The sequence below is a fragment of the Paenibacillus wynnii genome, assembly GCF_030812855.1.
Taxonomy (GTDB): Bacteria; Bacillota; Bacilli; order Paenibacillales; family Paenibacillaceae; genus Paenibacillus_AQ; species Paenibacillus_AQ wynnii_A.
The window spans coordinates 171,585-272,861 of sequence record NZ_JAUSTK010000004.1 but is presented as its reverse complement, the minus strand read 5'-3'; the positions used below and the strand labels follow the sequence as shown (position 1 = coordinate 272,861).

Genomic DNA, 101,277 nt, shown 5'->3' with positions numbered 1-101,277 from the left:
CATGAGTGACGAACATCGGAAAGCCGTATGAGGGAAAACCTCACGTACGGTTTGATGAGGAGGGGCTGGCCACACACCAGTCCTTTACTCTAGTAAGCTGTGTCCGGATTTTCACGACTAAGGGGAATAAATAAAATCTGGACTGGGCAGCGATTGGAGCAACGGTCCGGTCGCGGAGCGTCCTTACAAGCGCAACGTCTATCCGACTCCAAAAACAAGGGATGCCCCAGCAGCCATTTCTTGGCTTACGGGACACCCCTTGATGCAGAAGCTTATTTCTTTACAGATTAAAGGGAACTACAGCAGAATAACTTCTTCAGCTGAGTTGATTTCCGACAAGCCGGCCAATTTGACAAGCACTTCCTCTGGAACCGCTCTGTCAACAGTGAGAAGCATGATTGCGGCACCACCGACGATTTTACGGCCCACCTGCATGGATCCGATGTTAACATCGTTCTGTCCCAGAAGCGTACCTACCAAACCGATGATACCAGGTTTATCGTTATGGGAAACAACGATTTGGTGACCTTCAGGTGCGATATCCACAGGGAATTTATTCAATTGTACAATTCGTTCTCCATAACCTTGAAGAAGCGTTCCTGCAACCAGATGTTCCTCATCATTCTCAGTCTTCAATGTAACCGTTAGAAGATTGGTGAAGCCCTTTGTTTTCGACGCTTTGGTAACTACAACGTTGACATCGCGAGTTTTCGCCAAATGCATCGAATTTACTATATTTACATCTCCGGCAAAGTGACGGGAGAGCACACCTTTTACAATATAACGAGTAAGCGGCTGCGTATCCACATCAGCGAGGTCTCCGGCATATTCAACATGAATTTCACGGATGGCAGCATTTGTAATTTGAGTTACAAAGCTTCCGAGCTTTTCTCCAAGGTTGAAATATGGCTGCAGTCTGTTCATTACACTAGGAGCAACCGGAGGAATATTAACGGCATTGATAAATGGTTCGTTCCGCAGAATGTGCAGTACTTGTTCCGAGACATCAATCGCTACGTTCTCTTGTGCTTCTACAGTGGATGCGCCCAGATGCGGAGTGACAATAATTTGTGGATGTGAGAGGAATGGGTGATCCGCTTGCGGCGGCTCCTTCTCAAATACATCAAATGCGGCTCCAGCTACAATACCGCTGTCGATGGCTTCAACCATCGCCAGTTCATCAATAACACCGCCGCGTGCACAGTTGATGATGCGCATGCCCTTTTTCATAACCTCGAACTGTGGACGGGAAATCATATGGCGAGTTTCCGGAGTAAGCGGTGTGTGTACTGTAATGAAGTCTGCTCCGCGTACAATGTCATCAACAGAGGCAAGCTTTACTTCCATCTTTTCTGCACGGTCTGCTGTCAGGAAGGGATCGTAAGCAAGAATATCCATTCCGAAGGCTTTAGCCCGTTTAGCGACCTCGCTGCCGATCCGACCCATGCCCAGTACGCCCAATGTTTTGCCGCGAAGTTCGACACCCAGGAAGGTTTTTCTGTCCCAAGTTCCTTTGATCGTTTTGGCATATGCTTGCGGGATGTGACGGGCCAAAGCCATCATCATAGCGAAAGCATGCTCACAAGTAGTGATTGTATTACCATCTGGTGCGTTAATAACTACAATACCCCGCTTAGTTGCTGCTTCAAGATTAATATTGTCCACACCAACACCAGCGCGGCCAATAACCTTCAGGTTAGTGCCGGCATCAATAATTCTTTCTGTAACCGTTGTTTGACTGCGTACGAGAAGACCGTCATATTCACCAATAATGGCAATAAGTTCATCTTCACTAAGTCCTGTTTTCTTCTCTACTGTTACATCCTGTGCGTCCATCAACTTCTGAATACCCAAATCACTGATAGGATCCGATACTAATACTTTAAACATGGTTTCTATTCCTCCTTAAAGTTAAAAAGCATAATATGTTGAGGATGCCCGGAAAAGGCGCTCCACAGTACCTGTAGTTATCATACGCAGTAGCAGCATGCATAAAACATTTAAACGGCGGTGCAACGCGGTGTCGCGCAAAAGAACGAAGGTGTGCCGGGTCCGAAAGTCGGACTTTAGCCTATAAAAACTCTTTTTTTATAGATTTAGGGTACAAAAAAGACCCTCACCCCATACTAATGCCATAGTAAGGGACGAGAGTCGTCGTGGTACCACCCTAATTCACTGTGAAATTAAATCACAGCCTCATTGGCCTGTAAAGGCCACACTGGTAACGGAGATGATCCGATTGTACCTACTTTAAGTTCGATACAATATCTCAAGAGTGCTAAAGATATCTGTCCGCCACCGGTTTACACCAACCACCGGCTCTCTGAAGACCTTCAGAATCTTTGTTCTATCATCGGTTTTGCGTGATTAATTTTTCATAATGTAACATGGTGGTGCCAGAGATGTCAATAGGTTATTCATTGGCTTACCCCAATAAGGGAGTCATCTTGAAGTGGACTTCATTTTTCGTTATGATGCAATAACCGGTCTTACTCAGAGAAGAAAGGAAGCTGGGGCAGGGTTTCCTTTCCGTAATATTGTTCCCGCCATTTGATGAAATCGTTCTGCTGTACAGCACCAGTAGAGATAAGCAGTGTCACAGAAGTCTGAACATCTTTAAGTTTAAGACTGCTGGCGGTACCGGAATAGATTAGGTCGTCCATTTTTGCAGTAATATCCTGCGGATCATATCCGGCATAGATATTGTGATTTAACATCATATTGGCAATCGTAGCATTTTTAGAGAGCAGGGGCATCTTCTTCCACTCTATAAAATTAAGAGTTTTCAATTCTCCGAGTTCACCCGAAATTTTGCTGTTGCTTTTGGCACCCCACTTGAGCATAGAGTCATAGAAATTTTTTTGGGCAAGGAGTCCATATTTGATTGCGCTTGATGTAAAGCTGTTGCTCTTCAGCACCTTGGCTGTCTCTAAGCCTCCAGAACCCGCTACCACCTTGTCTGAAGCTTGAGAGAACAGGGTTAGACTTTTCAGAATATTGAGTTGGGATTGCTGCAGCAAAGGTGAATTGCTGAAAATGGAGTCCTGGTTAACCTTCTTGTACTGCTGGTCCGCGAGAATGCCAAGGTCTTTGAGAATAGCATTGTTCTCACGGGGATCGTTGCTGCGTGCCAGCTTCTCAACCTTACTGTTCCAATCCCGTTTGAATTCCCGGTAAGGTAAAAATACGTTATGATAGAAAGTGACTAGATCTTGTTGTTGATAAGAACCCGAGTATTCCTCTGTTTCTTTAATACTGTTCAAATGGTCATACTTGTCTTCCGTTTTATCAGCTCCTACCTTCACACCTGTAAAAAAGGCGGCAAATGCGGATATCAGGAAAAATAACAAACCAAGTGTGTATAGCATTTGGGTGCGTGAAGTACGGCTGTTCATAAGTAAGTGCTCCTTTTTCTATGGGTGATATGGTTATGTACTAACTGGAGAATAAACAAATATAGAACAGGCAGGTTATGATGAAAAAATTCAAATTTGGCGATATCAAACTGAAAAGGGCAACCCCGCAGCAATTAACAGAACGTTTGCTTTTGCTGAATCTCTATATTACACAGGGGCTTACATTAATTATCGGTTTGATCTGGATTTTATTTCAGAAAAGAAATCCTTTTCAGGTATTAAATTTTCCAGACAGTGGACATTTTGTGGCATGGGGACTCGGTCTTGCGGGAATTATGCTGGTAGTAGACTTTTTGCTGTCATTCATTGTCCCTGAAGATACCATGGATGACGGGGGAATCAATGATCTTCTGTTCCGAAAACGTCCCGTTTGGCATATCTTCTTAATTGCGGTTGTAGTTTCCGTATGTGAGGAATTTTTGTTTCGTGGCGCGATGCAGTATGCATTCGGACCCTATTGGACTAGTATTCTATTCGCTGTTATTCATGTTCGGTATTTGCGTCACTGGATACCTACCGGTTGGGTTTTCTTAAGCAGTTATGGTCTGGGATACACTTATATCCTTTCCGGGAGTCTTTGGGCCCCGATTGTATGTCATTTCTTCATAGACCTGTTCTCAGGCCTGGTGATTCGCTATAGGAGGGAGTCATGAGTGACGAACTTAGTCGGGTGAAATCCCGTAAGAAGCAGTATAAGAGTGAGGTACTACCCGTTGTCAAGGTAAAAAAAGAAAAACAATCGCCAGAAGAAACCCCAAAGCTGCTGGAATCCTCCTCCGGTGCATTGACTAGAGCAAGTCGACTTAAATCTCAATCGCAAGCGAATACGTCTGTAAAAGATGAGGAGAAAACTGCCCAGAACGGAGAAGCTACACCATCACGATCACAGACGTATACTTCGGAACGGGTAAGACTTAGCAAAATGTTTGTCAATTCTCTAATTGTTCTGTTTGTAATCTTGCTCATATCTCTCCTATGGTGGGGTATTGAGGGCGCACCGAAGCTGAGGACTTTGCTGTGGTAGGGGGCTTGTACGTTCTTATTGCCAGCTTGATTGTGTTGTTTACGGGGATGCTGGGATATATGTTCGCGCAAGCTTTTGGGAAGAGCATTATTGCCGAGGAAATAGTATTGGATTCACTTCCATTGCCCTTTGACGGGTTTCGAATTTTGTTTATTACGGACATTCATCGCCGCCGACTTCCATCGGTGGAGTTATCCCGGTTAAAGAACCGTGTCGATGCTGTGTTTGTAGGCGGTGATATAACGGAGAAAAATAGTCCTTTGGAACGGCTTGCCGACAACATGGCGCTTCTTGCCTCTATCGCACCTGTATATGCTGTACATGGGAATCATGATTATAGAGCAAATACCCCGATCGTGGATAATATTCTTCGGGGTAATGGAGTACGATTGCTTGTAAACGAAAATGAAGCAATTGAGCGACGGGAGGCTACACTTTGGCTGACTGGGCTGGATTATCCAAAAAACGGCGGCAAAATCGCTTACGCTCCTCTGCCGCCGCTGCCGTTCAGTGATACGGATCAACCGTGTCGTATTATTCTTGTACATGATCCATTATGGCTTTCACAGTGCGCTACTTTGCCGGCAGACCTCGTCTTGGCAGGTCATACGCATGGGGGCCAAATTATTCTTCCTCTAATCGGCCGGAGGCATATTGAAACCTTCTACCATACCTATGATGCCGGAAGGTTCAAATGGCCTAAGGATGACGGTGGGAAGTCTTTTGCCCAGGTACTGATCAGCCGGGGATTCGGGACTTCTCATCTGCCGCTTCGTTGGGGGAGCCCGGCACAAATGCATATCTTAACCTTGCGCCGGGGAACCACAGCCTGAACCCGGATCAGCGCATCTTCAATTCAATACTGCGGGGGTCTATAAAGCTATAGCCTTTACCCTCTAGGGTGCTAAGCAATGCATCCAGACCTTCAACAGTCCAAGGAAGCTCATGCATAAGAATATTGCTTCCGGAATGCAGTTGATCTGTGATATTTTTGATCAATTTTTCGGTTTTACCTGATTCACTTTCTTTCATCTCCCAATCAAGGGAACCTACAGACCAAGTCATATAAAGCATTTCGTTCTCTGCTGCTACCTTCCGCCCTACATCGCCGCCTGCACCATGTGGTGGGCGAAAGAAATGAGGTGCGTCCCCTGTTATTTCTTTCACAATATTTTGTACATCCTCAAGCTGTTTCTTAACAGTGGCATAGGGTTTATCTTTCAGGATGATGTGATCCCAACTATGGTTCCCAATAATTCCACCTCGGTCATATATGAGCTTTAGCAGTTCCGGATGCTCTTTAACTCGATAGCCATTTACGAAGAATATGGCTTTAGCCTTGTGTTTGTCCAGAACATCCATCATAGGATTGATTAATTTGGCATCTTTCGGCCCATCATCAAAGGTAAGCAGTACTACTTTTTTAGGAGTACCTGCTTCGTTGGGAATGAGGTCATAATTTTTGTTCATGTGGTAGAGAAGAGGGATTTCCGCTGTGTTTCCGGTGTCGGTATCCTCATTCCCGGCGGTATGAGGGCTTGGGGATGCTGGCGCTGCCTCTGTAGGACTAGGCTCTGGTGAAGGGCTGAGCTCAGGCTTTGTATTTTCTGATATAGCGGGCGTTGTTGCCCCCTCTGTTGCAGCCGCCGTGGGCTGTAGGTTGGACTCCTGAACTGTATTCTTGCTGTTTCCGTTAGAATTACTGCACGAAACCAGTAGAAAAGCAGCTAGAAGAAGCACTGCTGTCTGTTTACCCACCTATTTCATCTCACTTTCCTTTTATTAGACTGTATGAGTCGGAATCTTTCCGCGAACACTAGTCATGATTTTACCATACAAGGAGGTTAGAGATATGAAATCTTCGACATTTCTGTGCGGAGTGGTAGTTGGTGTAGCTGCCAGCATGTATATGCGCAAAAAGCGGACTTCAATGATGTCCTCTTCTGGTCAATCGAAGGGTTCCATGGGTGGAGCCGCTGAAAAGGCAAAGGACAAAATCATGGAAATGGCTATGACTGGCTTTGGAAGCACGTCAGCAAGCGATACAGCAGGTAATACATCTATCAACACATCAAGCAATTCACAAGGAATCGCATCACAAACTACCGGCAGTACTGAACAGTATTCTCCCATTAAGTCAAAGGAAGCGAATTTAGACATGCTTAAGGATTTCATCCGCAGCAACCCTGATGTAAAACATGAAGTGGAAAAGATTCTCAAAGAAACCCATACAACTATATCGGGTTTGTAACCTCAAAAAGCTCCTGCAGAATCATTTTGGGGATGCATATATCTCCAGAATGATTCTTTTTTTGTATATTTATTTTCGTGCATTTATGGCGGTGAAATGATAACATACATACATAGTAACCATTTTTGGCTCATTACTCAGGACTCATCATACATTATAATAAATTGAGCTTGCAAAAGGAGGATCCTGTCATGAGAATAGAGCGATTAAGTCAAGATAAGATACGGATTTTCCTCACTTTTGACGACCTGAGCGAGCGGGGCATCCAGAAGGAAGACATGTGGCAAGAAGTTCCGAAGGTACACGACCTGTTTACGGAAATGATGGACCAGGCTTACAGTGAACTTGGATTTGATGCCACTGGTCCTCTTGCCGTGGAAGTGTTCGCTTTGCCCGCGCAAGGTATGGTCGTTATAGTGACCCGGGGAAAATATGATCACCATCAGTACGGTCTGTCCGGGGAAGAGGAATTGCCAGAAGAGATTTACGAAATGGAAGTTACCCTTGAACAAAGCGACTCCATTATGTACGCATTCCGCGATTTTGAAGTACTGATTGAAGCGGCTCATGTGCTCATCGGCAATATTACTTCCGAAGGAAAACTGTATTCTTATAATGATAAATGGTTCCTGTATTTCGATCCGAAGGAATTTGAGGAACCTGTTCTGCTTGGACTTATTGCCGTACTGTCAGAGTTTGCGGAATCGTCTTCAGTAACTGAAGCGGTGCTGGACGAATACGGTAAGACGGTTATGGCGGAGAATGCGATACAACTGCTATGCACTCATTTTAAGCGTCAGGAATAAGTAATCTTTACCTGGATTGGAGGGCTCTCCAGTCCGGGTTAGGTTTCAGATCATATTATGTTACTTAGGCTGTATTAGACCGCCTGGGTGCAGGGAGGTTATTCGGTGCTTGTGTTATCGGTTATTACGTCAGCAGTAGCACCGGGACTGGCTCTGCTGACCTATTTTTATTTGAAAGACAAATATGATCAAGAGCCGCTCCACATGGTTGTTAAGGTTTTTTTACTTGGACTTTTGATTGTTTTTCCAGTAATGATTATACAGAGAGGCCTTGTGTTGGGTCTTAATGGCGGTCCTTATGTGAATTCTTTTTTAATTTCCGCTGGTGTGGAAGAATGTTTGAAGTGGTTTGTGCTGTATCACATGATATACAATCATACAGAATTTGACGAGCCATATGATGGGATACTATATGCTGTGGCGATTTCGCTCGGCTTCGCAACTATAGAGAATGTGATGTACGCTTGGTATAGCCACGCTTCAATTGGCGCCATGTTCCTACGGGCACTGCTGCCTGTTTCAGGACATGCTATGTTCGGGATTATAATGGGTTATCACATGGGCAGGGCCAAATTCTCGCAAGGGGTCAGAACCCGCAGTATTTTACTTATATCGCTGCTGCTGCCGTGGTTGTGGCATGGGATATACGATTTTATTCTCAGTACAACAGCTAACTATTGGATTTGGTTTATTATCCCTTTAATGGCCGTATTGTGGTATGGAGGTATGGGGAAAGTAACTAAGGCGAATAACCGCTCACCTTTTCGCTTTTTGAATCGGGAAGAAGAGGTTAACCTGTAATTGAGATGGACACACTTACATCTGAAGGGTAGTTCCGAAAGTGAGGAATTCCAGTCAGGAGGAAGGTGTCTTTTTTTGCGTGTAAAAGTTCGTATTGTTTGTAAACAGTGCGGGGAAACCTATATTTTAAGAGGAATCAAAGAAGAGGGAATCATTCAAACAGGCTTTAAGCAGTGTCTGTGCAGTAATAGCAGCGGTTTTCAAATTGAAGAGCGCGCTTAACACATCTTGTGGAATCTTCGTGGGGATATTTGTGAATAAGACTCCTTGATTATTGTCAAACTAACGACAATTAGCAATAGAAAGGAGTTTTGCAGCCCTATGTATAAAAGACTGAGTGCTATAATGTTCCCGCTGACCACGCTGCTGCTGATAGGAGCACTAGTATGGGGTTATCAAGAGAATCAGGAGAAGAATTCGATTCTGATTAAGGCAGAGAACCAGTATCAACGGGCATTCCATGATTTATCCTATCATGTTGAACGGTTGCATGGTGAACTCGGTAATACCTTGGCCGTAAACTCGGCTTCTACCGGGATGCACCGCAAAGGATTGGTTAATGTATGGAGACTGACGAGTGAGGCGCAGAACGAGATTAATCAACTGCCTCTTACTCTGTTGCCTTTCAGTCAGACGGAAGAGTTTCTCTCCAAGATCTCCAATTTTTCTTATAAAGCTGCAATCCGGGATTTTACTAAAAAGCCACTAACGGATGGGGAACTGAATAATCTAAAAGCTCTCTACAAAAGCTCAGGTGAAATTTCCAAGGATCTTCAGGAAGTTCAGAACAAAGTCATTCAAAACCGGCTACGATGGATGGATGTTGAATCTGCTCTGGCATCTGAAGAAGAGGTAAAAGACAATACGATTATCGATGGATTTAAGACTGTTGATAAAAGAGTATCCGCGTATCCGGAATTGGACTACGGACCGTCAGTAGCCAGTATTTATGATAAAAGATCTGTTAAGAAACACGGGGGTTCTCTCGTTACACCTGATGAAATTAGAGCAAAGGCTGCCAAATTCGCTGATGCGGGTAATGGAGCCCAAGTTGATGTAAAGGGAAATGGAATAGGTACTGAATGGGCTTCTTATACAGCAACTGTATCGGGATCCAATGCAGCAGTGCCTATTACTATGGACTTTACCACAAGGGGTGGGCATCTGATTTCTTATAGTGATAACCGTGAAGTCGGCCCTGCCAAGGTATCCATGACAAATGCGGTCTCAAAAGCGGAGCAGTTTTTGAATCAAAAGGGATATCCCAATATGACAGCTGTACGTGCAGACCGTTTTGATAATTTGGGTAATTTAACCTTTGTAACTTCCCAGGACAGTGTGCTGATCTACCCTGAGAAGATAACTATTCGTGTAGGTCTTGATACAGGGGAAGTTACCGGATTCCAAGCCAGTGACTACGAGAATGAGCATCAAGAGAAGCGTGTGATTCCCAAACCTGCTCTAAGTGTTGCTGAGGCGAGAAAGATCCTGAATACTGAATTTAAGGAACTCTATAATCGTCTTGCATGGATTGAGAATGAAGATAGTGAAGAAGTTCTGACCTATGAATTCGGCGGTAAAATCAACGGATCACAATACCGAATATATTTGAATGCGGCGGATGGACATGAAGAAACGGTAGAGGAAATCAGGACCTCTTCAGGAGCACAGGATAGATAAATACCCGGATTACGGGTTTAATATACAAAAGGCTGTCCCAAAGTTTTACGGGGGCAGCTTTTTTTACAACAAGATCCTTGAATTTGGTAAAATAGAGTCATCAATAACATTAGCAGGGGGAAAAGATGAAGTTTAGCAAATGTACTTATGTGGAAATCAAGCAAAAAGCAGAAGAAGGATACATGGCTATTATCCCTACCGGATGTACAGAACAGCAGGGACCTCATGCCACCGTGGATTTCGATACTTGGTTTGCAGAAGAGTTAATGGATGAAGTATCAGAACAATTAACTGTAAATTACGGGGTGAATTCACTGGTTTTGCCTGCAGGCCCTTTGGACCTACACCTGAACATATAAACTTTGGGAGCGGGTATATCCATATTCCTCAAGAGTTGTATAAGAATTCATATATTCGATTCTAAAATCACTGTCTGACCAAGGATTTAGAAAATTGATCCTCTGGCGTGGATGTGGAGGTCATCAATTGGATAAAGTGGTTACAAAGTTTAATGCTGAGTATGAAAATAGATCAGAGGTATTGAATATATCACATCCTTTTCATGAGGTCTGGTGCCGTTGCAGCGATCCTTCAATAGAAGGCGGGCATGCCGACAGCTTCACAACTTCTATCACATTATATAAACATCCAGAAGACATACGGGTTGATAAAATAAAGAATCCCCACAGTTCAGAACCGGAGTGGGACGACCCTAATTTGGATTTTAGTAAATATTCAACAACAGGTGTAATAGGAAATCCCACACATGCAAGTTATGAACTAGAAGAAAAATTGTGGAATGAGGTCGGTTAAAAAATTAGTAAATACTTTTAAGGATCTATAAGTTGTATTTTCTCCCCGACTTTCAAAACAGCATGCTATAATATTTATTAAATATCTTATTACATAAGTGGTGGTGACAGATTTGTATCCTAAAATTAGTGATTATCTATATATTCAAATCGCTTCCAGTGACGCTGAAGAAGCAGAAATCGAATACAAATCTAGAATTGCCGAGACGGAAGATCATGCCTTTTTGATTGAAATTCCCATTCAGGAAAAAGGCGGAAGGCTTAAAAAATTATTTATGGGAGACGAACTATCCGTTTACTTTGTAAGCGAGGGTGGAATTAAGAATTATTTCTACACTCATGTAATCGGTTTTAAAGAAGACGTGATTCGAATGATACGGATAAATAAACCTGCGGAAGAATCCATTTTCAAGGTACAAAGACGCAGTTTTTTACGCGTGAATGCTGAACTGGAGCTTGCTGCAAAGTCGGAGAACGGGATTCGGTTTCTTGTTCGGACCGATGATGTTGGCGGTGGAGGAACTTCCTTCCTTACAGATAGCAACATCAAGCTCGAAGTAGGTCTTAAGCTAAGCTGCTGGCTGCTTGTTCCGTACCGTAACGGATCGAACGAGCATGTTTTTTTCGAAGGTGAGGTTGTTAGAATTAAACCTTTGGAGAGTGGAAAGAACCTGGCTATGTTAAAATTTTCTTCCATTTCTGATGGCGAACGGCAAAAAATTATCCGTTTCTGTTTTGAGCGCCAGTTTGATTTTCGTAACCGGTAAAGCTATATTTATATCCTTTTTTTACGCTGTGCCATTTTGCACTGAAGTACAAACTGTGGTATAATTTTATAAGTCGCAGGCAATGCCTGCTTTTTTCTTGATAATATCAATAAGTGTGCACAAATGTGTGTCTTGTGTTATGACAAGAAGAAATCATCGCTTTATGCGGTTCGACGCTTTTCTTATGAAAGAGTGTTTGAGGAGGAATGCCCCGTTGGATAGGCAGGGTACACACATTTACGACAGAATTAACGTCGCCATCGACGGACCTGCCGGGGCAGGCAAGAGTACTGTTGCCCGATTGGTAGCACAGAAGCTATCTTATATTTATGTCGATACGGGAGCTATGTACCGGGCAATTACCTGGTATATGATTCGGGAGGGCATATCTTCGGAAGATTACGATAAAGTGTGTCAAAGGGTACACAATATGGTGATTGAATTAATACCGGAGAAAGATGTGCAGAAGGTGTTGATTAATGGGGAGGATGTAACGCCGCATATTCGCAGCCTTCAGGTCAACGGCTTGGTGTCGCAGTATTCGAAAATCGAAGGTGTTAGATCCAGACTCAGCCACCTGCAGCGTCAGATGGCGCTCCGTAAGGGAGTCGTTATGGATGGCCGCGACATCGGAACAACTGTATTGCCTGATGCCGAAGTGAAAATATTCATGACGGCAAGTGTAGAAGAGCGGGCGCTCCGCCGTTATAAGGAATTGAGAGACGCGGAAGCAGTGAGTCTACAACAGTTAGAGAAGGATATTGCCCAGCGGGACCGACTTGATGAAAGTCGGGAAATTTCACCGTTGCGCCGTGCAGAAGATGCAATTCTTCTAGATACGACGTCTATGGATATCCATCAAGTTGTTGAAGCCATTGTGTCCCATTGCAGATCTCATGTTGACGGGGAGAGAAATCATCTATGATTTATGTTATTTGCCGAGGATTACTGCGCTTCATTTACGCCATTTGCTTCCCCTTGAAAGTGGTGGGAAGAGAAAATGTGCCCAAAGAGGGTGGAGTATTGCTCTGTGCGAACCACATCAGTCTGCTAGATCCTTTTACTATGGGGATTAAGCTGGAACGTCATGTGAAGTACATGGCCAAGGCGGAAATTTTCAAGGTTCCTGTGATTGGTTGGCTCGCTAGACAAGTTGGCGCGTTTCCTGTTAAACGTGAGGGCGTTAGCAAAGAATCCATTAAAACGGCTCTTAATACGCTGCGTAGCGGTAATGTCATGGGAATCTTCCCCGAAGGTACTCGTAACTCCGATGTGGGATCTGCCAAGAAGGGTGCAGCAAGTTTTGCTCTTCGAAGTGGTGCTGCTGTTGTTCCGGCGGCCATAATCGGGCGTTATAAATTATTTCGGAGGATGACTATCATCTACGGGGCTCCAATAGACCTCAGTGAATTTGCAGGTGCCGGCAGTGACTCGCTGGAAGCTGTAACTGATGTAATTATGGGCAGGATCCGTGAAATGCTTGAAACAGGTAAGCCAAGCCGAAAGTAACTGAACTGGCACATATACCGTCTGCAAGAGGTAAAACGGCATAGCCGTTATATTTTAGAACATACTATTCATAGAGATAGTCGGGTTTTATGCTTTCTCTCAAGTATTGATGATTGTTTTGAACTCTGCTCTACGCGGGTTTAAATAAATGGGGTTTTGAATCGAGGAGGGTAATCACATGTCTGAGGAAATTAGAAATCAGGAATCTGCGGATAACGTTGAGAACAACGAGAACGCAGAAACGACAGAAACTGTTGAATCCGCTGTGGTAGAAGAGAACAACGGAACTACAGAAGCTGTTACCGGTAATGAAGAAGCGAGCCAAGAGGATTTGGAAGTTATCATTTCCGTGAAAAAGGGCGACACCGTGAAAGGAACGATCGTCAAAATCGAAGATAACCAAGCTTATGTAAGCATTGGATATAAATACGACGGCGTAATTCCGATTCGCGAATTGTCATCCGTACAATTGGACAACGCTGCGGAAGCAGTAGAAGTTGGACAAGAAGTAGAATGCAAAGTTGTCAGCATCAACGATAACAAGGAAAGCCTAGTGCTCTCCAAACGTGCGATTGACAGCGAAAAATCATGGGAAGATCTTGAGAAATATTTTGCTTCCCAAGAAACTTTTGAAGTTACTGTGGCTGACGTAGTTAAGGGCGGTCTAGTAGCTGACGTTGGCGCTCGTGGATTTATTCCAGCATCCATGGTTGAACGTCATTTCGTTGAAGACTTTAGTGATTACAAAGGACGTACTTTGCGCGTTAAAGTGAAAGAATTGGATCGTGAGAACAGCAAAGTTATCCTCTCCGCTAAAGAAGTTCTTGAAGAGGAATTTGAAGCTAATAAGATCAAAATTATGGCTGAGCTTTCCGAAGGTCAAATTATCGAAGGAACTGTACAGCGTTTGACTCAATTCGGCGCATTCGTAGATGTTGGCGGTGTTGATGGCCTCGTTCACGTATCCGAGATTGCTTGGAACCATGTAGAGAAACCTTCTGATGTTGTATCTGAAGGAGATAAAGTTCGCGTTAAAGTACTTAAAGTTGATCCTGAGAAGGGCAAAATCAGCCTGAGTATCAAAGCTGCTGCCCCAGGCCCTTGGGATTCTGCCGGTGAATCAATCAAGATTGGTGATATTGTTACAGGTGAAGTTAAACGCCTTGTTAACTTCGGTGCATTCGTTGAATTGCTTCCGGGTGTTGAAGGTCTTGTGCATATCTCCCAAATCTCTCACAAACATATCGGCACTCCGCATGAAGTGTTGAAAGAAGGACAAGAAGTACAAGTGAAAGTACTTGACTTCAACCCTTCGGAAAAACGCGTGAGCCTTAGCATTAAAGAAACTGAAGAAGCTCCTGCTCCTTCGGCTAGACCAGAAAGAAGCAGCAACAGTAACAGAGATAGAGGTCCTAAAGAAGTTCTTAACAACCCTAACGTATCGTTAAGCAACGAAGGCCTTAGCTTTACACTTGCTGAGCGTTTTGGCGATAAGCTGGACAAATTTAAGGGTAACAACTAATCCCTTAACCTAAGAGAAACGGCTTTCCATCCTTAAGGGAAGGGATTCGTTTCTGCAAAAATATAAGGATACTATATAGGGTTAAACTTATGAGTTCTTATATTTTGAGTCTTACCGGGTAAAGTAATCGGCGAACCCTCGACTACGGGGGTTCGCCGATTGTGTTTTTAGGGTCTCTTAATCGGGAATAATAAAGAGATGGTGAGATTGGTGCTTCTGAGCGTTAGCCAATTTTATTGTTTTTTGCTATGATGAGTAACGTATAGGAAGACAGGAGGAATGGATATGGCAAGACCCGTTGTGGCAATCGTTGGGAGGCCTAACGTCGGAAAATCGACGATTTTTAATCGGCTGATCGGTGAAAGAGTAGCCATTGTAGAGGATAAACCGGGCATTACACGTGACCGGATATACGGTATTACAGACTGGAACGGTAAATCATTCAGTGTAATTGATACCGGAGGTATTGAAATTGACGGTGATGATACGATTCTGAAATCGATTCGTGCTCAAGCAGAGCTGGCGATTGAGGAAGCTGATGTCATCGTATTTATGTGCGACGCTAAGAGTGGACTTACGAATTCGGATGAAGAGGTAGCACAGCTCTTGTTCCGATCAGGAAAGCCAATAGTACTTGCCATTAATAAAGTGGACAATATGAAGCGTACTGACGAAATTTATGAGTTCTACAGTCTGGGGTTTGGGGATCCTATTGGTGTTTCAGGAAGCCATGGCACCGGTCTAGGTGATTTACTTGACGCAGTAACTGAGCGCCTTCCGGAGCTTACAGAAGATGAATATGATGAAGATGTTATTCGCGTTGCCTTAATCGGGCGTCCGAATGTAGGCAAATCTTCTCTAGTTAACGCAATTCTGGGTGAAGATCGTGTTATCGTTAGTGAAGTTGCAGGAACGACACGTGATGCGATTGATACTCCCTTCGAAAAAGACGGACAGCGTTATGTCCTTATCGATACTGCTGGGATGCGTAAACGCGGCAAGGTGTATGAGTCTGTAGAGAAATATAGTGTAATGCGGGCTATGCGTGCTATTGAACGTGCTGATGTTGTACTCGTTGTCATCAACGGCGAAGAAGGCATTATTGATCAGGACAAACATATTGCTGGTTATTCACATGAGGCCGGAAAAGCAGCGATATTTGTTGTGAACAAATGGGATGTCATCGAAAAAGATGATAAAACCATGCAGAATTTTGAGAAGAATATCCGTGACCATTTCTTGTTTATGAGCTATGCCCCAGTTGTCTTCTTATCGGCTTTGACCAAGCAGCGTTTACAAAAACTGCTCCCGGTCGTTCAACATGTAGCTCAGCAGCATTCACTGCGCATTACGACACATTTGGTAAATGATGTTGTATCCGATGCTGTGGCCATTAATCCTCCTCCAACGGACAAAGGCCGACGCTTGCGCATTAACTATGTAACGCAAGTTGCGGTAAAACCGCCTACTATAGTGGTGTTCGTAAACGATCCTTCGCTGATGCACTTCTCCTATGAGCGCTATTTGGAGAACAAAATCCGCGCAGCGTTTAATTTTGAAGGAACGCCAATCCGTATCTTTACACGGCGCAAATCCGACGAAAGTTAGGGGAGAATCAGTGTGGCACTTGAATTTCTGGTCATCGTTGTAAGCTATTTGCTTGGCTCCGTAAGCTTTAGTGTATTGCTCGCCAAGCTTCTGAAAGGAATTGACATCCGTCAGTACGGAAGCGGGAATGCCGGGGCTACGAATACGCTGCGGGTTCTGGGTAAAGGACCTGCGATAGCAGTGCTGCTTCTGGATGTTCTGAAGGGAATTGCTGCAGTCTGGCTCGGGACTTGGATTGGCGGTTGGGGAACGTGGGTAGCCGTTATCTGCGGGATCGCCGCCATAATTGGCCATAATTGGCCTATATACTTCAATTTCCGTGGTGGCAAAGGCATTGCTACTACGATCGGCGTCTTGGTTACGCTTTGTTTTTGGCCTGCTCTGATCGCAGGAATCATCGCCATTGCAAGCATTTTTATAACTCGCTATGTATCGCTTGGTTCATTGATATTTGTGGTTCTAGCTCCAGTTATTCTTTTGATGACCGATTTTACGCAGCCCGTGCTCTGGACATGTATTACAATAGCACTCTTCGCATTTTGGCGGCACCGTACTAATATTGTGAAGATATTTGAGGGTCGTGAGAATAAAATTGGCTCCAAAGCTAAAGGGGGGGATCGCGTTGTCTGATAAAGTCACCGTACTGGTTGCGGGTAGCTGGGGAACTGCGCTGGCAAGCGTGCTGGCGGCCAATCATTCGGAGGTTTATCTGTGGACGCGTAATCCTGAACAGGCGGCCGAGATTAATAAATCTCATACCAATGAGCATTATCTGCCGGGGAATATTCTCCCCTCTAACATTATTGCAACCACCGATATGGAAACTGCAGTAGTCGGCTCAAAGGCAGTAGTTATTGTTGCGCCTTCATCAGGAATGCGTCAGGTAGCTCATAGTCTGAAGCAATATTGGAAGGAAGATATGCTGTGTGTGCATGCGACCAAAGGGTTTGAGACAGAATCCATGAAGCGCATGTCGACAGTAATATCCGAGGAGCTTGGCATAGCTGAGGCGAACGTTGTGGTGCTCTCTGGTCCTAGTCACGCAGAGGAGGTTGTCCGCCACTGTCCGACAACCGTTGTCGTCGCCTCACCAGACGATAAAGCAGCAGCTGCAGCACAAGAACTGTTCATCAACAATGATTTCCGAGTCTATACGAATCGTGACCTCATTGGTGTGGAACTTGCCGGAGCGCTCAAAAATATCATTGCCCTCGGAGCAGGCCTTTCGGACGGGCTTGGATTTGGTGATAACGCGAAAGCCGCATTACTTACAAGAGGACTGGCAGAAATATCCCGTGTAGGAGTTGAGATGGGAGCGAACCCATTGACCTTTGCCGGGCTGGCGGGTATAGGTGACCTTGTCGTTACGGCAACTAGTCAACACAGCCGTAATTGGCGTGCCGGGTCCATGCTTGGAAAGGGAATGCCGCTTCCGGAGGTTCTGGAATCCATGGGAATGGTTGTGGAAGGGATTCGTACAACGCAGGCAGCTTACGCGATTTCGGCCAAATTGGGCGTGCAGATGCCGATTACCGATCAAATCTATCATGTTCTTTTTAAAGACAGAAGTCCGCGGAGTGCCGTGGAGTCGTTAATGGGGCGAGATCGGAAAGCAGAGATGGAAGCTATTTCTCAAGAAACCTGGGAGCAATGGCATTCCTAAGCTCTTTCACCTTTTACCGGAAATTCTCATATGTTGTTAGTGGGGATTGACGGAGGAGGGATGAAAAGTGAGTAAGAATTTTTCCAAGGATGCATTGAACGCCATTAATAAAAAAGCGGGCAAGAATATTACGGAAGGCGCCGTCAAAAAGCTGGCCAGTACGGTCAAGCCGGGGACGATGCAAAATGAAGCCCAGCTCCGCCAGTTAATCAAACAGGTGTCATCAATGGCTAAGGTACCTGTCAGTGAAGATACTGTGCAGGATATTATCAATGCTGTCAAAAAAGGCGGCGCCAGTTCAGGAACCATGGAAGCGTTAATGAAAATGATGCTTAAAAAATAGCTGCATTGATTTCAAGACAAGAACAAAAGAACCAGGCGAAAATAGCCGGTAGCTTTTGTTCTTTTTTTAATTATCCTATAAAGGAAATTAGAATGGGGTCATGATATAATGGTTCCATTAAAATGCAGCTGATGGGGGAGAATTAGCCATGGATCCAATGACAAAAATGTGGTTGTCCCTGATCGCTATTCTGATTATGGGATTATCCGTTTTTCTAATTACTTTTGCACGCAGTAAGACTAAAGGTCTGATCAGAGCAGTTCTGTCCGTGGTTGCGTTTCTAACGATGATCATCGGCTTTTTAGGCGGAGTGGCTTCCATTATGTGAGCCCTTACAAGAGACAACAGGCCATGCTGAAAGGGGGCGGAAATGGACTCATTATTAATATTAAAGGGGAAAAGCATAACCAAAGAGGTTCTGCCTCAGCAGGGCAGTACGCTGTTGGAGCATGCCTTAAAGCACGGAGTGGATTGGCAAAACTTGTGTACACGCGGGACATGTGCACGCTGTCGTTGTTATATGGAGGCCGGAGCAGAGCTTCTGGAAGCACCAACCAAAGCTGAAGAGAGACGCCTTGATCCTGAGGAATTGGAAGAAGGCTATCGATTGGCATGTCAGGCTATTATAAAGACACCAGGAATCCTTATAGCGCTGAACAAAACGTATTTCTAACATAAGGTAACTCATAATCAATTGAGCCTTTATTTTGTGGAAATGGAGTGTGAGGGTATGGCTGCTGCAGAGATGCCACCTGAACTACGTGAAACGTTGAGGAGTGTATGCAATTTATTGAGCAGGGATAGGATGGGAAACTCATCCTTGTGGTTGCTGGGTGGAAGCTGCGGGCTGCAGCTTCATGATGTACCTCTGGCAAAACCGCCTCGTGATATTGATTTGTATGCCGATCTGGGAGAGACCGATTCTCTGCATAATGCTTTAAGTCATTGGTCTCTTGATCACCCAGAGGAAAACTACAGCAAGGATTGTTTCTCCGTTATGAGTCATTACAGGTTTGGAACTTACCCTATAGAACTGGTCTGCGGCTTCAAGATTTGTTCCGGTTATTCACAATATATAGTTGAGACAAGCCTACTGCTCAATGATGCCCCTCTTACATATTTTGAAGGTATAGGATATCTGCGGTTAATGCCCTTGGCTCATGAATTTGTGTTCAATATTCTTCGAGGGCGGAGTGACCGCTATGAAAGCATAGCTGCGGTAATGAGAATGGATTTAGGAAGCCATTTGCCGCTGCTTCAGTCTTTGACCCACCGCAATACATTGGAGGAGTCCCATTTACGTTTACTTGAACAGCAATTGTCAGTATCTTTGTCTCCCGTGTAAGAAAGGAAAGTGACATCATGAAATCTCAACAGGGTTTGACAGTAATATTTCAGCCGGATGACCGAAAAGCTGTGGTGCCCCGGGGTGTTACGCTTTTAGAGGCTGCCCGTAAGGCGGGTGTAGCCATTACCACGCGATGTGGAGGTAAGGCAGGCTGTCTTATGTGTAAGGTAAGGGTAGAAGAACAGGATGCGTCAGCAGTGCGGCCTCCGGGCGATGCAGAACGTCGCAAGCTCGGCAGCTTACTGCATCAGGGAGTACGTTTGGCCTGCCAGACGGCCGTGTGGGAGAATGTGACCGTGACTGTTCCTGAAGATCCCTTAAAGGCCGCAGTTCGCCGTAAGCTGGAGGCTGCGCGGCGTGGAGAGGAAGAAGATTTGTGGTAGGACACTATGTCAATAGAAGGATGACAGAAGAGGGGGAATGACACGGTGAGATACATACGAGCGAAGAGGAAATTCCCGACCCGCACCCTAATTATGATGAGTATACTGCTTTCTCTGGCCTTTTCACTCTCTGGATGTCTGTACCCGAATAAAGAAGAAGGACGGACTTCGGTGAATTACCGCGAAAGTGTAAAAAGGATTCAATCGGCTGTGGATGATTACAAGCAAGAAGAAGGCGTTCTGCCCATAATCAATGCGGAGATAACCACTCCGAGATATGAAAAATTCAGAATTGATCTGGACATGCTGAATAAAAAAGGATATCTGGATGACATTCCGGCCACAGCCTTTGAGAAGGGCGGAAGTGCTTATTTTCTTATTTTAAATGAAGAGAGCAACCCGACCGTAAAAGTAATGGATCTTGAGACGGTTCAGAAGGTAAACGACATACAGCTTCAAGTAACTCGGTTTAAGTCTGCCCATGGAGGAGCTCTTCCCATTGGTGAAGAGATTTATCCAGGGCTCTATTCGATGGATTCGAAAAAGGCGGGAACCGCAACGATTAAGCTGTCCAGTGTATATTCAGGTCAGGAAATTCCGTTTATTATGGATAAAAACGGGAATGTATACGTTGATTATGTTTTTGACATTATGACCGTAATTAATAAAAATGGGGGACCGGGGCAACAGAATAGGGATCTGAGGATTGATTTGGAGGAGGCTTCCTATTATGTTCCTGTTAAATCCTTACCTTATTTGTGGATTAACGAACAGCCTTTCCCTCAGCCGCCGCATTAATTTCAATATCCTAAGAAACCAAGATCGCTACTTCCAGCTGGAGAGACCCTCTAGTATGGAACTAGCGACTTCTTTAGGTTGTGCCATAAATAGTAGTTCTTTTCAAGATCCCGTCCTCATATGATTGATGAGAAAGGTTCCGGGCGCTCTACGACTGCATGCGTACACTACCTCATTAGAAAATCATAAATCAAATTGCGCAATTGCAGGTCATAAATTCGTACTGGATACATATGATGATACTAGTCCAAATGCATGTCCGAGCATTCGGAGTTTAGCGCGGGGCAGTACGTTCCGTCATCGTAAGCGGCTAAGCTTCGGGCGGGCATACGCAAAGCCCGGTTAATGTCCCTAACAGGTCATGAAAGCCGGCGGAACGCGAAGTCGATGCTCTTCAGGCATTTTTTCTTCGGAGTAATATGAGGAGGGGATCTCTTTTGGAAAAAGTGGATATTTTCAAGGACATTGCCGAGCGAACCGGCGGAGACATTTATCTTGGAGTCGTCGGCGCGGTCCGCACGGGAAAATCGACATTCATTAAGCGTTTTATGGAGACGATTGTATTGCCTAACATCACGAATGAAGCAGATCGTGTACGGGCAATAGATGAGCTTCCACAAAGTGCGGCAGGCAAAACCATTATGACAACGGAACCGAAATTCGTCCCTAACAACGCTGTCCAAATCAAGGTGGCGGAAGGGCTTGAGGTGAATGTACGGCTGGTAGATTGTGTAGGCTACGCTGTAGATGGCGCCAAAGGCTATGAGGATGAAAATGGACCGCGGATGATCTCAACCCCATGGTTCGAAGAACCCATCCCGTTCCAGGAAGCAGCAGAAATCGGCACGCGAAAAGTTATTCAGGAACACTCAACTCTGGGAGTAGTAGTCACTACTGACGGTACGATTGCTGAGATTCCGCGCAGTTCTTATGTGGATTCTGAAGAACGTGTGATCGCGGAGCTTAAAGAGGTCGGCAAGCCTTTCGTGCTTGTCATCAACTCTACTCGACCACGCAGCGAGGAAGCACAGCAGCTTCGCGGAGAACTTGCCGCCAAGTATGATATTCCGGTTATGACGCTTAGTGCTGCGAATATGACTGAAGATGATGTTACTGGGGTTCTTCGCGAGGTGCTCTACGAGTTCCCGGTACACGAGGTAAATGTTAACCTGCCTAGTTGGGTTATGGTACTGGATGAGAATCATTGGCTGCGTAGCAGCTACGAAAACTCTGTTCGTGATACAGTGAAGGATATCCGCCGCCTGCGGGATGTAGACCGTCTTGTAGCGCAATTTTCAGAGTATGAATTTATTGACAGAGCCGGCCTCAGCGGAATGAATATGGGGCAGGGAGTAGCCGAAATCGATCTATACGCTCCAGAAGAGCTCTATGATCAAGTATTGATGGAAGTTGTAGGCGTTGAGATCCGCGGCAAGGATCACCTGCTGCAGTTAATGCAGGAATTCTCGCATGCCAAACGCGAATATGATCGGTTTGCAGAAGCACTCGAGATGGTTAAGACCACCGGCTATGGAATTGCAGCTCCTTCGCTGGCGGAAATGGCACTTGATGAACCGGAGCTAATCCGCCAAGGCTCGCGCTTCGGGGTTCGTTTGAAAGCGACAGCCCCATCGATTCATATGATCCGTGTTGATGTAGAATCGGAGTTCTCTCCGATTATCGGAACCGAGAAGCAAAGTGAAGAGCTGGTACGGTATCTGATGCAGGATTTCGAGAATGACCCGATCAAGATTTGGGAGTCGGATATTTTTGGAAGATCACTGCATTCCATCGTTCGTGAAGGCATTCAAGGTAAGATCGCCATGATGCCGGATAATGCCCGCTATAAGCTTCAGGAAACACTCGGACGTATTATTAACGAGGGCTCAGGCGGTTTGATCGCTATTATCCTCTAAGAATAATAGAACTTCTACACTACAAAGATGTGAAGACTTAAGAACAAGCCAGTCTCTGAGGCATTGGAGACCGGCTTGTTTTTGTTTATGACCGCGATTGGAGCAACGGTCCGTTCGCGGAGCGGGCACCAGGGAAAGTCCCTTTACGTTTTTTGAAGGATATAGGTCTAAGAAATCAGTGTTTTATCACCGAAAAGTTAATACTTTCTACTCCTTTTTTAAGTAACGCCTTGAAATTATGATTGCGCTGTATTACTATAAGTTTGTTGCGCTTCAGGGTCACTGGGCGCCAAAGTCTTGCATGAAGCGGGATTATCACGTATATTTTACGCTGAAACGGAAACAGTGAGTGATATTGCAACACATTGGTCGGGGAGGTGAGAAGACATGAACAAATCAGATTTGATCAACGCAGTAACGGAAGCAACTGAACTTCCCAAGAAAGATGTTACCAAAGCAGTAGATGCTGTATTCGAAGCCATTACGGGAGCTCTACAAGGCGGTGACAAAGTACAACTGGTTGGATTTGGTAACTTTGAAGTGCGCGAGCGTTCCGCACGTAAAGGCCGTAATCCACAAACTGGTGAAGAAATCGAAATTCCTTCGAGCAAAGTTCCGGCATTCAAACCGGGTAAAGCTCTTAAAGACGGAATCAAATAAAGATTTCTACATATCCCATTCCTTATTTGGTTACAACAACAATGCCGCCCTCCAAGGCGGCATTTGTTTTTTGAAAGCATAAAAGGAAATTAATAGGTTCAGAGGAGGATTAGAGATGAATGAGAACAATAATACCGGCAGCCCCATTCCTACTGGAAGCGATTATATCGTAGTTAAAGCGAAGGAAAACGGTGTTCAAGTAATCGGGCTGACCCGAGGTCTGGATACAAGGTTCCACCATACGGAAAAGCTGGATAAAGGCGAGGTGCTCATCGCTCAATTTACCGATCATACCTCGGCGATGAAAATTCGCGGCAAAGCTGAAATTTGGACGAAACACGGACAACTGGAGAGTGAAAGCTGAAAAGCAGGCATAGCCTGCTTTTTTTCGAAATATAAGTAAGTATGACAATCGTATAAAGGACGAAAGACACGGATACGATGGATAGAGGGGGAAGGTCCATGAACCGGGGATGGTGGATCGGTGCTGTTCTGCTGCTAAGTGCAGCATCTTCTATATTGCTGCCTAAGCTGGCTGAAGTGGATTCTCTCCTTCAGACGGAGCATGGGGTGCTGGAGACTTTCATTGGCGGGAGGGATAAGGTTCTTGATGAGGACAATCTCGTTGATCAGTTGGGTTCACTGCCTCTAATGTTATCTATTGACAGCGCGGGCTGGGAGAATAATATTCTGTCACTGGATTTGAAGATCACAAGCAATGACCCCGACCCGGAGGCAATATATAAGGATATGTCAAAGGTTATTTCCTTCGCTTTTCAAGATACACCTAATGTGAACGAGCTACTGTTGCGTGTCATAGTTGAGGATAAGTGGTTAGGAAGTCGTAGGCTTTTGCTGGCGGGTGACATCAGACGCACCGAATGGTCACGCGAGCTGCAGCGAGAGCTTGATTCTACCGCGAATACTCCCCTTTCGGATCGGATTAAAATGGGTTTTCGGATTAGCGAAAGTGATCTATGGAAAAAGCAGTTCATATCTCCCTGAACAGGGTAAAAGAAACTAGGACCATCCACGATGCGTGACAAAAAAACATGTGATATAATAGACAAGATTGTGAACAAAGAAATTGTCATAATGTCATTGGCTCGGAGGCTGAAATGAAACCGTACCGCATACCACAGCTAGCTAAACCCTATACAGACTACGATATGATTCAGCGGCATGCGGAATTGCCGCCATTTCCTGATGTCCGTGGACATTTGTTATATATATTTCTCAATCATGGCGCCTCGGGCCCGCAACATAACGGAGAATTATATACATTAGTAACCACACTTGTACAGCTGGGGCTGGATACCCATGAAGTCATTGACCGCTCTAATGGGGATTCTGACAAAGATACTATGCGTTCCCGTCAGCTTAAGGTGCTTGCTGGAGATTACTTTAGCAGTTGGTTTTACCAATTACTCGCAAAAAGCGAACAGATTGAGATGGTTGGTACCCTCAGTACGGCCATTGCTGAATTAAATGTAATGAAGGCAAATCTATACAGTAAAATGCGGAGAATGCTGCTCACAGCGGAACAATATCTGCGACACACGGTACAGCTGAATATGCAGCTGTTCCTTTCTTTTACCCCATTGATCGAAGAATCCGTTGCGGATCTGTGGCAAAGTCTGCTACGGGAGTTCTGCCATTGTGAGACGGTAGTTATGGAGCTGCGTCGAAGCGTAGAACCTACGGGAGCCATTGACGGTTACTGTTATTTGCATTTGCTGAACGCAGTGACAGAAGACGAGAAGCCCCTGCTGCAGAATCAGAATATCGACCATAGGGACTGGAAGAAACTAACAATGAAATATAAATGTGATTCACTATTGAAGGACAAATTACATCAATCAGTGGAGACCATTCAAGGAATACTGCAAGGTGTTAAAGATGAAAGCTTAATTAAAGAATTAAGTGCTGTGCTGGATCGATTCCTGCTCCAGATGAAAATTACGGGACAAGCTGCCGGGGAGGGTTAATCATGTCTATAGAGAAAACAACAGCCGCCTCAGAAAATGCTGTGAAGCCCAAAGAGCAGTACGTACACTCCGTTTTTGAGAGTATTGCGGGCAATTATGATATTATGAACGATATTTTAAGTTTTCGGCGCCATAAGGCGTGGCGTAAGTTCGCAATGAAGAAGATGGCCATGAAGTTAGGAGACAATGCAGTCGATTTATGCTGCGGGACTTGTGACTGGAGTATTACAATGGCGGAAACCACCAAGACCGGTTCGGTCATTGGATTGGATTTTAGCGCTGGAATGCTTGAGGTTGGCCAACGCAAAGTGAAAGAACACCGTCTTGAAGACCGGATTTCGCTCGTACAGGGCAATGCAATGAATCTTCCATTCGGGGATCACTCCTTTGATTATGCAACCATTGGCTTCGGACTGCGCAACGTGCCTGATCTTGTTCAGGTGCTTAACGAAATGAAGCGGGTGGTGAAACCCGGAGGTATGGTCGTGTGTCTGGAGCTTTCCAAACCTACAGTTCAGCCGTTCAAAGGCGTGTATTATTTTTATTTCCAACGCGTGCTTCCCTTACTGGGCAAGTTGTTCGCTAAGAGCTATGAACAATACAAATGGCTTCCTGAGTCACTGGCTCTTTTCCCCGATCGGGAAAAGCTGGCTACTATTTTTCGTGAAACCGGACTTCAAAAGGTCGAGTCTTATCCTTTAACCGGTGGCATCGCTGCACTTCATATTGGACTCAAGGAGAAATTGGATGTTTAAGAAAATGGGCATCTTTTTACAAATGATCAAGTTTGAACACACTGTGTTTGCCTTGCCTTTTGCTTTTATGGGGGCATTACTTGGTTCTGTTGTTATGTATGGATCATTGCCATCATGGAGTAAGATTGGTTGGATTGTAATTGCAATGTTCGGGGCACGCAGTGCGGCCATGGGACTGAATCGTCTGATCGACCGTATTAGTGACGCCAAAAACCCCCGGACAGCCGGGAGAGCTATTCCAGCAGGCCTTCTGAAAGCAGGAGAAGTGATTTTATTTATCGGGTTTTCATTCTTTTTGCTATTTTGGGCCGCCTTTAAGTTAAACCCTTTATCCACTAAACTTTTGCCGATTGCCGTCTTTTTACTTGTCTTTTACTCTTTTACCAAACGCTTTACATGGGCATGTCACATTATTCTTGGTTTGACGATCGCATTAGCACCGCTTGGAGGTTGGGTAGCGGTAACAGGAACTGTAGACTGGACGGCAATGGTATTCTATTTCACGATTGTTTTCTGGACGGCGGGTTTTGATATTATCTATTCCTGTCAGGATGTTGAGTTTGATACCAAAGAAGGTCTTTACTCGATTCCCGTTCGATTTGGTGTCGCTCGTGCTCTTCTTATCGCTCGGGTGTTCCATATTCTTACAGGTGTTGGATTCGTATCACTGTTGTTTATTACCGATTTGAGTTGGTGGTATGTTGCAGGAATGCTAATTGCCTATATTATACTTTTTTACGAGCACCATATTGTATCACCAAGCGACTTGAGCCGTTTGCAAACCGCATTTTTTACGATGAATGGCGTGCTCAGTATAGTCGTGTTCTCTTTTACCTTGATTGACTTGGTGGTGCAGTTCTACAAATGACCCACTCTAAACCAAAGAGCTTTGTAGTAGGAATTACAGGTGCGAGCGGTGCGGTCTATGGAGTTCGCTTAACTGAAACCCTGCTGTCTCTGGGATTGACTGTGCATTTGGTGATTAGTAACGCGGGTTGGCGTGTGCTTAAAGAAGAGCTCGGCGTTAATACCTCAGACCGGGACGGTTTTTTGAGCGAAAAGTTCAAAGACTGCCCCGGTTCTCTGCTATATCACCCTATTGCAGATATTGGTGCGTCGATTGCAAGTGGTTCCTTTCGGGTGGAGGGTATGATCGTGATGCCTTGCTCAATGGGTACACTCTCTGCGATCGCTGCCGGAACCTCGGATAATTTAATGACTCGTGCAGCAGATGTGATGCTTAAGGAAGGACGCCCTCTGGTGATCGTCCCCCGTGAGACGCCTCTGCATGCCATACATCTTGAAAATATGCTGAAGCTTTCTCGATTGGGAGTGCGAATCATCCCGGCAATGCCAGCTTTTTATTACGGACCTCAGAATTTAGATGACATCGTCAATTTTATGGTTGGTAAGGTGCTGGACAGCTTTAATATTGAGCATGCCTTATTCCGCAGATGGGAGGGTTGACTTATGGGTAGTGACGGTTACACCGTTATCGGTAAGATCAGCTATACAAACTCATGGCCGGTATTTTATAATTTTCATCCCTCATCTCTCAAATACCCTGCAGAAATGGTGTCTGAGGTGCCTGCGGTTCTCAATAGGGGAATGAGCCAAGGCACTATACATGTAGGGGCGTTATCTTCTTTTGCCTATGCTGAGGCCAGCGACCGGCTGCTGCTTCTGCCGGATTTGTCTGTCAGCTCGGATGGGCCGGTCAAATCTATTATGCTATTCTCTAGAGCTCCTTTAACGGAGGTGGCAAATGGGATTATCGCCGTAACCAACACTTCTGCAACCTCTGTAAATCTGCTGAAGATTTTACTTGAGAAGGCTTTCGGTGGAAAACCTCAGTACATAAGTGCTGATCCCGATCTGGAGGATATGATGGAGATTGCCGATGCTTGCCTGCTTATAGGGGATCAGGCCATTAGAGCCTCTTGGCAGGATCAGGGCTATATTGTTACCGATCTTGGGGAACTATGGAAAGAGTGGACGGGGCTGGGAATGACTTTTGCAGTCTGGGCTGTGAACAGGGAAGCAGCCGAAGAAAAGCAGGAAGTCATAGCGGAAATTGTTGATGCCTTTGCAGCAAGCAAGAGACTCGGTCTTCACGATCTTGCGCCCATTGTCCAAGATGCCTGCATTGCCATCGGAGGGACCGAGGCCTACTGGTACGGGTATTTCCGTAATTTATGTTATGATTTTGGAGAAAGGCAGCAAAAAGGTCTGAATCTCTATTTTCGTTATGCCTATGAAATGGGTCTGCTGCCGCAGGAAGTGAAAATGGAGCTTTGGAGTCACAATCTGCTGACTAGGGTGAAAGAATGAAACGACTGCAAATGTTCGGTTTGCTAAATAAAGATATGGATCATATCGAAAAAGAGTTATATCGCAGCGTCCAGGGTGATGATGACTTATTGTCCGAGACATCTCTGCACCTGTTGAGGGCAGGGGGGAAACGTCTCCGGCCTGTATTTGTTCTCATGGGGGGTAAATTCGGGGATTATGATCTGGAGAAGCTGAAGCGTATTGCTGTTCCATTGGAGTTGATCCACAGTGCTTCGCTTGTACACGACGATGTTATTGATGATGCGGAGCTTCGGCGTGGTGAGCCAACGGTAAAGTCTAAATGGGGCGATAAAATTGCCATGTACACCGGCGACTATATTTATGCTAAGGCCTTGATTATGACCAGCGAGTTAAAAAATCCGAGAATCCACCAGATATTGTCTAAAGCTATGGTGGAAATGTCCATTGGTGAGATGGAGCAAATTCGTGATTTTTTCAATAGTGAGCAAAGTATACGCCATTACCTGCGACGGATTCGCCGCAAAACGGCCTTGCTTATCGCTATCAGCTGTCAGCTTGGTGCCCTTGCTGCAGAAGCCAATCCGGAAGATGCACGGCTACTCTATAACTACGGTTACAATGTGGGGATGGCCTTCCAGATCCGTGATGATCTGTTGGATCTGTCCGGAACAGAGAAGCAAATCGGTAAGCCGCCGGGCAGCGATATGAGGCAGGGCAACATTACCCTCCCTGTTATCTACAGTCTGGAGGATGACAGGCTTCGTGACCGCTTACTTGTGGAATTGGATTTAATCCGCGGAGGTCGGACGGAGGTGGGGCGTGCTATCGACCTTATTCTTTCCGGGGATGGCATCACTCGGGCAGAGGAATTGGCTTCTCGATATATCTCAAAAGCACTTGCAGCGTTGGATGGCCTTCCGAATAATAAGACGAAGCGCAACTTGCGTGATATTGCATTCTTCGTTACAGGGAGATCTTATTAAAATTATTAGCGGATGGACCTAGGTACAATATTAATCGTTCACAGACATAGAAGTTTCTGTTAAAATATCGAAAAACACATCATTCGTATGGAAATGGAGAGTGGACCCTATGGAACAAACGTATCTGATGATCAAACCGGATGGTGTACAGCGTGGATTAATTGGCCGCATCGTTGCCCGTCTAGAGGATAAGGGATTCAAATTGGTGGCAGCAAAGCTGTTAACGGTTACAGAACAACAGGCTAAGAGACATTACGCCGAGCATGAAGGTAAAGACTTTTTTCCAGAGTTGGTTTCGTTTATTACATCAGGTCCTGTTTTTGCAATGGTCTGGGAAGGTGATGAAGTGGTGACCTTGTCGCGGATGCTTATCGGCAAGACCAAGGTAGGCGATGCTTTACCGGGCACCATTCGTGGTGATTTTGCCAGTCATACTCCTCTTAACCTGATCCATGGTTCCGATTCTCCTGAGAGCGCGAAGCGAGAAATCAGCAATTTTTTTACTCCTGAGGAATTAGCTCAGTATCAAAAAGACATCGCAGCTTGGATTTAGAATCCAGGCGGGAGGCAGGGGAAGAAAATTATGTCCGAACGTGAAGTAGCAGCCGTGGATCCTGATTATACCGGGTTTATCCATAACATTAACAAGAGTACAGGCATCGATCTGTCTCAATACAAGGAAGCCCAGATGAAGCGTCGTCTGACTACTCTTCGTGTAAAGAATGGATATCATAGTTTCGCTGATTTTTTTGCCGCAATGATGAAAGATAAAGCCTTATTTTATGAGTTTTTAGATCGTATGACGATTAATGTATCGGAATTCTGGCGTAATCCCAATCGCTGGGAAGTATTGCGTGATGTTATACTGCCTGAACTGCAGCAGGGGAACCGCAGACTGAAGGTATGGAGTGCAGCATGTTCCACAGGAGAAGAGCCTTATACGCTGGCAATGATCCTGTCCGACAAAGGAATTCTAGGGCAGACGGGTATTCTGGCTACGGATATTGATGACGGTGCATTGGCCAAAGCTAAACAGGGCATCTACCTGGAGCGTTCGCTTAAAGATGTGCCTCAGGATGTAGCTCAGCGTTACTTTACACCTGAAGGGCCGATCTTTAAGGTGAGTGATTCCTTGAAAAAGAATATCGATTTCCGCAAACAGAATCTGTTGCTAGACAAGTTTGATGAAGGCTTTGACCTTATAATATGCCGTAATGTAATGATCTATTTTACTGAAGAGGCCAAGAACAAACTTTACCAAAAGTTCTCCAGTAGTCTTCGTCCCGGCGGGTATTTGTTCGTAGGAAGCACAGAGCAGATCTTCACGCCATCCCAATACAACTTCGAATCCACGGAGACGTTCTTCTATCGTAAAAAATAAAGCCTAGTACATATCCATAAATGTTTCTGCGTATACTTTCACCTGTAAAGACTGATACTGCATAGTAGACTCAGTATGATAAGTGAAAGGTCGTTAGCAAACCATGGACAAAAGCAAGGTTATTGCCGCTTATAGACGCGGATTTATTACGATTCACGAATGCGGGCAAATCCTTGGTGTGGAGGAAATGCAGCTTAAGCGTCTTCTTCAACAAGAAGAGAGTAAGCGGGCTTTTCCAGAGCAAAGGCAGCCCATCGGAGGCTGATCTGATCTCCAGTATAAGTCTGAAGGCGTCGTCTCTACCCGTAAGGGTAGGGACGGCGCTTTTGTTTAGATATAAGAAAGTATAAGTTTTCAGTATACTTTGCTTATATTTCTACGAGAAACGGATACCTGAAAGCGATATGGGTATCGCTGCTTCGAAAGCATAGGCTTCATTAAGGACGGCAAAGCCTTTTCTTCTTATAATCCTAACATCAGTTTCTTGTCAAAGAGGATTCCCTATACTATAATGAGCAAAGATCATAAGGATTTTAGCGGTTTACAGTTTAAAAGTGTGAAGGGGGAACGCAGCATGAGTTTACGCTATTTGACGGCGGGGGAAACGCACGGGCCCCAGCTAACAGCCATTATTGAAGGTTTACCTAGTAATCTTACACTGAATTTTGAGGAGCTTAATTTTCAGTTGCAACGGCGTCAAAAAGGTTATGGACGAGGACGGCGGATGCAGATTGAGAAGGATACGGCTCAAATTGTCGGCGGAGTTCGTCACGGCTTCACGACCGGAGCTCCAGTTGCCTTGGTCGTAGAGAACAAGGACTGGACCCATTGGAAGAACATTATGAATATTGAACCTATTCCAGGTAGCGATGAAGAAAAACGCAGGGTGAACCGGCCGCGTCCTGGGCATGCGGATCTGAATGGCGGATTGAAATATAATCTGACGGACCTCCGGAATGTTCTGGAACGCTCCAGTGCACGGGAGACGGCAGCGAGAGTGGCTTGCGGTGCTGTTGCAAGACAACTGTTGGCAGTCTTTGGTGTCAAGATAGCAGGTCAAGTTATTCGGATCGGCGAAATTGAAGCACCGGCTAACCAATTACCTATTGATGAATTAATCGAATTAACGGAACAGTCCTCGGTACGAGTGGTAGATAAAGAAACAGAACTGAAGATGGAGTCTTACATAGACAAAATCAAAGAGGAAGGCGATTCTATCGGAGGAATTGTCGAGTGTATTGTGGAAGGTCTTCCGGTAGGATTGGGCAGCTATGTACAGTCGGACCGCAAGCTGGATGGAGCGATTGCCGGAGCTGTAATGTCAATAAACGCATTTAAAGGTGTAGAAATCGGAATAGGCTTTGAAGCCGGCCGACTGCGCGGTTCACAAGTGCATGACGAGATTATGTACAATGCGGAGCAAGGGTACTACAGAGCAAGCAACCGTTTGGGAGGATTTGAAGGCGGTATGACAAACGGGATGCCTGTTGTGGTACGCGGTGTGATGAAGCCGATTCCGACACTGTACAAGCCTTTACAGAGTGTAGATATTGATACCAAGGAACCTTTCACAGCTCAGGTGGAGCGTTCGGATGCATGTGCGGTTCCAGCAGCCTGTGTCGTGCTTGAGAATGTAGTTGCTTGGGAAATCGCCAAGGCATTCCTGGATAAGTTCGGCGGAGATTCCATCGAAGAGATTAAAGCTAACTATAACAATTACCTGTCACAGCTGGAGAGCTATTAATTATGCGGAGTATAACGGTAGATTTGGGCGAACGTTCTTATCCTATCCACATTGGTAGCGGGCTTTTACAAAATATCGGTGCAAGGTGTGTCGAAGCTGGTTATCCGGTCCGTAGTCCGCTGTTGCTCGTTAGTGACACCTCCGTAGCCCCTCTTTATTTAGCGGATCTTGAATCCCGCCTTCGTGAACAGGGTTATACAGTGGTTAGTCATATTATTCCTTCCGGTGAGGCTTCGAAATCATTGACTTCCTTCGAAGAAATAATGACAACAGCTATCAAGGCAGGCTTAGACCGCAGTTCTGCTGTAATCGCTCTGGGTGGCGGTGTAGTTGGTGATTTGGCAGGCTTTGTGGCTGCTACTTATATGCGGGGAATCGGCTTTATGCAAATACCCACCACTATTCTTGCACATGACAGCAGTGTTGGAGGCAAGGTTGCAGTAAATCACCCTCTTGCTAAAAATATGATAGGTGCCTTCTATCAGCCATCAATGGTCCTGTATGATTTGGATACGCTGAGTACACTTCCGCAGCGTCAGGTATCTTCCGGGCTGGCTGAAGTCGTGAAGCATGGTCTGCTTGTAGACCGTGACTTTGCCTACTGGTGTCGAGAGCATGCTTCGGAGCTTCTGGATTTAAATCCTGAAGCACTAGGCTACGCACTGGAACGAGGCTGTTCAATCAAGGCCGATGTGATAGCAGTTGACGAGAGGGAACAAGGGCTCAGAGCCATTCTGAATCTCGGACATACCATTGGTCATGCCATTGAGGCTGTTAGCGGTTACGGTGTGGTTTTGCATGGTGAGGCTATTTCCATAGGCATGGCCGGTGCTGCGCTTTTAGCTCATAAGCTGGGCCGTGATAAGTCTATATATGAGGAGACCGTTTCCATGCTGTCTTCCCTCTCTCTTCCGGTGACTCTCCCGTCCCATTATGATGAAGAAGAGTTGATGACGGCTATGATGCATGACAAGAAGTTTAAGGAAGGCAAAATGACCTTCGTTATTCCGAATTCCATCGGTTCAGTCAGCATCATCAATGATGTACCTGAGACCGCTGTACGTGAGGTTTTAACACAGCTTAAGAAGGAGGGAAGCCCGTGGTAAACCGGGGGATTCGCGGAGCAACAACGGTTACCCGCAATGAGGAAACCGACATTTTACATGAGACCGTGGTATTGCTTCGTGAGATTGTCGAACGCAATGATGTAATAGCGGAAGATATTTGCAGTGTATGGATTACGATGACTGCAGATCTGGATGCAACATTTCCGGCGCGGGCCATCCGCGAGATTGAAGGCTGGGAAATGGTGCCGTTGATGTGTTCAACAGAAATACCTGTTAAAGGAAGTCTGCCGCAATGTATCAGACTGATGGTACAAGTTAACACAGACAAGAGCCAAAGGGATATTCAGCATGTCTATCTGAATGAGGCCCAGAGACTGCGTCCTGATTTATCCCAAAGTAAATCATAATCTAAAGCTCGGGGTTGTAAATAACTGTGAGCTTCATGTATAGTGTAATTAGTCGAGTAGAGCAGAGTTAGTTGAGTAGAGTATAGTTGAGCAGAGTGCTATGGATTTATTAGTATAATCGGATTACGTTGTACAGGGTTCATCATTTAATCCTACGCTGGAGTTTATTTGTGATATCAGTGTATCCTGAAATGATGCCATTCTGTAGATTTCGAAGCCGATACTATGCTCTTTTTAACATACTTACTTACATAAACCTCTACTTCGGTGGAGGTTTTTCTGTATTTTAACACCTATAACATTCCCTAAGGAGGGCTCATAATGACGAACCCCAGCGCCCAGGAAGTAGTAAAACTATCCAAGCAATATAATTTGATTCCTGTTGTCAAACGGCTGCTTGCCGATATGGAGACACCCATCCGAATCTTTCAGCGTTTTGCAGGACGTGACCGCGCCTTTTTACTGGAAAGTGTGGAGGGCGGCATTCAATGGGCCCGTTATTCTTTCATAGGCAGTGATCCCTTTCTAATGATTTCCGGTAAAAAAGGTGTAATCAACGTGGAATGCGGTGGAGAAAAGAAGCAACTCAACGGCAAACCCATTGAAGAGCTTAAGGCACTACTTCGTTCCTACCGTAGTCCTAAGCTTGATGAAATGCCACCATTCACAGGTGGGGCTATTGGTTTTTTCGGATATGACCTGCTGCAATATTATGAAAAGCTACCGTCTCATGCTAATGACGATCTTAATATGGATGACATCCGCTTTATGTTCTGTGATCGGATCATTGTGTTCGATCATGTGAAGCAGCAAATTCTTCTTGTCGGCAACCTGCATATTAAAGACGGTGACACCGACTCCGATATCAGAGCCAATTACGAGGAGCTTAGCGACAAGCTGGAGGCTATGGCAGAAGATTTGCAAAAGGAAGGTCCGAAGGAGAATGTGAACCGTCGCAGCATCCCTTCGGACATCGAACTTGGCGATATACAATCCAACCTCACCAAGGAACAATACATTGGCAATGTAGAGCAAGCTAAGGAATATATTCGTGCCGGAGATATTTTCCAGGTTGTATTATCCCAACGTTTCCATATCGATACTGAAGTGTCACCACTGCATGTCTATCGTTTGTTGCGGACCTTGAACCCATCCCCCTATATGTACTATTTGAAAATGGATGATGAGATCATTGTCGGAACTTCACCTGAAGCACTTGTCAAAGTGGATGGGGATCGGCTTGAGACACGCCCCATTGCCGGAACGCGTCCACGGGGTGAGAACGAAGCTATGGATCGGGCACTTGCCGCAGAACTCCTGGAGGACGAAAAAGAGCGGGCAGAGCATTTGATGCTGGTCGATCTGGGACGCAACGATTTAGGTCGAGTTTCCAAGTTCGGATCCGTGAAATGCGATTCTTTTATGGAGATTGAAAAGTACTCGCATGTTATGCACATAGTATCCAATGTCTCGGGGACTTTGCGGGAAGATAAGGATTTCTTTGATGCTTTCCTATCTTGTTTGCCTGCCGGTACGGTTTCCGGTGCGCCTAAGTTGCGGGCTATGGGAATTATAGCTGAGCTGGAGAAGGAAGCCCGTGGTGCTTATGCCGGAGCTATTGGATATCTCGGATTTTCGGGAAATATGGATTCATGCATTACAATACGAACCATTATTTTTCGGAAAGGGCGGGCGTATGTTCAGGCAGGTGCGGGTATCGTCTGGGATTCAGTTCCGGAGAAGGAATACGAAGAGACAGTTAACAAAGCCAAAGGGATGTTGAAGGCGATTCGAATGGCTGAAGCGATGTTCCCGCCGGCGGTAAAACAAAATGAGGTTATCAACCAGGATTACTTGTATGAGTATACACCTTGAACAAGGATTGAATCATAGAGATTAAGCGCTAAATTCATAAGGCTGGGGGGAGAAAGAGATGGAAGCAACGCAAATTATTCAAGCCGGTATTAAAGGACTGATTGAGGGTGATAACCTTACCCGAGGGCAAGCAAGGGATATTATGGTGTCAATTATGGAAGGAAGTGCATCCCCTGCCCAAATCGGTTCATTATTGACCGCGCTGCGAATTAAAGGGGAAACCGTGGATGAGATTACCGGATTTGCAGAGGCTATGCGCGGCTTCGGGACACATGTAGTCACAGAAACCTCTAGACTTCTGGATACATGCGGCACAGGTGGATCTGGTATTTCCAAATTCAATATTTCGACTGCCTCAGCGATCATTTCCTCTGCGGCTTCGGTACGGGTGGCTAAGCATGGAAACCGATCAGCTACCAGCAAAGCGGGTAGTGCAGATGTTCTCGAAGCACTCGGTGTTAACATCCATTTGAATGCAGAACAGGCTCGGCAGTGCTTGGATAACATCGGGATATGCTTCCTCTTTGCGCAAATTTATCACCCGTCTATGCGTCATGCCGCCGCACCTCGCCGCGAGCTTGGTGTTCGGACAGTGTTCAATATGCTAGGTCCCCTTACAAATCCGGCTGGGGCTGATCGCCAATTGCTAGGAATATATGACCGCAACAAGACAGAAACCGTTGCTACCGTATTGAGGGAGCTCGGCTCCAAGCGTGCTCTTGTGGTAAGCAGTTTGGATGGGCTGGACGAGATCAGTATCTCGGCGCCTACCCAAGTGTCTGAATTGCGGGGGGGAAGGGTAACAACTTTTGAAGTGACTCCACACGAGTTAGGCCTTGAAACGCATCCCTTGGAGAACGTTCTAGGCGGTGATGCGGTTGAAAATGCAGCCATCATCACTTCTGTGCTTCAAGGGGCCATGACTCCTTACCGGGATATTGTCCTCGCGAATGCCGGCGCCTGTATTTATGTTGCAGGACTTGCCGATACGTTGGCGGGCGGTGTGGAGAAGGCAAAGACTGTAGTAGATTCGGGACAAGCGCTCCGTAAGCTGGAACAGCTTGTGGCCATGACGAAGGAGCTTAACTATGTATCTTGATAAGATTATCGCCACCAAGATTAGAGAAGTTGAAATTCTTAGTACAACATTTTCCTTGACTGAAGCAGAACGGAAGATTGCTGAATTACCAGCAACAAGGGGCTTTCGGGATGCGCTGACGAATCGGAGAAATCGGAGTATGGGTCTTATCGCCGAAGTGAAAAAAGCATCGCCCTCGAAAGGTTTGATCCGAGCGGATTTCGACCCTGTTGCTATCGCTAAGGGATATGAAGCCGGAGGTGCGGATTGTTTATCCGTTCTGACGGATGTTGATTATTTTCAAGGCAGTGGTGCTTATTTACAGCAGGTTCGTAATGCGGTGAAGCTTCCTCTGCTGCGGAAAGATTTTATAGTTGATGAGAAGCAAATTTATGAGGCGCGATTGCTTGGAGCGGATGCGGTGCTGTTAATTGCAGCGATTTTGACACCTTCTGTGCTTTCAGCCTTTACAGATATTGCCGCAAATCTCAGCCTTGATGTATTAATTGAGGTGCATGACCAGAGTGAACTGGAAGCAGTGCTTGAAACTGGCAAGGCAGTGGATAATCATGTTTTGCTCGGAATTAATAATCGTAACCTTCGAACTTTTGAGACATCATTGCATACAACGGAGATGTTGGCTAGCCTTATTCCACAAGGAGTGCCCGTTATTAGTGAAAGCGGGATTGCCGGCCCGATGGATATTGAATTTCTAAAAGGTACACGGGCTGAAGGAGTGCTGGTAGGGGAATATTTGATGCGTCAACCAAATGTTGAGGATGCCATCAATGGGTTGCTGGGCGCTCTGCCGGAAGGAAGGATTCGTGTCAGAAATGACTAAGACAATGGTAAAAATCTGTGGACTTCAGGACGTTGAAGTGCTAAAATCTATGTTACACTTGCCTCTGGATTATATCGGACTTGTCTTTGCACCGAGCCGTCGCAAAGTTACACCTGAAAGAGCCGCTGAGCTTATAGCTGAGCTTGAGGGCTGGAAGACAGGAGAGGCTCCACGGACTACCGGAGTTTTTGTGAATCCTGAGATTGAAGAATTGAGAGAGCTGCTCTCTGTGGTCCCGCTGGACGTGATTCAGCTGCATGGTGATGAGGGACCTGATTTTTGCCGTAAGGTGCAGGAAACATTTCCACAGGTTCAAGTCTGGAAGACAGTCTCAGTTGCAGCACAAGATAACAGCAAGAATGGAAATAACTTTAGAATCGAAGATTTTGCCGGTTCTGTACATGCGCTGCTGCTGGATACTTATGATCCTCAGCAAAAAGGCGGTTCTGGTCGTACATTTGCCTGGGAAAAAATCCCGGGATATAAAGAGCAAGCGGCGGCACTAGGTATTCCGCTGTTCGTAGCCGGTGGACTCCATCCTGATAATGTTGGAGAACTGCTGGAGGGTTATGCTCCTGATGGAGTTGACGTTTCCAGCGGAGTAGAAACAGACGGTCTAAAGGATATCGTTAAGATGACAGCTTTTGTAGAGAGGGTGAAGCAATCATGATAGAAGTTCCGGATCAGCAAGGACGTTTTGGTTCCTTCGGAGGACGTTACGTACCTGAAACTTTGATGAATGCATTAATTGAGCTGGAAGAGGCTTACCGTAAGTATTCCGGTGATCCCGCTTTTCAGGCTGAAATAGATTATCTTCTTAAACAGTACTCCGGGCGGGAGACTCCGCTTTATTACGCTGAACGTCTCAGCAAGCATCTTGGTGAAGCCAAAATATACTTAAAACGTGAAGATCTCAACCACACAGGAGCCCATAAAATTAACAATGCCATAGGTCAGGGCATTCTGGCTAAAATGATGGGTAAAACAAAGGTTATTGCAGAAACGGGAGCGGGGCAGCACGGGGTCGCGACAGCAACAGTTGCTGCGCTGCTCGGGATGGAATGCAAGGTATTCATGGGAGAAGAGGATACACGCCGACAAGCGCTTAATGTATTTCGTATGAAGCTGCTGGGAGCCGAAGTTATTCCGGTTACCTCGGGTACTCGCACACTGAAGGATGCTGGGAATGAGGCGCTCCGCTATTGGGTCAGTCATGTCGATGATACGTTCTACGTGCTTGGTTCTGCAGTAGGCCCTCACCCTTATCCGATGATGGTTCGTAATTTCCAACGTATTATCGGTGACGAGACTAGACGCCAAATCCTGGAGGCTGAAGGCCGTCTGCCGGATCTGCTGGTGGCTGCTGTAGGTGGCGGTAGTAATGCCATCGGGATGTTCTATCCTTTTGTTGGCGATGATGGTGTAGGGATGATAGGTGTAGAGGCGGCTGGTAAAGGAGTCGATACCCCTTTCCATGCGGCCACAATGAGCAAGGGAAGTCACGGCGTATTCCAGGGTTCTATGAGCTATCTGCTGCAGGATGAGTATGGACAGGTTCAAGAGGCTCATTCCATATCGGCAGGTCTGGATTACCCGGGAGTTGGTCCAGAGCACTCCTACTTAAAAGATATCGAACGTGCGCAATATGTTCCCGTAACGGACGATGAAGCTATGGATGCCCTAAAGCTGTTGTGTGTGACCGAGGGTATTATCCCGGCGCTTGAATCGGCCCATGCTATAGCACATGTCGCTAAGATTGCTCCAAGTCTTACTAAAGACGATATTATTGTGATCTGTCTTTCGGGCCGCGGGGATAAAGATGTAGAATCGATCTTGGCCTATACAGAAGGGGCGGAGAAGAAATGACAACCGAAACCACTAACCGTATGGATGTGACTTTCCAGAATTTGAAGCAGCAAGGACGGGCGGCTTTGATTCCTTTCCTAACCGTAGGAGATCCCGATTTGGAAACGACACTTGCTATCATTCAGGAGCTGGAGGCAGCCGGAGCAGATATGCTGGAGCTGGGTGTTCCTTATTCAGATCCCCTAGCCGACGGGCCCGTTATCCAACGTGCCTCGGCTCGTGCTCTTAAGAGCAGTATTCATGTAAGAACCTGTATGGAAACGGCGCTTAAGGCCCGTCAAGCAGGAAGCACCCTTCCCTTTATCCTATTTACTTATTACAATCCTGTTCTGCAAATGGGATTAGATAACTTCTTCGCGGAAGTGAACAACCATGAGATCAGCGGGTTAATTATCCCAGACCTGCCAGTTGAAGAATCCGCGGATATGCGCCGCCGCAGCCGCGAGGTAGGAGTGAATCTTATTCCCTTGGTGGCTCCAACCTCCAGTGAACGAATCGCCAAGATCGTAACTGGTGCAAGCGGATTTGTGTATTGTGTTTCCTCATTAGGTGTAACTGGGGAACGCTCCTCTTTCCACGCTGGTGTAGAAGAGTTTATCAGCTCTGTCCGTCAAGCAACGGATCTGCCGGTAGCGGTTGGTTTTGGGATTTCTACCAGTGAACAAGTTGCACGGTTCGCAAGTATATGTGATGGAGTTGTAGTGGGTAGCGCTATCGTTCGTAAAGTTGAGGATGTTATTCCACTTCTCGACAATCCAGCGACTCGCAGCGAAGGGCTTTTGCAAATCCGTGAATTTGTGGCACAATTAAGACCAGCGGAGTCGAGATTACTCTAGTTGAATGAATGAACTAATATGATGGAGAGCGAGGGACGTTGAATGAATCCGAAACCTAGTATTGTGAATTTACCAGTCTACAAACCGGGCAAACCTGTAGAAGAAGTGAAGAAGGAGCTGGGCCTTAATGAAGTGATTAAGCTTGCTTCCAATGAGAATCCTTACGGATCTTCACCTAGTGCCAAAGCAGCCATCATCTCCGAGCTGGACAATCTAAGTATTTATCCGGATGGATCTGCTGCTGAATTAACCTCGGCTCTAGCGGCTCATTTAGGAGTAAATAGTGACAATATTATATTTGGTTGCGGCTCTGATGAGATTATAGCGCTGATAGCGCGTGCCTTTTTTCTGCCTGGCGATGAGACGATTATGGCTGATCAGACGTTCTCTGTCTATAAGAGCAATGCTGATATCGAGGGTGCCGTTACTATAGAGGTGCCGCTAGCCGCTGGAACTCATGATCTTGAGGCAATGCTGTCTAAAGTCACTGACCGGACAAAAGTAATTTGGGTATGTAACCCTAATAACCCAACCGGAACCATAGTTTCGGCAGATGCATTAACAACTTTTCTGGATTCGGTGCCTAATCAGGTAATGGTAGTATTGGACGAAGCTTACTCTGAATATGTAACGGATCTAACCTACTCTGATGGAATCAAGCTGTTAGAGCGTTATCCTAATCTAGTTGTTCTGCGCACCTTTTCCAAAATTTATGGCCTTGCAGCTCTTCGAATTGGCTATGGTGTCGCAAGACCCGAAATCATTAAATTAATTAATCAGGTACGTGAGCCCTTTAATACTTCCCGGGTAGCTCAGGCAGGAGCTTTGGCAGCATTAGGGGATCAGGATTATGTTCAGGAGTGCCGTCGTTTAAATGCTGCCGGAATTCTACAACTGCAGGCTGAATTTAAACGTTTGGGCTTGGAATCCTTCCCAGCACATGGAAACTTTATTATGGTTGATGTTCGGAAGTCTGCGTTAGATGTATTCGAATCTTTGCTGCGAAAAGGGGTTATTGTAAGAGCTGGACATCGTCTATATCCAACATATATTCGAGTTACTGTTGGCTCTGCGGAGCAGAATAAGGCATTTGTTGAAGCTCTGGAACAGATCCTTACCGAGCAAGGTGTAAGAGCATAGTTGCCGCAGCAGTTAATAGATAATATAGAAGGCAGGTAGTTCAAAGAACATGACGACAAAAATAGCTATATTCGGCGTCGGCCTGATCGGCGGCTCTCTGGCCCTTTGCTTTAAGGGCAAGGAGGGTCTAACCGTTGTAGGCCACGCCCATCGCCCCGAATCAGCAGTGAAGTATGTCAGCAGAGGTGTTGTTGATAGTGCGACACTTTCGCTTGAAGAAGCGGCGCTGGGTGCTGATTTTATTTTTTTATGCGTACCAGTGGGGATGCTTGAGAGTTATTTGCAGCAGTTGAGCGTGCTTCCACTTAAACCGGGCTGCATCATTACGGATGTTGGCAGCACAAAAGCAAGCATTGCGGCTTGTGCGATCTCCTTGGATCTTCCGAATGTTCATTTTATTGGGGGACATCCGATGGCAGGATCTGAACGTTCGGGAGTGGAAGCAGCGTCCTCCCTATTATTCGAGAATGCGTATTATGTACTTACACCACCACCTGGAGTCCCTGAACAAGCTTACCGTTCCCTTGAGAACTTGCTACTACATACCAGAGCACAGATTGTCCGTCTGGAACCGGAGCGCCATGATGAAATTGTTGGAGCGATCAGTCATTTGCCGCATATTATAGCGGTGGCATTGGTGAATCAAATCCATGCGTATGATGATACTGATTCTTTATATAGTACTTTGGCCGCCGGAGGCTTCCGTGATATCACACGGATTGCATCCAGTGATCCCGTAATCTGGCGCGATATTTTGTTGAATAATCGAAATGTTATGCTCAAGCTGCTAAAGGACTGGAATCAGGAGGTTTCTACATTTGTAGATCTGCTGGAAAATGAAGACGGGGCAGGTATTGAGGAAGCTTTCAATGAAGCGAATGGTTTTCGCAGCCAACTGCCGGAACGGCGAAAGGGTATGATTGCCCCCTTGTTTGACCTACACATTGATGTGCCTGACCATCCCGGCATTATCGGTCGGATTGCTACGGAGCTGGGAGACGAGGGAATCAATCTTAGCAACATACAAATTATTGAGAGCCGTGAAGATGTCCCTGGCATCATGCGTTTATCCTTTCGGCAGGAGCATGATATGGAACGGGCCAAGATCCTACTGCAGCATAATGATTATTTGGTATATGTGTAGGACCGGGGCCTTTGCCCCGGTTTTTTGTTAGGGTTGTTCAAAAAATAGACAAAAAAAAGACCGCTTTCAAAAAGCGGCCTTTGCTCACTAGGAGCAGCAGTTTTGGATAGGAGTGGAGAGAAACCATACTGTACTTTTATTATATGTATACGTTTACATTCTGTCAATACTTATTTGCCAATAAATAGTTGGCTTGTAAAATGCATAGAATGCACACGGCAAAAAGTTAGATGAAAGATGTGTTCTATATGAAATAGCATGGAACATAAAATGTTAGAACGACCGATACGAGCAACACTGTTTACACTGGTAATGTTAAAATGGATATTGCGAAATAAAAAAGGGATCAGAGGTTGACTCTATGAGCGAACAGAGCGGAGGGTCGGAGGGATTCTGGAGAAACGTTAGTGTTCGCCTTTAAAAACAGCGATCGTAAGAACCCTCCGAACCCGTAGCGGCTTGTTTCAGAAACGGTTCAACCACTGATTTTCTATTTTTGCGAATCTACCAAGTTAATGAAATTTTATAGGGAAGTATGTTACAATAGAGAAAGTATTTTTAGAGAATACTATATTTGTCACGAACTGAAGCATTCCTGGAATATTGGGTATGTGAATATACATAAGCATTTCATTGATTGTGAGACCGCAACTTTTTAAGACCTGCCCGGTAATAATAACTAGGACCGGACGGGATTATACGTGCAAGGCGAGGAGGGCCGATCCCACCATGACGGATTCCCAGTTGATCCAGCTAATTAAACAAGGGGATACAGAACTATACTCGGAATTGATGCGCCGGTACCAGCGCAAGATACTGGCATTTGTTTATCATATGCTCAAAAACTCTCATATGGAGTTGATCGCAGAGGACCTCTGTTCAGAGACGTTCTATAAGGCGTTCCGAAGTCTGCATTCCTTCCGTGAAGTTGATGCATCTTTTTCAACTTGGTTGTATACGATTGCTCGCAACACTGTACTGAGCGAGCTTAGAAAACATCGTTCGGGTAATGTTTCGTTAGAAGAAAGTGGATATACACCAGTAGCTCCGCAAGAGGTTGCTCCTGAACAGGCTGCACTTCGAAAAGAACGAATGAACTTAGTTCGTGATGCGATTAACAACCTTCCAGAGAAGCAGCGCTCGGCGCTGATCCTGCGTGAATATGACCAGATGGATTATCAGGAAATTGCTGTGATTTTAGATCAGAGTGTAAGCTCTGTAAAATCACTTTTGTTTCGTGCCAGGAGTAGCGTGAAGCTCCAACTCGAATCCTATTTTTATGAGCCTGTATTTGAAGAGCAGGTTGAGAGGGTGTAAGGCCTATGGACTGCAGGGAAGCGCAGGATAATATTCCACTCTTGTGGGACGCTCCCCCCACACATTTTAGGCGGATTATATTAGAGAAGCATATTGCAGGTTGTCCATCTTGTGCACATGAATGGGCGATATGGCAGGAGAGCAGTCTGCTTTTGCATGAAATGAAGGAAGAAGTTAGTGAAGAACGTGCTGAGGCTATAAATGCTAGTGTAATGGAGCGGATTTATCTCGAGAGTCCTTGGTTGTTGCCGGGTGACGGGAAATCGGCAGGTAATTCTACAACCTTTCGCCGTAGAATCAGTCTTTGGATAGCATGCTTTCTGGCTGTGTTTCTGTGCAGCTTCCTATACTTTACAATGTTTAAAGATCCCGGGAAACTTACTGCGTCGCAAAGTGGTATTGTGGATACAGGTGTGGCCGGATTAACAGTGGACTGGACGTCTTCCTACCCTGCGACTGCCGCTGATAATGGGATTATTGAACCTCTAGTTGCAAATATGGGACCATCTCACCCGCAATATTGGATGATATTGTCTATGCTTGGTATAACATTATCCGTGATCTCTTTAACACGTTTGAATCGGTACCGTAGATCATAAGAAGCTCCTTTACGAATTTGTAAAGAGAGCTTTTTTTGATGGGCTGATGTCCCCAAAATACTTAAAAAGAAGACTTTTGAATTTATCCGTGGTACATTAAGAAACAAAACACGAGAGAGGACAGGTGCGCTAATGATAATTGGCTTAATACGCCATGGGTTAACAGATTGGAATGCAGCAGGGAAAATTCAGGGACAAAGTGATATTCCACTAAATGACGAAGGGCGACAACAAGCGGAAATGCTGGCTGATCGACTTCGGCAGGAGACCTACCAATGGGATTGTTGCATTACCAGCAGCCTTTCTCGTGCGGAAGAGACCGGGTCGATTATTGCTGCCAAGCTTAAGCTTCCTTTGCTAACCCCTGATCCTAGGATCAGAGAGCGTGCATATGGACAGGTAGAAGGACTTACAGCAGAAGAACGTGAACATAAATGGGGTAAAGATTGGAATCAGCTCGATTTGGGTCAAGAAAAAGACGAGCAGCTGCAGAGCCGTGGACTTGCCTTTATGGAGGATATTTCTATAAAATATTCGGGTAGCAACATTCTGGTTGTATCTCACGGTGGATTTTTGGCTCAGCTCTACAATGCGCTGTATAAAGATAAATATTCAGAACGAATTGGCAATTTATCACTTACTATTTTGGAGAAAAAGGAACAGGTATGGAACCCTTTGTTATACAATTGTTCCCAGCATATTCTGCAAAAGCAGCACTAACCCGGCGCCACGGGTTATTTTTTTTGCATTAAAGGGAATAAAAAGGCTAGTATTTCCCATAATGGTAGTAAAACGGCGAGGCGATAAAAGATGAATCTGGCGGATATGCTCACCTATGCAGACATTGGTCAATTGACCGCTATTGCGGGCCGATACCAATGCGAATGCAAACGAAATTCTAAGCACGACCTGATTCAGAACATATTGATCACCCTAGGAAGCAGAGATTTCATGAAGGCTCACATTCGGGAGTGTTCTCCGGGTGACCTGCGATTCATGAACATGTTATTGTTTGATGAAAGAAGCTACTTCAGTCTTGAGGATTTGCTTGCGGCGGCTCGTCAGGCTACATTTGATGCACCTGAGGATAAGAAAGGCAGTTACCGGGATATAGTAACCCGCTTTAAGAGCAGTGGATGGATATTTAGCGGTCCCTCCCAGCAGACCCGTTATTTGTTTCAGGTGCCCATAGATCTGAAAGAGCGCTTCCGTGATCACATGGGGGAAAATATCAGAGAGCGGATCGTATTCAGCGGTGAGCCTGATATCTACAGAGATGAAGGTGATATGAGTGCTCTGGATCTCATCTTGCTGTTACGTTATGTTAAGGATAACGAGCCGGAGCTAAATTTGGAAGGTGCTCTGTATAAAAGATATCAACAGGGTCTCGTGAATGCCCTTCACGTTCCCGAGCCGCTCCTTACTAAAGGGGGGTGGACTTTTGGATACGGGAGAGCCTTCGAACACTATCCGCCGAGGTTAGCCCTGCTGTATGACTATGCTCGCCACCGTCGCTGGATTTCGGAGGAAGGGTCACGTCTCAAGTTATCTCATGCAGGTCATTTGATTCTTGAGGAAGGAAAATGCGAGAGCCTGATGCAGTTATACTCCTTTTGGTTAAGACTGTATAAAGGCGCAATTCCAAACCTGCCATCACTTATTTACTGGATCAGCCTTTGCACAAGTGAATGGGTTACTGTTTCTTCATTGCAGGAGGCTGTAGGGTGGTTAATTAAGCCGTTTTATTATGACGATGCCAGTTCAATTTTAGAGAAGCGTATTTTGCGTATGATGTTGCATTTAGGGTTGATACGTCTTGGGGAGACCTCAGAGGGACTTGTGGCAAAAGTTACTCCTTGGGGAAAAGAGGCGGCCAAACCCAAGCAGTTAATGTAGTGGCAAGGGGGAGAGGGAAATGCGAATTGCTTATGGTTCTTACATACCGCAGCTGGATGGTTCCGTTTATATTGCCGAAGGAGCAAAACTGGTAGGTGACGTCAAGGTTGGGCGTGACTCCAGTATTTGGTTCAACGCTGTACTTCGGGGAGATTTGGCACCGGTTGTAATTGGGGAACGCTGTAATATCCAGGATGGTGCAATAGGTCACGTCGGTGAAGGTTTGCCACTTCTATTGGAAGATGAAATATCAGTAGGACATGGAGCTATTATACACGGCTGCAAAATAGGTAAAGGTACATTAATTGGAATGGGTGCAATTGTTTTGAACGGTGCAGAGATTGGTGAATATGCTTTAGTAGGGGCAGGATCTATTGTAACCGAAAACAAAATAATTCCTCCCTATACGCTTTCTTTGGGCTCACCAGCCAAAGTTGTACGTGAGTTGACTGAACAAGACCTGCTCAGAATGGCTCACACAGCTGAGAGTTACGTAAAGAAAGGTAAAGAATACAGGATTTTTTAAACAGCGGAGGTGTATCGAATGGACAAAATGAAGGCTACCTATGAAGTGATGCTGGGTCTAGCGGCGGAAATGGTGTGGGACGAAGCGCTGCGTAAGCGACGTAGCGACATATTGTACCGGGAGATCGACACAGCGCTGGCTGCCGGAGATGAGGCAGCTTTCCGAAATCTGACTGAAGAACTAAAGAGCTTGGCATAAAGGAGTGCAGCGTAGGCTCTGTATCGTCCTTGTAAATTCTTAAGAAACGGATTCTGTTCAAAATAGAACAGGACTTCCGTTTCTTCGTGTTGTAGTATTTGAGGAGACAATGAAGTGGGGAGAGGTTCGATAATGAAGTTTAGTGATTTTGATTCGCATAGCTGGGAAGAAAATTGCCGTTTTTATGATACTTGTCTTATTCCGTTCACTGGATTGACGGGATCGGAAAGTCCTGTGGAAACCGTTGCTGCTTTAGAAAGATTAAGAGATTTCATGGACATGGTTGAAAAGCCTTTTCGTGGCCGTATAGTTACATATCCAGTTTTACAATATGGGGGAGAGCATTCCCTGAAGCTCATAAACGAGTTGTGCTGTAATGTCAAATCCAAAAATTTCCGGTATGCCATAGTGTTGACTGCTGACATAGACATTTCTGAGCGAGAGATTGTTGAAAGCGATTTAGTTCTATCCCAGCCTACGTTTAGAGACCTGTCGAGCAAAGATGTGCAGGCATTTACAGCTGAGAAAATACAGGAACTGTGGCTTAAAGATGTTCCTCTTTAAATGTGTCTAATTAGCGACAATTTTAACGGGTAATCACTTTTCAGCTTGTCACAAAACGGACAATATTCTTGACGATTTTTAGGACCATAAGATATGATTAGGTTGATCTCATATGACATGTGATTATTATCATTGAAAACGCATTATAAATGATTGTGGCAGCTTGGCCATGGTCTTAGAGGAAAAGAGAATATCAGAGAAATATGGCATCTTTGGGGCTTCACTGATAGGTGCTTGATACTTTGAAGAGGGGGTTATAAACAATATGAGCAGCCATAATGAGCAACAAGAGACCTGGCCCGACAAACCACCCGGCCGCAAAGAAATGTCACGCAGACAATTTTTAACGTACACGCTCGGTGGCGCAACAGCCTTTATGGGAGCCGGAGCGATCCTCCCCATGGTCCGTTTTGCTGTGGACCCCATTCTACATAAGAAAGGCAAGGGGGATTTCATTAAGGTAGCGGAGACCAAGATCATTACAGATCAGCCTCAGGAATTCACCTTCGAGCTTCAGCAGCAGGATGGTTGGTACGCCAGTACTGCTACTCTAACTGCCTGGATTCGTAAAAATGAAAAAGGAGATATTTATGCGCTCTCACCTGTATGTAAGCATTTAGGCTGTACAGTGGGCTGGAATAATAACAAAAGCACTCCTGATGAATATCATTGTCCTTGCCACGGAGCGCGCTACACGAAGGCTGGAAAGAACCTGGCCGTAGCTCCTAAACCACTAGACCAATACACCCTGAAAATTGAAAACGGATGGGTGCTTTTGGGTGATATCATTCCGAATTCCGAAGTCAACAAGGAGGCGTAAATCTGATGTTTAAAAATGTCTATAACTGGATCGATGAGCGTTTGGACATTACGCCAATTTGGAGAGATGTGGCTGATCATGAGGTTCCCGAGCATGTAAATCCGGCTCATCACTTTTCGGCGTTTGTGTACTGCTTTGGCGGACTTACTTTTTTCATAACTGTTATACAGATTTTATCAGGTATGTTCCTGACGATGTATTATGTTCCCGATATCATAAATGCTTATGCCAGTGTTGAATATTTGCAAACCAAGGTTGCCTTTGGACAAATTGTTCGCGGCATGCACCACTGGGGCGCAAGTCTTGTAATCGTTATGATGTTCTTGCATACCATGCGGGTCTTCTTTACCGGATCCTATAAGGCTCCGCGTGAAATGAACTGGGTAGTGGGAATGCTGATCTTTTTCGTAATGCTGGGCCTTGGTTTAACGGGCTATCTGCTCCCATGGGATAACAAAGCATACTTTGCCACTAAAGTTACACTCGAAATTGCTAACTCCGTTCCTGTTATGGGTCCGGTACTTAAGGAACTGATGCAAGGCGGAACAATAGTTGGGGCAGAAACACTTACCCGATTCTTTGCTCTTCATGTATTCTTCCTCCCGGCGGTACTGCTTATTCTGCTTGTAGGACACTTTATTATGATCCGCAGACAGGGTATCTCAGGCCCGCTATAAAATAGCAAACCTATAGAGAGGAGGAATATAATGGCACACGGCGATAATTCCAAAGAAAAAATTGTATATGTCGGTGATACACGCGTACGTAAAGGAAACGGATTCATTACGCCTCCTGACTATAGTGCCTATCCGGGCAAATCAGAAGCCTTTATTCCAAATTTTCTGTTGAAAGAATGGATGGTTGGCGTAGTTGTGCTTGTTGGTATACTGGTGCTCACGATTTCTGAACCGGCACCTCTTGGATTTCCGGCGAAAGCGACTGCTACGGTAATTCCTATGCCCGATTGGTACTTTCTATTTCTGTATCAATACTTGAAGCTTCCTTATGCATCAGGCAGCTACATCGTTTTGGGAACACTTGGGGTCACGGGTGTAGCTTTTGGAGCTCTTCTTCTGGCACCGTTTCTGGATACAGGCAGAGAGCGTCGATTCTATCGCAGACCCATTGCATCGTCACTGATGTTTCTCTCCTTGGCAGCAGTTATTTATCTTACAAATGCTGCTTGGACAGAATATAAACATGAAATGGCTGCAACTGGCCAAATCCCTGAGGATATTCAACGTGAGGAAAAGGCAGCCGAGAACAAAGCTAAAGGTCTTCCGACCTCCAGTGCTGTGCAGATAAAAGAAGTTGCCATAGTGGACAAGGATGATCCGGCAATGGCTTTATTTAAACAAGCGACCTGCATTTCTTGTCATGCGACTGATTTAAAGGGAGGAGGAGGACCTTCACTTCGCGGCGTGGGAGATACACATGACAAGGAAGGCATTCTGACGATAATCAAAGAAGGCACTGGAAACATGCCCAAGATGTATGATGTTGCCATGGATGCGGGTCTAAGTGATAAGGATATTGATGATCTGGCAGGATGGCTTGCGAAACAAAAAAGTGAACAGTAAAATAAGAGTATGACGCGAAGCCTGATCGTATATGCGGTCAGGTTTTTTCGTGAGAACAAGTACAGTTGGGATAATTCGGGGGGTTTGCTGGGTCAATGCTTGGAAAATGGAGCGAAAAAATACTTATAAACCGATGGTTCTTATGGTTTCTCTTCACCGTTAACTTCCTCGGGACGATCTATGGTTACATATGGTATGGGAATCAACTGGAATACACTGCCGCCAATTACCCGCTCTGGCTGCTGCCGCTTGTTCCTGACAGTCCGACAGCCAGTCTATTTTTCACAATAGCACTGCTATTTCTGCTCTACCCACCAAAAAGCATAGCTGTCACAACCTTGCGTGGGTTGATCGAAGCATTAGCTGTCATAACATCCATTAAATACGGGATATGGGCGGTCAGTATGATCGTTGCTGGTGGCTTTCAAGGAGACGTTATCAGCTGGAAAGACTGGATGCTGATGGTTTCCCATACGGGGATGGCTATCGAGGTCCTGCTATATGCCCGATTCTTTTTCTATCGAAAAATGCTTCCCCTTGCCCTTTTATGGACTCTTTTTAATGATACTGTGGATTATTCTTACGGGGTATATCCATGGCTGCCAAGAGTGCTTGAGGATGATGTGATTAAGGTTCAGACGTTCACTTTTATCTTGACCTTGTTTAGCGCGATAGTGGCTTGGCTGCCAAAGGGACGAAATCAGGCTTTGTAACCTTCATTTGTGTTCTAACCCTTGTCCTTATGCCATAACTATAAGGCAGGAGGGATGTCTCATGCCGCGTAAGGGGTATAATCGAATTATTATTCTTCTCTTTTGTTGGATGCTGTACCTGGCTTTAGGGGGAGTTACGGCCTTTGCAGCTACCGCCGGCAATGCCTCTGGGGCTGGCAACGGAGCTGAGCAAGTGAACGCTAAAAGCCGGGCACTTCAATTGGAGCAAGCCGCAGAGACTTTATATGGACACGTCTTGGAGGGTGATGTAACTAAGGTTCGACAGGAGACGGAGGATATATCCCGCCTGTTTGTTTCATCTTCCTTCGAAGGTCTTACTTCTGTAGAAGGTATTAATGCGCTGTCAGGTGTTATTATAGATCTCAAGGCAGCTGTGGCCGGAGTTGAGGTTTCGCCCGAGCGTTGGGAGTCTGCTGCAGCTAAATTACGACTTGCGGCTAACAGCCTTAACCACCCGCGTCAGCCGATATGGACACAATATTATAAGCTGATCCGTGAGGATCTAAATAACATGGAAAAAAGCTCAACACTAAATGATGTTACAGCTTGGAAAGCTGCACTTCAGCGTCTGCAAAGCCGGTACGATACGATTAGACCAGCTGTAATCATATCCCGACCGGCTGAAGAGGTTAACGCCTTCGACTCCTGGCTCTCCTATGCAGCGGGTGCGATCTCTTCTTCCCAACCGCTTGACCGTGCCCGCCTTCTTGAGATTGTTTCGTATGGACAAGAAGCTGTAAGGGTGTTGTTCGGTAAAGAAAAGGATGAGCCAGCATTATCTTTACCCATGGCTCCAGAGGAATACGGAATATGGGCGATGCTCGCTGCTTGCTTCATTATAGGGGCGTTGGTATACACCGGTTACCGCAAATACCGAGCAGATAAACAAGGGTGGACAACGGTCTAATCTACTCTTCAGCTGAATTATATAGATTGAGAACCACTTACAGATTTGATTGTTCTCTAGTAACCTATCATTACAAGTTAGTTTTAGAACCAGCTTGCTACTGGGACTTTGTCCTCTGTCCTCTGTCCTCTGTCCCTGTGATAAATAAAGTTTAGAGGGAAAGTGTCCCCGTAAATCATAAATAAAACCGTTTAATCAACATATAGAGGGGAAAACCTCCTATAAATTTAACAAAATTATCTATAATGTGTAGCGTCAAGAAGTTTGTGTATGAGAGTAGAAGTATCTCCTCAGGTATCCACGACAAATACGGCAAATCGTCTACCTACAGGAGTTTCAAAATATAGTTGCACAATGTACACTTATATTTCTCCCATAGCACACTTTAGGGTGTTTAATTGCACTTTATACACTTATTTTATGGTATTCCGGGGTTTAACCGGCATATCCGTGTTTTTAGTTGCACAAAGTACATCTATCCATACATCCGAGCGCCAAAAGCTAGAAATAAGTGTATAAAATACATCTATTACACTGACTACCTCTGTTTTTTCGGTAGGTAAGGGTTAAGTTTATGTAAGAGAGTAGAAAGTAGTCCAGAAGCGAGAAGGTACGAAAGGTAATATGAAAAACCTTAGGAGCGATAGCAGCGCCTTGTATCCGAATTAATGTTACTACTTTTGTGAGAAGCATCAATGCGAACCCGTTGGAAGTCAATGATCGGCTTTGAATTCACTTTAAATCAAAAGTTCAGTCTATAGAGCTGAAATTTATTAGTTAACATAAAAGAGCCGATTTGAATGGTTAAATCCATCAAACGGCTCTTTTTGTAAATTCTGCAAGTAATAGTTACAAGAGTTTTAGGTTTCGCGGAACCCTTCTCCGTGTACATCATGAACATCATTGATAATAACAAATGCCCGAGGATCAACGGACTTAACCAACTGGCTAAGTCTGCGGATTTCCTGACGTGAAACCACACAATAAACCATATGTTTTGCCTGCTTGGAATAAGCGCCGATGGCCGGGATCAACGTCACTCCACGATCCATTTCCACTGTGATCAAATCGGCAATTTCAGGAGCGTGATCGCTGATGATAGTAAAGGCTTTAGCAGCATACGCACCTTCCTGGATAAAGTCAATGACTCGCGAAGAGATAAAGACGGCTACAAGAGTGTACAGTATCTGTTCTCTTGGGATATATAGCAGAGAAGCGCCAATAATAATGATGTCAATCGAAAGGATCACTTGGCCCATACTCCAACCAAAGTTACGACCGCAAATTCTGGCGATGATATCGACACCGCCGGTGGTGCCACCAAAACGAAAAACGATACCAAGACCCGCTCCTAAAGTTACCCCTGCATATAATGAAGCGAGAATGAAATCATTCTGTGTAGTGAAGGGCACGATCCATCCGGATTTAATCATTCTTTCGAACAACCATAGGAAGAAGGACAGCGCTCCGATTCCAACTCCTGTATAGGCGATTTGCTTGCCGCCTAGAATTTTCCACCCTAAAAAGAATAACGGAAGATTCAGTATTAGAGTCGTCAGGAAGATAGGGATTTGGAAGGCATAATTCAAAAGAATTGTAATACCCGTTACCCCCCCCTCCATCAGTTGATTGGGGATAATGAAATAGAGCAGCCCGAATGCGTAAATTGCGGTACCGAGCAAGATAGGTGCTACGGTTTTGGTTATTGCAAATGTTTTGGTTGAATTCATATGATCCCTCATTTTTTAAAAAAGATTTGTCATCAAAACGTCTTTACGATAACATAGGGGCAAACAGAAGGCAAGATGCAGCAAGGAGGATGAGGTACTATTTATGGAAAAAAGTCTTGGTGACATCCAGCGTGAAGTTGACGCCTATATATCCCAATTCAAGGAGGGATACTTCAGCCCTTTATCTATGCTAGCGCGAATGTCCGAGGAAGTCGGAGAACTGGCGCGGGAAGTTAACCATCAATTCGGAGAAAAACCGAAAAGACAAGATGAAGCTGATAATTCCATTGAGCTGGAGCTTGGAGATATCATGTTTATAACGATTTGTTTTGCCAACTCTTTAGGTATTGATCTAACTGAGGCGCATAATAAGGTCATGCATAAATTTAATACACGCGATGCTGAACGATGGACCAAAAAACACACGGATTGACCTGTGTTAACATATGCTGTACCAAACGACCGGCATTTAGCCGTGAGGATGGTGCATATGAGTCCCGATGATTATATTAGACAGGCATACCGCTGTATATTACGCAGTGACTTTGCAGAAGCCATTGTTTGCTTCGAAGCGGCAATTTCGCAAAGTCCAGCTGATGCGGAAGTCCGTTACCGCTGTTCTATTACCTATGCTCGTAACGGAAGATTAGACAAAGCCATTGAGCATGCTCAAGCTGCCGTAAAGCTGGACCGCAACAAGCCGGAGTATACTTTGCACCTGCAGCATTTAAAGGGCTTAACGCTAGTGCAGGAAGCCAAAGGATTGCTTGAAGCGGAGGAGAAGAGCAGTGACAACCCTTACCGACCTATTACCTTATTAAAAGAAGCTGTGACGCTGGATCCCTTGAACGGGGATGCTTATGTATGGCTTGCTCTCGCCTATAGTCGTATGAATGAACACTTGCAGGCAATTGCTGCTTTGAAGGAAGTAATATCCTTGCATCCCGATGACGCCGGATTGCGGCAATTAATGAAAGATCTTCAGAAATCATTACAAAAGTATATGAAGTAACTATAGAACTAGTGAAAGCGGGGGAGTCATCGAATGAGTAACAAAATCAGAGTTATTGTAGCCGGTGCTGGTGGAAGAATGGGTAAAGAAGTGGTAAAACTTGTGCTTGAGGATGATGCCTTGGAGCTGGCGGCAGCGGTTGACCGTTCTTCGCACGAGCAGGATGCAGGCCGGCTTGCCGGCCTGCCAGATGCCGGAATTATCGTTTCAGAAGATTTAGAGAGTGCTTTAGCCTCAAGCGCAGCAGACGTACTGGTTGATTTTACTACGCCTCAATTTGCTTATATAAATACAGCACTGGCTATTAAATACGGGGTCCGCCCGGTGATTGGAACTACAGGATTCACACCAGAACAGATTTCGGAGCTGGACAAGCAGTGCCAGGATCAGGGAATTGGTGGGTTAATTGCACCCAACTTTTCGATTGGTGCCATTCTTTTGATGAAATTTGCCGCACAAGCCGCCAAATATTTCCCTCATCTGGAGATTATCGAGTATCATGGAGACCAGAAGCTGGATGCACCCTCAGGAACCGCGATCAAAACCGCTGAGATCATCTCAGAGGTGCGGAAAGAGCTGCGTCAAGGGAATCCGGAAGAGGAAGAAATTATTGAAGGATCACGCGGAGGATACTATAACGGATTCCGTATTCACAGTGTGCGTCTTCCAGGAGTGTTTGCTCAGGAGGAAGTTATTTTTGGCGGCTTTGGTCAGTCCTTGAAGATTAGACATGATTCCTACGAGCGTGCTGGGTATATGCCGGGTGTGAAATTAGGCATTGAGAAGGTAATGGAATATACCGGAATGATATATGGATTTGATCATTTTATTGAGTAGACGGGAGAGAACTATCAGATGAAAATAGCATTTATCGCACATGATCGCAAAAAAGAGGAAATGGTTAATTTTGTTACGGCTTATGAACATGTCTTTGAAGGCCGTGAGCTTTACTCTACCGGAACGACAGGCCAAAGAATTATGGAAGCAACTCAGCTGAAGATAAACCGCTTTATGTCCGGACCTCTTGGAGGAGATCAGCAAATAGGCGCATTGGTCGCTCAGGATGAGCTTGATCTAATTATCTTTTTAAGAGATCCATTAATGGCTCAGCCGCATGAACCTGATATTACAGCACTACTTCGGCTTTGTGATGTCTACGGTATTCCGGTAGCTACTAATATTGCCACAGCGGAGATTCTGGTTAAGGCGATTGACCGCGGTGATTTTGCTTGGCGAGATCTTGTACATAAGTACAAACCGGGTGTGGAGGAATGAAACTCGATATCCTTATCTTTGGTGCCCATGCAGATGATGCTGAAATTGGAATGGCAGGAACGATTGCGAAGCATGCGGCTGCTGGATTTTCAGTTGGCTTGTGTGATCTTACGGCTGCGGAGATGTCCTCTAACGGTACAGTAGAAAAGCGCAAGCTGGAAGCGCAGCAGGCTGCAGAGGTATTGGGGGTTAAGGTGCGTACCAATCTTGGACTACCTGACAGAGGTCTTTTTATAACAGAGGAGCAATTGGCAGCAGTGACTTCGGAGATACGCAAGTACTCTCCTGATCTTGTGTTTGCTCCCTATTGGGAGGATCGGCATCCCGATCATATCGCTTGCAGCAAGCTGGTAGAAGAAGCTGTATTTAATGCCAAGCTCCGTAAATATCTGCCGGACATGCCGGCAGTCTCGGCACCTCAACTTTATTTCTATTTCATTAATGATTTAGGGCGCGCGGATCTGATCGTTGATGTGACAGAGCATTACGAAGCCAAAGAAAAGGCGCTTTCCTGCTATCGTTCACAATTTCAGAAGACTCCGGGGGAGGATTTTGTCTCTACCCCGTTAAACGACGGCTATATAGAACGTGTACGATCTAGAGATATGCTGCTTGGGCAGCGAAGACTTATACCTTATGCGGAGGGGTTTGCAACTAAAGTTCCCCATACCGTGGGATTTTTCACTGCAGGTTCTTCGCGCGTACAGAAGCCTTAATCATAGGTCAGAGAGGGGGACGGAACTATGGAGCGGTTATTAAAAATAGGCATTACCTGTTATCCGTCTCTTGGCGGCTCGGGTGTTGTGGCAACTGAACTGGGCAAGCTATTGGCTGAGAAAGGCCACGAAGTTCATTTTATTACACATAGTATCCCGTTCCGGCTTGGAACGTTTCAGAAAAATATTTTTTATCATGAGGTTGAGGTCAATGATTATTATGTTTTCCGTTATCCTCCTTATGACTTAGCGTTGGCTACCAAGATGGCTCAGGTTGCCAAAATGCAAGGACTTGATTTACTGCATGTACATTATGCTGTTCCTCATGCAGTCTGTGCACTCCTGGCCAAACAGATGCTGGGCAATCAAATTAAGGTTGTCACTACTCTGCATGGTACTGACATTACCGTATTAGGCCATGATGAATCGCTTAAGGATCTCATTCGTCTGGGGATCAATGAAAGTGACGCAGTAACGGCGGTATCATTGGATCTTATTCAGGAAACGCACCGGGCACTTGATATTACGCGTAATATTGATTTGACTTATAATTTTGTAGATAAACGTGTCTATTATCCGCGTGATGTTTCTGATTTACGCGATGATTTTGCTAACCCTGATGAGAAAATACTTATGCATATTTCAAATTTCCGTCCAGTTAAGCGGGTCAGCGATGTCATTGATGTTTTTGCCCGTGTGAGCGCCAGACTTCCTTCGCGTCTATTACTTGTAGGTGAAGGTCCAGAGCTGCCGAAGATACAGGCTAAGATCAATGAGATGGGGCTGGAGGATAAAGTGCGATTCCTTGGCAAGCAGGATGATGTTGCCCGGGTTATATCCATGGCTGATTTGCTGCTGCTTCCTTCAGAGAAAGAGAGTTTTGGTCTGGTAGCGCTTGAAGCAATGGCTTGCGGCGTGCCTACCATCGGTTCAATGACCGGGGGGATCCCCGAATTAATTCAGCACGGAAAAACAGGCTTCCTCGCACCGGTCGGTGACACTGCCGCTATGGCAGATTACGCTATAACCTTATTATCGGATGAGCACAAGGCACAGCAGTTCAGGGAGGCTTGTCTCAGACGGGCGTGTGAGGATTTCAATAAAGATAAAATTACGAGACAGTATGAGGATATATATTACCGTGTACTGGGTTGCAAGGTACCGGGATTGGACGTAGTCCGAGGATAAGGAGTTATAGGTATGAATTGGACAATGGCAGATCCCGGAATGGCGATGGCTGCCGAAATTGTAGTCACTCGGTTAACTTCAAACGGACATGAGGCTTTTTGGGTGGGTGGCTGCGTTCGAGATGAGCTTCTGAACCGCCCTGTGCATGATATGGATATCACTACCTCTGCTTTACCGGAGGAAGTCTTATCTATCTTTCCTCGTTGTATTCCTACGGGATTGCAGCATGGAACGATTACTGTGCTGCAGGATAAATACGGCTTCGAGGTTACGACTTATCGGACAGAGAGCACATACGCCGATCATCGACGTCCAGAGCAGGTTGTATTTGTAAAGGATGTGAAGGAAGATCTCCGCCGCCGCGACTTCACCATTAATGCGATGGCGTGTGGCGTAGAGGGGTCTCTGATCGATCCGTTCTACGGAGCGAAGGATTTGGATCGTCGTATTGTACGCTGCGTAGGAGATGCAGAGGAGCGCTTTGAAGAGGATGCGCTGCGTATGCTTCGCTGTGTACGGTTCGCCTCCACGCTGGACTTCAGCGTTGCCAAGAACACGTGGCGGGGGCTGCTGCGCCAGCGCGATAAGCTGGCGCATATTGCAGTGGAGCGTGTCCGCGCGGAGCTGGAAAGAATTGTGGAGGGACCGCATCCGCGGCGTGGTCTCGGCATGCTCTCGCGCAGCGGACTGCTGCAGCGCGGCAAGGCCCCGTTCCCCTGGACCGGTTCCGACCTGGCGGCAGCCGCCGCCTATGTGGCCGGGATCGGGGAACTGGAAAGCGCCCGCCTGCGGTGGGCGCTGCTCCTTCATGCCCTGGGGCGGTCGGCCGTTGAGGCCGACGAGCTCCTGCGGGCATGGACGTTCCCGGGGGCGACGCGGGTCAGCGTCGCCGGGGTACTGCGGGTCCGCGAAGCTTGGACCGCTGCCCTTGAAGAAGTGCCGGCGGGGGACCCGGCCGGCACGGACAAGCTGCGGCGGCGTTGGATCGCCGCCGTGCTGACTCTCGGGCAGGACGCCGCCTTCGGATGGCTGTCACTGCTAAGGGTGCTGCCTGCGGATAGCACCAGGGTTGTACCAAATCTTTCGGCACACTCCGCTCATAATGAACTTAAGGAATTCCCTGCTGTGGCTCAGATATGGATGTCCCGTATGCCCGTGACTGAACTTGCAGATCTGGCCGTTGGAGGGAATGAGTTGGCAGAAGCCTTGGACAGACGACCTGGGCCGTGGTTAGGTTTAGTTCTTAATGAGCTGCTGCTGAAAGTGGCTTGCGGAGATATTCTTAATGATAAACAACAATTACTCGCAGAAGTAAAAAGGATGGTTGGACATGAGCAACTATGATACGCTGCTGCTGGCCCATTTAAGACGGGAGCCTTCAGCTTCCGGCTGGACGGGCGGGCTACAGCTGATGGAGACGGTAGTGTCCACTCAGGAGGAAGCGAAAAGACTGGCGGAAGACGGGGCACCGGAAGGAACGGCGGTCATTGCTGAGGAACAGACTGGCGGAAGAGGCCGGATGGGACGGAAATGGCATTCCCCACGGGGGAAAGGCATTTGGATGAGTGTTATCCTTCGCCCGAAGCTGCCCCTTCTGTCTACCCCTCAGCTTACCCTGTTAGCAGGTGTGGCGGTTTGCAGAGCGATACGTCGAGTTGCCGGTGTTGAAGCTGGGATCAAATGGCCTAATGACCTGTTGGTCTCTGGGCGTAAGGTATGCGGGATTTTACTGGAATCCAGCCTGAATGAAGGGCAGCTTCAGTACTGTATTGCGGGGATCGGGATAGATGCTAATCTGGCTGAGGACGATTATCCGGACTTCTTGAAGGGGATTGGCACTTCGCTAATGATCGAACGCGGAGGAGCTTCTATCAATCGTGCAGAGCTTGCTGGAACGGTTCTGTCTGAACTGGAATTATTATATTCTTTATATCTGGAGCAAGGATTTAGACCCATCGGTATGCTATGGGAATCTCTATCGGTGACCCTAGGTCGGCAGGTTGCTCTGAATACAGCTCAAGGGCGCAGTGAAGGCAAGGCGGTTGGACTTGACAGTGACGGGGGACTGCTGCTGGAAAATCATCATGGACAGTTATTCAGTGTGTGTTCCGGTGAAATCGAAATGATATGACTCGGCAAGGGGCTCACCCCTTGTCATATTTTTTGGTGTATTTGTGAAATCAATTTGGTATACTATGGCTAGAGGCAGTATCACAGGATACGAACTGCACTCTGCTTATGAAATAAACTTTAGCGTTTGAAATTCATGATCCATTGGATTTACCTTCATAACTGCATTATCGGTTACGTTGGATTCTGCTCTGAGCCGTAAGGACCGAGACAGAAGGGACGATCGCGAGTGACTCTTCTTACTGCCCTTCGGACCTTTTTAGCGGACATGCTAAAGGGTTTTTTTGTTTGCGCGAATGATGCGTAAATTTATCGAAAAAGGGGAGCGAAGCTTACATGGCTGGAAAACAAGCTTTAAACATTGTAAAAATGAAAAAAATGAAATTGGACGGCGTGCCTCTAAGCATGCTGACCGCATATGATTATCCTTCTGCACGACTTGCTGAGGAAGCGGGGATTGATCTCATTCTAGTGGGAGATTCTCTAGGTAATGTGGTTCTTGGGTATGACTCTACCTTGCCAGTCACCATTGAGGACATGGTCTACCATACCCGGGCAGTGACCCGCGGTGCGGAGCATACTTTTATCGTTGCAGATATGCCGTTTATGACCTATCACGGCGGAATTGACGAGACGCTGCGGAGCGTAAGAAGACTGATGCAGGAAGGTCGTGCTCATGCCGTCAAAATGGAAGGCGGGCTGGAGATTTGCAGCACTGTAGCTTCAGTGGTTTCCGCAGGAGTACCGGTTCTCGGCCATATAGGCCTTACACCCCAGTCTGTCAATATGATTGGCGGCTACCGCGTTCAAGGCAAGGATCCACAGGATGCGAAACGTTTGATGGACGAGGCGAAGGCTCTGGAGGCGGCAGGTGCATTTGGAGTGGTGCTAGAGCTGGTTACAGAAGAAGTAGCCGAAGCTATTTCAAAAGAACTTAGTATCCCAACCATTGGAATTGGCGCGGGTCGTTACTGTGATGGTCAGGTGCTGGTTTTTCATGATCTCTTGCGTTATGCATCCCCATATCGGGAAAAGCGTTTTGTCAAAACCTATGCAGATGTAGGAAGCTTAATCCGTGAAGGGATTAGTCAATATGTACAAGAAGTGAAGCAGCGTTCCTTCCCTGATGAAAGTCATATTTTTGCAGCGGATGAGACCGTGCTTGAATCATTATATGGCGCTGCCGGAAAAGGAGTGTAATAAGATGAGAGTAGTAAGAAATGTAGAACAATTACGTGAAGCGATTGAATATATGCGCGGCGGCGGTCATGGGCCGATCGGTTTGGTTCCAACTATGGGTTTTTTACACGAGGGGCATGCAAGTCTTCTGCGCCGGGCCGGAGAAATGTGCGGTACCGTGGTGATGAGTATTTTTGTCAATCCACTGCAGTTTGGACCCAATGAGGATTTTGAATCCTATCCGCGAGATGAGAAAAGAGATCTGGAACTCGCCGAGCGTGAGGGTGCCGATATTGTTTTTATTCCTAGTGTGGAGGCTATGTACCCAACACCGATCCGTACCCAAGTATCCGTATCTTCACTGACTACCCAGCTTTGCGGAGCTTCGCGCCCGGGTCATTTTGACGGAGTTACAACCGTGGTCTCCAAGCTGTTCAATATGGTTCAACCTGATTATGCGTTCTTTGGCTTAAAAGATGCCCAGCAGGTCGCCGTATTGCGGCAGATGGTTTCCGATCTCAACATGAATGTAAACATTATAGCTTGCCCAATCGTACGCGAAAGTGACGGCCTGGCGTTGAGCTCGCGCAATGTTTATTTATCTCAGGAAGAACGCACCCAGGCCCTTGTCTTGTCCCGGTCGCTCCAAGAAGCCCGGCAAGCCGTTGAAGAAGGCACAGCCAATACAGTGGCTGAAGTAAAACAATTACTGGTATCCGTAATTTCGCGTTCACCGCTCACAAATATCGATTATGCCGAAATTTTAACGTTTCCGGGGTTAGATTCCTTGGATGCCGATACTTCCCTAATGACTATAGAAGGTGAAATAATAATGGCATTGGCTGTTAAGTTTGGCAAAACTCGCCTTATTGATAATATTGTATTCACGCCGAAGGAGGTCGTCGTTCTTGTTTAGACATATGATGAAGTCCAAAATACACCGTGCGACGGTTACGGAAGCTAACTTAAATTACGTTGGCAGTATTACCATTGATGAAGACTTAATGGAAGCAGCAGATTTATTAGAGAATGAAAAGGTGCAGATTGTTGATAATAATAATGGCTCCCGCCTTGAAACCTATGTGATTCCTGGTCCGCGCGGAAGCGGAGTGATTTGCCTTAACGGCGCAGCAGCCCGGCTTGTACATCCAGGGGATACTGTTATTATAATTTCTTATGCGATGCTGTCTCAGGAAGAGCTGAGTACCCATAAACCAACCGTCGTATTTGTTGACGATAATAATAAGCTGCTCAAGCAGGTTGATCACGAAATTCATGCTACGATAGCCTAAGTAATCTGCGGTTTATTATATATGTAATCAATGGAAGGGATGAAAGGACTGCTCTCGGCGAAAAATGAAGTCAGGCAAGTTGAACTGATTTCATTTTCAGTGAGGGTGGGATGTCCCATGTTTCAACATTTATTTGCTGAAATGAACGAGATGCTACGCGAAATCATTATTGATTACCCTACAGCGGAGGGTGCCCGCCGGGAAGAACTTTTGAACAAGTACAATCTGCTTCGCAGGCTTAGTGATGATGTGATGGATGAGTGGCTGGCGTTTGCAGAGAAAATGAGCGATTTTAACCAAGGGACGGACTTAACCTTGGAACAGGAAGAGGAACCGCCTCAGCGTGAAGCTCCGGAGCTCTCCATGGAGTCCTTTGCCCGAGGACAGGGGTATTATAAACTGCTTATGTACCCGCAATGTATTGAGCAGTTTAAGACTGTTATTTCCCATTATCCCGAAAGCCTTTCTGGCCGTTTGTATCTGGCCATGGCCTACCTTCATCAGGGTGAAGGTGAAGCGGCTTGGGTACATTTGGAGCACATGGTGACTTTGGTAAGAAATAGGAAGCTGAAGGCAATGGTTTATAATGCCATGGGCTGCATTAGGGCTTCTCAGGAACGTTTCACGGAGGCCCGTGAACTATTTAGTCTATCACTGCAGCATGATCCTTCTCTTCCTGAACCGAATGTTAACCTGGAGGTCTGCCGGAGCAAAGGCGGGGAGCTTCAGTACGGAAGTCAGCTTGTTTCGCTTTTATAATCATAGTCCGTTATCTTAAGCGATGCATCCACTGTCAAAGCGGTGTGCATCGCCTTTTTTCGTAACTTCTGTTATGCTGATATGGAGTCTCAAGTGAAAGGGAATAGAACTTACAATGAAATTTGCCGTGCTTGATTTTGAAACTACCGGAACCCAATCTGTGGGTGAAATCATCCAGGTTGGACTTGCCATAATAGAAGAAGACCTGTCCATCTCCCGTGTTTACGGTTCTTTCGTCAAGCCCGGAGCACCCATTCCACCCTTTATTACCGGTCTAACCGGAATAACCGATAGTGATGTGGAGAATGCCCCAGAACTGGAAGAAATGATGATGGAGCTTGTTCCTCTTTTGGATGATGTTGTGCTCGTTGGGCATAACGTCTCCTTTGATTTTCATTTTTTGCAAAGTGCCCTGGACCGGTGCGGATATTTGCCGTTTCAGGGTCGTATTTTAGATACGATAGATTTTCTCAAAATATGTTTCCCATCCCTGACGACTTACCAGCTTGGAGCCGTCACTTCTCAATTTGGTCTCACGCATGAACGTCCGCACCAGGCGGACAGTGATGCTCATGCTACAGCTCTTGTGCTGCTTAAATGTCTAGAGGAACTATATAGCCTGCCCTTATTAACCATTCAACGCCTGAGCGAACTCTTCACAGACTCAGACGGTGACTTGGGCTGGTATTTCGACGGCCTGCTGCGTGAACGGGAAATGGAGACCTTCCAGCCCGAAGGAGATTTAACCTTTTACCGTCAGCTAGCCCTTAAGGTAGGGGACTGGAACGAACTCGCTCCTCCGCGTGCTGACAGCCATGAGAATCCGTTGGAGAATGTATCTTTTACAGATTACATGTCTGATGTAACCAAGCGCCTTAAAGATACCTTGCCGCATTATGAAAGTCGGGAAGCCCAAGACATCATGTTCGGTGAGGTAATGAAAGCACTGGAGGAAGAGAAGCATCTGTTGATAGAGGCAGGAACAGGGACAGGCAAGTCTCTTGGGTATTTGCTGCCAGCGATTTATCAGAGTGTTCTTACAGATCAGAAAGTTATGGTTAGTACTCATACCATTAATCTTCAAGACCAACTGCGTGAACGAGATATTCCTTTGCTTACTCAAGTGGTTCCCTTTCCCTTCAAAGCTGCGATATTTAAGGGCAGAGGGCACTATTTGTGTCTTCGGAAATTTGAACATAAAATTAATAGAAGAGACTTTATAAGCCCAAGAGAAGATATTATCACTTCAGCGCAAATGATTGTCTGGTTGACCCAAACGGAATCCGGGGATGATGAAGAGCTAAATATGGGTAACCGTGGAGGGGACTTCTGGGAAACCGTAGCCAGTGATACAGATTCCTGTCTAGGCCGTTCCTGCCCTTGGTTCCGCAAATGCTATTACCACCGGGCAAAGCATGAAGCAGGTATCGCTGACGTGGTCATAACAAACCACTCGAAGCTGTTCGCAGATGTAAAAGCAGGACATCAGTTGCTACCTGCATATGAGCACTTGGTGATCGACGAGGCTCATCATCTGGAGGATGTGGCTGGTAAGCATCTGGGAATGCACATGAAGCATTTCACTGTGGTTCACACACTCTCCCGTCTGTTTAAAGACAGCCGGAACGGTCAACTGCCCACACTTCGTCAGCAACTGCAATCTGCCGGAAGTGAGCAGGCCTCTGAATGGAGTCTTATCATTGATAGAATTTATTCCGATTTGATTACTGTCAAGGAGACATGGGACACGTTAAGTGAGAAGTTATTTGGTCTTCTTCCCGAACGGAGTGATGCGGGTGCAGGAGAAGCTGGACAACTGGTTATGCGTCTGCTCCCCGGCAACAAGCCGAAGAACTGGGAGGAGCTCTCTACCTTGGAGAGCGGCATGATAACTACGCTTAGTGATGCCCTGCGTTCGGGCGAGAGAATGTTGAATGAAATGCGGGACCAGGAGGGACAGTCCTCTTCAGACAGCCGTATAACCGACATTGGTGGATTATTTAAAGATTTGGCAGCAATTCGGGATAACGTGCGTTTTTTTATGGGCCTGAATGACGAGAATGTTGTATATTGGCTGGAGGCAAATGGAAATTACCGCAGCAAGTCTTTACAGCTCTATGCCGTTCCCGTCGATGTCAGTTCCCAATTAAAGGAGCTTTTCTTCGATAAGAAAAAAAGTATCGTGCTTACCTCGGCAACACTGTCTGTTGATAAATCCTTTCAGTTTATGATTGATAATTTAGGGTTAAATGAAGCTGCCGAGAACGGCCGGCTTATGACCGCGCTTCTTCCTTCTCCCTTTCATTACAGGGAACAGGCGCTGCTTGTGATCCCAAGAGATTTTCCAAGTGTGAAAGGCAGCGTGGGAGATGCCCGCTTTGTCGATACACTGGTGCAATCGCTTGCCGAAGCGGCAGTGACGACCCGTGGAAGAATGATGGTGCTTTTCACATCCTACCGTATGCTTCGTCAGGTCTATGATCCCTTAAAGGAGGCTCTGTCTTCCCAAGAGATAACGGTACTGGGTCAAGGGATTGAAGGTGGCAGCCGCAGCAAGCTTATTCGGCGCTTTCAGGACAGCAGTGCTTCTGTCCTCTTAGGGACCAGCAGCTTCTGGGAGGGCGTTGACATTCCGGGCGAGGCTTTAACCTGTCTGGCTATTGTGAGGCTTCCTTTCCAACCCCCTAATCATCCATTGGCTGAAGCGAAATCGGAGCTGCTGCAGGCCCAGAAGAAGAATCCTTTTATGAAGCTGTCTGTTCCTCAGGCTGTGATTCGGTTCAAGCAGGGTTTTGGGCGGTTAGTCAGGACTGCACAGGATAAAGGAATTGTGATTGTGTATGATACCAGAGTAATTGAATCTTATTATGGAAAATATTTTCTTTACTCTCTTCCGGGGCCCAAAATGGAGCATATGCTGACCGATCAGATGGTCCCGCGTATAGCAGAATGGTTGGAGGAGGGGGGCGTCTCCTAAAACGCCCGATTTTTTGCACTTTTTTAATATGAATTTAGATAATTATGGATACAATGTTAACACCCATAGGAGGAGAATATATGAAGTCGGATAAAATATCGGAGGCGGTCGTTCGCAGACTACCTGTGTACCTGCGTTTCTTGAACGAACTCCACAATCGTGAAATTGCTACAGTTTCTTCTCAAGAACTCGGACAAAAGCTCGATTTGAATCCAGCGCAAATACGCAAGGATCTGGCTTATTTCGGTGATTTCGGAAGAAAAGGCATCGGTTATGATGTTCCTTACCTCATTGAAAAAATCCGCCATATCCTAAAACTGGATCAGCCGTTGAACGTAGCAATTGTAGGAGCCGGAAATCTTGGGCATGCCTTGTCTAATTACAATGCCTATTTACAAGATACAATGAAGATAACAGCAATTTTTGATTCATATAAGCCGAAAGTCGGCCAAAAAATTAACACACTCGTTGTTCAACCTATGGAAGAACTGGGTAGTACAATCCGTGAACAGGGCATCCGAATTGCTATAATTACTGTTCCTGAGTTTGAGGCACAGAACGTAGCAGACACTTTGGTGGAATCAGGTATAGAGGCAATTCTGAACTTTGCACCGGTTATTCTGAAAACTCCTTCTAATATCCGCATACATGCAGCTGATTTCACAACCGATTTGCAAAGTCTGGCTTATTATTTGCAGGATGGAAAGGAAGAAAGCGAACATGAAGAGCAATAAATGGACTATAAAGAACGGAAGATTTGTAATACCAGGTTCAGATAAACCAGTACTTACCGGTTATATGACCATCGAAAATGATCTGATCACTTACATAGGTGAAGTGGAACCTCCTTTCGAAAGCGGAGTAGAGATTGTAGACGGCAGCCGGTTGTTATTCATGCCGGGTTTGGTTAACACACATGGACATGCGGCTATGTCGCTGCTTCGCGGATATGGTGATGATCTTGCCCTTCAGGTATGGCTTCAGGAAAAAATGTGGCCTATGGAAGAAAAGTTCACGGGACAGGATGTATACTGGGGAACTTCGCTCTCTGTATTAGAAATGCTCAAGGGCGGAACAACTACGTTCCTGGATATGTATGATCATATGGATCGGGTAGCTGAAGTAGCCGAGCTGTCCGGTATTCGTTCTGTCCTAATGCGCGGAGTGATCGGCTTTTGCTCTGAAGAAATGCAGAACCATAAGCTTGCAGAAGCGATTGGATTTGCCCGGAACTGGCATGGCAAGGCGGATGGAAGAATAACAACCATGATCTCCCCGCATGCCCCTTACACATGTCCACCTGATTTTTTTGTTAAGTTCGTTCAGGCAGCTCATGATTTGGATCTACCGATGCATACGCATATGTCAGAGACCCGTCGTGAGGTTGAACAAAATGAAGCTGATTACGGCCTTCGTCCGGTGGCGCATTTGGAGAAGTTGGGTATGTTCACTCGCCCTTCGCTTGTAGCACACGGCGTGCATTTGAACGATGAAGAGATTGAAATTCTGGCTCGTCATCAGGTTGGCGTTTCCCACAATCCGGGCAGCAACCTGAAGCTTGCCAGTGGAATAGCTCGTGTAACCGATTTACTGCGGGCGGGAGTGCCGGTGTCTCTTGGAACGGACGGAGCTGCCAGCAATAACAACCTGGATATGTTCGAGGAAATGCGTCTTGCAGCGCTGATTCATAAAGGGATTAGCGGGGATCCAACGGCCGTTCCGGCACCGGAAGCATTGCGTATGGCTACGGAGTATGGAGCTAAATCTATCTTTTTGAACAATGTAGGACGTCTTGCACCGGGAATGAAGGCTGACTTTATCGCTATTGATATTGACCAACCTCATTTGCTTCCGCATTCTGATCTGCTCTCTCATGCAGTTTATTCGGCAAGTGCGAAGGATGTTGAGCATGTATGGATTAACGGTCAACAGGTTGTTAAGCACGGGAAGTGCCTGACATTGGATGAAGAGATGATCCGCCGTAAAGCTCAAGAATCTTTTGAGAACCTTCTAGAACGGTAATTATGAACGTCCGAATGTTATAGGAAAGGGAGCTGTACTTTGAAGAAAAGGAGAAAATGGCTCTTGCTGGGGTTAGGCGTGACTCTGCTCCTTCTGTTCGGATTAAGCCAGTTCTATGGCTATATTATGAAAGATCAATGGGATGAGCGCAGTGCCGCCAAAGCGGCAGCTAAAAGCCGAGCTGGATTAATTGAAATCACAAAGGCACAGAAATCTGTCTGGGATGAAAATTCTATCTATTGGGTTCTCACGGGAAAGAACCAGGATAATGTGGATATGATGGTGTGGGTGCGATTTACAGCCAAAGGCAAAATTGCAGAGGACGATACGGCTGTGTACGCAGAGCTGGTTAGTAATGGAACCTCTGAGGACAAAATCAGAGACATTATAAGATCAGAAATGCCTGATATTACCATAAATCGCTTGTTACCAGGTGTCTATAATGGAGAATATGCATGGCAGCTATTCTACAAGAATAACGATCGTTATCACTATCGCTTTTACCGTTTTGCTGATGGTTCATCCATCGGGGATGAGTTTAGTCTGCCAAACCGCTAATATAGAAGGGGCTGTCCCAAAAGTCGTGCAAATGGCTACTGGGACGGCCTTTTCTTTTGAGTATAATGCTTGTGCTAGCTGGGAGACAGCGTCCAGATTCCGCACTCTTAATCGGTTCTGTTCCCATCGGATGAAAGATATCCTTAACCGTATTTACCGCCATGCTTCAGTTCTTTTTGCTGCATTGAAGATGACGATCAACGGGAAGAGCTGATTCAACAAGGCAGAGACCTTAAGCCGAAAAATAAACCTCTGAAGAAAGCGGTACGTCAGCTCCACAAAGACATACTCCCTCCTGCAAAAATACAAGCAATACCAGAAAAACCGAAACCACTTCAGCAAGACCGATTCAGACGTTCCCTTCATGCGAATGAAGGAAGATCACATACGAAATAGTCAGTCCTTACGTTACCGAATTCAGGCAAGTGAATTACTACGCCTCATTTTTAGTTTTAGAAGGAAAAACTCTCTTTAATTCCGCGCTTTCCGTTGTAACAGGGTAGCGTCAAGAAATTTGTGTATGAGAGTAGAAGTATCTCCACGGGTATGTCTTTTGTTGGCACAGGTATTCGTGGGCGGTACCGCCATGAATACGGCAAATCGCTTACCAACATGGGTTTCTATATATATAGTTGCACAAAGTACACTTGTATTTCTCCCTTAGCACACTTTAGGATGTTTAATTGCACTTTATACACTTATTTTTTGGTATTCCGGGGTTTAACCGGCCTATTCGTATTTTTAGTTGCACAAAGTACATCTATCCATACATACGAGCATCAAAAGCCAGAAATAAGTGTATAAAATACATCTATCTCACTTACTACCTCAGCGTCCTGTAATACCCTCTATTCAGCCTGAATTCTCTAATTCACAGAAAAAAATTCCCTTAAATTTTGCGTATACACAATAGCTGCTTCAGGATGTATACTGCTAGCTGCATTATAGTATATTTTTCTCGAATCTTTGAAAAAAAGATGAGATATTTATCACATTTAGTTGTATAGAAAAAGACCGAATCGCTAATAGATTCGGTCTTTTAAGTCGATAAAGGGGTAACAGCGGGCCAAAAACAGGAAAAGATTAGTAATGAAAATTTTAAATATATTCACAATTTGTTTTCGAATAGTATATACACCTATGATATACTACTACTTGTATTCAAGGCTGATGTAATCGATAAACTCTTGAAATTCTGTTATAAATGCGAAATTAGATATATGTTTTGCCATTATGAGAGGAGGACGTTACTTGAAACTGCGTCTTGTACCTGTATTACTAACTTCACTGCTATCAGTCGCCCTTATGTTCGGCGGGTGGTTTCTGTATCGCCAGTTTGCTATCCAGGAGCCCTTGCAAAAGATTGTTAACAGCTACCAAGGAGTCAATAAATCACACATATCTATTAACCGCGATGAAGTATCTTTGAAACTCGATTTGAAACCTGGAACGAAATTACGTGAATTAGTCCAATATATCTCCACAGAAGGCAAATCAGTCATTGGAGGACGTTCAATTAAGCTGGATTTAGAACAACAATCCAGTGAAGAGCTTGATGACATTTGGGATCAAGCGATGTTCTCTGTTGCTGAAGCCATGGAAAGCCGCAAATATACATTAATTCCTGCTAAACTTGACCAGTTGAAGGAAAAGTATAAGGGTATAACTGCAACTACCGAAATTGATGACAACAATGTGTATGTAAGCTTGACGAATGGCAAGGAAAGCAAATTTATTATCTTACCGCGACAGCCTGAGACTATGGGGGTATGGAATAATGCCTAAATGGATTAAAGAAGTATTAGTGGGATTTATTCCTGTGCTGCTGATATTTATGGCCTTTCTGGGAATAAATATACTTCCCATTATTATTGCAGTTGCCATGCTGGGTGCTTTATTGCTCGTAGCCCATATGCGCGGCGGCTTGACCGTGAATGCCGGAGCTGAGAAGAAACGTAAGAAGAGCGGCCCATCCAAACTCACCTTTGAAGAAATCGGTGGTCAGGATAATGCCAAGCAAGAGCTGCGTGAAGCACTGGACTTTTTGATCCGACATGAAGAAATCAGTAAATTTGGTATTCGTCCACTTAAAGGCATCTTGCTCACAGGCCCTCCGGGGACTGGTAAGACGCTGATGGCCAAAGCGGCAGCCCATTATACGAATTCCGTATTCGTCGCTGCAGCAGGCAGTGAGTTTGTTGAGATGTATGTGGGTGTAGGTGCTGGGCGTATCCGTGATTTATTTCGTGATGCCCGTACCCGTGCTGTGAAAGAGAACAAGGAAAGTGCCATTATTTTCATTGATGAAATTGACGTTATCGGCGGTAAGCGTGAAGGGGGTCAGCAGCGGGAATATGATCAGACGCTGAACCAGCTGCTTACGGAGATGGACGGAATTTATAATAATGATACCCCTCGTATCCTTTTGGTAGCTGCTACTAACCGCAAAGAAATGCTTGATTCAGCACTTTTGCGTCCTGGACGTTTTGACCGCCATATTCAAGTGGACTTGCCTGATAAAAAAGGTCGTAAATCCATTCTTGATCTCCATGCCAAGAACAAACCTCTTCATGCAGAGGTTAGCTTGGAGCAAATTGCCGAGGAGGCTTACGGCTTCTCGGGAGCTCAGCTGGAAAGTGTTATGAATGAGGCTGCAATTTATATGATGCGGGAGAATCTGACGGCAGTAGAGCAGCGCCATTTATCAATGGCTATTGATAAAGTCATGATGGGCGAAAAGACAGACCGTGAAACCAATCATGAAGAGAAAAAACGTGTGGCTATTCATGAACTTGGACATGCGATTATGGCGGAACTGTTGCGTCCGGGCAGTGTAAGTCAGGTTACATTAACTCCGAGAGGTCAAGCGCTTGGTTATGTTCGTCATAATCCACAGCATGAACAGTACTTATATACAAAAGATTACTTGGAAGAACAGATTATGATTGCACTGGGCGGAGCGGCTGCTGAAGTTATATTTTATGGCGGAAGAAGTACAGGCTCTCGCGGAGATTTTGATCAGGCACTTAATATTGTTGAGACAATGATGAAATCGGGACTCACTTCGCTCGGGATTGCTAAGCTAGAAATGGTAACGACGGAAGAGCTTATGAAAGAGAATAGCAATATTTTGGATGAACTTATGGCTCGTACACATGAGCTGCTAAATCATCAACAAAATGTGTTTAATTACTCCCTGGACATCCTTATGAAGGAAGAAGTCCTCTCTGGAGAGCAATTTCGTTGTCAATTTAGTGACAGCGTCCTTTTACCGGCATAATTCTTTATGCCGGTTATTTTTTTTTACTTTTCAGACATGCTAAGATATCATTATATGTCGGGCTTATAAATCTTTACGACAGACAAGGTACAATACAAAAGTATAGATACCTGAAAGGATGGAGAATTTTTGATGAATTTTAAGAAAATAGGTGTCATTGGCGGTGGCACGATGGGTCAAGGTATTGCGGAAATGTTAGCAGCCAAAGGCCTCGATGTTATGCTGGTGGAGAAAACCCCAGAACGATTGGATTATTCCTATGAAATGATTGAGACCAGTCTAGACAAACAGCTGGAGAAATGGGCGATCACCCAAGCGGAGAAGAAATTAATTCTTAGCCGGATTCAAAAGGTAACACATTTTGCTGAACTAAGTTCTTGTGATATGGTCATTGAAACCATCACAGAAGATTTGGAAGCAAAAAAATCAGTGTTTAACCAGCTCGACCAAGTATGTCCAAGCCATATTATTCTAGCTAGCAACACATCAACACTTAGCTTAACGGAACTTGCAAGCTCTACGATGTATCCGGAGCGCGTAATCGGAATGCATTTCATATATCCTGTAGCTAAAGTTGATCTTGTCGAAATCGTGCGTGGATTGAAAACATCCGATGCTACTTTTGAAGACACCAAGTCATTCGTTGATGAAATTGTTGAGAAAAAAGGCGTAATGATTTATGAATCCCCTGGATTTGTAACTTCCCGCCTCATTTGCTTGTTAATTAATGAAGCTATGCATGTTCTCCAAGAAGGTGTTGCCTCACCGCAGGACATTGACGATGCTATGCGTATCGGCTACCAATTCCAATATGGACCGCTTGAAATGGCTGACCGTTTCGGTTTGGATTCCGTGCAGGCTGCACTGGAACGGATGTTCCGTGAGTATGGCGAGTTGAAATACCGTCCTTCTACTATTCTCAAGAAAATGGTGCGCGCAGGACACCTAGGTATGAAATCTGGCGAAGGCTTCTTCAAGTACGACAAGGATGGTGACCGTGCATGAATATTTTAGTTATTAACTCAGGAAGTTCTTCTTTGAAATATCAGCTTTACAATATGAAAGACGAATCCGTTTTGGCTAAAGGTCTGGTAGAACGTATCGGAATGGATTCTTCCATTTTGACTCATAAGCCAACCGGTAAACCGGATGTAACCGAAGTAAGCGAAATTCTCGAGCACAATACAGCCATTCGTAAAGTTCTGGCTTGTTTGACTGATAAAGAGCATGGAGTCCTTGCTTCAACGGATGAGATTAATGCAGTTGGTCACCGTGTAGTACACGGGGGAGAATTTTTCAAGGCTTCTGCGCTGGTTGATACAGATGCAAAGACTAAAATTCGCCAATTGTTTGACCTGGCTCCGCTGCATAACCCTGCAGCAATGATGGGTATCACGGCAACCGAGATTAATATGCCAGGTGTACCGCAGGTCGTTGTATTTGATACGGCGTTCCACCAAACTATGCCTGAAAGTTCTTATATGTATGCTATTCCGAGAGTTTTGTATAATAAATACAAGGTTCGCCGCTACGGTGCACACGGAACTTCCCATGAATTCGTAAGTAAGGCTGCTGCGGAATATTTGGATCGTCCTCTGAAGGACCTGAATATTATCACTTGTCATATCGGTAACGGAGGCAGTGTGACTGCTGTGAAAGGTGGTATATCTGTTGATACTTCAATGGGTATGACTCCTTTGGAAGGCCTAATGATGGGTACGCGCAGCGGTGATCTTGACCCGGCAATTGTTCCTTATGTAATGAATAAGGAAGAACTGTCCGTAGGCGAGGTTAACTCTATGCTTAACAAACACAGTGGAGTTCTGGCTATTTCAGGCTTCAGCAGTGACATGCGTGATATTGAGTCCGGTGCTGAGAAGGGTGATCCTAACTCTACACTTGCTTTTGATATGTATGAGTACCGTTTGCGGAAGTACATCGGTTCTTACGCAGCTGCTATGAACGGTGTGGATGTTATCGTATTTACTGCCGGTGTTGGTGAGAATTCCTCAATGCTGCGTGAAAAAATCCTTAACAATCTGACATTCCTCGGCATTGAACTCGATGAAGAGGCTAACAAGATCCGCTCCGGCGACCCGCGTCGTATTTCTACGGTTGATTCCAAGGTGCAGGTGCTTGTAGTGCCGACAAACGAAGAGCTTGTCATTGCACGTGATACAAATCGTATTGTGTCAGGAATTAACGGCTAAATCAGAGGAGAGATTGAAGGCATGGCTAACAAGAGTGTAATTAAGACCGTGAATGAACATGTCGGAGAAACGGTTGTTATCGGCTGTTGGGTCAATAACAAACGCTCCAGTGGTAAAATACAGTTTCTTCAGCTTCGTGATGGTACAGGGTATATCCAAGGAGTTGTAGTGAAATCGGAAGTATCAGAGCAAGTGTGGGATGATGCAAAGAGCCTGACTCAGGAAAGCTCATTGTATGTGACCGGAATTATCCGCGAAGAGCCGCGCAGTCAGTCGGGGTTTGAAATGACTGTGACCGGTATAGAAGTGCTGCATCTGACCGAGAATTATCCTATTACACCGAAGGAGCATGGTGTGGATTTCTTAATGGATCACCGTCATCTCTGGCTTCGTTCTTCGAAGCAGCGGGCTGTGCTTGTTATCCGTGCGGAGATTATCCGGGCAATTCAGCAATACTTCGATACGAACGGATTTACGCTTGTAGATCCGCCGATTTTGACGCCTACCTCTGCTGAGGGTACAACCAACCTCTTTCATACGAAGTATTTCGAAGAGGATGCTTATCTGACCCAAAGCGGCCAGCTATATATGGAAGCTGCTGCAATGGCACTGGGCCGGGTGTATTCCTTCGGGCCTACCTTCCGTGCAGAGAAGTCTAAAACTCGTCGTCACTTGATTGAGTTCTGGATGATTGAACCTGAAATGGCATTCACAGATCATGAGGAAAGCCTGCGTGTTCAAGAGAATTTCATTAGCTATGTCGTGCAATCCGTAGTCACAAATTGCCGTCCTGAACTTGAGGCGGTTGGCCGTGATATATCCAAGCTGGAGAATATCAAGGCTCCATTCCCGCGTATCAGTTATGATGATGCAATCAAATTCTTGAATGATAAAGGATTTGAGATTGCTTGGGGTGATGATTTCGGAGCTCCGCATGAAACGGCTATCGCTGAAGAAAATGACAAGCCGGTATTTATTACTCATTACCCAGCTTCTTTCAAGGCTTTCTATATGAAGCCGCATCCGGATCGTCCGGAAGTGGTGTTGTGCGCTGATATGATCGCTCCTGAAGGTTATGGGGAGATTATTGGCGGCTCCCAGCGGATAGATGATCCTGCACTCTTGGAGGAACGTTTCAAAGAACATAATCTTTCAATGGATACGTACAAATGGTACATGGATTTGCGCACCTACGGTTCAGTACCTCACTCTGGCTTCGGTTTGGGATTAGAGCGGACAGTAGCCTGGATTTGCGGTCTTGACCACGTTCGCGAGACTATTCCTTTCCCTCGTACACTGTACCGTCTTTACCCATAAGGGAGAGAGGGGGCGCATATGGACAGCAAAGGATGGAACACTTGGGGCGAAGGCGTCTCCTTTGGCTTAGACAATGGAATGGCAATCATTCCGTATGCCCTGCTGAAGAATTACCGCAAGCTGAACTTAAGCGGTAGTGAAACACTGCTGCTTATCCACTTGCTCTCCTTTCGTCAAGTTGAGGGAATTGAATTCCCTTCACTTGAGGAGCTTCAAGCTGTAACAGGACGTAGCATACCCGTTATTGCCGGGGAGCTTCAGAAGCTTATGAAGGATGGCTTTATCAGTATCGATGGTGATAATGATGAACTGCGCGACATGCATTATGAGCGCTATAACTTTTCCGGTTTGTATGGAAAGCTAGGTGCTTATCTTGCCGGGCAAGCAAAGGCCGCTGAACAAGAAGGAACTCTGGGAACCGGATTGAAATCCTCGGTCTCTAGGGTCACTGAACATCGCTTAGGTGGATTTCCCCCCGAGAATGGTGGCAGTGGAAACGGCAGAAGTTCTTCAGCTTCATCGAACAAGGACATAGAGGAAGAAAGCCGTAGCTTGTTCAGTATATTCGAAAAAGAATTCGGACGTCCGTTATCCCCTATGGAATGCGAAACCATATCAGGCTGGCTGGATCAGGATCGTTATCCCGAGGAATTGATTCTACTGGCGTTGAAGGAATCCGTGTTCGCGGGGAAACTTCATTTTCGTTATATTGACCGAATTTTGCTGGAGTGGAGCCGAAATCGGGTGAAAAATGCCCAAGACGTCAAGGCTTATTCACAGAAATTTCGCGGTGGCGGTAAATAATCATATAGGAACCGTGTTGCATGGGCACTTCAGCCCTTTGCAGCACGGTTTTTTACATACCACTTGTAATTCGGAAAAAAGTATCTGTTGAGGCGCAGGGGTAGGTTTACTTTCCTGCGTCTATTGCTATGGGAAGGAGGGGAGACGTCATTGAGGATGAGAATCTAATCAGAGAAATCTGTCAGGGGGACGTTCAATCGTTCCGGCAGTTCGTTGAAGAATATAGCCAACATGTGTATAAAGTGACTTACTCGGTTTTGAGGGAAGCCAAAGAAGCTGAGGATGCTGCTCAAGAGACCTTTTTGCAGATTTATAAGTCTCTCCCCGAGTACCGTCATCAGGGATTAAAAACCTGGATCACCCGTATTGCCCTACATAAAGCAATTGACGCCAAACGGAGGCGTGACAGATTAAGGGAACACCCGGTGGATTATGATAATGTGCTTAGTATTACTCCTGCGCAGGATGAAGACGTGCTACATGGCGTGATTCGACGGGATCGAAGGGATCGATTGTGGCAGGAAGTAGAGAGTCTGCCATGCGTGCACCGCGAGGTCGTTATTGCTTTTTATCTGGAACAAAAAAACTACGAGCAAATTGCCGCAGAGCACGGGATAACCCTGAAAACGGTTGAATCCAGATTATACCGGGCTAGAAACTGGATTCGAACCCATTGGAAGGAGGAGGAATGGCTGTGAAGGATAGCGATAAAAACTTCATGGGTACAAATGGATTTAAGACGTACCTTACGGGTCAGGGAACCCCTGGTGAGCGAGAGAAATGGGAGGATATTCTCCTCGAAGATGAGGAAGCTCTCTCTTTATATATGGAATCACTGGATGAATTGCAGGATGAAATTCCTGAATTAGTGGATCAGGGTTCTTTTGTCAACAGGGTTATAGAGGGGTTGCAAGTAACGGACAAAATCATTGGACCGCAGAGGCTGACTCGAAAGCGCTGGTATGAACGTACCCTTTTCCACTACGCAGTTGCAGCGTCACTGACCTTGTTGTTCATGTCCTCTGGAGTCTTTGACCGCTTGATGACGGGGAATATGGATGTGGTAGTACAAAATGACAACGGAGGTCTTTCCTACAGCGAACAAGTGATGCAGGCAACCAGTGGTTGGTTGGAGCAGCTAATGACGGATGGGAACCAATGAGAGGAGAGATAAAAATGAAAAATCAGATCAATAAATTACGTGCGTTTTTTCTAAACATCATACCCGGAGCGGGACATTATTATATCGGCAAAAGAATTCTTGGGATTGTATATTTTCTAATCAGCTTCGGCGGATTATTTATGTCCTTCTTAATTGCCCTTGCCTCACACGATGGTGAATTTGCAATACTCGGTTGGATTGGCTTTTTACTAGTGTGGTGCTTAAACATGCTGCATCTGCTCATCGTTCTATTGAAATCGCCGAATCACACAGCAGCAGTAATCAGCGACGAAGGGATGCAGCCGGTAATACCAGTACGAAATAATGATAATGAAAGATTTCATGTTATTCTGCTTTCTTTTATCCCTGGATTGGGGCATTTCCATATGGGACTCATGCAGCGGGGGTTATCCTTTTTGATCTCCTTCTTCGGATATATGACTGTAATGCTCTTCCTGACAGGTGTTACTTCCAGTTCAGCCTTTCTACTTCTGTTCGGCGTTCTGCCTGTAATTTGGCTGTATAGTATGTTTGATGCCGTACAGCATATACACAGCAAGCTAGCTGGAGAGGAGCTGGTCGATCGGACTTTGTTTGAGGATTTGGAGGCGGGCCGTGAGGATGGACGTCGCAGCAAAGTATTGGCTACACTGCTGTCTGCCTTTCCCGGTGCTGGACAAATGTATCTAGGTTTACAAAAAAGAGGGCTCCAGCTCATGCTGCTTTTCCTCGGTAGTATTTACGTTATGGATTTGCTTCGTCTGTCCGTGCTCTTCTTTCTGATTCCGGTCATATGGTTCTATAGTTTGTTCGACGGTCTGCAGCTCGTTAGCCGTTATGGGCGGGAGGAACTGCAGGATAAACCTGTGGTAGAGGGTTTTATGAATCATCAGGGCTGGTTGGGAGCGGGGCTTCTGGCACTTGGGCTGTATTACATTTTAGCGAACGTTGCAGTCCCTGCCTTGGATATACGCTTTCCGGAATGGCGTCTGCAATATAGGTTTAGTACTTATCTTAAGACGGTAATCGTATCCATATTGCTCATTGGCGGTGGTGTGAAGCTGCTGATTGGCAGTAAAAATACAACAGCAAAAAAGGAAACGGGTGCTAAATGATGACTAATCCAATAGAGGTACAGCCGACAGCAGGAGCTGTTGGAGCGGTTGATTCTAAAGAGGGAATTTCCCGGCGCTGGCGTGTAGGCACCTTGTCTATGGGACTTAGTCTATTGTTCCTGGGCGGGCTGATCATGGCGTCCCAATGGAAAGGCTCCGATGTGTTTGAGACGGCGCTGGCATGGTGGCCGCTAGTTTTCATTTTATTAGGATTGGAAGTCGTAATCTACACGTTATGGTTTAAGGGGAAAGGGAAAATGTATTACGATGTGCTTAGTATTTTTTTCGTCGGCTTCTTGTCCGTGTGCTGTCTGTTTTTCGCCGGGCTTAGCTCCCTTGGTCTGACCCAGGAGATTCGCCAAATGGTCTCTTCTGTTGAACATAATTACTCGCTTCCCGAATGGAGCGGATCTGTCCCAGCGGGAGTGAAGCAAGTTATAGTGCAGGGTGATAATCCATATGGAGTTACGGTGGACAAGACAGGTGGAACGGATCTCAATATCTTCGGGACCTACGTTTCGAATGAAGGGCGCTTGGGAGCGGAGGATGAGGATCAGCTCCTTCGTACAAAGGTAGCGGGAGATACATTATATATTCTGCTGGGTGATACCGTAAGAAATTCATTGGATCACACCAGAAATAAAGTTAGTGTAACTGTTGCTGCTCCTTCAGAACTTAAGGTGGTCGTAAGAGATAATAGCGGAAATAAGGTTGAAAGGTAAGACTTTAATATAAAAAGAGCCTGTTCTCAGTAGATAAAAATCTACTAAGAAGAGGCTCTTTTTCATTTGTCGATGGAATTACTTAATGAGTTCTTTCTCCAGGGCTGTACCCATTTCACGGGAACGCTCGGCGCAGCGGTTTACGGCCGCTATAACGGTTTCGAAGAAATCTCCCTTATCGAGTACCTCCAATGCAGCTTGTGTCGATCCGTTCGGAGAGGTGACCTTCTTGCGCAGGGTAGCCGGCAATTCTCCGGTCTGTTGAACCATCCGTGCGGCGCCAAGTACAGTCTGCACGGTAAGCTCGCCGCTTTGTTCTGCCGACAGTCCACCACGGATCCCGGCGGCGATCATAGCTTCCATCATATAGTAGATGTAAGCAGGGCCGCTTCCGGAAATTCCGGTTAAGGTCTCCATACGCTCCTCATCAATAACTGAGGTTAAGCCTACCGCTTCGAACATATTGAGAGCCAGGCGGCGCCCGTTTTCATCAACTTCTTTGGAGAAGGAAATTCCTGTAGCTCCAAGACCAATGGAACTGGAGGTATTGGGCATTGTGCGGACTACAGGCTGCTGTCTTCCGAGGAGTCCCTGGATCGTGCGTATCGTTAGTCCTGCAATTACGGAAATTACAAGCTGTTCCGGGGTGAGTAGCGGGCCCAATGTGCGTAAAGCTTCGGCAGCATCTTTCGGCTTCATAGCCAGAACGATTACAGGTGAAGTACGCAGGTACTCCGTTTTCTGTTCGGGATCGTTGCTTGCAAGCACACCATAACGTGCTCGAAGCTCAGCCAATCGTTCGTTGCTGCTGCGATTAAGTACAACAACATGATCTGAGGCAACAACCGAGCGGGCAATCATACCGCGTACGATAGCTTCTGCCATGGATCCTGCTCCATAAAAGACAATTTTTTCGGAAATGAGGGGGATTGAAGGTTGTTGACACATTGGTAAAGCCCTCCCTTAGGGTGAATTTCTAGCCTCGAATTTGTCCGTGGCCGTAAATCTTATATTTGGTCGAAGTAAGTGCTGGCAGTCCCATGGGTCCGCGGGCGTGCAGCTTTTGTGTGCTGATGCCAATTTCGGCTCCAAATCCGAATTCAAAACCATCGGTAAAGCGGGTAGAAGCGTTGTGATAGACAGCAGCAGCATCCACCTCCTGCAAAAAACGAGCAGCTGTTTCCGTATCTTCAGATACGATACATTCTGAATGCTTTGTTCCATATTGGGCGATATGCTGGAGTGCTTCGTCCAGGTCGCCGACAATTTTGAGATTAAGAATATAATCATTATATTCGGTGGCATAATCTTCAGGAGTAGCAGGGATAGCCCATGGGATTAAGGATAAGGTTTCAGGGCAACCACGCAGCTCTACATTTGCCTCCTTGAACACTTCAGCAAGCGTCAATAGGTTCGAACGGGCATAGTCACGATGTACAATCAGTGTCTCCATAGAGTTGCATACGGAGGGCCGCTGAGCTTTTGCATTAAGACTAATGGCTTGTGCCATCTCTGGAACAGCACTGGAATCGAGATAAGTATGGCATATACCGGCGCCTGTTTCGATGACAGGTACGGTTGCATTCATGACTACATTTCGGATCAGGGAGCTACCTCCACGCGGAATGATAACATCCAGCAGGCCGTTCAGCTTTAGCATTTGATCAACCGAGGAGCGGTTAGGATCCTCGATCAGTTGAAGTGCATTCTGGGGCATTGCGGTCTCTGCAAGCGCATGATGCAGCACCTCTACAATCTTACGGTTAGAGGATATGGCGGAAGATCCACCGCGTAGGACAACTGCGTTACCGGTCTTCAGGCAAAGTCCGGCTGCGTCTACGGTTACATTTGGCCGAGCTTCGTAAATAATTCCAATGACACCCAGCGGTACCCGAAGCTTCTCAATTGTAAGTCCGTTTGGACGCTCCAGCAGTTCAAGACGATCGCCGATGGGATCCGGCAGTTTGGCAATTTGCCGCAATCCTTCTGCAATATCGTCAATACGGCTTTCGGTAAGTGCCAGCCGGTCTAACATCGATTCAGGAGTTCCGCCGATTCTGCCTCGTTCCAAATCCTCTGCATTGGCAGCAATGATAGCTGCTGCTTCTCGCTGTAAAGCATCGGCCATGATCAGCAGAGCCTTATTTTTTTGATCGGTTGTTAATCCAGCTAGAATTCCTGTTGTAGTCTTAGCCAATGTTGCTTTCGTTACAACTTCACTCATGACTATTCCTCCCTGAACTTGTTATTTTGAGTCCACTACCTATTATCTCAAAGTGATCCATTCATCCCGGTGAATGACTTCCAGCCGATGAACCTCTCCAAGCTTATCCACAATTTGGCGGCTTGGTAAGCCTTCAATCATTCGTAACTGAGCGTCATCATAGTTCACGATTCCCCGTCCAAGCAATCGTGAATCAGGTCCTAATACTTCTACCACATCCCCGGCATGAAAGTGACCTTCCGTTCGTTTTACACCTACAGGAAGCAGACTGTGTCCACCGTTCAATAGAGCCTCAACCGCGCCCGCATCTACATGTAAGGAGCCTAGAGGGGTAGACATAAAGCCTAGCCACTGCTTCTTAACCGGTAAAGAATTGGAGGTAGTGGCAAAATATGTGCCCCTTCCGGTACCTTCAACAGCAATTCGTAAATCACGGGGTTCGGACACTTTCCCCACGAAGACGGGAACGCCGCCCCGGGTTGCAATCTTGGCTGCATCGATTTTGGAGCGCATACCTCCGGTTCCTACACTGGAACCGGCTCCACCGGCGATGGCATAGATCTCAGGAGTAATCTCCTCTACATGCTGATATCGGACTGCGTTCGGATGCTTGCGCGGGTCACCGCTGTATAGGCCGTCCATATCTGTGAGCACGAGAAGCATTGAGGCTTTAAGCAGGTTGGCGACAAGTGCGGAAAGGGTATCATTATCCCCGAATTTCAGCTCGTCAACAGAGACAGTATCATTCTCATTAAAGACAGGTACCGCTCCTTGGCGAAGCAGCTCTTCTACAGTCATAACCGCATTGTTCATAGCACGACGGCTGCAAAAATCGGTTCGAGTCAATAAGATTTGCGCGGCAGTAATATTATGCGAGGTGAAGGCTTCCTGGTAGGCTTGCATAAGCAACGCTTGGCCCACTGCGGCTGCAGCCTGCTTCTCATGAAGCAGCTTCGGACGTGTCGGGTAGCCTATACTGCGAAAACCGGCAGCTACAGCACCGGACGTAACCAGCAATACTTCACAACCGCTCTGCTGGAGCTCAGCGATCTCCGCTGCGAAGAAAGCGATAGCCTCACGGTTTAATCCGCCTTCGGATCCTGTTAGTGAGCTGCTTCCGATTTTGACCACTATTCGTGTCGTCAATGTCTTTCACTTCCTCAATAGTTAGTTAATGAAAATACAAAAAAGCCCCATCCTAAGACTTAGCAAAGGACGAAAGCTTGGTTAACTTCCGCGGTACCACCTTCATTGATGAGGTTCATCCGACTCTAGTCCTCATAACGGGAGGATCCGTCCTGCTTATGGCAGGCCGTTCGGGGGTAGGATTCGGAATGATTTCACGGTAAATTCTCTCAGCTATATCGGAATTTACTCTCTGAACGTGAATGTTTCATTCGTACTGGTCCCGTCTGCACGTTTCATTGTTTGTTGTTTAGAATACCATGGAGCAGGGCGGTTTGCAAAGGGAGAACGAACTATATATGTCTTACAGCCAATGAGATCAAATTTTTTTGTTTATCCTTAGCTTGAACGGGTAAAATACTACTAATCTGTTACCGGGAGGTGGATAGAATTGGATAAAAGCAAGGATGTCCTACAGGAACAGATTCAAAATGTAGAAGTATTACAAGAGCAGATCCAAGATGCAAAAGAAGAAGCAGCAATTCAGAATCAAGTGACTCGTGAGTTTTTGGAGGAAAAGGCAGGCACTCGCAAAGATAATGGTCCAGTAGATGATGATACATCCCGTCTTAAGGACAATCAAAACCGTTTGACTTCAGTGCATAATAGACGCTTAGAATAATGCATACACAAATAAGCCGACTAATGCCTAATAGCATCAGGCGGCTTATTCTCAGTTCTAATCTTAATGATTTAATCCTGACACAGTTGTTTTGAATGTTTCGATAAAAGCTTCGGCGGCTTTGGACAGATACCTTCCGCGCCGATAGGCAATGACTAGGGTCCTGGTCGGTACTGGTTCTGCCAGTGGGAGATATACGGGAACGAACTCACTCCGCGGTGCTCTGGCAATAAAATGAGGGACGAGTGTTACACCCATTCCGGTTGCTACGAGTGATTGTACAGTCTCCATGTTGTTGCTTTCGAAGACTATTTTGGGATCAAAGCCGGAGTTCAGGCAAAGTTCCATTGTCATTTTGCGAAAGCCCTGTCCTTCTTTTAGCACGATAAAGGATTCATCCTTCAATTCCTCCAGTGAGGTACGCACTCCTGTCAAAAGGCGTGAGGCTAGCGGATGCCCCGGCGGAACCGCAAGGTCAATCCGCTCTTCTCCAAGTATTTCATAAGTCAGAGCAGGTATTTCGAGAGGAAGCGAGAGTAGACTAAGATCGGTCTGCCCGTTCGCCGTCAGCTTTTCTAAATTCATGGACGAATCCTCAAGCAGGTTAATATCAACTTCAGGATATTTTTCCTTAAATACAGGAAGGACATGTGGAAGGAGATGGGCCCCAGTGATCGGCATACTCCCAACAACAACCCGGCCGGTCCGGAGTTGGGAAATATCAGACATTTCCTGACGCAGCAGTTCAACAGCATCAATGATAGTCTGTGCCTGCTCAATAAATTTTGCTCCTGCGTGCGTCAATTCAACCGAGCTTGTATTTCTTTGGAAGAGCAGGACTCCCAGCTCCTTCTCCAATTTGGAGAGCTGCTGGCTTAGGGAGGGCTGAGCGATGTGCAGCTTATCCGCCGCACGGGAGAAATTTCTTTCGGCTGCAATCTGCAGCGCATATTGCAGTTGTCTAAGTTCCATGGTTCTAACTCCTCTGATTTAATAAGACTACTTATAAGTATAACCTATAAAGTGTACGACTCCATCATCACACTTATAGGCTGAGACTATGGCTTTTATAGATATCATATCTTGGAATTATAAACAAAGCCATGTTATATTTATTTCATTCAAGAGAGACTCCACGCTCTCTTCCTAAATGAACGATAAAATAATGAGGTGAATTCATGAGCAAGAAGACAATGTTTGAGAAGATTTGGGATAATCACGTTATACATCAAGAAGAAGGCAAACCAGGTATTTTGTATATCGATCTGCATTTGGTACATGAAGTTACTTCTCCGCAAGCATTTGAAGGACTTCGCCTGAGCGGTCGTCAGGTTCGCCGTCCTGAACTGACATTTGCAACTATGGATCATAACGTTCCAACTAAAGACCGTTTTAATATTACGGATCCTATATCCAAGCAGCAAATTGACACCCTTTCTCAGAACTGCCGTGATTTTGGCGTGAGATTGTTTGATCTTCATGATATTGATCAAGGGGTTGTTCACGTAATGGGTCCGGAAATCGGCCTGACTCATCCAGGTAAAACCATTGTTTGCGGAGATAGCCACACTTCCACGCATGGAGCCTTCGGTGCTTTGGCTTTCGGTATTGGTACGAGTGAGGTTGAGCATGTCCTTGCTACTCAATGTCTACAGCAGTCCAAAGCAAAAACGATGGAAATTCGTTTTACAGGCAATCGGAATCCTGGTGTGACAGCAAAAGATATGATTCTAGGCGTTATCGCCAAATATGGAACGGATTTTGCAACCGGTTATGTTATTGAATATACAGGTGAAGCGATCCGCGACTTGTCTATGGAAGAGCGAATGACTGTTTGTAATATGTCAATTGAAGGCGGAGCGAGAGCAGGATTGATTGCTCCGGATGAGACTACTTTCGAATATTTGCGCGGACGTCAATACGTACCGCAAGGTGAGGCTTATGATCAAGCTGTAGCCCAATGGAAAGGATTCGTAAGCGACGAAGGTGCAGAGTATGACACTGTGGTAGATTTCAATGTCGAGACTCTGATTCCGCAAGTCACCTGGGGCACAAGCCCGGGAATGGGAACGGATATCAGCTCAAGCGTACCGAATCCGGCTGACTTCACTACTGAAAATGAACGTAAAGCTGCTGAAAAAGCTTTAGAATATATGGATTTGGCTCCAGGTACTCCTATTTCCGAAATCAATATTGATTATGTGTTTATTGGTTCCTGTACAAACGGCCGGATTGAAGATTTGAGAGCTGCGGCACAGGTTGCTCAGGGACACTCGGTATCAGAGAACGTTACAGCCATTGTTGTACCGGGCTCCGGACGTGTTAAGATGCAAGCCGAGAAGGAAGGGCTTGATAAGATTTTCGTGGAAGCTGGCTTTGAATGGCGTGATGCAGGCTGCAGTATGTGTCTGGCAATGAACCCGGACGTTCTGCAACCAGGGCAGCGCTGCGCATCTACCTCTAACCGCAACTTTGAAGGACGTCAAGGACGCGGTGGCAGAACACACTTGGTATCACCGGCTATGGCTGCAGCTGCGGCGATCAAAGGGCATTTTACGGATGTACGGGATTGGAATTATAAGACGGTAGCCGTCAACGCATAGAAACGAGAAGAAGCGGGAGGGTAATGAAATGGATGCTTTTAAGAAATTAACGGGAATCGTGGCACCAGTGGACCGGGTTAATGTAGATACAGATGCAATCATACCGAAACAATTTTTGAAACGGATTGAACGGACAGGCTTTGGGCAATTCCTGTTTTATGAATGGCGTTTTGATGAAGCCGGCAGCGATAATCCAGCCTTCGAAATGAACAAACCGCGTTATAAAGGGGCTTCCGTTCTTATTTCCCGAGCCAACTTTGGCTGCGGCTCCTCCCGGGAGCATGCGCCTTGGGCAATAATGGACTACGGATTCAAAACGGTAATTGCACCTTCTTATGCCGACATTTTTTATAACAACTGCTTTAAGAATGGTATACTTCCAATCAAATTGTCTGAGAGCCAAGTCGATGAGCTGTTTGATCGGACTGCTGCTCACGAAGGATATGTATTAACTGTTGATCTTGAAAGTAAGACACTTAGCGATGAATTTGGCCTTACGATCCAGTTCGAGTTAGATGAGCATCGCCGCCAATTTCTTTTGCAGGGTTTGGATGATATTGGTCTTACACTTATGCACGCTGATGAAATTGATGCATACGAGAAACGTCATGCAGCCAAATTATTCTCTTAATCGTTGAGAATGAGAGTTAGCGACAACTTTCATGTTAAATTTACACAAAACTTCCATTTCCGGGATGCGGAATTGGAAGTTTTTTTGTTATACTCAATATATTCATAGTTTGTACACGTAACTTTTGGTGAATTTTGCCGTCTAGTCTTTATCTGTCTATTAATCAACTATTTAAGGGGAGAAAAGAATGAGGAAAGCCGGTCTGCGATTACTGCTTCTGCTGCTGTTGCCCTTATTATTGATGTCGTTCATCGGTCGAGAAGCATCTGCTGCAGGAAGCGGCAAAATTATTCTTGATAACAAGGAACTTGTCCTACCCTCAGGAGTGATTCTTGAGAACACAAACGGCAGTGTAATGATCCCCATAAGAGTGGTTGTAGAAAACCTTGGATTCGAAGTGTTGTGGGAACAGAAAACTCACAAGGTAACTGTACGTCAAGACGGTAGAAGCGTAGAACTTGCAGTCGGGAGCAAGAAAGCTAGCGCAGGCGGAGAATGGCTGGATCTAAATGCTGCACCTAAGCAAACGGGCGGTACAGTGCTTGTGCCTATCCGTTTTGTTGGCGAGCAATTTGGGCTCAAGGTTGGCTGGGATAATAGTGATAAGACCGTTTATTTAACCGGGGCCACCCCTTCTGATTCTAAAGGCGCTAACAATAGCGATGGTTCAGGTTATGCGTTGGATGTACCTGTGAATACACCGAACGATACACCGAACTCCACTCCGCCTACTGGAACTGAGGGAAATCCGGCAGTGACGGTTACTCAGGTAAAAGGTGCCATATTCACAGAGAATCGGTTAATTGTAGCTTCGTCTGGCGCAGTGAAGCCAACTGTAACTACGATGAACAATCCTTATCGCATTGTAGTAGATTTTCCGGGAACCTCATTCGCTGCGGATTTTACAGGCGGAATCGACGGGACATCAACAAATGGAGGTCTGCAAGGAAAACTGGATGTTACGGGTTATCCTCAAGTATCAGAAGTTAGATATGCGCTTTTCAGTAACACTCCTTCTACCGTTCGTTTTGTCATTCAGATGACCGGGAGCAATCCTTATCAAGTGGTTACTGATAACATCTCCGGATTAACTACCATAGATCTCAATATACCCTCTAGCGGTGTAGATCCTATAGGAGGGAGTAAGCCTATTGTTGTTCTCGATGCCGGTCATGGAGGGACTCAGCCGGGCGCTATCAGCTTAACTAAAAAGATGGAAAAAGACTTTAATCTTTCAGTTATTCTGAAAGCAGCAAGCTTGTTGGAGCAGCAAGGAGGGGTAACCGTTATATTGACCCGTACTGATGATAGTACACTTGGTCTGCAAGATCGCGTTAATATTGCTAAAGATGCGAATGCCAATATTTTCATTTCTCTACATGCAAATGCGATGTCTTCTTCAACAGCCAATTGGAATAAAGTGAACGGGAGCGAGACCTACTACAGTCGTAATGAAAGTCTTTTATTGGCTCAAATTATGCATAAGCACCTTGTGGTAGGTACGGGCTTTAAAGATAACGGGGTAAGAAACAAGAGCCTGCATGTAACCAGGGAGACGCTAATGCCCGCTGTTCTGCTGGAAGCAGGATATTTGACGAACAGCAGTGATGAGGCATCCCTATACAATGAGGAATTACAAGATAACTTGGCGAGGGAAATTGTTGCAGGAATTATGGAATATCTTGGTCTGTAGAAAATGACTCTACTTGTCTCTAATCTTGCAAATCTTAGTTTACTATGGAATATATTCGCAACTTTTAAATAGGATTGGCGTCTAATAGAGGTCAAAGTCGTCCGTTGTCAGGCCATCATGAACGCCGTTCTCAGGCGGAATACTAGATTCTTAGAGGTGAAGAATGAAGAAATTTTGTTGTATGTTGTTGTTGCTGCTCTTTGTACTAGTGTTACCAGAGAGTGGACATGCCGCTGCTGTGACCGGCAAAATTTTTCTGGACGGCAAAGAACTGACGGCAGGTCAGAATGTCCAGGTAGAGAATGTGAACAGCACTGTGATGGTACCTCTCAGAATGATATCTCAGAATCTGGGATACACGGTGGAGTGGGATCAGAAGAGTCAAATGGTTACCATTGGGCAGCAGGGAAAGATTATTCAACTGATAGTGAATCAAAAGTCTGCATCTGTTGATGACAAGACCGTACTTCTCACCACAGCACCCTTACTTAAGAACAGCATAACTTTTGTGCCGATTAGGTTCATCAGTGAACAATTTGGACTTGCAGTCGCATGGGACAACACGGATAAAGTTGTGACTCTTGTGACTCCGGAAAGTACTCCGGATACTGGTAATGATACAGGGACTGGCGTTGTAGTGCCACCGGTGGATACTACCAATCTCACTCAGGTAAATGGAGTAAGCTTTAACAACAATCAACTGTTGATTACCATGCAGGGGGCTTCACAGCCTAAAGCGACATTACTTACCAATCCTGATCGGTTAGTAGTTGATTTTCCGAATGCAACCTTTTCTGATGTATTTGGAACAGGACAGTTGCTGGATCCTAACTTAAACGGCAAGCTGGATGTAGTCGGATACCCAGATGTGTCTGGAGTCCGATATTCACTATTTAGTACTGCTCCCTACACGGTTAGGTTCGTGGTAGATTTAAATTATGCCAAAAATTATACAGTTAGTGTATCCGAAGATGAAAATAACCTGGTTATTGTTGATTTAAACGCCGAAGATTCTGGTGAAACAGGAGCTTTACCGGGTAATAGTGGGAAAAAGCTTGTTGTACTGGATGCAGGCCATGGAGCTAAGGATTCAGGTGCAGTCGGTGTTACCGGTAAATATGAAAAGGCCTTCAATTTAGCTATTGTTCTAAAAGCGGCTGAGTTGCTGAAAAAAGAAAATAATATCGACGTTGTACTCACACGCAGTAATGATACTTTTCTTGAACTCAAGGAACGGGCGGCAATCGCTAATAATCTAAATGCTGATTTATTTATTTCCGTGCATGCTAACAGCAGTGCGTCAACAAGTGCTACCGGTACAGAGACGTATTATCAACGTCAAGCCAGCAAAGCGTTCGCTAATGTCATGCATAAATATTTGGTGCCAGCTACTGGACTGAGTGATCGAGGCGTTCGATACGGCAATTTTCATGTGATACGTGAAACCAAAATGCCGGCTGTTTTACTTGAAGTAGGATACTTAAGCAATAAGGGTGATGAAGCCCTGCTCTTTACTGAGGCTTTGCAAAATCGTGTTGCTGCTGCTATGGTAAGTGCCATTAAGGAATATCTCGGTATAAAATAACAGCCAAACGGCAGACAAGCGTCGCAAACCCCACTTTCTGTTGTTATAGCAGTGAAGAAGGCTTTGTGACGTTGGTCTGTCCGTATTTATCTAGGGGGGCGCTACGATTATGAAGACAAAATTGGGTTATGCAGGATTATCGATACTGTTATTGTTTATTATGTCAGGTTGCGGCGAGAAGCCAGAGGCGTCAGTTTCAAATCCATCGCAGAATTCTCCTGCTGTTGTCAGCGGGGCAGGCGGGAATGCAGTGAGTTCAGACGGTGCTGACAATTCTGCCGGTGAAGCCACCGCAGAACCTGCAAATAGTACAAATACCGCAGATACCGGCAATGCGGCACCGACAGAAAAACCTGATCAAAGCAAAAAAAGTGAGACCATCGAAGTTTACTATACGGATTCTCAATTGATGGATTTGGTACTGGCAAAAGCTGAAATTAGTTATAGTGCTTCAGATGAAGACAGTAAGTACGGTGAAGCTTTTAAGGCACTGCAGGTTAGTGAGAATTCAGATCTTGTTCCTCTCTGGGGAAAAATTGAGCTAAAGTCCATAAAGATCGAGAATGGACAACTTGTATTAGATATCCATAAACCCATCGAGGCGCAGCTTGGTGCAGGCGGCGAGTCCTTTGCCTTAAGCGCATTGGCAAAAACATTATTTCAGTTTAAAGAAGTAGAAAGCATTGAGATTCTGCTGGACGGAGAGAAAGTGGAGAGTCTTATGGGGCATGTAGATCTAGAGCACCCTATGACCAGAGACAATAGTTAAATATTCGCAGGAATATGAAGGCTGTATGGCGAACATCTATGGAAACTACTTATATGCGATTCAGAGAGGGGAATATCATTTTGTCCGGAAATTACAAGTCAGGTCGTCCCTTTAGGGGCTATTCTTCTAAAGCGGTATCCGCAATACTTGCAGGAGCCATAGCCCTCAGCGGCGCAAGTGCAGTAAATGCCGATGGCGCAGCTGCAGTAGCCGCAACTACTAGCACAACACCGGCAGCAACAACTACGGCAGTCGCTAGCGCATTTAGTGATGTGAAAAGTGGATTTTGGGCTGAAAAGCATATCTACAAGCTTGCAGCTCAAGGCATTGTTATCGGAAATAACGGAAATTTCCGTCCTAGTGATCCAGTAACTCAACAGGAAGCCGTGCTCATGGCTTTACGTTTTATGAAACTTCAGAATATGGTGGATAAAGATGCGCAGGTAGCTCTACCTACTGATTTCAAGGTTTCGAATTATTATAAACCTTATGTTGTATTAGCATTTCAACAGAAACTCCTTGACAAGACGTTGGAGATGGCACCGGATAATCTGAAGACATCCTGGGGTGAGCGCAAAGCAACGCGGGAATGGATTGCCGAAGTGTTAATTCGTGCGCTTGGTAAAAGTGCTGATGCAGTCGCCGCTTCAACTGAGCCAACCGGCTTTGCGGATGACGCTAAGGTCTCATCAAGCAAACGGGGATATATAAATGCTGCTGTTGATCTTGGATTGGCTAATGGGCTTGACGGCAATCGCTTTGATCCGCAGGGAGCTGTGACACGAGCGCAGCTTGCCACTTTTCTCAGCCGTGCGCAGGCGCACAACACGCTTGTCTACGACAATACTGCAACCGGAACGGTAAGTGAGATAAAAGACGATAAAATCACGATTTACGACAATGGTAAATTATCAACCTTCAATCTTGTCTCAAGCACAGTCTATTTCTCCAGTGCTTCTGAGATCAAAGGCAGCCTAAATGATATTAAGCCTTATACAAAAGTTATGGTTATTGGTACAAACAGTAATGCAGCTTATGTTGAAGTTATCGACCCTAAGCAGCAGGTTGAGAGCATCCAGGGCAGTTTTGCAATGATTACGGGTAATAATAAACTTTTCATGAAGACCGCAGACGGTTATCCTGAGTACATTATTGATGCAGCTACTTCATTTTTGGATGTGAATGGGGTGAAAATTGAGCCGTCCTCCATCGCTCCAGATAGCCTGATTAAGTTGTTGCGTGAGACTTATACCAGCACCAGAAAGGTAGTCTCCGTTCAGGTGACTTCGGGAGTAATTAACAAAAACGGTACCGGAACATTGAAAGCCATTGATCTGAACGGTAAAAGCATCACCTTCAAAAATGCCGCCGGTGTAGAAGAAACCTTCAAATGGAACGATACAACTATCTTCCGCTATCAGAATTCAATTCTGACTGCCGCAGAGCTGAAGGTCGGTTCAGCTGTGAAGTATACAATTTCGAATAACTTAATCCAATCTGTTGAAGTTACTGAGTCGGTGGAACGAACTTTGCAAGGAACTCTTTATGAGCTTAGCAGTTCTTCCGTTGTCTACAAAAAAAGTGATGGTACCAAAGAAGTGAAGCTTCTTGCTGCTGCCCCGGTAATCGTTATACCAGGGATCACAAATCCCTTGGCTTCTGATTTGATTGCGGATGCTATCGGCGGTGACAATATCCGGTTGACCTTGAATAGTAGCGATCAAGTTACCAAAATTGAAGTAACCAGCCGTCAAATTGAGCTATTTGCCAGTCTGACTGTAGTATCTTATAATGTGAAAAATAAGCTGTTGACTGCCTTGGACAGCAGTAATAAACCCCACTTGTTTACATTGGATGAAAAAACTAAACTGACCAATGAGGGAACAGTTCCTACCTTGGCCAATATAGGTAACTTTTTAACTGAAGGACGTAAAGTCGCTGTAAGCGCAATTGGACAGCGGACATTTTCCTTGGAAGTTGTAACGAAGTATGAGGGTACGGTGACCTCGATCAATACGACAACCCAGAAGATTGAAGTTAAAACGAATGAAGGTCAAACTATTACACTTCCATTCCCGATTTCCGTTGATATATTCGGACGTACGAATGCAACTATAGCGGATGTTGCCGTTGGGAATACAGTTTCTGCAGTGCTTGCAGGTAATCAGGAAGTGATTTCAGTATTAAGAGTCAAAGCCATACAGCAAGTTATGGTTACTTTCTTGGATACAACGAGTAATCGCATGAATGTAAAATGGGCTGGGGGTACTAGCAATATTTATACATCAGGTGCGGTGCTGAACAATGAAGCAGGTGAAACCCTTAAATTAACTGATTTTAAAGTAGGGGATTATGTTAATCTCGTATCTATCGGGTCATCACCGGTATCCTTGCAATTGGTTAAGCTTACTACAGGACAAGTCTTGTCTTTGGATACAACTGGAGGAACTTTAACAGTTAAGAACTTTGCAGGGACAACGCAGTCATTCTTGTCAGGCAACAACGTTAAGATCATCCGTGCCAGCGGCACTAGCACATCTTTGAGCAGTCTTGCTGTTTCAGAAAGAGTAGAATTGCGTAAAGATGCTGATGGATCTACAATCATTCGTGTATTGCCTATGCTCAGCCGTTATTTCTCCCGTTATGAAAGTTCATCGAACCAAGTAGTAGTTAAGCGGGATAGCATAAATGACGAGAATTATCGTTTCCAACTCGCCTCAAATGCTTATATTCACCAAGGTGACACGACATTAACAGTGCAATCTCTTAAAGAAAATGATAATATTACAGTATATTTCAATAACGATGTAATAATTGAAATTGTGAAACAATAAGGCTATGGTGATTTTCCGTGTGAAACACCGTCTTGACGCAGATAATTTACTGCGTCAAGACGTTTTTTTTGAAATATAAGAGCGTTAATTTTTTCGCTTGTAATGTATGAATGTGTACGCTATAATACATACTTTGCTTATATTTCCTTACATCAGAGGAGACACGCCGGGATACTCACAGTGGCGTAATACTTCGTTGGGGGGATGCTATGAAAGTTGCAGATGTCCGCCACATTCTGGATACCATCGGAAACATGTTCCCGGAAGCTCACTGCGAGTTAAATCATAGCAATGCATTTGAGCTGACGATTGCGGTATTATTATCTGCTCAATGCACGGATGCTACGGTGAACAAAGTAACAGTGGACCTGTTCCAAAAGTATAAAGCGCCTCTGGACTACATTTCAGTTCCACTAGAGGAGCTGGAAGAGGACATCAGACGAATCGGACTATACCGGAATAAGGCCAAGCATATTCAGAGTCTATGTTCCATACTGATTGAACAGTATGGAGGCGAAGTACCGCAGGCGCATGATCAACTGGTCACCTTGCCAGGGGTCGGACGAAAAACGGCGAATGTAGTGGTTTCCAATGCATTTGGAGTTCCTGCTATAGCTGTTGACACGCATGTGGAGCGAGTATCTAAGCGGCTTGCTTTGGCCGGCTGGAAAGATAGCGTGCTGGAGGTTGAAAAGAAGCTGATGAAGGCTGTTCCGCGAGAGGAATGGACATTAACTCACCATCGGCTCATTTTTTTCGGACGATATCATTGTAAAGCCCAGAATCCGCAGTGCCAGGTATGTCCACTTTTAGATGTGTGCCGTGAAGGAAAGAAACGTATGAAAATGTCGCTGATCAGGAAAGATAAAGATTCTGCGCCAAAAACTAAACTAAAGAATTAGAGATGATGAAGAGGATGGGGATAGAGATGAAGTGCATTTCTGTATACACGGATAATTTTGAGGTTTTTTCGGATATTTTTGAACGGGTAGTAGACAGCCCTATGGAAGAGAATGAAGAGCAGGAAGTTGAGGGAATTACGATCAGCCATTCCGGTGATGTACCGGAGCATTATCTGGAGCGTATGTCAGTGAAACCAGAGGTTGTAGTGATGAGAGATAAATCCCGTGGTCTTACAATTCTCCAGCACGGTAAAGTCTTTGAAATTTTGCTGCCGGTTTTGGAAACTGCTTAAACCCAATTGATTGCAATCCATTGTCGAAATATAGAAACAGGGGGTGTCCCACAAGCTATGAAATGGCTTGGGACATCCCCTGTTTTTTGAGTAGGATTAGAGTGGGCGTTGGTGAGGACGCTCCGCGAACAGACCGTTGTTACAATCGCTGTGCTCTCCAGATTTTTTAATTCCTCTTAGTGGTGAAAATCCGGAAACAGCTTATGCTTTCAAACCTAGTTTTCCTTTGGAAAACTTTCGGGCGACCGCTGCCGCTTTTCCACAATCGTTCTGTCCTCTCCGCTGTTTAAGCGGAAAACGTATCTACACAGATTCAACTTTGCGTCCCATGGATTGCGTCCCATGGATTTAGAAGAAGATATTCAGAAACAAACTCCCCTTCTAAAATACTCGCCAAAACCAGCTTATACAAGCTGTGTGCGACATTTATTTTCCCTACTATTAGATTGAACTTAAGATTTTTAGCATAAAGGATTAGTCGCACTGAGTGAATGTTTGGACTTCCGGCCGCTGTTGTCGTAAGACTTTCTTTGATTCATACCGCTCTTTGCAGTAGAAATCCATAGACAGCCTATGCTTTCGAAGCGAGCTTTCCTACGGAAAGCTTTCGGGCGGTCGCTCTCGCTCCTCAATTTCCAAAATCCCCCTTCGTCACAGACGTAGACCTCTGCTCCGCATGAATAGCCACTCACTCCCCTCTTGATGTACGAACACGCAGGAGAGATTCAGAATCAAATCAGTATTACTAACGCGCCCTCTCTTTAGATGTACGAACACTCGTGGTAATCTGCTCAAGATGAATGCCTACGCTAAACGGACCCAGCCGACGCTATTTACTCCATTTACCTGATTTCCCTATCTATGCGGACTCAGAAGGCACTATTTACAAGAATTCGGCTATAAATAGGCAAGTATTCATAAATAGAGGCATCTGTGTCCGCATAACTTACTTATAGAACAATTTATCAATAATAAGTGATCTGTAGTCCGCATAGCGTTCTTAACCCGATCTACCTTAATGTAAATTTACTTTGGCTGCTGCTGTTTGGCTCATGCTTATATAAATTAAACCACTTTCGAGATATTTAGAGGAGAAAGTTCGCTCAATACCAAAACTCAGTGCTTGACAGGTGACGAGAAGTACAGAAATCCGTTACGCCCAATAGAAGGGTTTTCTCCCTCTATTTCTGCACCCGGCACCCCGTTTGGGCAATTAGAGGGGATTTCGCCCGCTAATTTTGAGGATTTAACCTCTTTGGGGCGGTATGGGTAAGATTATAGGGATATTTTCCCTTTAATCTCAAATTCATGGCGTTTCGAGCGGTATTTGCGGGCATTTTCCCCTCTAATTCGCCGAAGGACTGGTCCGCAACCCGGATTCGGCTACCTGTAAGGCGTAGTTGCCCTATACCCAGTGAAACATCAGGCGAAGTTAGAGCGAAATCGTTCCCCGCACAGTGACGTAAACGGAAATTCAAGCACTGATTTCGAGATGGACCTGAAAATTCTCACTAAATTCTGGTTAAGCATCATTAAATATCGATATGGATAATTTCGTTGCAATTAGTGGGGACTTTCCCTCCAAACTTTATTTATCACAGGTCTAGTGTCCTAGTAGAAAAATGGATCTGAAATAAACAACTTTATTTATCGGATATTGGAGAACAATGAAATCTGTTGATTGGTTCTTCTCGGGTGATCCTACATTAATGCCTGATAATTTTCGTATGGCTACTCGAAGCTGGAGTGTCGAATTTTAAACATCCTTTATAGTTACTACCACACTCTCAAGGGTAAATCTTAAGTACGATCTATATAACAAAAAGCTTGAATCTCAATTGCTGGACTGTATCAAGGATAGTTACAACTATCCAGCAGTATTTGATTTGTGGCAAACTGGTGTTAAAATAGAATTATTCTATTATAAAAAGTCTTGAACGATAAAAATGTCATTGAAACTTACTGATTTCCTAAGGAACTAGCAGAGGTGGAGAGACGATGAGCGCAGAGCGGGCCAAGTTCGATATAAATAGACAAATAAAACAAATAAATACTAACTCGGTACTTCCCTTACTGAAAACCTTAATGGAGCAATGGGGAGATGCAGAGGCTGTACGTATATTTTCTGAACTACACCGAAAAGAAAGGGCGAACGAGCTGACTTTAGCCTTCTGTGGGCACTTTTCAGCCGGAAAGTCCAGCATGATTAATGCTTTATGCCAGAGTCATGTGCTTCCCTCAGGTCCTGTTCCGACTAGTGCGAATATTGTATCGATTAGATCCGGGAATCCTCGTGCTCTTATTTATCCGCGTAGTATAAATGATGATGTAGTCATTAAAGCCTGGGAGACGACCCCTGAGAAGCTTGGTGAATACTGTCGTAATGGAGGAGATTACTCTGCCATTGAGGTATGGGAAGAAATTCCCTTGCTTGGATCGCACGGGGTTCTCATGGATACTCCCGGAGTTGATTCTACAGATGATGCTCATCAGAGTGCTACCCGGTCTGCACTTCATCTAGCGGATGTCGTGTTCTATGTTATGGACTATAACCATGTACAATCGGAGAACAACTTGGCTTTTGCCAAAAATCTTAGTGATTGGGGCAAGCCGCTCTACCTAATCGTTAATCAGATCGACAAGCATAGGGAACAAGAAATATCGCTTAAGGAATATCAACGCCAATTAGAAAACGCTTTCAGTCAATGGGGTATTCATTGCGCAGGACTTCTATTTACTTCTCTTAAAGTAGAAAACCATAATCTAAATAACTGGGATAGCTTAGTATTGCTGATCAAAGATCTTTTGGAACGCCGGGATGAACTGTTGCAATATAGTTTGTCTTGTTCTATACATCACGCGGCGGAGTCTGCATTAACTTCTTATCGTGAAGAGCAGCTGGAGGATAGGGAAGCACTCCTTATGGAGCTGTCAGGTACTGAGGTACGGGTTATTAACAATGAGCTGGCTACTATAGAAAAAGAACGTGAGTTGCTGGAAAATCTGATGACTCATTCCAGGCTAGAGCTTCGTACCAGTCTGGATGACCTGCTTGGCAATGCCAACCTCAATCCTGCGGAGGTTCGAGACCTTGCGGGACGATATATAGAAAGTTTAAGTCCGAGCTTTCGGCAAGGCCTATGGTTTACTTCCGCTAAGAAGGAAAAGGAACAGAATAGCCGATTGATGGCTTACAGTGATTTGCTAAGCCGTCAGGTGACTGCTCAAGTGGAGTGGCATTTAATAGCTCTTCTAAGAGCTTGGGCCGAAACCCTTGAACTATGGAATGAAGAGACGGAGCAAACGCTTAAGCAAATGCTTCCGGTCATTCAACCGGAAGGGTTGGCCGGCGCGGTGAAGCCGGGAACCAGCGGTTCTGGCGAGGCGCTGCTTAATTTCTGCCGAAGTCTTTCGGCAGAAATTAAAGCTCAATACCGCCGAGCTGCTCTGGAATTGGCAGATGAGCTGCTGGCGAAGCTGCCGCACTTAATTGAGGAGCACCGCGCTGCGCTGGCGCTCCGCGAGCTCGCGCTCGGGCAGCAGTCGCGCGCCTGCGCCGCGCTCGCCGCCCTGGACCGCGCGGCGGACGCCCGCGCGGCCGAGCTTGCGGCGCTGCTGCCGCCGCGCCGGACCCTCACCTCCGGCAGCCTGCCGGAGGTGAGGGTAACCCCTCGGGCGGCTGCGTACAGCGCAGCGCCGCCCGAGGCGGAGCCGCCGCTGCGCACGGCGGCTCGGCCGGGTCCCGCCGCCGCAAGCTTGGCGGCGGCCCCAACGCCGGCGGGCGATCGCCACCGCCGGCTATCCGCAGCCGCGGTGACGCTTGCGGCCGCGGCGGAACGGCTGCGCCGGGAGCCGGCCATGGCCTCGGCGGCACGCAGCCTAGCGGCGCGGGCGGGCGATCTCGCCGGCGGCCGCTTTACACTGGCACTGTTCGGAGCGTTCAGCGCCGGCAAGTCGTCCTTCGCCAATGCCCTGCTCGGCGAAGAGGTGCTGCCCGTGTCTCCGCACCCCGCCACGGCCGCGGTCAACCGCATATTGGCGCCAGAAGGAGACTTCCGGCATGCTACCGCGGTTGTGACCATGAAGACAATGGTGGAGTTCTGGGGAGATATCACCCATTCCTTCAGCGTGCTGGAACTCGGTGAGCCGGAGTATGAAACATGGTTTTCTGCCTTGGAGAACTTGCCCTTAAGGGGGATACATCCTTCTGTACTGCCTCATGCCGGATTTCTAAGGGCAGCAGCCGCTGGCTGGGAAGAATCAAAAGATCGCTTAGGAAAAGTCCGTACCGTAGATTTAGAGGAATACCGCTTACTTGTTGCAGAGGAGACACGGGCCTGCTTCGTACAGGGCATCGATCTATATTATTCAAGTCCGCTTACGGAAAGCGGCATTGTTCTTGTGGATACGCCGGGAGCAGATTCTCTCCATTCCCGTCATACGGGGGTTACCTTCGGGTACATGAAGGATGCGGATGCGATTTGTTTTGTAACCTATTACAATCACGCTTTTTCTAAAGCGGATCGAAGTCTCTTGGCACAGTTAGGGCGAATTAAAGACAGCTTTGCACTGGATAAAATGTTCTTCATTATCAATGCCTCAGACCTTGCCTCAAGCGAAGAAGAACTTGAGGAGGTAAGGAATCATGTGGCTGCCAATTTACGTGCAGGGGGACTTACTGCACCGCGCATCTTCAGTCTTTCCAGCCTTCAAGCGCTGGAAAGCAAGAGAAGCGGCAATCATGAAGTTTATGAGTCCTCCCGTTTCGGCCCCTTTGAGGAGGCTCTGGCCCATTTTTCAGGTGAAGAACTGCCTGGGCTCTCCTTGGCAGCAGCACGAGACAGTATCGTCTCCGTCCGCCGCCGCGCTGAGGAATGGCAGGCGATGGCTTCCCAAGAGCAAAATGTGCGTGAAGCCGGATTTCAACAACAGGTACAACGACGCACTCAAGCTGAAGTGCGGTTATCCCTGTTACTGGCGGAGGAGCGGCCTCGCCGCGACCTGCACAGGGAAGGTGAGGAACTGCTGTATCATGTAAGGCAGCGGCTTGGATTTTCGTTTGGTCGTTATTTTCAAGAGTCCTTTCATCCATCATTGCTCCGTGAGGATGCCGGAAATCTGAAAGACATCTTTGCAGCTTGCGGACGGGAGCTCTGGCGTACAGTCCAGCGTGAGCTGGAGCAGGAGCTTTGGGCGACCACCCTGCGTCTGGAAGCAAAAGGTCGTCAGCTGGTCCGTTTATCTGTCGGTTCTGCGGCAGAGGAACTAGCCTTTTCTGAAAGTGAGACGATGTTCCTTTTAGAGGAAGATCAACATTGGCCCCCTCCTAAGAGCGTGGAATGTCAGCTTCAACCGCTGATTTGGTCTAATCTATGGAATGATTTCAAATCACCGCGGCATTTTTTTGAAGGCTCCGGTCGGGATAAAGTTAAATCCGCGGTTGAACCTCTATTGAAGGAAGCTGTAGCAAGTGCTACGGTTCAACAGGAAAGAGCGTTGCTTGCTCATTATGAACGCTGCATTTTAGAGGCCTTGCAGGAATCTGCTGAACACCTTCGGAATCTATTGTCCGAGCAGGAATTAGCCATGTCGCTGGACCGGGAAGGGGGTGATTCAGCAGAGAGATTAAGTCAACTAATTCGTGATTTATTAGACTTGGAACAATCTTTCGACGATCTGGTGGACAAAGTTGTGTGAAGTTTGTAGGAAAATGTCGAAGAACACTTGCTTTCTTCTCTATGATGGATGAAAATAAAGAAGCCTGAAAATTTACAAGGAAACTGTCGTGTTTTCCTGAAAAAGGATGAATGACAGTGAAATTGCCGAAAGAGGTCGAGATCGACAATGTGGGGAGCTCCTTTTTCAGCTCAAAGCCGTAAACTGCTGCTGCTTGGCAGCGGTGAATTGGGTAAGGAAGTCATTATTGAAGCTCAACGCCTTGGCGTGGAGACCGTGGCCGTAGATCGTTACAACAACGCACCTGCGATGGGGGTTGCCCATCGTTCTCATGTCATTGATATGCTGGATGCGGAAAGTCTCAAGGCACTCATACGTTTAGAAAAACCTGATGTGATCGTACCGGAGATTGAGGCGATCGCAACCCAAGCACTAGTTGAACTGGAACAAGAGGGCTTCTTAGTCATTCCGACTGCCCGAGCAACCAGATTAACGATGGACAGGGAGGGGATTCGGCGGTTGGCTGCTGAAGAGCTTGGACTGCCTACTGCAGAGTACCGTTTCGCGGATAGTCTGGAAGAACTGCAACAAGCCATTACAGAACTCGGAACACCTTGTGTGGTGAAGCCTATTATGAGTTCATCTGGTAAAGGGCAAAGTGTATGCCGGAAGCCGGAGGATGCGGAGGACTGCTGGAATACTGCGCTGGAAGGTGCAAGAGCCAAAGGTACACGTGTCATCGTAGAAGCGTTTGTTACTTTCGAAAGTGAGGTCACCCTTCTTACCGTACGTTCAGTGGATGGAACGGTGTTCTGTCCGCCCATTGGTCACATTCAGAAGGATGGGGATTATGTTGAATCTTGGCAGCCTCATCAGATGAATCCCGGTCAATTGGATGAAGCACAGTTTATTGCCAGAACAATTACGGATGAGCTTGGTGGCCTGG

At 45.9% G+C, this 101,277-nt stretch carries 104 protein-coding genes and 1 other annotated feature (1 of these 105 cut by a window edge); of the genes, 96 read left to right on the top strand and 8 right to left on the bottom strand.

The annotated features are described in order from the left end of the window. Window positions 1-297 precede the first annotated feature (297 nt). Both serA and J2T20_RS06645 read right to left on the bottom strand, forming a co-directional pair. Window positions 298-1,890 carry a phosphoglycerate dehydrogenase gene (serA, locus tag J2T20_RS06650; protein ID WP_307586770.1) on the bottom strand — a complete coding sequence of 531 codons (1,593 nt, stop codon included), beginning with the start codon at window positions 1,888-1,890 and terminating at the stop codon, window positions 298-300. 247 nt (window positions 1,891-2,137) lie between these two features. After that, window positions 2,138-2,363, bottom strand: a binding site (T-box leader). Between the two features lie 126 nt (window positions 2,364-2,489). After that, the gene (locus J2T20_RS06645; RefSeq protein WP_307586768.1) at window positions 2,490-3,395 is read right to left on the bottom strand and encodes a hypothetical protein; all 906 of its coding nucleotides are present in this window, start codon (window positions 3,393-3,395) and stop codon (window positions 2,490-2,492) included. A gap of 80 nt (window positions 3,396-3,475) precedes the next feature. Here J2T20_RS06645 and J2T20_RS06640 point away from each other — a divergent pair, with 80 nt between their 5' ends. Genes J2T20_RS06640 through J2T20_RS06630 form a run of 3 tightly spaced genes read left to right on the top strand, consistent with a single transcriptional unit; the run spans window position 3,476 to window position 5,273 of the window. Next, window positions 3,476-4,069 carry a CPBP family intramembrane glutamic endopeptidase gene (locus J2T20_RS06640; protein WP_307586783.1) on the top strand — a complete coding sequence of 198 codons (594 nt, stop codon included), beginning with the start codon at window positions 3,476-3,478 and terminating at the stop codon, window positions 4,067-4,069. Beyond that, a complete protein-coding gene (locus J2T20_RS06635; protein WP_307586766.1) occupies window positions 4,066-4,440 on the top strand; it encodes a hypothetical protein in 375 nt (124 codons plus the stop codon). Before J2T20_RS06640 ends, J2T20_RS06635 begins: the two co-directional genes overlap by 4 nt. Window positions 4,441-4,445: 5 nt before the next feature. After that, window positions 4,446-5,273 carry a metallophosphoesterase gene (locus J2T20_RS06630; protein ID WP_307586764.1) on the top strand — a complete coding sequence of 276 codons (828 nt, stop codon included), beginning with the start codon at window positions 4,446-4,448 and terminating at the stop codon, window positions 5,271-5,273. 7 nt (window positions 5,274-5,280) lie between these two features. Here J2T20_RS06630 and J2T20_RS06625 read toward each other — a convergent pair whose 3' ends face one another. Beyond that, complete coding sequence (locus J2T20_RS06625) at window positions 5,281-6,198, bottom strand: polysaccharide deacetylase family protein (RefSeq protein ID WP_307586763.1); 918 nt, start codon at window positions 6,196-6,198, stop codon at window positions 5,281-5,283. Window positions 6,199-6,292: 94 nt separating this feature from the next. Between J2T20_RS06625 and J2T20_RS06620 the strand changes: the two genes are divergently transcribed. The 56 genes from J2T20_RS06620 (at window position 6,293) to J2T20_RS06345 (ending at window position 51,866) form a co-directional block, all read left to right on the top strand. Then, the gene (locus J2T20_RS06620; protein WP_307586761.1) at window positions 6,293-6,691 is read left to right on the top strand and encodes a hypothetical protein; all 399 of its coding nucleotides are present in this window, start codon (window positions 6,293-6,295) and stop codon (window positions 6,689-6,691) included. Between the two features lie 191 nt (window positions 6,692-6,882). Further along, the gene (locus J2T20_RS06615; RefSeq protein ID WP_307586759.1) at window positions 6,883-7,497 is read left to right on the top strand and encodes a genetic competence negative regulator; all 615 of its coding nucleotides are present in this window, start codon (window positions 6,883-6,885) and stop codon (window positions 7,495-7,497) included. A 105-nt stretch (window positions 7,498-7,602) separates the two neighbouring features. Then, window positions 7,603-8,298, top strand: coding sequence for a glutamic-type intramembrane protease PrsW (gene prsW, locus J2T20_RS06610; protein ID WP_307586757.1), 696 nt, complete (start codon window positions 7,603-7,605; stop codon window positions 8,296-8,298). Window positions 8,299-8,373: 75 nt separating this feature from the next. Next, entirely contained in the window at window positions 8,374-8,520 is a 147-nt protein-coding gene (locus J2T20_RS06605; RefSeq protein ID WP_307586756.1) for a hypothetical protein, read from the top strand. 99 nt (window positions 8,521-8,619) lie between these two features. Next, a complete protein-coding gene (ypeB, locus tag J2T20_RS06600) occupies window positions 8,620-9,978 on the top strand; it encodes a germination protein YpeB (protein WP_307586754.1) in 1,359 nt (452 codons plus the stop codon). A 125-nt stretch (window positions 9,979-10,103) separates the two neighbouring features. Further along, window positions 10,104-10,337, top strand: a complete 234-nt coding sequence (locus tag J2T20_RS06595; RefSeq protein WP_307586753.1) for a creatininase family protein — start codon at window positions 10,104-10,106, stop codon at window positions 10,335-10,337. Between the two features lie 49 nt (window positions 10,338-10,386). Next, a complete protein-coding gene (locus J2T20_RS06590) occupies window positions 10,387-10,791 on the top strand; it encodes a creatininase family protein (RefSeq protein ID WP_307586781.1) in 405 nt (134 codons plus the stop codon). 112 nt (window positions 10,792-10,903) lie between these two features. Further along, window positions 10,904-11,557 carry a flagellar brake protein gene (locus J2T20_RS06585; RefSeq protein ID WP_307586752.1) on the top strand — a complete coding sequence of 218 codons (654 nt, stop codon included), beginning with the start codon at window positions 10,904-10,906 and terminating at the stop codon, window positions 11,555-11,557. 214 nt (window positions 11,558-11,771) lie between these two features. Further along, the gene (gene cmk, locus J2T20_RS06580) at window positions 11,772-12,482 is read left to right on the top strand and encodes a (d)CMP kinase (RefSeq protein WP_307586750.1); all 711 of its coding nucleotides are present in this window, start codon (window positions 11,772-11,774) and stop codon (window positions 12,480-12,482) included. Further along, window positions 12,479-13,066 (top strand): lysophospholipid acyltransferase family protein, encoded by a 588-nt coding sequence (locus J2T20_RS06575; protein WP_307586747.1) that lies wholly within the window; start codon window positions 12,479-12,481, stop codon window positions 13,064-13,066. Before cmk ends, J2T20_RS06575 begins: the two co-directional genes overlap by 4 nt. A gap of 178 nt (window positions 13,067-13,244) precedes the next feature. After that, complete coding sequence (gene rpsA, locus J2T20_RS06570; protein WP_307586746.1) at window positions 13,245-14,588, top strand: 30S ribosomal protein S1; 1,344 nt, start codon at window positions 13,245-13,247, stop codon at window positions 14,586-14,588. A gap of 285 nt (window positions 14,589-14,873) precedes the next feature. Next, window positions 14,874-16,196, top strand: a complete 1,323-nt coding sequence (der, locus tag J2T20_RS06565) for a ribosome biogenesis GTPase Der (RefSeq protein ID WP_307586744.1) — start codon at window positions 14,874-14,876, stop codon at window positions 16,194-16,196. A gap of 12 nt (window positions 16,197-16,208) precedes the next feature. Then, complete coding sequence (gene plsY, locus J2T20_RS06560) at window positions 16,209-16,826, top strand: glycerol-3-phosphate 1-O-acyltransferase PlsY (RefSeq protein WP_307586742.1); 618 nt, start codon at window positions 16,209-16,211, stop codon at window positions 16,824-16,826. Beyond that, the gene (locus J2T20_RS06555) at window positions 16,819-17,859 is read left to right on the top strand and encodes an NAD(P)H-dependent glycerol-3-phosphate dehydrogenase (RefSeq protein ID WP_307586740.1); all 1,041 of its coding nucleotides are present in this window, start codon (window positions 16,819-16,821) and stop codon (window positions 17,857-17,859) included. The genes plsY and J2T20_RS06555 overlap by 8 nt, the downstream gene beginning before the upstream one ends. A gap of 67 nt (window positions 17,860-17,926) precedes the next feature. After that, window positions 17,927-18,202, top strand: a complete 276-nt coding sequence (locus tag J2T20_RS06550; RefSeq protein ID WP_307586738.1) for a stage VI sporulation protein F — start codon at window positions 17,927-17,929, stop codon at window positions 18,200-18,202. A gap of 148 nt (window positions 18,203-18,350) precedes the next feature. Continuing rightward, a complete protein-coding gene (locus J2T20_RS06545; RefSeq protein ID WP_307586736.1) occupies window positions 18,351-18,530 on the top strand; it encodes a DUF2768 family protein in 180 nt (59 codons plus the stop codon). Window positions 18,531-18,572: 42 nt separating this feature from the next. Further along, window positions 18,573-18,875 carry a 2Fe-2S iron-sulfur cluster-binding protein gene (locus J2T20_RS06540; protein WP_307586734.1) on the top strand — a complete coding sequence of 101 codons (303 nt, stop codon included), beginning with the start codon at window positions 18,573-18,575 and terminating at the stop codon, window positions 18,873-18,875. A 132-nt stretch (window positions 18,876-19,007) separates the two neighbouring features. After that, the gene (locus J2T20_RS06535; RefSeq protein WP_307586732.1) at window positions 19,008-19,547 is read left to right on the top strand and encodes a hypothetical protein; all 540 of its coding nucleotides are present in this window, start codon (window positions 19,008-19,010) and stop codon (window positions 19,545-19,547) included. Between the two features lie 17 nt (window positions 19,548-19,564). Continuing rightward, entirely contained in the window at window positions 19,565-19,933 is a 369-nt protein-coding gene (locus J2T20_RS06530) for a 2Fe-2S iron-sulfur cluster-binding protein (RefSeq protein ID WP_307586731.1), read from the top strand. A 45-nt stretch (window positions 19,934-19,978) separates the two neighbouring features. Beyond that, on the top strand, window positions 19,979-20,731 hold the full coding sequence (locus J2T20_RS06525) for a hypothetical protein (RefSeq protein WP_307586730.1): 753 nt from the start codon (window positions 19,979-19,981) through the stop codon (window positions 20,729-20,731). A 437-nt stretch (window positions 20,732-21,168) separates the two neighbouring features. Next, the gene (gene spoIVA, locus J2T20_RS06520) at window positions 21,169-22,647 is read left to right on the top strand and encodes a stage IV sporulation protein A (RefSeq protein ID WP_036657199.1); all 1,479 of its coding nucleotides are present in this window, start codon (window positions 21,169-21,171) and stop codon (window positions 22,645-22,647) included. 387 nt (window positions 22,648-23,034) lie between these two features. After that, entirely contained in the window at window positions 23,035-23,307 is a 273-nt protein-coding gene (locus tag J2T20_RS06515; protein WP_036657196.1) for an HU family DNA-binding protein, read from the top strand. 115 nt (window positions 23,308-23,422) lie between these two features. After that, entirely contained in the window at window positions 23,423-23,671 is a 249-nt protein-coding gene (gene mtrB, locus J2T20_RS06510) for a trp RNA-binding attenuation protein MtrB (RefSeq protein ID WP_307586727.1), read from the top strand. A gap of 98 nt (window positions 23,672-23,769) precedes the next feature. Continuing rightward, window positions 23,770-24,312: a hypothetical protein gene (locus J2T20_RS06505; protein WP_307586726.1), complete on the top strand. Its 543-nt coding sequence runs from the start codon at window positions 23,770-23,772 to the stop codon at window positions 24,310-24,312. A 113-nt stretch (window positions 24,313-24,425) separates the two neighbouring features. Then, a complete protein-coding gene (locus tag J2T20_RS06500; protein ID WP_307586724.1) occupies window positions 24,426-25,295 on the top strand; it encodes a heptaprenyl diphosphate synthase component 1 in 870 nt (289 codons plus the stop codon). 2 nt (window positions 25,296-25,297) lie between these two features. After that, complete coding sequence (locus J2T20_RS06495; RefSeq protein WP_307586723.1) at window positions 25,298-26,050, top strand: demethylmenaquinone methyltransferase; 753 nt, start codon at window positions 25,298-25,300, stop codon at window positions 26,048-26,050. Further along, window positions 26,043-26,918: a UbiA-like polyprenyltransferase gene (locus J2T20_RS06490; protein WP_307586721.1), complete on the top strand. Its 876-nt coding sequence runs from the start codon at window positions 26,043-26,045 to the stop codon at window positions 26,916-26,918. The genes J2T20_RS06495 and J2T20_RS06490 overlap by 8 nt, the downstream gene beginning before the upstream one ends. Next, a complete protein-coding gene (locus J2T20_RS06485) occupies window positions 26,915-27,517 on the top strand; it encodes a UbiX family flavin prenyltransferase (protein WP_307586719.1) in 603 nt (200 codons plus the stop codon). The genes J2T20_RS06490 and J2T20_RS06485 overlap by 4 nt, the downstream gene beginning before the upstream one ends. Before the next feature lie 3 nt (window positions 27,518-27,520). Next, entirely contained in the window at window positions 27,521-28,381 is an 861-nt protein-coding gene (locus tag J2T20_RS06480; protein WP_307586717.1) for a menaquinone biosynthetic enzyme MqnA/MqnD family protein, read from the top strand. Beyond that, window positions 28,378-29,346, top strand: a complete 969-nt coding sequence (locus J2T20_RS06475) for a polyprenyl synthetase family protein (RefSeq protein WP_307586715.1) — start codon at window positions 28,378-28,380, stop codon at window positions 29,344-29,346. Before J2T20_RS06480 ends, J2T20_RS06475 begins: the two co-directional genes overlap by 4 nt. A gap of 109 nt (window positions 29,347-29,455) precedes the next feature. Next, window positions 29,456-29,899, top strand: coding sequence for a nucleoside-diphosphate kinase (gene ndk, locus J2T20_RS06470; protein WP_307586713.1), 444 nt, complete (start codon window positions 29,456-29,458; stop codon window positions 29,897-29,899). A 30-nt stretch (window positions 29,900-29,929) separates the two neighbouring features. Further along, window positions 29,930-30,727 carry a CheR family methyltransferase gene (locus tag J2T20_RS06465; protein ID WP_307586711.1) on the top strand — a complete coding sequence of 266 codons (798 nt, stop codon included), beginning with the start codon at window positions 29,930-29,932 and terminating at the stop codon, window positions 30,725-30,727. 103 nt (window positions 30,728-30,830) lie between these two features. Further along, complete coding sequence (locus J2T20_RS06460; RefSeq protein ID WP_307586709.1) at window positions 30,831-30,992, top strand: hypothetical protein; 162 nt, start codon at window positions 30,831-30,833, stop codon at window positions 30,990-30,992. A 309-nt stretch (window positions 30,993-31,301) separates the two neighbouring features. After that, entirely contained in the window at window positions 31,302-32,471 is a 1,170-nt protein-coding gene (gene aroC / locus J2T20_RS06455) for a chorismate synthase (protein WP_307586707.1), read from the top strand. A gap of 2 nt (window positions 32,472-32,473) precedes the next feature. Next, entirely contained in the window at window positions 32,474-33,577 is a 1,104-nt protein-coding gene (gene aroB / locus J2T20_RS06450) for a 3-dehydroquinate synthase (protein ID WP_307586705.1), read from the top strand. After that, window positions 33,571-33,945, top strand: a complete 375-nt coding sequence (aroH, locus tag J2T20_RS06445) for a chorismate mutase (RefSeq protein WP_307586703.1) — start codon at window positions 33,571-33,573, stop codon at window positions 33,943-33,945. Before aroB ends, aroH begins: the two co-directional genes overlap by 7 nt. Window positions 33,946-34,266: 321 nt before the next feature. Then, window positions 34,267-35,820, top strand: a complete 1,554-nt coding sequence (gene trpE, locus J2T20_RS06440; RefSeq protein ID WP_307586701.1) for an anthranilate synthase component I — start codon at window positions 34,267-34,269, stop codon at window positions 35,818-35,820. Window positions 35,821-35,878: 58 nt separating this feature from the next. After that, entirely contained in the window at window positions 35,879-36,919 is a 1,041-nt protein-coding gene (gene trpD / locus J2T20_RS06435; RefSeq protein ID WP_307586700.1) for an anthranilate phosphoribosyltransferase, read from the top strand. Beyond that, window positions 36,909-37,739 carry an indole-3-glycerol phosphate synthase TrpC gene (trpC, locus tag J2T20_RS06430; RefSeq protein WP_307586699.1) on the top strand — a complete coding sequence of 277 codons (831 nt, stop codon included), beginning with the start codon at window positions 36,909-36,911 and terminating at the stop codon, window positions 37,737-37,739. Before trpD ends, trpC begins: the two co-directional genes overlap by 11 nt. Beyond that, window positions 37,732-38,409, top strand: a complete 678-nt coding sequence (locus J2T20_RS06425) for a phosphoribosylanthranilate isomerase (RefSeq protein ID WP_307586698.1) — start codon at window positions 37,732-37,734, stop codon at window positions 38,407-38,409. The genes trpC and J2T20_RS06425 overlap by 8 nt, the downstream gene beginning before the upstream one ends. Continuing rightward, window positions 38,406-39,605 carry a tryptophan synthase subunit beta gene (trpB, locus tag J2T20_RS06420; protein ID WP_307586697.1) on the top strand — a complete coding sequence of 400 codons (1,200 nt, stop codon included), beginning with the start codon at window positions 38,406-38,408 and terminating at the stop codon, window positions 39,603-39,605. The genes J2T20_RS06425 and trpB overlap by 4 nt, the downstream gene beginning before the upstream one ends. Continuing rightward, window positions 39,602-40,441: a tryptophan synthase subunit alpha gene (gene trpA, locus J2T20_RS06415; RefSeq protein ID WP_307586695.1), complete on the top strand. Its 840-nt coding sequence runs from the start codon at window positions 39,602-39,604 to the stop codon at window positions 40,439-40,441. Before trpB ends, trpA begins: the two co-directional genes overlap by 4 nt. A gap of 42 nt (window positions 40,442-40,483) precedes the next feature. Further along, window positions 40,484-41,581, top strand: a complete 1,098-nt coding sequence (gene hisC, locus J2T20_RS06410) for a histidinol-phosphate transaminase (protein WP_307586693.1) — start codon at window positions 40,484-40,486, stop codon at window positions 41,579-41,581. 49 nt (window positions 41,582-41,630) lie between these two features. Further along, on the top strand, window positions 41,631-42,725 hold the full coding sequence (locus J2T20_RS06405) for a prephenate dehydrogenase (protein ID WP_307586691.1): 1,095 nt from the start codon (window positions 41,631-41,633) through the stop codon (window positions 42,723-42,725). A gap of 729 nt (window positions 42,726-43,454) precedes the next feature. Beyond that, the gene (locus J2T20_RS06400; protein WP_036657147.1) at window positions 43,455-44,042 is read left to right on the top strand and encodes an RNA polymerase sigma factor; all 588 of its coding nucleotides are present in this window, start codon (window positions 43,455-43,457) and stop codon (window positions 44,040-44,042) included. A 5-nt stretch (window positions 44,043-44,047) separates the two neighbouring features. Beyond that, on the top strand, window positions 44,048-44,641 hold the full coding sequence (locus J2T20_RS06395; RefSeq protein ID WP_307586689.1) for an anti-sigma factor: 594 nt from the start codon (window positions 44,048-44,050) through the stop codon (window positions 44,639-44,641). 132 nt (window positions 44,642-44,773) lie between these two features. Continuing rightward, window positions 44,774-45,361, top strand: a complete 588-nt coding sequence (locus J2T20_RS06390) for a histidine phosphatase family protein (protein ID WP_307586687.1) — start codon at window positions 44,774-44,776, stop codon at window positions 45,359-45,361. Between the two features lie 90 nt (window positions 45,362-45,451). Next, entirely contained in the window at window positions 45,452-46,537 is a 1,086-nt protein-coding gene (locus J2T20_RS06385; RefSeq protein WP_307586686.1) for a hypothetical protein, read from the top strand. A gap of 19 nt (window positions 46,538-46,556) precedes the next feature. Continuing rightward, on the top strand, window positions 46,557-47,063 hold the full coding sequence (locus J2T20_RS06380; protein WP_307586684.1) for a gamma carbonic anhydrase family protein: 507 nt from the start codon (window positions 46,557-46,559) through the stop codon (window positions 47,061-47,063). An 18-nt stretch (window positions 47,064-47,081) separates the two neighbouring features. Beyond that, window positions 47,082-47,261: an IDEAL domain-containing protein gene (locus tag J2T20_RS06375; protein ID WP_036657134.1), complete on the top strand. Its 180-nt coding sequence runs from the start codon at window positions 47,082-47,084 to the stop codon at window positions 47,259-47,261. A gap of 132 nt (window positions 47,262-47,393) precedes the next feature. Beyond that, window positions 47,394-47,825 (top strand): DUF2487 family protein, encoded by a 432-nt coding sequence (locus tag J2T20_RS06370; protein ID WP_307586681.1) that lies wholly within the window; start codon window positions 47,394-47,396, stop codon window positions 47,823-47,825. Between the two features lie 265 nt (window positions 47,826-48,090). Beyond that, a complete protein-coding gene (locus tag J2T20_RS06365) occupies window positions 48,091-48,645 on the top strand; it encodes a QcrA and Rieske domain-containing protein (RefSeq protein WP_307586679.1) in 555 nt (184 codons plus the stop codon). Between the two features lie 5 nt (window positions 48,646-48,650). Next, entirely contained in the window at window positions 48,651-49,322 is a 672-nt protein-coding gene (gene qcrB / locus J2T20_RS06360; protein ID WP_020427667.1) for a menaquinol-cytochrome c reductase cytochrome b subunit, read from the top strand. A gap of 30 nt (window positions 49,323-49,352) precedes the next feature. Next, entirely contained in the window at window positions 49,353-50,225 is an 873-nt protein-coding gene (locus J2T20_RS06355; protein ID WP_307586668.1) for a menaquinol-cytochrome c reductase cytochrome b/c subunit, read from the top strand. Between the two features lie 95 nt (window positions 50,226-50,320). After that, window positions 50,321-50,938 carry a DUF1405 domain-containing protein gene (locus tag J2T20_RS06350; RefSeq protein ID WP_307586667.1) on the top strand — a complete coding sequence of 206 codons (618 nt, stop codon included), beginning with the start codon at window positions 50,321-50,323 and terminating at the stop codon, window positions 50,936-50,938. Between the two features lie 61 nt (window positions 50,939-50,999). Then, entirely contained in the window at window positions 51,000-51,866 is an 867-nt protein-coding gene (locus tag J2T20_RS06345) for a sporulation protein YpjB (protein WP_307586665.1), read from the top strand. An 860-nt stretch (window positions 51,867-52,726) separates the two neighbouring features. Here the strand turns inward: J2T20_RS06345 and J2T20_RS06340 are convergent. Beyond that, window positions 52,727-53,596 (bottom strand): YitT family protein, encoded by an 870-nt coding sequence (locus tag J2T20_RS06340; protein WP_307586664.1) that lies wholly within the window; start codon window positions 53,594-53,596, stop codon window positions 52,727-52,729. A gap of 103 nt (window positions 53,597-53,699) precedes the next feature. Here J2T20_RS06340 and J2T20_RS06335 point away from each other — a divergent pair, with 103 nt between their 5' ends. The 26 genes from J2T20_RS06335 to J2T20_RS06210 all read left to right on the top strand — a co-directional run bounded on the left by J2T20_RS06335 (window position 53,700) and on the right by J2T20_RS06210 (window position 79,314). Further along, window positions 53,700-54,029, top strand: a complete 330-nt coding sequence (locus J2T20_RS06335) for a nucleotide pyrophosphohydrolase (RefSeq protein WP_307586662.1) — start codon at window positions 53,700-53,702, stop codon at window positions 54,027-54,029. Window positions 54,030-54,086: 57 nt separating this feature from the next. Beyond that, on the top strand, window positions 54,087-54,608 hold the full coding sequence (locus tag J2T20_RS06330) for a tetratricopeptide repeat protein (protein ID WP_307586660.1): 522 nt from the start codon (window positions 54,087-54,089) through the stop codon (window positions 54,606-54,608). Between the two features lie 33 nt (window positions 54,609-54,641). Continuing rightward, window positions 54,642-55,445, top strand: coding sequence for a 4-hydroxy-tetrahydrodipicolinate reductase (dapB, locus tag J2T20_RS06325; RefSeq protein ID WP_307586659.1), 804 nt, complete (start codon window positions 54,642-54,644; stop codon window positions 55,443-55,445). Between the two features lie 18 nt (window positions 55,446-55,463). Then, on the top strand, window positions 55,464-55,883 hold the full coding sequence (mgsA, locus tag J2T20_RS06320) for a methylglyoxal synthase (protein WP_307586657.1): 420 nt from the start codon (window positions 55,464-55,466) through the stop codon (window positions 55,881-55,883). Then, window positions 55,880-56,599: a bacillithiol biosynthesis deacetylase BshB1 gene (bshB1, locus tag J2T20_RS06315; protein WP_307586656.1), complete on the top strand. Its 720-nt coding sequence runs from the start codon at window positions 55,880-55,882 to the stop codon at window positions 56,597-56,599. Before mgsA ends, bshB1 begins: the two co-directional genes overlap by 4 nt. A gap of 27 nt (window positions 56,600-56,626) precedes the next feature. Further along, a complete protein-coding gene (gene bshA / locus J2T20_RS06310; protein ID WP_307586654.1) occupies window positions 56,627-57,787 on the top strand; it encodes an N-acetyl-alpha-D-glucosaminyl L-malate synthase BshA in 1,161 nt (386 codons plus the stop codon). Between the two features lie 12 nt (window positions 57,788-57,799). Beyond that, entirely contained in the window at window positions 57,800-59,131 is a 1,332-nt protein-coding gene (locus tag J2T20_RS06305) for a CCA tRNA nucleotidyltransferase (RefSeq protein ID WP_307586652.1), read from the top strand. Continuing rightward, on the top strand, window positions 59,118-59,918 hold the full coding sequence (locus tag J2T20_RS06300; RefSeq protein ID WP_307586650.1) for a biotin--[acetyl-CoA-carboxylase] ligase: 801 nt from the start codon (window positions 59,118-59,120) through the stop codon (window positions 59,916-59,918). The genes J2T20_RS06305 and J2T20_RS06300 overlap by 14 nt, the downstream gene beginning before the upstream one ends. A 335-nt stretch (window positions 59,919-60,253) precedes the next feature. Continuing rightward, window positions 60,254-61,117 (top strand): 3-methyl-2-oxobutanoate hydroxymethyltransferase, encoded by an 864-nt coding sequence (gene panB / locus J2T20_RS06295; protein ID WP_307586648.1) that lies wholly within the window; start codon window positions 60,254-60,256, stop codon window positions 61,115-61,117. A 52-nt stretch (window positions 61,118-61,169) separates the two neighbouring features. Beyond that, window positions 61,170-62,012, top strand: a complete 843-nt coding sequence (gene panC, locus J2T20_RS06290) for a pantoate--beta-alanine ligase (protein WP_373457763.1) — start codon at window positions 61,170-61,172, stop codon at window positions 62,010-62,012. Next, window positions 62,005-62,388 carry an aspartate 1-decarboxylase gene (gene panD / locus J2T20_RS06285; RefSeq protein WP_307586645.1) on the top strand — a complete coding sequence of 128 codons (384 nt, stop codon included), beginning with the start codon at window positions 62,005-62,007 and terminating at the stop codon, window positions 62,386-62,388. The genes panC and panD overlap by 8 nt, the downstream gene beginning before the upstream one ends. Before the next feature lie 117 nt (window positions 62,389-62,505). Further along, entirely contained in the window at window positions 62,506-63,147 is a 642-nt protein-coding gene (locus tag J2T20_RS06280) for a tetratricopeptide repeat protein (protein ID WP_307586643.1), read from the top strand. 115 nt (window positions 63,148-63,262) lie between these two features. Then, on the top strand, window positions 63,263-66,124 hold the full coding sequence (dinG, locus tag J2T20_RS06275; protein ID WP_307586642.1) for an ATP-dependent DNA helicase DinG: 2,862 nt from the start codon (window positions 63,263-63,265) through the stop codon (window positions 66,122-66,124). Between the two features lie 80 nt (window positions 66,125-66,204). After that, window positions 66,205-66,858, top strand: coding sequence for a redox-sensing transcriptional repressor Rex (locus J2T20_RS06270; protein WP_307586640.1), 654 nt, complete (start codon window positions 66,205-66,207; stop codon window positions 66,856-66,858). Beyond that, window positions 66,845-68,146 (top strand): amidohydrolase, encoded by a 1,302-nt coding sequence (locus J2T20_RS06265; protein ID WP_307586638.1) that lies wholly within the window; start codon window positions 66,845-66,847, stop codon window positions 68,144-68,146. The genes J2T20_RS06270 and J2T20_RS06265 overlap by 14 nt, the downstream gene beginning before the upstream one ends. Before the next feature lie 39 nt (window positions 68,147-68,185). Then, the gene (locus J2T20_RS06260; RefSeq protein ID WP_307586636.1) at window positions 68,186-68,704 is read left to right on the top strand and encodes a cell wall elongation regulator TseB-like domain-containing protein; all 519 of its coding nucleotides are present in this window, start codon (window positions 68,186-68,188) and stop codon (window positions 68,702-68,704) included. A 1,251-nt stretch (window positions 68,705-69,955) separates the two neighbouring features. Then, window positions 69,956-70,489 (top strand): hypothetical protein, encoded by a 534-nt coding sequence (locus J2T20_RS06255; RefSeq protein WP_307586634.1) that lies wholly within the window; start codon window positions 69,956-69,958, stop codon window positions 70,487-70,489. Next, window positions 70,482-71,984 carry an AAA family ATPase gene (locus tag J2T20_RS06250; protein ID WP_307586632.1) on the top strand — a complete coding sequence of 501 codons (1,503 nt, stop codon included), beginning with the start codon at window positions 70,482-70,484 and terminating at the stop codon, window positions 71,982-71,984. The genes J2T20_RS06255 and J2T20_RS06250 overlap by 8 nt, the downstream gene beginning before the upstream one ends. Window positions 71,985-72,116: 132 nt before the next feature. After that, window positions 72,117-72,989, top strand: coding sequence for a 3-hydroxyacyl-CoA dehydrogenase family protein (locus tag J2T20_RS06245; RefSeq protein WP_307586630.1), 873 nt, complete (start codon window positions 72,117-72,119; stop codon window positions 72,987-72,989). Further along, on the top strand, window positions 72,986-74,194 hold the full coding sequence (locus J2T20_RS06240) for an acetate kinase (protein ID WP_307586628.1): 1,209 nt from the start codon (window positions 72,986-72,988) through the stop codon (window positions 74,192-74,194). Before J2T20_RS06245 ends, J2T20_RS06240 begins: the two co-directional genes overlap by 4 nt. A 21-nt stretch (window positions 74,195-74,215) precedes the next feature. After that, entirely contained in the window at window positions 74,216-75,511 is a 1,296-nt protein-coding gene (gene asnS / locus J2T20_RS06235) for an asparagine--tRNA ligase (RefSeq protein ID WP_307586627.1), read from the top strand. Between the two features lie 18 nt (window positions 75,512-75,529). Then, a complete protein-coding gene (locus tag J2T20_RS06230; protein ID WP_307586626.1) occupies window positions 75,530-76,315 on the top strand; it encodes a DnaD domain protein in 786 nt (261 codons plus the stop codon). A gap of 128 nt (window positions 76,316-76,443) precedes the next feature. Then, window positions 76,444-77,013 carry an RNA polymerase sigma factor gene (locus J2T20_RS06225; protein ID WP_307586624.1) on the top strand — a complete coding sequence of 190 codons (570 nt, stop codon included), beginning with the start codon at window positions 76,444-76,446 and terminating at the stop codon, window positions 77,011-77,013. Continuing rightward, window positions 77,010-77,477 carry a hypothetical protein gene (locus J2T20_RS06220; RefSeq protein ID WP_307586622.1) on the top strand — a complete coding sequence of 156 codons (468 nt, stop codon included), beginning with the start codon at window positions 77,010-77,012 and terminating at the stop codon, window positions 77,475-77,477. Before J2T20_RS06225 ends, J2T20_RS06220 begins: the two co-directional genes overlap by 4 nt. A 14-nt stretch (window positions 77,478-77,491) precedes the next feature. Next, window positions 77,492-78,592, top strand: a complete 1,101-nt coding sequence (locus J2T20_RS06215) for a hypothetical protein (RefSeq protein ID WP_307586620.1) — start codon at window positions 77,492-77,494, stop codon at window positions 78,590-78,592. Further along, on the top strand, window positions 78,589-79,314 hold the full coding sequence (locus J2T20_RS06210; protein WP_307586618.1) for a hypothetical protein: 726 nt from the start codon (window positions 78,589-78,591) through the stop codon (window positions 79,312-79,314). Before J2T20_RS06215 ends, J2T20_RS06210 begins: the two co-directional genes overlap by 4 nt. A 78-nt stretch (window positions 79,315-79,392) precedes the next feature. Here J2T20_RS06210 and proC read toward each other — a convergent pair whose 3' ends face one another. Genes proC through proB form a run of 3 tightly spaced genes read right to left on the bottom strand, consistent with a single transcriptional unit; the run spans window position 79,393 to window position 82,684 of the window. Continuing rightward, window positions 79,393-80,262, bottom strand: a complete 870-nt coding sequence (proC, locus tag J2T20_RS06205; RefSeq protein WP_307586617.1) for a pyrroline-5-carboxylate reductase — start codon at window positions 80,260-80,262, stop codon at window positions 79,393-79,395. Between the two features lie 28 nt (window positions 80,263-80,290). Further along, a complete protein-coding gene (locus J2T20_RS06200; protein ID WP_307586614.1) occupies window positions 80,291-81,538 on the bottom strand; it encodes a glutamate-5-semialdehyde dehydrogenase in 1,248 nt (415 codons plus the stop codon). 42 nt (window positions 81,539-81,580) lie between these two features. Then, entirely contained in the window at window positions 81,581-82,684 is a 1,104-nt protein-coding gene (gene proB / locus J2T20_RS06195; protein WP_307586612.1) for a glutamate 5-kinase, read from the bottom strand. Window positions 82,685-83,114: 430 nt separating this feature from the next. On the opposite strand from proB, the gene J2T20_RS06190 reads away from it, so the two are divergent. Beyond that, window positions 83,115-83,345: a hypothetical protein gene (locus J2T20_RS06190; RefSeq protein WP_307586610.1), complete on the top strand. Its 231-nt coding sequence runs from the start codon at window positions 83,115-83,117 to the stop codon at window positions 83,343-83,345. A gap of 63 nt (window positions 83,346-83,408) precedes the next feature. Here the strand turns inward: J2T20_RS06190 and J2T20_RS06185 are convergent, their stop codons facing one another. Then, window positions 83,409-84,317 (bottom strand): LysR family transcriptional regulator, encoded by a 909-nt coding sequence (locus J2T20_RS06185; RefSeq protein WP_307586608.1) that lies wholly within the window; start codon window positions 84,315-84,317, stop codon window positions 83,409-83,411. A 206-nt stretch (window positions 84,318-84,523) separates the two neighbouring features. Between J2T20_RS06185 and leuC the strand changes: the two genes are divergently transcribed. From leuC to purT, 10 genes are all read left to right on the top strand, one after another. Next, window positions 84,524-85,948, top strand: coding sequence for a 3-isopropylmalate dehydratase large subunit (gene leuC / locus J2T20_RS06180; protein ID WP_307586606.1), 1,425 nt, complete (start codon window positions 84,524-84,526; stop codon window positions 85,946-85,948). A gap of 28 nt (window positions 85,949-85,976) precedes the next feature. Continuing rightward, the gene (gene leuD / locus J2T20_RS06175; protein ID WP_307586605.1) at window positions 85,977-86,579 is read left to right on the top strand and encodes a 3-isopropylmalate dehydratase small subunit; all 603 of its coding nucleotides are present in this window, start codon (window positions 85,977-85,979) and stop codon (window positions 86,577-86,579) included. Window positions 86,580-86,766: 187 nt separating this feature from the next. Beyond that, complete coding sequence (locus J2T20_RS06170; protein ID WP_307586603.1) at window positions 86,767-88,272, top strand: N-acetylmuramoyl-L-alanine amidase family protein; 1,506 nt, start codon at window positions 86,767-86,769, stop codon at window positions 88,270-88,272. Window positions 88,273-88,435: 163 nt separating this feature from the next. Next, on the top strand, window positions 88,436-89,857 hold the full coding sequence (locus J2T20_RS06165) for an N-acetylmuramoyl-L-alanine amidase family protein (protein WP_307586601.1): 1,422 nt from the start codon (window positions 88,436-88,438) through the stop codon (window positions 89,855-89,857). Window positions 89,858-89,966: 109 nt separating this feature from the next. Then, a complete protein-coding gene (locus tag J2T20_RS06160) occupies window positions 89,967-90,626 on the top strand; it encodes a GerMN domain-containing protein (protein ID WP_307586599.1) in 660 nt (219 codons plus the stop codon). A gap of 80 nt (window positions 90,627-90,706) precedes the next feature. Continuing rightward, window positions 90,707-93,460, top strand: a complete 2,754-nt coding sequence (locus J2T20_RS06155; protein WP_307586597.1) for an S-layer homology domain-containing protein — start codon at window positions 90,707-90,709, stop codon at window positions 93,458-93,460. 209 nt (window positions 93,461-93,669) lie between these two features. Continuing rightward, the gene (gene nth, locus J2T20_RS06150; protein ID WP_307586595.1) at window positions 93,670-94,362 is read left to right on the top strand and encodes an endonuclease III; all 693 of its coding nucleotides are present in this window, start codon (window positions 93,670-93,672) and stop codon (window positions 94,360-94,362) included. Window positions 94,363-94,388: 26 nt separating this feature from the next. After that, window positions 94,389-94,655, top strand: a complete 267-nt coding sequence (locus J2T20_RS06145; protein WP_307586593.1) for an NAD/NADP transhydrogenase alpha subunit — start codon at window positions 94,389-94,391, stop codon at window positions 94,653-94,655. 1,998 nt (window positions 94,656-96,653) lie between these two features. Next, on the top strand, window positions 96,654-100,352 hold the full coding sequence (locus tag J2T20_RS06140) for a dynamin family protein (protein WP_307586591.1): 3,699 nt from the start codon (window positions 96,654-96,656) through the stop codon (window positions 100,350-100,352). A 147-nt stretch (window positions 100,353-100,499) separates the two neighbouring features. Further along, window positions 100,500-101,277 carry the 5' portion of a formate-dependent phosphoribosylglycinamide formyltransferase gene (gene purT, locus J2T20_RS06135; protein WP_307586589.1) on the top strand. 413 nt of this gene lie beyond the right edge of the window, so only the first 778 of its 1,191 coding nucleotides appear in the window; the start codon lies at window positions 100,500-100,502; the stop codon falls past the right edge of the window.

What these genes read in the sequence shown, in the direction of transcription:
- serA (WP_307586770.1), bottom strand. Translation starts at nt 1,890, where the DNA reads ATGTTTAAAGTATTAGTATCGGATCCTATCAGTGATTTGGGTATTCAG.
- J2T20_RS06645 (WP_307586768.1), bottom strand. Translation starts at nt 3,395, where the DNA reads ATGAACAGCCGTACTTCACGCACCCAAATGCTATACACACTTGGTTTG.
- J2T20_RS06640 (WP_307586783.1), top strand. Translation starts at nt 3,476, where the DNA reads ATGAAAAAATTCAAATTTGGCGATATCAAACTGAAAAGGGCAACCCCG.
- J2T20_RS06635 (WP_307586766.1), top strand. Translation starts at nt 4,066, where the DNA reads ATGAGTGACGAACTTAGTCGGGTGAAATCCCGTAAGAAGCAGTATAAG.
- J2T20_RS06620 (WP_307586761.1), top strand. Translation starts at nt 6,293, where the DNA reads ATGAAATCTTCGACATTTCTGTGCGGAGTGGTAGTTGGTGTAGCTGCC.
- J2T20_RS06615 (WP_307586759.1), top strand. Translation starts at nt 6,883, where the DNA reads ATGAGAATAGAGCGATTAAGTCAAGATAAGATACGGATTTTCCTCACT.
- ypeB (WP_307586754.1), top strand. Translation starts at nt 8,620, where the DNA reads ATGTATAAAAGACTGAGTGCTATAATGTTCCCGCTGACCACGCTGCTG.
- J2T20_RS06595 (WP_307586753.1), top strand. Translation starts at nt 10,104, where the DNA reads ATGAAGTTTAGCAAATGTACTTATGTGGAAATCAAGCAAAAAGCAGAA.
- J2T20_RS06575 (WP_307586747.1), top strand. Translation starts at nt 12,479, where the DNA reads ATGATTTATGTTATTTGCCGAGGATTACTGCGCTTCATTTACGCCATT.
- rpsA (WP_307586746.1), top strand. Translation starts at nt 13,245, where the DNA reads ATGTCTGAGGAAATTAGAAATCAGGAATCTGCGGATAACGTTGAGAAC.
- der (WP_307586744.1), top strand. Translation starts at nt 14,874, where the DNA reads ATGGCAAGACCCGTTGTGGCAATCGTTGGGAGGCCTAACGTCGGAAAA.
- J2T20_RS06545 (WP_307586736.1), top strand. Translation starts at nt 18,351, where the DNA reads ATGGATCCAATGACAAAAATGTGGTTGTCCCTGATCGCTATTCTGATT.
- J2T20_RS06540 (WP_307586734.1), top strand. Translation starts at nt 18,573, where the DNA reads ATGGACTCATTATTAATATTAAAGGGGAAAAGCATAACCAAAGAGGTT.
- J2T20_RS06535 (WP_307586732.1), top strand. Translation starts at nt 19,008, where the DNA reads ATGGGAAACTCATCCTTGTGGTTGCTGGGTGGAAGCTGCGGGCTGCAG.
- J2T20_RS06530 (WP_307586731.1), top strand. Translation starts at nt 19,565, where the DNA reads ATGAAATCTCAACAGGGTTTGACAGTAATATTTCAGCCGGATGACCGA.
- J2T20_RS06515 (WP_036657196.1), top strand. Translation starts at nt 23,035, where the DNA reads ATGAACAAATCAGATTTGATCAACGCAGTAACGGAAGCAACTGAACTT.
- mtrB (WP_307586727.1), top strand. Translation starts at nt 23,423, where the DNA reads ATGAATGAGAACAATAATACCGGCAGCCCCATTCCTACTGGAAGCGAT.
- J2T20_RS06505 (WP_307586726.1), top strand. Translation starts at nt 23,770, where the DNA reads ATGAACCGGGGATGGTGGATCGGTGCTGTTCTGCTGCTAAGTGCAGCA.
- J2T20_RS06500 (WP_307586724.1), top strand. Translation starts at nt 24,426, where the DNA reads ATGAAACCGTACCGCATACCACAGCTAGCTAAACCCTATACAGACTAC.
- J2T20_RS06495 (WP_307586723.1), top strand. Translation starts at nt 25,298, where the DNA reads ATGTCTATAGAGAAAACAACAGCCGCCTCAGAAAATGCTGTGAAGCCC.
- J2T20_RS06490 (WP_307586721.1), top strand. Translation starts at nt 26,043, where the DNA reads ATGTTTAAGAAAATGGGCATCTTTTTACAAATGATCAAGTTTGAACAC.
- J2T20_RS06485 (WP_307586719.1), top strand. Translation starts at nt 26,915, where the DNA reads ATGACCCACTCTAAACCAAAGAGCTTTGTAGTAGGAATTACAGGTGCG.
- J2T20_RS06480 (WP_307586717.1), top strand. Translation starts at nt 27,521, where the DNA reads ATGGGTAGTGACGGTTACACCGTTATCGGTAAGATCAGCTATACAAAC.
- J2T20_RS06475 (WP_307586715.1), top strand. Translation starts at nt 28,378, where the DNA reads ATGAAACGACTGCAAATGTTCGGTTTGCTAAATAAAGATATGGATCAT.
- ndk (WP_307586713.1), top strand. Translation starts at nt 29,456, where the DNA reads ATGGAACAAACGTATCTGATGATCAAACCGGATGGTGTACAGCGTGGA.
- J2T20_RS06465 (WP_307586711.1), top strand. Translation starts at nt 29,930, where the DNA reads ATGTCCGAACGTGAAGTAGCAGCCGTGGATCCTGATTATACCGGGTTT.
- J2T20_RS06460 (WP_307586709.1), top strand. Translation starts at nt 30,831, where the DNA reads ATGGACAAAAGCAAGGTTATTGCCGCTTATAGACGCGGATTTATTACG.
- aroC (WP_307586707.1), top strand. Translation starts at nt 31,302, where the DNA reads ATGAGTTTACGCTATTTGACGGCGGGGGAAACGCACGGGCCCCAGCTA.
- aroB (WP_307586705.1), top strand. Translation starts at nt 32,474, where the DNA reads ATGCGGAGTATAACGGTAGATTTGGGCGAACGTTCTTATCCTATCCAC.
- trpE (WP_307586701.1), top strand. Translation starts at nt 34,267, where the DNA reads ATGACGAACCCCAGCGCCCAGGAAGTAGTAAAACTATCCAAGCAATAT.
- trpD (WP_307586700.1), top strand. Translation starts at nt 35,879, where the DNA reads ATGGAAGCAACGCAAATTATTCAAGCCGGTATTAAAGGACTGATTGAG.
- trpC (WP_307586699.1), top strand. Translation starts at nt 36,909, where the DNA reads ATGTATCTTGATAAGATTATCGCCACCAAGATTAGAGAAGTTGAAATT.
- J2T20_RS06425 (WP_307586698.1), top strand. Translation starts at nt 37,732, where the DNA reads ATGACTAAGACAATGGTAAAAATCTGTGGACTTCAGGACGTTGAAGTG.
- trpB (WP_307586697.1), top strand. Translation starts at nt 38,406, where the DNA reads ATGATAGAAGTTCCGGATCAGCAAGGACGTTTTGGTTCCTTCGGAGGA.
- trpA (WP_307586695.1), top strand. Translation starts at nt 39,602, where the DNA reads ATGACAACCGAAACCACTAACCGTATGGATGTGACTTTCCAGAATTTG.
- hisC (WP_307586693.1), top strand. Translation starts at nt 40,484, where the DNA reads ATGAATCCGAAACCTAGTATTGTGAATTTACCAGTCTACAAACCGGGC.
- J2T20_RS06405 (WP_307586691.1), top strand. Translation starts at nt 41,631, where the DNA reads ATGACGACAAAAATAGCTATATTCGGCGTCGGCCTGATCGGCGGCTCT.
- J2T20_RS06400 (WP_036657147.1), top strand. Translation starts at nt 43,455, where the DNA reads ATGACGGATTCCCAGTTGATCCAGCTAATTAAACAAGGGGATACAGAA.
- J2T20_RS06395 (WP_307586689.1), top strand. Translation starts at nt 44,048, where the DNA reads ATGGACTGCAGGGAAGCGCAGGATAATATTCCACTCTTGTGGGACGCT.
- J2T20_RS06390 (WP_307586687.1), top strand. Translation starts at nt 44,774, where the DNA reads ATGATAATTGGCTTAATACGCCATGGGTTAACAGATTGGAATGCAGCA.
- J2T20_RS06385 (WP_307586686.1), top strand. Translation starts at nt 45,452, where the DNA reads ATGAATCTGGCGGATATGCTCACCTATGCAGACATTGGTCAATTGACC.
- J2T20_RS06380 (WP_307586684.1), top strand. Translation starts at nt 46,557, where the DNA reads ATGCGAATTGCTTATGGTTCTTACATACCGCAGCTGGATGGTTCCGTT.
- J2T20_RS06375 (WP_036657134.1), top strand. Translation starts at nt 47,082, where the DNA reads ATGGACAAAATGAAGGCTACCTATGAAGTGATGCTGGGTCTAGCGGCG.
- J2T20_RS06370 (WP_307586681.1), top strand. Translation starts at nt 47,394, where the DNA reads ATGAAGTTTAGTGATTTTGATTCGCATAGCTGGGAAGAAAATTGCCGT.
- J2T20_RS06365 (WP_307586679.1), top strand. Translation starts at nt 48,091, where the DNA reads ATGAGCAGCCATAATGAGCAACAAGAGACCTGGCCCGACAAACCACCC.
- qcrB (WP_020427667.1), top strand. Translation starts at nt 48,651, where the DNA reads ATGTTTAAAAATGTCTATAACTGGATCGATGAGCGTTTGGACATTACG.
- J2T20_RS06355 (WP_307586668.1), top strand. Translation starts at nt 49,353, where the DNA reads ATGGCACACGGCGATAATTCCAAAGAAAAAATTGTATATGTCGGTGAT.
- J2T20_RS06350 (WP_307586667.1), top strand. Translation starts at nt 50,321, where the DNA reads ATGCTTGGAAAATGGAGCGAAAAAATACTTATAAACCGATGGTTCTTA.
- J2T20_RS06345 (WP_307586665.1), top strand. Translation starts at nt 51,000, where the DNA reads ATGCCGCGTAAGGGGTATAATCGAATTATTATTCTTCTCTTTTGTTGG.
- J2T20_RS06340 (WP_307586664.1), bottom strand. Translation starts at nt 53,596, where the DNA reads ATGAATTCAACCAAAACATTTGCAATAACCAAAACCGTAGCACCTATC.
- J2T20_RS06335 (WP_307586662.1), top strand. Translation starts at nt 53,700, where the DNA reads ATGGAAAAAAGTCTTGGTGACATCCAGCGTGAAGTTGACGCCTATATA.
- J2T20_RS06330 (WP_307586660.1), top strand. Translation starts at nt 54,087, where the DNA reads ATGAGTCCCGATGATTATATTAGACAGGCATACCGCTGTATATTACGC.
- dapB (WP_307586659.1), top strand. Translation starts at nt 54,642, where the DNA reads ATGAGTAACAAAATCAGAGTTATTGTAGCCGGTGCTGGTGGAAGAATG.
- mgsA (WP_307586657.1), top strand. Translation starts at nt 55,464, where the DNA reads ATGAAAATAGCATTTATCGCACATGATCGCAAAAAAGAGGAAATGGTT.
- bshB1 (WP_307586656.1), top strand. Translation starts at nt 55,880, where the DNA reads ATGAAACTCGATATCCTTATCTTTGGTGCCCATGCAGATGATGCTGAA.
- bshA (WP_307586654.1), top strand. Translation starts at nt 56,627, where the DNA reads ATGGAGCGGTTATTAAAAATAGGCATTACCTGTTATCCGTCTCTTGGC.
- J2T20_RS06305 (WP_307586652.1), top strand. Translation starts at nt 57,800, where the DNA reads ATGAATTGGACAATGGCAGATCCCGGAATGGCGATGGCTGCCGAAATT.
- J2T20_RS06300 (WP_307586650.1), top strand. Translation starts at nt 59,118, where the DNA reads ATGAGCAACTATGATACGCTGCTGCTGGCCCATTTAAGACGGGAGCCT.
- panB (WP_307586648.1), top strand. Translation starts at nt 60,254, where the DNA reads ATGGCTGGAAAACAAGCTTTAAACATTGTAAAAATGAAAAAAATGAAA.
- panC (WP_373457763.1), top strand. Translation starts at nt 61,170, where the DNA reads ATGCGCGGCGGCGGTCATGGGCCGATCGGTTTGGTTCCAACTATGGGT.
- J2T20_RS06280 (WP_307586643.1), top strand. Translation starts at nt 62,506, where the DNA reads ATGTTTCAACATTTATTTGCTGAAATGAACGAGATGCTACGCGAAATC.
- dinG (WP_307586642.1), top strand. Translation starts at nt 63,263, where the DNA reads ATGAAATTTGCCGTGCTTGATTTTGAAACTACCGGAACCCAATCTGTG.
- J2T20_RS06270 (WP_307586640.1), top strand. Translation starts at nt 66,205, where the DNA reads ATGAAGTCGGATAAAATATCGGAGGCGGTCGTTCGCAGACTACCTGTG.
- J2T20_RS06265 (WP_307586638.1), top strand. Translation starts at nt 66,845, where the DNA reads ATGAAGAGCAATAAATGGACTATAAAGAACGGAAGATTTGTAATACCA.
- J2T20_RS06250 (WP_307586632.1), top strand. Translation starts at nt 70,482, where the DNA reads ATGCCTAAATGGATTAAAGAAGTATTAGTGGGATTTATTCCTGTGCTG.
- J2T20_RS06245 (WP_307586630.1), top strand. Translation starts at nt 72,117, where the DNA reads ATGAATTTTAAGAAAATAGGTGTCATTGGCGGTGGCACGATGGGTCAA.
- J2T20_RS06240 (WP_307586628.1), top strand. Translation starts at nt 72,986, where the DNA reads ATGAATATTTTAGTTATTAACTCAGGAAGTTCTTCTTTGAAATATCAG.
- asnS (WP_307586627.1), top strand. Translation starts at nt 74,216, where the DNA reads ATGGCTAACAAGAGTGTAATTAAGACCGTGAATGAACATGTCGGAGAA.
- J2T20_RS06230 (WP_307586626.1), top strand. Translation starts at nt 75,530, where the DNA reads ATGGACAGCAAAGGATGGAACACTTGGGGCGAAGGCGTCTCCTTTGGC.
- J2T20_RS06225 (WP_307586624.1), top strand. Translation starts at nt 76,444, where the DNA reads ATGGGAAGGAGGGGAGACGTCATTGAGGATGAGAATCTAATCAGAGAA.
- J2T20_RS06215 (WP_307586620.1), top strand. Translation starts at nt 77,492, where the DNA reads ATGAAAAATCAGATCAATAAATTACGTGCGTTTTTTCTAAACATCATA.
- J2T20_RS06210 (WP_307586618.1), top strand. Translation starts at nt 78,589, where the DNA reads ATGATGACTAATCCAATAGAGGTACAGCCGACAGCAGGAGCTGTTGGA.
- proC (WP_307586617.1), bottom strand. Translation starts at nt 80,262, where the DNA reads ATGTGTCAACAACCTTCAATCCCCCTCATTTCCGAAAAAATTGTCTTT.
- J2T20_RS06200 (WP_307586614.1), bottom strand. Translation starts at nt 81,538, where the DNA reads ATGAGTGAAGTTGTAACGAAAGCAACATTGGCTAAGACTACAACAGGA.
- J2T20_RS06185 (WP_307586608.1), bottom strand. Translation starts at nt 84,317, where the DNA reads ATGGAACTTAGACAACTGCAATATGCGCTGCAGATTGCAGCCGAAAGA.
- leuC (WP_307586606.1), top strand. Translation starts at nt 84,524, where the DNA reads ATGAGCAAGAAGACAATGTTTGAGAAGATTTGGGATAATCACGTTATA.
- leuD (WP_307586605.1), top strand. Translation starts at nt 85,977, where the DNA reads ATGGATGCTTTTAAGAAATTAACGGGAATCGTGGCACCAGTGGACCGG.
- J2T20_RS06170 (WP_307586603.1), top strand. Translation starts at nt 86,767, where the DNA reads ATGAGGAAAGCCGGTCTGCGATTACTGCTTCTGCTGCTGTTGCCCTTA.
- J2T20_RS06165 (WP_307586601.1), top strand. Translation starts at nt 88,436, where the DNA reads ATGAAGAAATTTTGTTGTATGTTGTTGTTGCTGCTCTTTGTACTAGTG.
- J2T20_RS06160 (WP_307586599.1), top strand. Translation starts at nt 89,967, where the DNA reads ATGAAGACAAAATTGGGTTATGCAGGATTATCGATACTGTTATTGTTT.
- nth (WP_307586595.1), top strand. Translation starts at nt 93,670, where the DNA reads ATGAAAGTTGCAGATGTCCGCCACATTCTGGATACCATCGGAAACATG.
- J2T20_RS06145 (WP_307586593.1), top strand. Translation starts at nt 94,389, where the DNA reads ATGAAGTGCATTTCTGTATACACGGATAATTTTGAGGTTTTTTCGGAT.
- J2T20_RS06140 (WP_307586591.1), top strand. Translation starts at nt 96,654, where the DNA reads ATGAGCGCAGAGCGGGCCAAGTTCGATATAAATAGACAAATAAAACAA.